General features: G+C 65.2%; 96 protein-coding genes, 1 tRNA gene, 1 pseudogene and 1 riboswitch (2 of these 99 cut by a window edge). Of the genes and pseudogenes, 68 read left to right on the top strand and 30 right to left on the bottom strand.

Annotation, left to right across the window (positions count from 1 at the left end; genetic code table 11):
* From AC2S9W_RS06485 to AC2S9W_RS06545, 13 genes are all read left to right on the top strand, one after another.
* A protein-coding gene (locus AC2S9W_RS06485) for an EAL domain-containing protein (protein ID WP_104959310.1) crosses the window boundary here: on the top strand, positions 1-869 show its 3' end. Its footprint begins 1,306 nt before the window's first position; 869 of the gene's 2,175 nt are visible here — the last part of the coding sequence; the start codon falls outside the window, past its left edge; it ends in the stop codon at positions 867-869.
* A 59-nt stretch (positions 870-928) separates the two neighbouring features.
* Positions 929-2,053 (top strand): tRNA guanosine(34) transglycosylase Tgt, encoded by a 1,125-nt coding sequence (gene tgt, locus AC2S9W_RS06490; RefSeq protein ID WP_076073917.1) that lies wholly within the window; start codon positions 929-931, stop codon positions 2,051-2,053.
* A 309-nt stretch (positions 2,054-2,362) separates the two neighbouring features.
* Entirely contained in the window at positions 2,363-5,437 is a 3,075-nt protein-coding gene (locus AC2S9W_RS06495) for a TonB-dependent receptor domain-containing protein (protein WP_158682040.1), read from the top strand.
* Positions 5,438-5,478: 41 nt separating this feature from the next.
* A complete protein-coding gene (locus tag AC2S9W_RS06500) occupies positions 5,479-6,375 on the top strand; it encodes a D-alanyl-D-alanine carboxypeptidase family protein (protein ID WP_076073920.1) in 897 nt (298 codons plus the stop codon).
* A gap of 26 nt (positions 6,376-6,401) precedes the next feature.
* Positions 6,402-8,102, top strand: coding sequence for an N-acyl-D-amino-acid deacylase family protein (locus tag AC2S9W_RS06505; protein WP_083675187.1), 1,701 nt, complete (start codon positions 6,402-6,404; stop codon positions 8,100-8,102).
* Between the two features lie 58 nt (positions 8,103-8,160).
* Positions 8,161-15,882: an autotransporter-associated beta strand repeat-containing protein gene (locus tag AC2S9W_RS06510; RefSeq protein WP_486571750.1), complete on the top strand. Its 7,722-nt coding sequence runs from the start codon at positions 8,161-8,163 to the stop codon at positions 15,880-15,882.
* Positions 15,883-15,970: 88 nt separating this feature from the next.
* A complete protein-coding gene (locus tag AC2S9W_RS06515) occupies positions 15,971-16,315 on the top strand; it encodes a RidA family protein (protein WP_083675188.1) in 345 nt (114 codons plus the stop codon).
* Between the two features lie 47 nt (positions 16,316-16,362).
* Positions 16,363-17,262, top strand: coding sequence for a LysR family transcriptional regulator (locus AC2S9W_RS06520; protein WP_076073925.1), 900 nt, complete (start codon positions 16,363-16,365; stop codon positions 17,260-17,262).
* 121 nt (positions 17,263-17,383) lie between these two features.
* Entirely contained in the window at positions 17,384-18,634 is a 1,251-nt protein-coding gene (locus tag AC2S9W_RS06525; RefSeq protein ID WP_486571751.1) for an FAD-dependent oxidoreductase, read from the top strand.
* Between the two features lie 161 nt (positions 18,635-18,795).
* Positions 18,796-20,106 carry a dicarboxylate/amino acid:cation symporter gene (locus tag AC2S9W_RS06530; RefSeq protein ID WP_424539545.1) on the top strand — a complete coding sequence of 437 codons (1,311 nt, stop codon included), beginning with the start codon at positions 18,796-18,798 and terminating at the stop codon, positions 20,104-20,106.
* Positions 20,103-21,860, top strand: a complete 1,758-nt coding sequence (locus tag AC2S9W_RS06535; RefSeq protein ID WP_486571752.1) for a gamma-glutamyltransferase family protein — start codon at positions 20,103-20,105, stop codon at positions 21,858-21,860. Before AC2S9W_RS06530 ends, AC2S9W_RS06535 begins: the two co-directional genes overlap by 4 nt.
* A 21-nt stretch (positions 21,861-21,881) precedes the next feature.
* A complete protein-coding gene (locus tag AC2S9W_RS06540) occupies positions 21,882-23,885 on the top strand; it encodes a CapA family protein (protein WP_486571753.1) in 2,004 nt (667 codons plus the stop codon).
* Positions 23,886-23,907: 22 nt separating this feature from the next.
* Positions 23,908-24,834, top strand: a complete 927-nt coding sequence (locus tag AC2S9W_RS06545) for a D-alanyl-D-alanine carboxypeptidase family protein (RefSeq protein ID WP_486571754.1) — start codon at positions 23,908-23,910, stop codon at positions 24,832-24,834.
* Positions 24,835-24,985: 151 nt separating this feature from the next.
* Here AC2S9W_RS06545 and AC2S9W_RS06550 read toward each other — a convergent pair whose 3' ends face one another.
* Complete coding sequence (locus AC2S9W_RS06550; protein ID WP_276516808.1) at positions 24,986-25,075, bottom strand: NepR family anti-sigma factor; 90 nt, start codon at positions 25,073-25,075, stop codon at positions 24,986-24,988.
* Positions 25,076-25,351: 276 nt separating this feature from the next.
* On the opposite strand from AC2S9W_RS06550, the gene AC2S9W_RS06555 reads away from it, so the two are divergent.
* The 8 genes from AC2S9W_RS06555 to AC2S9W_RS06590 all read left to right on the top strand — a co-directional run bounded on the left by AC2S9W_RS06555 (position 25,352) and on the right by AC2S9W_RS06590 (position 33,236).
* Positions 25,352-26,146 (top strand): response regulator, encoded by a 795-nt coding sequence (locus AC2S9W_RS06555; RefSeq protein ID WP_076073938.1) that lies wholly within the window; start codon positions 25,352-25,354, stop codon positions 26,144-26,146.
* Positions 26,147-26,292: 146 nt separating this feature from the next.
* Positions 26,293-28,998, top strand: coding sequence for a bifunctional [glutamine synthetase] adenylyltransferase/[glutamine synthetase]-adenylyl-L-tyrosine phosphorylase (locus tag AC2S9W_RS06560; RefSeq protein WP_076073939.1), 2,706 nt, complete (start codon positions 26,293-26,295; stop codon positions 28,996-28,998).
* Positions 28,995-29,462, top strand: coding sequence for a peroxiredoxin (locus tag AC2S9W_RS06565; protein WP_076073941.1), 468 nt, complete (start codon positions 28,995-28,997; stop codon positions 29,460-29,462). Before AC2S9W_RS06560 ends, AC2S9W_RS06565 begins: the two co-directional genes overlap by 4 nt.
* 33 nt (positions 29,463-29,495) lie before the next feature.
* The gene (locus AC2S9W_RS06570; RefSeq protein WP_076073942.1) at positions 29,496-30,287 is read left to right on the top strand and encodes a ferritin-like domain-containing protein; all 792 of its coding nucleotides are present in this window, start codon (positions 29,496-29,498) and stop codon (positions 30,285-30,287) included.
* 171 nt (positions 30,288-30,458) lie between these two features.
* Positions 30,459-31,097, top strand: coding sequence for a M23 family metallopeptidase (locus AC2S9W_RS06575; protein WP_243469475.1), 639 nt, complete (start codon positions 30,459-30,461; stop codon positions 31,095-31,097).
* An 87-nt stretch (positions 31,098-31,184) separates the two neighbouring features.
* A complete protein-coding gene (gene erpA / locus AC2S9W_RS06580; protein WP_067108208.1) occupies positions 31,185-31,526 on the top strand; it encodes an iron-sulfur cluster insertion protein ErpA in 342 nt (113 codons plus the stop codon).
* A gap of 40 nt (positions 31,527-31,566) precedes the next feature.
* Entirely contained in the window at positions 31,567-32,337 is a 771-nt protein-coding gene (xth, locus tag AC2S9W_RS06585; protein WP_076073945.1) for an exodeoxyribonuclease III, read from the top strand.
* A 35-nt stretch (positions 32,338-32,372) separates the two neighbouring features.
* Positions 32,373-33,236, top strand: a complete 864-nt coding sequence (locus AC2S9W_RS06590; RefSeq protein ID WP_104959315.1) for a class I SAM-dependent methyltransferase — start codon at positions 32,373-32,375, stop codon at positions 33,234-33,236.
* Between the two features lie 10 nt (positions 33,237-33,246).
* On the opposite strand, the gene AC2S9W_RS06595 is transcribed toward AC2S9W_RS06590, so the two are convergent.
* A complete protein-coding gene (locus AC2S9W_RS06595; RefSeq protein WP_076073949.1) occupies positions 33,247-34,416 on the bottom strand; it encodes an N-acetyltransferase in 1,170 nt (389 codons plus the stop codon).
* 118 nt (positions 34,417-34,534) lie between these two features.
* Here AC2S9W_RS06595 and AC2S9W_RS06600 point away from each other — a divergent pair, with 118 nt between their 5' ends.
* Positions 34,535-35,680, top strand: coding sequence for a fatty acid desaturase family protein (locus AC2S9W_RS06600; RefSeq protein ID WP_104959316.1), 1,146 nt, complete (start codon positions 34,535-34,537; stop codon positions 35,678-35,680).
* Between the two features lie 285 nt (positions 35,681-35,965).
* Here AC2S9W_RS06600 and lptG read toward each other — a convergent pair whose 3' ends face one another.
* Complete coding sequence (lptG, locus tag AC2S9W_RS06605) at positions 35,966-37,063, bottom strand: LPS export ABC transporter permease LptG (protein WP_076073951.1); 1,098 nt, start codon at positions 37,061-37,063, stop codon at positions 35,966-35,968.
* Entirely contained in the window at positions 37,063-38,271 is a 1,209-nt protein-coding gene (gene lptF / locus AC2S9W_RS06610; protein WP_076073953.1) for an LPS export ABC transporter permease LptF, read from the bottom strand. Before lptF ends, lptG begins: the two co-directional genes overlap by 1 nt.
* Positions 38,272-38,416: 145 nt before the next feature.
* Here lptF and AC2S9W_RS06615 point away from each other — a divergent pair, with 145 nt between their 5' ends.
* From AC2S9W_RS06615 to AC2S9W_RS06625, 3 genes are read left to right on the top strand one after another with little or no spacing between them, the layout of a single operon-like run.
* Positions 38,417-38,932: a DUF2141 domain-containing protein gene (locus AC2S9W_RS06615; RefSeq protein WP_076073954.1), complete on the top strand. Its 516-nt coding sequence runs from the start codon at positions 38,417-38,419 to the stop codon at positions 38,930-38,932.
* A gap of 18 nt (positions 38,933-38,950) precedes the next feature.
* Complete coding sequence (locus tag AC2S9W_RS06620; RefSeq protein WP_067113740.1) at positions 38,951-39,922, top strand: diacylglycerol/lipid kinase family protein; 972 nt, start codon at positions 38,951-38,953, stop codon at positions 39,920-39,922.
* Positions 39,923-39,932: 10 nt separating this feature from the next.
* Positions 39,933-40,793, top strand: coding sequence for a hypothetical protein (locus AC2S9W_RS06625; RefSeq protein ID WP_076073956.1), 861 nt, complete (start codon positions 39,933-39,935; stop codon positions 40,791-40,793).
* 134 nt (positions 40,794-40,927) lie between these two features.
* Here the strand turns inward: AC2S9W_RS06625 and AC2S9W_RS06630 are convergent, their stop codons facing one another.
* The 3 genes from AC2S9W_RS06630 to AC2S9W_RS06640 all read right to left on the bottom strand — a co-directional run bounded on the left by AC2S9W_RS06630 (position 40,928) and on the right by AC2S9W_RS06640 (position 44,569).
* On the bottom strand, positions 40,928-42,907 hold the full coding sequence (locus AC2S9W_RS06630) for an ATP-binding protein (protein ID WP_104959317.1): 1,980 nt from the start codon (positions 42,905-42,907) through the stop codon (positions 40,928-40,930).
* Between the two features lie 113 nt (positions 42,908-43,020).
* A complete protein-coding gene (spt, locus tag AC2S9W_RS06635) occupies positions 43,021-44,223 on the bottom strand; it encodes a serine palmitoyltransferase (RefSeq protein ID WP_067105238.1) in 1,203 nt (400 codons plus the stop codon).
* Positions 44,224-44,332: 109 nt separating this feature from the next.
* Complete coding sequence (locus tag AC2S9W_RS06640) at positions 44,333-44,569, bottom strand: acyl carrier protein (protein WP_067105237.1); 237 nt, start codon at positions 44,567-44,569, stop codon at positions 44,333-44,335.
* Positions 44,570-44,717: 148 nt separating this feature from the next.
* Here AC2S9W_RS06640 and AC2S9W_RS06645 point away from each other — a divergent pair, with 148 nt between their 5' ends.
* Together AC2S9W_RS06645 and AC2S9W_RS06650 are read left to right on the top strand one after the other, a co-directional pair.
* Positions 44,718-45,308, top strand: a complete 591-nt coding sequence (locus tag AC2S9W_RS06645; RefSeq protein ID WP_076073964.1) for a Pycsar system effector family protein — start codon at positions 44,718-44,720, stop codon at positions 45,306-45,308.
* A gap of 112 nt (positions 45,309-45,420) precedes the next feature.
* Complete coding sequence (locus AC2S9W_RS06650; RefSeq protein ID WP_199775050.1) at positions 45,421-46,815, top strand: MATE family efflux transporter; 1,395 nt, start codon at positions 45,421-45,423, stop codon at positions 46,813-46,815.
* Here the strand turns inward: AC2S9W_RS06650 and AC2S9W_RS06655 are convergent.
* Positions 46,772-47,278, bottom strand: coding sequence for a hypothetical protein (locus AC2S9W_RS06655; protein ID WP_104959318.1), 507 nt, complete (start codon positions 47,276-47,278; stop codon positions 46,772-46,774). The two genes, AC2S9W_RS06650 and AC2S9W_RS06655, sit on opposite strands and share 44 nt — an antisense overlap.
* A gap of 142 nt (positions 47,279-47,420) precedes the next feature.
* On the opposite strand from AC2S9W_RS06655, the gene groES reads away from it, so the two are divergent.
* Positions 47,421-47,708 (top strand): co-chaperone GroES, encoded by a 288-nt coding sequence (groES, locus tag AC2S9W_RS06660; protein WP_076073969.1) that lies wholly within the window; start codon positions 47,421-47,423, stop codon positions 47,706-47,708.
* Positions 47,709-47,771: 63 nt separating this feature from the next.
* The gene (groL, locus tag AC2S9W_RS06665; protein ID WP_067105233.1) at positions 47,772-49,415 is read left to right on the top strand and encodes a chaperonin GroEL; all 1,644 of its coding nucleotides are present in this window, start codon (positions 47,772-47,774) and stop codon (positions 49,413-49,415) included.
* 66 nt (positions 49,416-49,481) lie between these two features.
* Here the strand turns inward: groL and AC2S9W_RS06670 are convergent, their stop codons facing one another.
* From AC2S9W_RS06670 to AC2S9W_RS06685, 4 genes are all read right to left on the bottom strand, one after another.
* Positions 49,482-50,177 carry a DJ-1/PfpI family protein gene (locus AC2S9W_RS06670; protein ID WP_486571755.1) on the bottom strand — a complete coding sequence of 232 codons (696 nt, stop codon included), beginning with the start codon at positions 50,175-50,177 and terminating at the stop codon, positions 49,482-49,484.
* Between the two features lie 21 nt (positions 50,178-50,198).
* Positions 50,199-50,291, bottom strand: a riboswitch (ZMP/ZTP riboswitch).
* A gap of 51 nt (positions 50,292-50,342) precedes the next feature.
* Positions 50,343-50,528 (bottom strand): hypothetical protein, encoded by a 186-nt coding sequence (locus AC2S9W_RS06675; protein WP_076073974.1) that lies wholly within the window; start codon positions 50,526-50,528, stop codon positions 50,343-50,345.
* Between the two features lie 78 nt (positions 50,529-50,606).
* The gene (locus tag AC2S9W_RS06680; protein WP_076073977.1) at positions 50,607-50,936 is read right to left on the bottom strand and encodes an entericidin EcnAB; all 330 of its coding nucleotides are present in this window, start codon (positions 50,934-50,936) and stop codon (positions 50,607-50,609) included.
* Positions 50,937-51,118: 182 nt separating this feature from the next.
* A complete protein-coding gene (locus AC2S9W_RS06685; RefSeq protein ID WP_067105229.1) occupies positions 51,119-51,433 on the bottom strand; it encodes a hypothetical protein in 315 nt (104 codons plus the stop codon).
* 238 nt (positions 51,434-51,671) lie between these two features.
* Here AC2S9W_RS06685 and AC2S9W_RS06690 point away from each other — a divergent pair, with 238 nt between their 5' ends.
* The 6 genes from AC2S9W_RS06690 (at position 51,672) to AC2S9W_RS06715 (ending at position 58,904) form a co-directional block, all read left to right on the top strand.
* Positions 51,672-52,658 (top strand): ArsR/SmtB family transcription factor, encoded by a 987-nt coding sequence (locus AC2S9W_RS06690; protein ID WP_067105228.1) that lies wholly within the window; start codon positions 51,672-51,674, stop codon positions 52,656-52,658.
* Positions 52,655-53,596: a methylenetetrahydrofolate reductase gene (gene metF / locus AC2S9W_RS06695; protein ID WP_076073980.1), complete on the top strand. Its 942-nt coding sequence runs from the start codon at positions 52,655-52,657 to the stop codon at positions 53,594-53,596. Before AC2S9W_RS06690 ends, metF begins: the two co-directional genes overlap by 4 nt.
* Positions 53,597-53,621: 25 nt before the next feature.
* Positions 53,622-54,674 (top strand): homocysteine S-methyltransferase family protein, encoded by a 1,053-nt coding sequence (locus tag AC2S9W_RS06700; RefSeq protein ID WP_067105226.1) that lies wholly within the window; start codon positions 53,622-53,624, stop codon positions 54,672-54,674.
* A gap of 4 nt (positions 54,675-54,678) precedes the next feature.
* Positions 54,679-55,203, top strand: coding sequence for a GNAT family N-acetyltransferase (locus AC2S9W_RS06705; RefSeq protein WP_076073983.1), 525 nt, complete (start codon positions 54,679-54,681; stop codon positions 55,201-55,203).
* Between the two features lie 24 nt (positions 55,204-55,227).
* Positions 55,228-57,849 (top strand): methionine synthase, encoded by a 2,622-nt coding sequence (gene metH, locus AC2S9W_RS06710; RefSeq protein ID WP_076073985.1) that lies wholly within the window; start codon positions 55,228-55,230, stop codon positions 57,847-57,849.
* Between the two features lie 95 nt (positions 57,850-57,944).
* Complete coding sequence (locus AC2S9W_RS06715; protein ID WP_076073988.1) at positions 57,945-58,904, top strand: right-handed parallel beta-helix repeat-containing protein; 960 nt, start codon at positions 57,945-57,947, stop codon at positions 58,902-58,904.
* Between the two features lie 21 nt (positions 58,905-58,925).
* On the opposite strand, the gene AC2S9W_RS06720 is transcribed toward AC2S9W_RS06715, so the two are convergent.
* The 5 genes from AC2S9W_RS06720 to AC2S9W_RS06740 all read right to left on the bottom strand — a co-directional run bounded on the left by AC2S9W_RS06720 (position 58,926) and on the right by AC2S9W_RS06740 (position 63,329).
* On the bottom strand, positions 58,926-59,429 hold the full coding sequence (locus AC2S9W_RS06720) for a type III secretion system chaperone family protein (protein ID WP_067105222.1): 504 nt from the start codon (positions 59,427-59,429) through the stop codon (positions 58,926-58,928).
* Between the two features lie 169 nt (positions 59,430-59,598).
* Positions 59,599-59,877: an accessory factor UbiK family protein gene (locus tag AC2S9W_RS06725; RefSeq protein ID WP_067105221.1), complete on the bottom strand. Its 279-nt coding sequence runs from the start codon at positions 59,875-59,877 to the stop codon at positions 59,599-59,601.
* A 37-nt stretch (positions 59,878-59,914) separates the two neighbouring features.
* The gene (locus AC2S9W_RS06730) at positions 59,915-60,463 is read right to left on the bottom strand and encodes a TspO/MBR family protein (RefSeq protein ID WP_067105220.1); all 549 of its coding nucleotides are present in this window, start codon (positions 60,461-60,463) and stop codon (positions 59,915-59,917) included.
* A gap of 62 nt (positions 60,464-60,525) precedes the next feature.
* A complete protein-coding gene (locus AC2S9W_RS06735; RefSeq protein ID WP_076073990.1) occupies positions 60,526-61,266 on the bottom strand; it encodes a TlyA family RNA methyltransferase in 741 nt (246 codons plus the stop codon).
* Positions 61,263-63,329 carry a protein-disulfide reductase DsbD family protein gene (locus AC2S9W_RS06740; RefSeq protein WP_486571756.1) on the bottom strand — a complete coding sequence of 689 codons (2,067 nt, stop codon included), beginning with the start codon at positions 63,327-63,329 and terminating at the stop codon, positions 61,263-61,265. Before AC2S9W_RS06740 ends, AC2S9W_RS06735 begins: the two co-directional genes overlap by 4 nt.
* Positions 63,330-63,424: 95 nt before the next feature.
* Between AC2S9W_RS06740 and AC2S9W_RS06745 the strand changes: the two genes are divergently transcribed.
* Together AC2S9W_RS06745 and proC are read left to right on the top strand one after the other, a co-directional pair.
* Positions 63,425-65,101 (top strand): alkaline phosphatase family protein, encoded by a 1,677-nt coding sequence (locus tag AC2S9W_RS06745; RefSeq protein WP_486571757.1) that lies wholly within the window; start codon positions 63,425-63,427, stop codon positions 65,099-65,101.
* A gap of 19 nt (positions 65,102-65,120) precedes the next feature.
* Positions 65,121-65,951 (top strand): pyrroline-5-carboxylate reductase, encoded by an 831-nt coding sequence (proC, locus tag AC2S9W_RS06750; protein ID WP_076073996.1) that lies wholly within the window; start codon positions 65,121-65,123, stop codon positions 65,949-65,951.
* Positions 65,952-65,973: 22 nt separating this feature from the next.
* On the opposite strand, the gene AC2S9W_RS06755 is transcribed toward proC, so the two are convergent.
* The gene (locus AC2S9W_RS06755) at positions 65,974-66,483 is read right to left on the bottom strand and encodes a MarR family winged helix-turn-helix transcriptional regulator (protein WP_076073998.1); all 510 of its coding nucleotides are present in this window, start codon (positions 66,481-66,483) and stop codon (positions 65,974-65,976) included.
* A 76-nt stretch (positions 66,484-66,559) separates the two neighbouring features.
* Here AC2S9W_RS06755 and AC2S9W_RS06760 point away from each other — a divergent pair, with 76 nt between their 5' ends.
* Positions 66,560-67,645 (top strand): branched-chain amino acid aminotransferase, encoded by a 1,086-nt coding sequence (locus tag AC2S9W_RS06760; protein ID WP_486571758.1) that lies wholly within the window; start codon positions 66,560-66,562, stop codon positions 67,643-67,645.
* Between the two features lie 54 nt (positions 67,646-67,699).
* Positions 67,700-67,774 (top strand) — tRNA-Gln (locus tag AC2S9W_RS06765).
* A gap of 199 nt (positions 67,775-67,973) precedes the next feature.
* On the opposite strand, the gene AC2S9W_RS06770 is transcribed toward AC2S9W_RS06765, so the two are convergent.
* From AC2S9W_RS06770 to AC2S9W_RS06790, 5 genes are all read right to left on the bottom strand, one after another.
* Positions 67,974-69,227 (bottom strand): NYN domain-containing protein, encoded by a 1,254-nt coding sequence (locus AC2S9W_RS06770; protein WP_486571759.1) that lies wholly within the window; start codon positions 69,225-69,227, stop codon positions 67,974-67,976.
* A 204-nt stretch (positions 69,228-69,431) separates the two neighbouring features.
* Positions 69,432-70,139, bottom strand: coding sequence for a hypothetical protein (locus tag AC2S9W_RS06775; RefSeq protein WP_486571760.1), 708 nt, complete (start codon positions 70,137-70,139; stop codon positions 69,432-69,434).
* 429 nt (positions 70,140-70,568) lie between these two features.
* Positions 70,569-71,931, bottom strand: a protein-coding gene (locus AC2S9W_RS06780; protein ID WP_486571761.1) for an IS3 family transposase whose coding sequence is annotated in 2 segments (ribosomal slippage) — positions 70,569-71,582 and positions 71,584-71,931 — 1,362 coding nt in all. Because the reading frame shifts where the segments join, the coding sequence is not laid out codon by codon here.
* Between the two features lie 39 nt (positions 71,932-71,970).
* A complete protein-coding gene (locus tag AC2S9W_RS06785) occupies positions 71,971-72,186 on the bottom strand; it encodes a hypothetical protein (RefSeq protein ID WP_486571762.1) in 216 nt (71 codons plus the stop codon).
* Positions 72,183-72,560, bottom strand: coding sequence for a hypothetical protein (locus AC2S9W_RS06790; protein ID WP_486571763.1), 378 nt, complete (start codon positions 72,558-72,560; stop codon positions 72,183-72,185). The genes AC2S9W_RS06785 and AC2S9W_RS06790 overlap by 4 nt, the downstream gene beginning before the upstream one ends.
* 58 nt (positions 72,561-72,618) lie before the next feature.
* On the opposite strand from AC2S9W_RS06790, the gene AC2S9W_RS06795 reads away from it, so the two are divergent.
* On the top strand, positions 72,619-72,930 hold the full coding sequence (locus AC2S9W_RS06795) for a hypothetical protein (RefSeq protein ID WP_486571764.1): 312 nt from the start codon (positions 72,619-72,621) through the stop codon (positions 72,928-72,930).
* Here AC2S9W_RS06795 and AC2S9W_RS06800 read toward each other — a convergent pair.
* Both AC2S9W_RS06800 and AC2S9W_RS06805 read right to left on the bottom strand, forming a co-directional pair.
* Positions 72,893-73,702, bottom strand: a complete 810-nt coding sequence (locus AC2S9W_RS06800) for a hypothetical protein (RefSeq protein WP_486571765.1) — start codon at positions 73,700-73,702, stop codon at positions 72,893-72,895. The genes AC2S9W_RS06795 and AC2S9W_RS06800 overlap by 38 nt on opposite strands.
* A gap of 179 nt (positions 73,703-73,881) precedes the next feature.
* Positions 73,882-75,244, bottom strand: a protein-coding gene (locus tag AC2S9W_RS06805) for an IS3 family transposase (protein ID WP_486571761.1) whose coding sequence is annotated in 2 segments (ribosomal slippage) — positions 73,882-74,895 and positions 74,897-75,244 — 1,362 coding nt in all. Because the reading frame shifts where the segments join, the coding sequence is not laid out codon by codon here.
* A 243-nt stretch (positions 75,245-75,487) separates the two neighbouring features.
* Between AC2S9W_RS06805 and AC2S9W_RS06810 the strand changes: the two genes are divergently transcribed.
* From AC2S9W_RS06810 to AC2S9W_RS06900, 19 genes and pseudogenes are all read left to right on the top strand, one after another.
* On the top strand, positions 75,488-76,132 hold the full coding sequence (locus AC2S9W_RS06810) for an SOS response-associated peptidase (RefSeq protein WP_486571766.1): 645 nt from the start codon (positions 75,488-75,490) through the stop codon (positions 76,130-76,132).
* Positions 76,133-76,204: 72 nt separating this feature from the next.
* Positions 76,205-77,182, top strand: a complete 978-nt coding sequence (locus tag AC2S9W_RS06815; RefSeq protein WP_486572061.1) for a 3'-5' exonuclease — start codon at positions 76,205-76,207, stop codon at positions 77,180-77,182.
* A 268-nt stretch (positions 77,183-77,450) separates the two neighbouring features.
* Positions 77,451-77,951, top strand: a complete 501-nt coding sequence (locus tag AC2S9W_RS06820) for a hypothetical protein (RefSeq protein ID WP_486571767.1) — start codon at positions 77,451-77,453, stop codon at positions 77,949-77,951.
* Positions 77,952-78,037: 86 nt separating this feature from the next.
* Positions 78,038-78,886, top strand: coding sequence for a 3'-5' exonuclease family protein (locus AC2S9W_RS06825; RefSeq protein WP_486571768.1), 849 nt, complete (start codon positions 78,038-78,040; stop codon positions 78,884-78,886).
* 646 nt (positions 78,887-79,532) lie between these two features.
* Positions 79,533-79,961 (top strand): curli assembly protein CsgF, encoded by a 429-nt coding sequence (locus AC2S9W_RS06830; RefSeq protein WP_486571769.1) that lies wholly within the window; start codon positions 79,533-79,535, stop codon positions 79,959-79,961.
* Entirely contained in the window at positions 79,961-80,929 is a 969-nt protein-coding gene (locus tag AC2S9W_RS06835; RefSeq protein WP_486571770.1) for a CsgG/HfaB family protein, read from the top strand. The genes AC2S9W_RS06830 and AC2S9W_RS06835 overlap by 1 nt, the downstream gene beginning before the upstream one ends.
* Positions 80,930-81,118: 189 nt before the next feature.
* Positions 81,119-82,795 carry a hypothetical protein gene (locus AC2S9W_RS06840; protein ID WP_486571771.1) on the top strand — a complete coding sequence of 559 codons (1,677 nt, stop codon included), beginning with the start codon at positions 81,119-81,121 and terminating at the stop codon, positions 82,793-82,795.
* A 75-nt stretch (positions 82,796-82,870) separates the two neighbouring features.
* Positions 82,871-84,544, top strand: a complete 1,674-nt coding sequence (locus AC2S9W_RS06845; protein WP_486571772.1) for a beta strand repeat-containing protein — start codon at positions 82,871-82,873, stop codon at positions 84,542-84,544.
* 67 nt (positions 84,545-84,611) lie between these two features.
* On the top strand, positions 84,612-86,942 hold the full coding sequence (locus tag AC2S9W_RS06850; RefSeq protein ID WP_486571773.1) for a beta strand repeat-containing protein: 2,331 nt from the start codon (positions 84,612-84,614) through the stop codon (positions 86,940-86,942).
* Between the two features lie 99 nt (positions 86,943-87,041).
* Positions 87,042-87,683 (top strand): hypothetical protein, encoded by a 642-nt coding sequence (locus AC2S9W_RS06855; protein ID WP_486571774.1) that lies wholly within the window; start codon positions 87,042-87,044, stop codon positions 87,681-87,683.
* A 13-nt stretch (positions 87,684-87,696) separates the two neighbouring features.
* Positions 87,697-88,290 carry a hypothetical protein gene (locus AC2S9W_RS06860; RefSeq protein ID WP_486571775.1) on the top strand — a complete coding sequence of 198 codons (594 nt, stop codon included), beginning with the start codon at positions 87,697-87,699 and terminating at the stop codon, positions 88,288-88,290.
* Between the two features lie 2 nt (positions 88,291-88,292).
* Positions 88,293-88,631, top strand: coding sequence for a curli-like amyloid fiber formation chaperone CsgH (csgH, locus tag AC2S9W_RS06865; protein ID WP_486572062.1), 339 nt, complete (start codon positions 88,293-88,295; stop codon positions 88,629-88,631).
* 375 nt (positions 88,632-89,006) lie between these two features.
* A complete protein-coding gene (tnpA, locus tag AC2S9W_RS06870) occupies positions 89,007-89,453 on the top strand; it encodes an IS66-like element accessory protein TnpA (RefSeq protein ID WP_486571776.1) in 447 nt (148 codons plus the stop codon).
* Complete coding sequence (tnpB, locus tag AC2S9W_RS06875) at positions 89,450-89,806, top strand: IS66 family insertion sequence element accessory protein TnpB (RefSeq protein ID WP_067182658.1); 357 nt, start codon at positions 89,450-89,452, stop codon at positions 89,804-89,806. The genes tnpA and tnpB overlap by 4 nt, the downstream gene beginning before the upstream one ends.
* A 31-nt stretch (positions 89,807-89,837) precedes the next feature.
* Positions 89,838-91,353 (top strand): annotated as a pseudogene (tnpC, locus tag AC2S9W_RS06880) (IS66 family transposase).
* A gap of 451 nt (positions 91,354-91,804) precedes the next feature.
* Positions 91,805-92,374 (top strand): spore coat protein U domain-containing protein, encoded by a 570-nt coding sequence (locus tag AC2S9W_RS06885; protein WP_486571777.1) that lies wholly within the window; start codon positions 91,805-91,807, stop codon positions 92,372-92,374.
* Positions 92,375-92,489: 115 nt separating this feature from the next.
* Positions 92,490-93,308 (top strand): fimbrial biogenesis chaperone, encoded by an 819-nt coding sequence (locus tag AC2S9W_RS06890; RefSeq protein WP_486571778.1) that lies wholly within the window; start codon positions 92,490-92,492, stop codon positions 93,306-93,308.
* Between the two features lie 130 nt (positions 93,309-93,438).
* A complete protein-coding gene (locus tag AC2S9W_RS06895; protein ID WP_486571779.1) occupies positions 93,439-95,781 on the top strand; it encodes a fimbria/pilus outer membrane usher protein in 2,343 nt (780 codons plus the stop codon).
* 11 nt (positions 95,782-95,792) lie between these two features.
* Positions 95,793-96,671, top strand: coding sequence for a hypothetical protein (locus AC2S9W_RS06900; protein WP_486571780.1), 879 nt, complete (start codon positions 95,793-95,795; stop codon positions 96,669-96,671).
* 29 nt (positions 96,672-96,700) lie between these two features.
* Here AC2S9W_RS06900 and AC2S9W_RS06905 read toward each other — a convergent pair whose 3' ends face one another.
* From AC2S9W_RS06905 to AC2S9W_RS06915, 3 genes are all read right to left on the bottom strand, one after another.
* Positions 96,701-97,114 (bottom strand): hypothetical protein, encoded by a 414-nt coding sequence (locus AC2S9W_RS06905; protein WP_486571781.1) that lies wholly within the window; start codon positions 97,112-97,114, stop codon positions 96,701-96,703.
* 250 nt (positions 97,115-97,364) lie between these two features.
* Positions 97,365-98,018 (bottom strand): helix-turn-helix domain-containing protein, encoded by a 654-nt coding sequence (locus tag AC2S9W_RS06910; protein WP_486571782.1) that lies wholly within the window; start codon positions 98,016-98,018, stop codon positions 97,365-97,367.
* Positions 98,015-98,437, bottom strand: a complete 423-nt coding sequence (locus tag AC2S9W_RS06915) for a Ros/MucR family transcriptional regulator (RefSeq protein WP_486571783.1) — start codon at positions 98,435-98,437, stop codon at positions 98,015-98,017. The genes AC2S9W_RS06910 and AC2S9W_RS06915 overlap by 4 nt, the downstream gene beginning before the upstream one ends.
* Positions 98,438-98,767: 330 nt before the next feature.
* Between AC2S9W_RS06915 and AC2S9W_RS06920 the strand changes: the two genes are divergently transcribed.
* The 5 genes from AC2S9W_RS06920 to cueR all read left to right on the top strand — a co-directional run bounded on the left by AC2S9W_RS06920 (position 98,768) and on the right by cueR (position 105,458).
* A complete protein-coding gene (locus AC2S9W_RS06920) occupies positions 98,768-99,004 on the top strand; it encodes an enoyl-CoA hydratase-related protein (protein ID WP_486572063.1) in 237 nt (78 codons plus the stop codon).
* Between the two features lie 12 nt (positions 99,005-99,016).
* On the top strand, positions 99,017-100,600 hold the full coding sequence (locus AC2S9W_RS06925; RefSeq protein ID WP_486571784.1) for an AMP-binding protein: 1,584 nt from the start codon (positions 99,017-99,019) through the stop codon (positions 100,598-100,600).
* A gap of 117 nt (positions 100,601-100,717) precedes the next feature.
* A complete protein-coding gene (locus tag AC2S9W_RS06930; RefSeq protein WP_486571785.1) occupies positions 100,718-102,340 on the top strand; it encodes a flavin-containing monooxygenase in 1,623 nt (540 codons plus the stop codon).
* Positions 102,341-102,495: 155 nt separating this feature from the next.
* Positions 102,496-105,012: a heavy metal translocating P-type ATPase gene (locus AC2S9W_RS06935; protein ID WP_486571786.1), complete on the top strand. Its 2,517-nt coding sequence runs from the start codon at positions 102,496-102,498 to the stop codon at positions 105,010-105,012.
* A complete protein-coding gene (cueR, locus tag AC2S9W_RS06940; protein WP_067105150.1) occupies positions 105,009-105,458 on the top strand; it encodes a Cu(I)-responsive transcriptional regulator in 450 nt (149 codons plus the stop codon). Before AC2S9W_RS06935 ends, cueR begins: the two co-directional genes overlap by 4 nt.
* Positions 105,459-105,521: 63 nt before the next feature.
* Here the strand turns inward: cueR and AC2S9W_RS06945 are convergent, their stop codons facing one another.
* Both AC2S9W_RS06945 and AC2S9W_RS06950 read right to left on the bottom strand, forming a co-directional pair.
* On the bottom strand, positions 105,522-110,276 hold the full coding sequence (locus AC2S9W_RS06945) for an autotransporter family protein (RefSeq protein ID WP_486571787.1): 4,755 nt from the start codon (positions 110,274-110,276) through the stop codon (positions 105,522-105,524).
* Positions 110,277-110,379: 103 nt separating this feature from the next.
* Entirely contained in the window at positions 110,380-111,462 is a 1,083-nt protein-coding gene (locus AC2S9W_RS06950) for a helix-turn-helix transcriptional regulator (RefSeq protein WP_067105148.1), read from the bottom strand.
* 195 nt (positions 111,463-111,657) lie between these two features.
* Between AC2S9W_RS06950 and AC2S9W_RS06955 the strand changes: the two genes are divergently transcribed.
* The 4 genes from AC2S9W_RS06955 to AC2S9W_RS06970 form a co-directional block, all read left to right on the top strand.
* Positions 111,658-113,352: an alpha/beta hydrolase-fold protein gene (locus AC2S9W_RS06955; protein WP_158682055.1), complete on the top strand. Its 1,695-nt coding sequence runs from the start codon at positions 111,658-111,660 to the stop codon at positions 113,350-113,352.
* Positions 113,353-113,367: 15 nt separating this feature from the next.
* Positions 113,368-114,087 carry a hypothetical protein gene (locus AC2S9W_RS06960; RefSeq protein ID WP_067181373.1) on the top strand — a complete coding sequence of 240 codons (720 nt, stop codon included), beginning with the start codon at positions 113,368-113,370 and terminating at the stop codon, positions 114,085-114,087.
* A gap of 150 nt (positions 114,088-114,237) precedes the next feature.
* Positions 114,238-114,807 carry an RNA polymerase sigma factor gene (locus tag AC2S9W_RS06965; RefSeq protein WP_083675195.1) on the top strand — a complete coding sequence of 190 codons (570 nt, stop codon included), beginning with the start codon at positions 114,238-114,240 and terminating at the stop codon, positions 114,805-114,807.
* Positions 114,779-115,343 carry the 5' portion of a FecR family protein gene (locus AC2S9W_RS06970; protein WP_158682057.1) on the top strand. Its footprint extends 407 nt past the window's final position, so the window shows 565 of its 972 coding nt (coding positions 1-565); the start codon lies at positions 114,779-114,781; its stop codon lies beyond the right edge, outside the window. The genes AC2S9W_RS06965 and AC2S9W_RS06970 overlap by 29 nt, the downstream gene beginning before the upstream one ends.

The raw sequence follows: 115,343 nt of genomic DNA on the forward strand, positions 1-115,343 counted from the left end.
TCCAGTTCGCGAACGAGAATTTGCCCAAGATCGTCGCCAACGCCCTCGCGGCCACGGGGCTGTCGCCTGACCGGCTCGAGCTCGAGATCACCGAGAGCGTATTCCTGGGCGATTCGGCCGAGACTGCGCGGATGTTCAAGGCGCTGAAGGGGCTCGGCGTGCGGCTCGCGCTCGACGATTTCGGCACCGGCTATTCCTCGCTCGGCTATTTGCAGTCGGCGCCGTTCGACAAGATCAAGATCGACCAGAGCTTCGTGCGCGGCGCGACGGAGAAGGGGTCTCGGAATGCGGCGATCATTGCGGCGATCGTCGCACTTGCCGAGGCGCTCGACATGGAAACGACGGCGGAGGGCATCGAATCGCTCGACCAGCTCGACCTGATCCGCAAGCTGGGGGTCAGCCACGTCCAAGGCTATGTTTACAGCAAGCCGGTGGCCGACGGCGAACTGGTCGAGCATGCCGAGGCGGGGTCGTGGACGATCAAGCCGTCGGGGCCGGCGAAGCAGCGCAACGACCGTTTCCAGATGTTCCGCAAGGTCGGCGCGGTCCACGGCAATCATCGTTATGCCGTCGTCATCCGCAACCTGTCGGCGACCGGCGCCTTCATCGAAGGACTGCTCGACGTGCCGGTGGGCACGCAGTTCGTGATCGACTTCGGCGAGGGACAGCTGGTGACCGCCACCGTGCGGCGCTCGACGAAGCATCAGCAGGGCATCGAGTTCGAGCATTCGCTCGTCAGCGACGGCAACGGCGGGCTGTGTACCCGCCACCGCGTTTCGCCCTATCTGATCGCGGCGGCGAACCAGCAGATCGAATCGGCGATGACCTTGCCCGCCTTCACGACGACGAACGACTGGAAGGCTGCCTGAGGCGCCTCCGGCGCCGCCGCCCTCGACTTTCGGTGGCGCCCCCGCCATAGGCGCGCGCGATGACCGACAGATTCGCCTTCACCGTCGCCGCGACCGACGGGCCCGCGCGGACGGGCGTGATCCGCATGGCGCGCGGCGAAATCCGCACCCCCGCCTTCATGCCGGTCGGCACCGCGGCGACGGTGAAGGCGATGCGCCCGGCCGAAGTGCGCGCGAGCGGTGCCGACATCATCCTCGGCAACACCTATCACCTGATGCTGCGCCCGGGGGCCGAGCGCATGGCGCGGCTCGGCGGGCTGCACGATTTCATGGGCTGGGACCGGCCGATCCTGACCGACAGCGGCGGCTATCAGGTGATGAGCCTGTCGGCGCTGACCAAGCAGAGCGAGGAGGGCGTCGCCTTCAAGAGCCATCTCGACGGGTCGCGCCACCTGCTGACCCCCGAACGCTCGATGGAGATCCAGCGCCTGCTCGGCAGCGATATCGTCATGGCATTCGACGAATGCCCCCCCGCCGGGGTCGACGCGAAACGCGCCGAGGCGAGCATGGAGCGCTCGATGCGCTGGGCGGCGCGCAGCCGCGCGGGGTTCGACGCGGGCGAGGCGCACGCCGCGCGCGCCGCGCTGTTCGGCATCCAGCAGGGCTCGCTCGACGAAAGGCTGCGCAAGCGTTCGGCCGAGGCGCTGATCGAAATCGGCTTCGACGGCTATGCGATCGGCGGCCTTGCGGTGGGCGAGGGGCAGGCGGCGATGTTCGGCGTGCTCGACTTCGCGCCCGCCCAGCTCCCCGCCGACCGGCCGCGCTATCTGATGGGGGTCGGCAAGCCCGACGATCTGGTCGGCGCGGTCGCGCGCGGGGTCGACATGTTCGACTGCGTGCTGCCGACGCGATCGGGCCGCAACGGGCAGGCCTTCACTTGGGATGGACCGGTCAATATCCGCAACGCGAAGCATGCGGAGGACCTGGGGTCGCTCGATGCGTCGTGCGGCTGCCCGGTCTGCACGACCTGGTCGCGCGCCTATCTCCATCATCTCGTCCGTGCGGGCGAGATGCTCGGCGCGATGCTGATGACGCAGCATAATCTGCATTTCTATCAGGCGCTGATGCAGGCGATGCGCGATGCGATCGCGGCCGGACGCTTCGCCGCCTTCCGGACCGATTTTACGGCCCGCTACCGCAAATAGGACGCCACCCCCCGCCCTTCGAGAGGGCATGGAGCAATTGCGGCCGGCGCGTGCTGCCTTTCCCGTCCCTGCCGCGCTTCGAAGGCGAAGCATAACCTGAATATATACCCTGTCGAACCGATTTGGGTTGAGCACCTTCCTTCGTCTGATAGCTTGATCCGCGAATAGGCAAGACAAGATCAGATAAAAACCCGCCGATAAATCGAATCTCTCAGTTCGCCTTGAGGGAATGACGTCGTGCGAGGTAATGAAAATTCATATATAAATAAAAAGGGGTAGAGGGGGATGAAAAATTCTGTCGGATATTTGATGACGGGTACGGCAATCGCGCTGCTCTTGTCCTCTCCGGCCTTCGCTCAAGCTAGTTCTTCTTCCGATGCTTCGGCAAACGCAGAGGACGTTCAGGCTGCCCCCGCATCGCCCCGTGAGAATCCGGGCGACATCGTCGTCACCGGATCGCATATCCAGGGCGCCAACCCGACCGGGCTGCTTCCGGTCACGAACATGGACGAAGACGAGGTTGCGGCGACCGGCGCCGATACCGGCGACGACCTGTTCCGCGAGGTCGCGCAGGCGGGCGACGTCGGTTTCAATGAAAGCCGGATGTCGGGCAATCTGACCGATTCGCGCGGCGACGTCGCGTCGATCAACATCCGCAGCCTGGGCACGGGCAACACGCTGGTGCTGCTCAACGGCCGCCGCATGGTCAAGCATCCCGGCACCCAGGTCGAGAATCTGGTGCGTGTGCAGACCGCGAACATCAACGAGATTCCCGTCTCCGCCATCCGCCGTGTCGAGATTCTGCGCGACGGTGCCGCCGCCATCTATGGCGCCGACGCGGTCGCCGGGGTGGTCAACATCGTGCTCGACAAGCGGTACGAGGGGCTGAAGCTGACGGCGCGCTACGGCTTTTCGGAGGATACCGACCATTATCGCTTCAGCTCTTCCTTCAAATGGGGGCGGAGCTTCAACGACGGGCGGACGAACCTGACGCTGTTCGGCAGCTATTACAAGGCGAGCCCGATGCGCGCCGACGAGCGCGACTATTCGGCCAATTCGGACCAGCGGCCGCGCGTCGAGGGAACGCCGTTCGAAGGCGATACCAACTTCGACCTGCGATCGAACACCAACCCCTGGGCGTGGCTCGTCCTGGTCAACCCGCGCACCGTGCGCCAGGGCACGACGGCGCTGACCAACAGCAGCGGCCAGTTCCACATCGTTCCGGTGCAGAACGGCTGTTCGGGGTCGAGCGTCATCGCCGGCGGCAACTGCCTGAAGACCGGGTTGCAGTCGGCCACGACCGACCGCAACCTCTACTGGAACGAAAACGACCAGCGCTGGCTGCTCGGCGGACGCGAGCGCTACAATCTGTACAGCACGCTCGAGCATGAATTCTCGGAGAATCTAGAGGGCTTTGCCGAGTTCAACTATTATCGCGCCGACTATCAGGGGCAGCGCAACCGGGTCGGCACCACATCGACCTCGATGATCCGGATTCCGGCGAGCAATTACTGGAATCCGTTCGGCCCGCTCACCATGCCAGACGGCAGCCCCAATCCGAACCGCCTGCCCGGCCTGACGCTAGCGACGGTGCCGGCGGAAGGGCTCGACGTCTATCTGCGGACCTACACGCCCGTGGACGTCGGCCCGCGGCCCTATACGGTGAAGGATGAAAATTATCGCGTCGTCGCGGGTCTGCGCGGCCGGTTCGGCCGGTTCGACTGGGAATCGGGCTTCGTCTATTCCGAGGCGCACAAGAAGGACATCAGCCACGCCGAGATCAGCAAGACGCTGTTCCAGCAGGCGCTGGCCCGCACCACGCCCGATGCCTACAACCCGTTCAACGGATCGAGCGCCACCGATCCGTCGGGCCCCGACGCCCTGCCTTCGGAAGATTTGACCAGTTTCCTGGTCAGCAACACGCGTGCCTCGAAATCGTCGCTGGCGTCGTGGGATGCCCGGCTGTCGACCCCCGACCTGTTCCAGTTGCCGGCCGGTGACGTCGGTATCGCGCTGGGGACCGAATGGCGGCGCGAAACCTATGCCGACGACCGCGGCGACCGGATCAACGGCACGATCAAGTTCGAGGACATGTTCGGTCGCACCGACGGCAATTCGGACAGCGACATCATGGGATCGCAGCCGCTTCCCAACACCGCGGCGAACCGCAACGTCATTTCGGCCTACGCCGAACTGGCGATCCCGCTGGTATCGCCCGAGATGGGCATGCCGCTGATCCGCGCGATCGACGTGCAGCTGGCCGGCCGGGTTGAGCGCTATTCGGACTTTGGCTGGATTGCGAAGCCCAAGGTGGCGGCGTCGTGGGAAATCGCGCCCCGCCTGCTTGTGCGCGGGTCGTGGTCGCAGAGCTTCCGCGCGCCCGACCTGGCGCAGGTGTCGAACGCCGACTCGCAGGCGAGCAGCGGCTATCAGGATTATTATCGCTGCGAGGCCGACAAGCGCGCCGGCCGCATCCCCGATTTCGGCGTCTGCGCCCGCGCAACCACGCTGACCAACTATCGCTCCAACGCCGACCTGCTGGCCGAGGATGCCGAAACCTTTTCCTATGGCGTTGTCTTCCAGCCCAAGCTGCCGAGCGGCTGGGGGCGGCTGACGCTGATGCTCGATTATTGGCGCGTGCACCAGATCAATTCGATCGGCCTGTTCGGCGCCACCAATCACGCCGCGCTGGATTATCTCCTGCGCCTGCGCGGCAGCTCGAATCCCGCCGTGATCCGCGACGAGGTGACGCCGGAACAGCTGGCGACCTTCGACGGCACCGGTCTCGAACCGGTCGGCTCGATGGTCGAGATATTCGACAGCTTCATGAACCTTCAGCCCGAAACGATCGAAGGGCTCGACATCACGGCGCGATACGATGTCCGGGGAACGCCGATCGGCAATATTTCGGTCCGGCTGAACGCGGCCCACCTGCTCAAATATCAGCAGGAGCCGTCGGCCATGGCGCAGGAACTGCTCGACGCGCAGGCATCGGGAGAGATCGATTCGCAGTTCCTCGTTCCCGGGACGGGCGACCTTCTCCGCCAGAACGGCCGTCCGCGGTGGCGGGTGACCGGAAGCCTGACCTGGCGCAACGGGCCTGTCGTGGCCGGTATGTCGGCGCGCTACATCAGCTCGGTCGAACAGACGGGCGCGCGGCTCGCCGACCTCACCCTGTGGCAGGTCGACTCGTGGACCACCGTCAACGCCTATGTCGGCTATGATTTCAAGCGCGGGGCGATGAAGGGGACGAGCGTCCGGTTCGGCGTCAACAACATCGCCAACAAGGCGCCGCCGCTGGCGGCCGCCGACTTCGGCTACCTCGGCTCGCTTCACAACTCGGTCGGCCGTCACTTCTACGCCCAGCTGTCGAAGTCCTTCTGAGCGCCGCCGGCCGCTCTGCCCCATTACCAGAGGAGATTTTCATGCATAGGTTCAAAGGGCTCTATACAGCGCTGGCGGCCGGGCTGATCGCTGTTTGCGCGACCCCCGCGATGGCGCAGGCCGACGATGCGGCCGAACAGGATGCGGCGGGCATTTCGGCGCCGTCCTGGATCATGGTCGACAATCCGAGCGGCAAGGTCATCGCCCAGCACAATGCCGAGGAACGGCTCAAGGTCGGCGGCTTTCCCAAGCTGATGACGGCGCTTCTGGTGGCGCGGCTCGCGGCGGAGGACCCGAAGCTGCTCGATCAGACGATCGAGATCCAGGCCTATATGACGAAGATCCAGGTGACCAAGTCGGGCGCCTTGGGCGGCGAGCGCATGACCGTGCGCGACGCACTCTATGCAACGCTGGTCGGGGCGGCGAGCGACACCGCGCTCGCGCTGTCGCGGACGTTCAACAATCGCTTCGCAGAATCGAACTTTCGCCAGCTGGAAAAGGTTCCGGCGCATAGCCGGTCGTTCATCGCCGAGATGAACCGCGCCGCGCGCAAGCTGGGCATGAAGGACAGTGTCTTCCGTTCCGCCTATATCGACGCCGGGGAGAACGGACGCGCCAGCACCGCCCACGACCTCGCGCGTCTGGGAGTCGCAGTGATGGCGGACCCGATCCTGCGCGAGATCGTCGGCGCCAAAAGCTATAGCGCGACGATCATCGGCACCGACGGCACGACCCGCAGCAAGTCATGGAACAACGGCAACCGCCTGCTTGGTCCGGACATCGGCGGTGTCGCGACCACGGGCACCCCGTCGTCGGGGCAGAGCATCATCCTGGCGACGTCGAAGGGGGGCAGCAACCGCATCATCGTCGTGCTGGGAAGCGAAACCTCGTCGCAGCGGTTCGCCGACGCGAAGGCAATCGCGGCGTTGGCCAACTGATGTCCGGCCGGCGGGGAGGCGAGAAGATGACCAAGGAAAATGAAACGCGCGATCCGGCGGTGCCGCTCGATCGTCGCGCCTTGCTGGGGCTGCTCGGCGCGGGCGGGGCGGGGGCGCTGCTCGCCAGCCATGCGGCCCTGGCGGCGGACGGCGCCGAGGGAGCGGCGGCGACCGAACCCTATGACCTCGTCATTCGGGGCGGCCGCGTCGTCGACGGCAGCGGCGCGCCCGGCTTCGAGGCAGACGTTGCGATATCGGGCGGCCGGTTCGTCGAGGTCGGCGCGGTCGGCCGCCGCGGCAAGCAGGAGATCGACGCGCGCGGGCTGGTGGTTTCGCCGGGCTGGATCGACACGATGGACCAGTCCGGCCGCGCGGTGCGCAATCGCGGGTCGGGCGGCAGCAAGGTTCGCATGGGCCTGACCACCCTGATCGCGGGCGAGATGGGAACGCCGGTTCCCGCCGACCAGGTCTCGGCCTATCTGGCTGATCTCGACGCCAATGGCATGGCGGTCAATTTCGGCACCTATTACAGCGCGTCGCAGGCGCGGCGGGCCGTGGCGGGATCGTCCGCCGCCCGGCCGAGCAAGGCGCAGATCGCGGAGATGGCCGACCTGGTCGACGAGGCGATGCGCGCCGGCGCGCTCGGCATGTCGACGGCGCTCATCTATCCGCCCGCCAGCTTCATGACGACGGAAGAGCTGATCGAACTGGCGCGTCCCGTCGGCCGTTACAAGGGGACCTATGCGACCCACATGCGCGACGAGGGCGAATTCGTCCTCGAAGCGATCGACGAGGCGATCGGGATCGGGCAGGCCGCCGGAACCGACGTCCATATCTATCATCTGAAGGCCGCCTTCGCGCCAGGCTGGGGCAAGCTGATCGGCGAGATGGGGCGCAAGATCGACCGCGCGCGCGCTGGAGGCCTCAACGTCTTCGCCGACATGTATCCCTATGAAGCGGCGGGAACCGGACTGCGCACGACCGTTCCCAACTGGATGTTCAAGGATGGCATGGCGCACGCGAAGGAACAGCTTCGCGACCCGGCGATCCGCGCGCGGCTGAAGGCCGAGGTCGCCAAGGGCAACCAGAAGGACTGGACCAACTTCGTCTACAACGCCGGCGGATGGGACCGGGTGGTGCTCGGCGTGCCGTTCAGCGAGGAATATGATCGCTTCCGCGGCATGAAGATCACCGACATCGCGGCGGCCTTGGGCAAGGATCCGGCCGATGCGGCTTGGGACATCGTGCTGGCGGAAAAGCAGCGCGCCAGCGCCTTCTATTTCATGATGAGCGAGAAGGACATCGAAACGGCGCTGAAGTTTCCGTGGATCGGCATCGGCAGCGATGCCGGGGTCCGCTATGGACCGGGAAGCGACAAGGGTTATCCGCATCCGCGGTCTTATGGGTGTTTCCCGCGGATCATTGCAGAATATGTCCGCCGCCGGAAGGTGCTGACGCTCGAACAGGCCATCGCCAAGATGACCTCGGTGCCCGCCGCCAATCTTCGTCTCGCCGGGCGCGGCCTGATCAAGCCGGGGAACTGGGCCGACGTCACCATCTTCGACTACGCGCGCATCGACGACGTCGCCACGTTCGAGAATCCGATCCAGCTGCCCGTGGGCATCGAACATGTGATCGTGAACGGCACGCCGACGATGCTGGCCCGCAAGCGGACCCCGGCGCGGCCGGGCAAGGTCCTGCGCGGGCCCGGCGCCCGCGCCGCATAGGCGCAACCACGACCATCGCCGGAACGGCGTCACGACGGAATATCAAGGGGTAATCAGGATGAAGCGTCACGCAAACATCTCGCTACGGGCGCTGCTGTGCGCGTCGGTCTTCGGTGGGGTGCTGCCCGCCGCGGCGGCCGCGCAGGACATCACGATCGACGATGCGCGGACAACGCAGGTCGGTCTGGGCGCCGGAGAGACGGTGACGATCACCGAGACCGGCAGCATCACCACGGCCGGCAGGGTGATCAACCTGTCCACGACCGGGACCGGCACCGCGACCCTCGTCAACCGGGGGCGGATCGAGTCGACATCAACCACTACCCTGACCAGCACCATCGGGCCGGCCTCCCCGATAAGCCTGAACCTGACCAACGAAGCCGGCGCATCAATCACGGGCGCGCGTGCCGTCTATTTCACCACCGGCGAACTGATCAACCGCGGCACGATCGCATCGACGATGACGGGAACCTCGACCGGCGATGCGATCAACGCCGGGCAGGACTCGATCGTGCGACTGGAGTCGGGGAGCGTCACCTCGGCAAGTTCCGCCACGACCGGGGCCAGCTATGCGGTGAATTTCACCGGCGGCGGCAACAGCATCTACATCGATACGGGCGCCACGGTGAACGGCACGATCCGGGCCGCAACCGGCGGTGTGGGCGCCAATCGTGTCTATCTGACCGGCACCGGCACCCAGACGCTGGGGCCGATCTCGGGTTTCAACGGCTATTACATCGATTCCGGCGACTGGACGGTGACCAGCTCGATCACCGCCGCGGCCGAAGGCAGCACCATCGCGGAGGGTGCGACGCTGCGCTGGGGCAACGGCGGCGCGACCGGCAGCATCAGTGGCAACGTCGTCAACAATGGCCGGCTGATCGTCAACCGCACGAACCAGGTGGTCGGCTTCACCACCGCGTCGATCACCGGCACCGGCCAGCTGATCGTCGATTCGCCCGGCGCCGCCGGCGGCCTGACGCTGCGCGCGCCGGGGACGAGCTACAGCGGCGACACCATCGTCAAGAATGGCACGTTCAGCGGCGTTGCGACCAATGCGATGTCGGCGAGTTCCGAGGTGGTTCTCGAGAGCGCCGGCATTCTCGACATCGTCACGGGCTTCGATCAGGAGATCGGCGGTCTGTCGGGCGTCGGGGCGACGAACATCAACGGCGCGGCGCTCACCCTCGGCGGCAAGGGAACGAGCACCAGCTATACCGGCGCCTTCGCCGGTGACGGATCGCTGACCAAGATCGGCGCCGGGACGTTCACCTATGACGGCACCGGCGCGCTCGGCGGCGGCGTCACCGTGCGTGGCGGCGGTTTGCTCCTCGACGGCACCCTCACCAGCGATCTGCTCGTCGAAAATGGCGGCCAACTTGGTGGCACCGGCTCGCTCGCCGGCAATGCGATTGTCAACGGTACGCTCGCGGGCCTGTCAGGGCAGACGCTGACACTGCAGTCGCTCCAGCTCGGCGCCGGTTCGACCGTCGCGGCGACGCTGGGAAGCGAAAGCGCGCCGGTGCTGTTCGACGTGCTGGGCGACCTGACGCTCGACGGCGCGCTGACCGTGACGCCGGCGACCGATTTCGGGGCGGGCCTCTACCGGATCTTCTCCTATGGCGGGACGCTGACCGATAACGGGCTCGACGTCGGACCTCTCGGCAGCGGCACGAGCGGCGCGTTGCAGACCGTGACCGCCGGTGAGGTCAATCTGATCGTGTCCACCGGTTCGACGCTTTCGGATATCCAGTTCTGGAATGGAACGAAGGTGGCGGGCGACGGCACCATCGCGGGCGGCGACGGCGTGTGGAGCGCCGACGGACGGACCAACTGGACCGACCTCGACGGCGCATCGACCGAAGCCTGGGGCGGCCGCTTCGCGGTGTTCACCGGTCCGGCCGGAACGGTCACGATCGATGACGCCGCCGGTGCGATTTCGACCTCGGGCCTCCAGTTCGTCAGCGATGGCTATCGTGTCGAGGGCGATCCGCTAACGCTGGCCGGTGCGACCGATGTGCGTGTCGGTGACGGCACGGCGGCTGGCGCAACGACCTCCGCGACGATCGCATCCAACATCACCGGCAGCGGCAGCCTGGTCAAGCAGGACCTCGGCACGCTGATCCTCGCGGGCGCGAACGACCATGCCGGCGGCACGCGGATCGCCGACGGCACGCTGCGGATCGATGCGGGCGGATCGCTCGCCACGACCGGCATGACGCCGGCGGTCGGCATCGTCGCCTCGACACCGGCGAGCACGGTGACGCTCGTCAATGCGGGACGGATCACCGCGAGCGATCGGGCCATCGATGCCGCGGCGGGAACGACGCTGTCGCTGCTCAACGAAAGCGGCGGGGTGATCGAGGGCGCGTCGGGCGTCTATCTGGATGCGGGCGAGGTCATCAACCGCGGTTCGATCACCGCCACCAACGGCGATGCCATCCAGGCGGCGGCGGGTTCGACGGTGCGGCTGGAAGCTGGCAGCACCACCGCCTTCACCGGCAGCGGCACCAACTATGCCGTCAATTTCCTCGGCGGGTCGAACAATCTCTATCTCGACACCGGTGCGACGGTGACCGGCCAGATTCGCGGCGCGTCGGCGGCCGGGTCGGGCCCCGATCGCGTCTATCTGAACGGCACGGGTTCGGCGGTGCTGCCCAGCATGACCAATTTCGAGGGATATTATTTCCAGTCGGGCGACTGGACCGTGACCGCGTCCTTCCTCGCCACCGCCGAAGGCAGCACGATCGACGAAGGCGCCACGCTGCGCTGGGGCAATGGCGGAACGACGGGCAGCATCAGCGGCCAGATCACCAACAATGGCCGGCTGATCGTCAACCGCACGAACCAGGTGGTCGGCTTCACCACCGCGCCGATTACCGGCACCGGCCAGCTGATCGTCGATTCGCCGGGCGCGACGGGCGGCCTGACGCTGCGCGCGCCCGGCACCACCTATAGCGGCGACACCATCGTCGAGAACGGCAAATTCAGCGGCGTTGCGACCAATGCGATGTCTGCGGCTTCCGAGGTCGTTCTAAAAAGCGCCGGCATGCTCGACATCGTCGCGGGCTTCGACCAGGAGATCGGCGGCCTGTCGGGCGTCGGCGCGACCAACATCAACGGCGCCGCGCTCACCCTCGGCGGCAAGGGGACGAGCACCAGCTATACCGGTGCCTTCGCCGGCGATGGATCGCTGATCAAGGTCGGCGCCGGGACGTTCACCTATGGCGGCACCGGCGCGCTCGGCGGCGGCGTCACCGTGCGTGGCGGCGGTTTGCTCCTCGACGGCACCCTCACCAGCGATCTGCTCGTCGAAAATGGCGGCCAACTTGGTGGCACCGGCTCGCTCGCCGGCAATGCGATTGTCAACGGTACGCTCGCGGGCCTGTCAGGGCAGACGCTGACACTGCAGTCGCTCCAGCTCGGCGCCGGTTCGACCGTCGCCGCGACGCTGGGAAGCGAAAGCGCGCCGGTGCTGTTCGACGTGCTGGGCGATCTGACGCTCGACGGCACGCTGGCCGTGACGCCGGCGACCGATTTCGGTGCCGGTCTCTATCGGATCTTCTCCTACGGCGGCACGCTGACCGACAACGGGCTCGACGTCGGGCCCCTCGGCAGCGGCACGAGCGGCGCGTTGCAGACCGCGACAACTGGTCAGGTCAATCTGGTCGTGTCCACCGGTTCGACGGTTTCGGATATCCAGTTCTGGAATGGAACGAAAACCGCGGGCGACGGCATCATCGCGGGCGGCGACGGCGTGTGGAGCCCCGGGCCCGCCACCAACTGGACCGACCTCGACGGCGTATCGACCGAAGCCTGGGGCGGCCGCTTCGCGGTGTTCGCCGGTTCGGCCGGAACGGTCACGGTCGACGATGACGCGGGCGCGATCGCACCCGCCGGCATGCAGTTCGTCAGCAGCGGCTATCGCATCGAGGGCGACCCGCTGTCGCTGACCGGCGCGGTCGACGTGCGCGTCGGCGACGGCACCGCGGCCGGCGCGGCGACCAGCGCGACGATCGCATCGAACCTTACCGGCGCGGGCAGCCTGGTGAAGCGGGATCTGGGCACGCTGACCCTGACCGGCGCGAACAATCATGCCGGGGGCACGCGGATCGCCGACGGCACGCTGCGGATCGATGCGGGCGGATCGCTCGCCACGACCGGCACGACGCCGGCGGTCGGCATCGTCGCCTCGACACCGGCGAGCACGGTGACGCTCGTCAATGCGGGACGGATCACCGCGAGCGATCGGGCCATCGATGCCGCGGCGGGAACGACGCTGTCGCTGCTCAACGAAAGCGGCGGGGTGATCGAGGGCGCGTCGGGCGTCTATCTGGATGCCGGCGAGGTCACCAACCGCGGTTCGATCACCGCGACGGCCGGCGATGCCATCCAGGCGGCGGCGGGCTCGACGGTGCGGCTCGAAGCGGGCAGCACGACCGCCTTCACCGGCAGCGGCACCAATTATGCCGTCAATTTCCTCGGCGGATCGAACAACCTCTATATCGACACCGGCGCGACGGTGACGGGGCAAATTCGCGGGGCCTCGGCCACCGGATCGGGACCCGACCGCGTCTATCTGACGGGCAGCGGCTCGGCCATTCTGCCCAGCATGACCAATTTCGAGGGCTATTATTTCCAGTCCGGCGACTGGACCGTGACCGCATCCTTCGTCGCCACCGCCGAGGGCAGCACGATCGACGCGGGCGCCACGCTGCGCTGGGGCAATGGCGGCACGACGGGCAGCGTCAGCGGCCAGGTCACCAACAACGGCCGGCTGATCATCAACCGCACGAACCAGGTGGTGGCCTTCACCACCGCGCCGATCACCGGCACCGGCCAGCTGATCGTCGATTCGCCCGGTGCCGCCGGCGGCCTGACGCTGCGCGCTCCGGGCACGACCTACAGCGGCGACACCATCGTCAGGAACGGCACGTTCCGCGGCGGCGCAACGAACGCGATGTCGGCGAATTCCGAGGTCGTCCTCGAAAGCGCCGGTATCCTCGATATCATCACCGGCTTCGATCAGGAGATCGGCGGTCTGTCGGGTGTTGGCGCCACCAACATCAACGGCGCCGCGCTCACCCTCGGCGGAACGGGGCTCAGCACCAGCTATACCGGCGCGCTGTCGGGTGACGGCTCGCTCGTCAAGACCGGCACCGGGACGCTGACCTATGGCGGCACCGGCGCGCTCGGCGGCGGTATCACCGTGCGCGGCGGCGGCTTGCTGGTCGACGGCAATCTGACGAGCGACGTCCTCGTCGAAGCCGGCGCATCGCTGGGCGGTGCCGGCCTGCTGGCGGGGAATGTGGTCGTCGACGGCACGCTCGCCGGCCTGTCCGGCCAGACGCTGACGCTGCAGGCGCTTGAACTCGGCGCAGGTTCGACCGTCGCGGCGACACTGGGAAGCGAAAGTGCCCCGACCCTGTTCGAGGTGCTCGGCGACCTGACGCTCGACGGCACCCTCGCAGTCACCCCGGATACCGGCTTCGGCGCCGGCCTCTATCGGATCTTCGCCTATGGCGGCGCGCTGACCGACAACGGACTCGACGTCGATCCGCTGGGCGCCGGCATTACGGGGACGGTCCAGACCTCGGTCACCGGTCAGGTCAATCTGGTCGTCGACGACGGCAGCGGCCTTTCTTCCATTCAGTTCTGGAACGGGACGAAGACCGCGGGCGACGGCACCATCGCGGGCGGCGACGGCGTGTGGAGCGCCGGAAGCGGCAGCAACTGGACCGACTCCGACGGCGCTTCGAGCGAAGCCTGGGGCGGACGCTTCGCCGTGTTCGACGGCGCGGCCGGAACGGTCACGATCGACAATGCCGCGGGCGCGGTGTCGGCGACCGGCATCCAGTTCGCGACCGACGGCTATCGCGTCGAAGGCGACCCGCTGACGCTGGCGGGCGCGGTCGACGTGCGCGTCGGCGACGGCACCGCGGGCGGTGCTTCGACCCGCGCGACCATCGCCTCCAATCTCACCGGCACGGGCAGCCTTGCCAAGCAGGACCTCGGCACGCTGATCCTGACCGGCGCGAACGATTATACGGGCGGCACGCGCATCCTGGCGGGCACGCTGCAGATCGGCGCGGGCGGCACCAGCGGGGCGCTGCCCGGCAACGTCCTGATCGGCGGCGGCACGCTGGCCTTCGACCGGTCGGACGATATCGGCTATGGCGGCACGATCACCGGTCAGGGGCAGCTGCGCCAGCAGGGCACCGGCACCCTGACGTTGACGGCCGATTCCTCGGCCTTCACCGGAACCACGACCGTCGATGCGGGGCAATTGCGCGTCAACGGCGCGCTGGGCGGAACCGCGATCGCGGCCGCCGGCGGGCTGCTGGGCGGCACCGGGCGGCTCGGCGACATCGTCGTCCGCAGCGGCGGGACGCTGGCCCCGGGCAACAGCATCGGGCTGCTGACCGCGCGCTCGGCGACGTTCGAGGCGGGATCGGTGTTCGCGGTCGAGGTGAACCCCGACGGCACCGCCGACCTGCTGCGCACCACGGGGCAGGTCGTGATCGACGGCGGCACGGTCGAGGTGCTGGCCGGTGCCGGCAATTATGCGATCACCAGCGATTACACGCTGATCGAGGCCGCCGGCGGGGTAGTCCGCGGCGGCGCCTCCAACGGGTTCGAGGGGGTGACGACGAACCTCGCCTTCCTGACGCCGACGCTGGGCTATTCGGCCAATGCGGTGACGCTGAACCTGACGCGCAACGACGTCGATTTCACCGACGTCGCGGCGACCGCCAACCAGCGCTCGGTCGCTTCGGCCATCCAGTCGGCGGGCCTGGGCAGCGCGCTGTACGACGCGGTGCTCTATCTCGACGGCGCCGGGGCGCGCGGCGCCTTCGACCTCGCATCGGGGGAGATCCACGCTTCGGTCCGCACCGCGATGGTCGAGGATCTGCGCCGGCCGCGCGCCGCCGTGATGCAGCGGCTCGGCACCGCGCCCGACGGGCTGGGAATGTGGCTCCAGGGCTTCACCAGCCGCGGCGACAACCGCGACCGCCCGAATGCTGCGCGCATCGAGCGCCAGACCAACGGCATCATCGGCGGGATCGACGTCGGCGACGCGGATGCGCGAGGCGGCCTGGCCATCGGCTATGGCAGCAACGACATCACCGGCGCGGCCCGGGCGAGCAGCGCCCGTGCGAAATCGCTGCACGTCATGGCCTATGGCGGCGCGCGGCTGGCCGGGCTGCGGCTGAGCGTCGGCGCCGGCTATTCGGACGTCGATGTGGACAGCGAGCGCGCTCCGGCGTTCGGCGGTCTCTCGGGCAATCATACGGCCAGCTATGGCGGCAGCGTGCTGCACGGCTTCGCCGATGTCGGCCTGCCGCTGGCGCTTGGTGGCGGCAGTGTCGAACCCTTTGCGGGAATCGCCCATGTCGAGGCGCGGACCAAGGCGTTCACCGAAACGGGCGCCGGGCCGCTCGCCCTCGCCGCCGATCGCGCCAAGGACGGCTTCACGCTGTCGACCCTTGGGCTGCGCGCCGAGACCTCGGCGACCGGTCCGCTGGCGGTGCGCGCCTCGGCCGCGTGGCAGCATGGTTTCGGGACCATCGCCCCGGTGTCGAACCTGCGCTTTGCCGGCGGCACCGCGGCGCCGTTCCGCGTGGCGGGGGCCGCAATCGCGCGGGACGCCGCGGTTCTGGACGTCGATCTGATGTGGCGTCTTACGGACAAGATGCGCTTCAGCCTCGGCTATTCGGGCCAGCTCGGCGCGAATGTCCAGGATCACGCCGGCACGGTCTCGCTGGGCTTCGTCTTCTGACGCGGCGGTTCGCGGCGTCCGCCTTCCGGGGCGGCGCCGCGAACCCGTTCGCCCGCCTCATCGGGGGCGGGCATGATTGGAGAGAATGATGACGGCTCCCCCCCTTTCGGCGTCGCGCTGCGCCGATTCCCTCGTCTTCACCTCGGGCCAGCTTGCCCGCGGCGATGACGGCGCGATCGTGCCGGGCGGCATCGAGGCGCAGGCCGAGCGTGCGCTGGCCAATCTCGTCCGCGTCCTGGCGAGCGAGGGATGCACGCCGCGCGACGTGGTGAAAGTCACCGCCTGGCTGACCGACGCCCGCCATGGCGCGGCGTTCAATGCGGCCTATGTGCGCGTGTTCGGGGACCCCTATCCGGCCCGGTCGACGGTGGTTTCGGCGCTGCTCGCGCCCGATGCGCTGGTCGAGGTCGAAGCGGTCGCCAAACGACCATGACCGCGAAAGCCGTTGGTCCCGTGCTGCTGCAGGGCTACAGAGGGGGCATGCGGTTTCGTCAGATTGAAGTCTTCCATGCGGTCTATACCCATGGATCGATCAGCGCCGCGGCACGTGTGCTGGGCGTGTCGCAACCCTCTGTTTCCAAGACCTTGCGCCATGCCGAGGACAATCTGGGCTTCCAATTGTTCCAGCTCGCGCGCGGGCGCCTGATCCCGACCGACGAGGCGCATGCACTGATTCGCGAAGCCGGGGATATCTTCGACCGGCTGGCCTCGCTGCAGCAGACCGCGCGCAACCTGTCGCAGGCGGGGGGCGGCCATATCCGCCTGGGTATCGTGCCCAGCCTCGCGCTCGACGTCATCCCGCAGGCGATGGCGCAGTTCCGGCGCGACTGGCCGCGCGTCACCTTCGAAGTGCATACCCACCATCACGACGATCTCGTCCGCTCGCTGATCGAGCGCGAGACCGATCTGGCGATCGTCTATACCCCGCCGCCGCATCCGCGGCTGACGAGCGCCGTGCTGGCGCAGGGGGAGCTTGTCGCCTTCGCGCCCGCGCAGGCCTTCGGCGATGTCGGGGACCGCCTGCCGCTCGATCAGCTGGCCGACCGCGATCTGATCGGCGTCGCCGCGACGGGACCGATCGGCGATGTGCTGACCCGCGCCGCACTGGAACGCGGCATCGCCTATCGCGAGGCGGTGTCGGTGCAGACCTTCTTCATCGCGGCGCGCCTCGCCCAGCTCGAAGGCGGCGTGACCGTAGTCGACGAATTCACCGCGCGCGCGTCGCAATCGCCCGACTTCAACTGGTTCCGGACCGACCCGCCGCTCGAATTCACCATTTCCTGGGTGACGCTGGAGGATCGCCAGCCGTCGAAGGTCGTCCGCCAGTTCCTCCGTACCTTCAGCGACGTCCTGGAAGCCGTCCGCGACACCGGTTCATAGCTTCGGGCTATACCAGCCGCAAAGGTTGCCGCTTTGCGGCCGGCGCCGGTTCGACAATCATCCCCGCGAACAAGCGGCTCCGCTTCGCGGGCGCGCTGGCATGGGGGATGGAATCAAATAGATGCGCGCGGAATTTCGTCTGGGCGAGGCCTCGGCAACGGCACCGCGGGACCTGATCGTGATCGGCGCCGGGGTCGTCGGCATGGCGACCGCGCTGACGCTCGCCGACCGCGGTCACCGGGTCACCCTGATCGACCGCGCCGAAGGGCCGGGTCGCGGGACGTCCTTCGCCAATGGCGCACAGCTCAGCTATGCCTATACCGACGCGCTTGCGAGCCCCTCGACCATCGCGCAATTCCCCTGGCTGCTGCTGTCGCGCGATCCGGCTTTCCGCTTTTCCCCGCGGCTCGACCTCGATTATCTGCGCTGGAATCTCGCCTTCCTGCGCAACGGCAGCGCCAGCCGCTTTCGCCGCAACACGCTGGAGGGGCTGGCGCTGGCTTTCCTGTCGCGCCGCGCCCTGCACGCGCTGGTGCGGCGGCACGCGATCGATTTCGCGCACGATCGGCCGGGCAAGATCATCGTCTATCGCTCGGCCAAGAGCTTCACAGCGGCGCAGACGCTTCTCTCCGACAAGATGGCGGCCGGCGCCGAACAGACCGTGCTCGACCCCGACCGGGCCGTTGCGATCGAACCGGCGCTCGAATCGATCCGCGCCTCGATCGTCGGGGCGATCCACACCGCGGGCGAGGAGGTCGGCGATCCCTATCGCTTCTGCACGGGTGCGCAGGCGGCGCTGGCGGCTCGGGGAGGCTTCGCCAGCCTTTATGACACCGCCATCGACCGCATCGACGCGAGCTGGCGTCGCCCGGCGGTGATCGCCGGCGGCCGGCGGATCGAGGCCGACCATATCGTCCTGTGCGCCGGCATGGCATCGGTGGGCCTCGCGCGCAGCGTCGGCGTCCGCCTGCCGGTCATGCCGATGAAGGGGTATTCGATCACGGCGCAGCCGGGCGAGAGGGCGCCGCGCGTCAGCATCACCGATTCGGCCAATCGCGTCGTTTTCGCGCGGCTCGGCGACAGGATGCGGATCGCCGGCCTTGCCGATCTCGGCCGCCGCGACGCGGCGGTCGACCCCGCGCGCCTCGCGGCGCTGGTGCGCAGCGCGCGGGCCGCGCTGCCCGCGGCCGCGAATTATGACCGGATCGAATCGAGCTGGGCGGGCCTTCGTCCGATGACGCCCGATTCGCTTCCGATCACCCGGCTGATCGCGCCGGGCGTGATCGCCAACACGGGGCATGGGGCGCTTGGCTGGACCTATGCGGCGGGTTCGGCCGAACGCGTCGCGGCCATCGTCGAAGGCGGGGGCTGAGCGGTGGCGGCGCGAAACGAGGACAGAGCGGCCGGATAAGGACGCCGACCCACCGTTCCCGCCGATCCACTGGGGCGGGAACGGTGGGAACTTGTGACAGGGTATGACAAGAGGTCGCTCGGCACGACCAGGAAGGGAGCGGGCCGCAAAGGATGGAACAGATGACGGAAACTTCGCAGCCGGCCCCCCGACCGACGGAGGCATCGCCCGGGGTGCTGCGCCGCGCCTGCGGCTGGTGGTTCGGCGTCGCGCTGTGGAAGCGCATCCTCGCCGCACTCGTCCTCGGCGCGGTCCTCGGGCTCGTCTGGGGTGAGGACGCGACCTCGATCGCGTGGATCGGCGAACTTTTCGTGCGGTTGATCCGCATGCTGGTCATTCCGCTCGTCTTCCTGACCATTGCTTCGGGCGTCGCCGCGCTCGCCGATCCCAAGCGCCTCGGCAGCATCGGGGTGAAAACGCTCGGCATGTATGTCTTCACCACCGCGCTTGCGGTGATGACCGGCCTCATCGTCGCGACGCTGATCGCGCCGGGAGCGGGGGCGAGTTTCGCCGGCGCGGTTCCGCGCGTCGTCGCCGAGCCGCAGGACACGGCGCGCATGTTCATGGAGATCGTGCCCGACAATCCGATCGGCGCGATGGCGAACGGCTCCACGCTGTCGGTGATCTTCTTCGCCGTCCTTGTCGGTGCGGGGGTCATCGCCGCGGGCAAGGAGGCCGAACCGGTGCGCAACCTGCTCGCAGGCGGTGCGGAGGTGATGCTGCGCATCGTCGGCTTCGTCATGGAAACCGCACCCTTCGGCGTTTTCGCGCTGATCGCGGTGGTGATGGGCACGACGGGCCCGGCGAGCTTCCTCGCGGTGCTCAAGCTCGGCCTCTGCGTCGTCGTGGGATCGGCGATCGTGACGCTGGTCATCCATGGCGGCATCGTCGTTCGGCTGCTCGCCTGGCTGCCGCCTCTGCCTTTCTTTCGCGGCATCGCCGATGCGATCATGGTCGGCTTCTCGACCTCGTCGAGCAGCGCGACGCTGCCCGTCGCGATTCGCGTCGCCGAACGCAACCTGGGCGTATCGCCCCCGGTCGCCTCGACCGTGCTGCCGCTCGGCGCCACCATCGGCATGGACGGTGCCGCCATGTATGTCGCGATGCTGACGCTTTTCGCCGCACAGGCGTTCGGCGTCGATCTGAGCCTCGCCGATTATCTCGTCATCGCCGGCACGACGACGATCGTCGCGATGGGGGTCGCGCCGGTGCCCTCGGGCTCGCTCTTCGTGCTCGCCGCCGTGCTCCATGCGATCGGCATCACGCCCGAGCAGACCGCGATCGTCGTCGGCTTCGTCCTGCCCTTCGACCGCATCCTCGACATGATCCGCACCATTCCCAACGTCACCTCCGACCTGTCGATCGCGACCGCCGTCGCACGCTGGGAAAAGGAAATGGACGTGCGCGAATATCTTTCCGCCGACGACGAATGAGGTCCGACGCGCCCCATCGCCGCCCGATCGGCGCCGCTTTCGGCACCATGATCCGCGGCTCGATCCTCGCCGCCGCGGCGCTGCTCGCGGCCTGTGCGCCCGCGTCGCCGCCGCCGCAATCGGCGGCATCGCCCGCGGGCGAGCAGGCGGCGCGGCAGGCGTTCGTGGCGGCCGCCCACCCGCTCGCGGTCGAAGCCGGCCTCGACGTGCTGCGGCGCGGCGGCAATGCGGTCGACGCAGCGGTTGCCGTCCAGGCGATGCTCGGGCTCGTCGAACCGCAAAGCTCGGGGCTCGGCGGCGGCGCCTTCATGGTCCATTACGACGCGGCGACGAAGGCGGTCACCGTCTATGACGGGCGCGAGGTCGCACCTGCCGGTGCCACGCCCGACATGTTCCTGGACGATGGCGGCAAGCCGCTTCCGTTCCAGACCGCCGTGCTCAGCGGCCGCGCCACCGGCGTTCCCGGCGCGGTCGCGATGCTCGCGATGGCGCAGAAGGCGCGCGGAAAGCTGGGCTGGTCCGATCTGTTCGGCGAAACCGAGCGGGTCGCGCGCGAAGGCTTCACGGTGACGAAGCGGCTCGAACGCTTCGTCCACGGTCCCTATCCGCAGGCGGGCGCTCCCGACGTCCTGCGCTATTTCAGCAACGGGCACGGCGGCAAGGTCCGCGCCGGCAATACGCTGAAGAATCCCGCCTATGCGGCGTTCGTCCGCCGTCTGGCGGTGGAAGGTCCGAATGCCCTCTATCGCGGCGAGACCGCGCGGCGCATCGTCGCGCGGCTGCACGAAGGCGCACTTGCCGGCAGCATGACCGAGGCCGACCTCGCCGCCTACAGGCCCGTCGTGCGGCAGGCGCTGTGCGGCAACTACCGCGTCTATGTCCTCTGCGTGCCGCCGCCGCCCTCGAGCGGGGTGGGCCTGCTCCAGCTGATGGCGATGGTCGAGCGCACCGACATCGCCGCGCGCGGCCCCGACGACCCGGTGGCGTGGGTGAAATATGCCGAGGCGAGCCGGCTGATGTATGCCGATCGCGACGCCTATGTCGGCGACGTTGCGAACGTGCCCGTCCAAGGGCTGCTCGATCCCGCCTATGTCGCGGCGCGCGCGGCGCTGATCGGCGACCGTGCCGGCCCGGCGCCGGAGGCGGGGCACCCGCCGGGCGCGGCGGCGATGCGCATCGATGCGACGGCCGAGGTTCCGGGCACCTCGCATTTCGTGATCGTCGACGGCGACGGCAATGCGGTGTCGATGACGACGACGGTCGAAAGCTTCTTCGGTTCGGGCCGCATGGTCGACGGCTTCTTCCTCAACAACCAGATGACCGATTTCTCTTTCGTGCCCAGCGGCCCCAATGCCATCGCGCCGGGCAAGCGGCCGCGTTCGTCGATGACCCCGACGATCATCCTCGACCGCGACCGCCGCCTTGCGGGCGCGATCGGTTCGCCGGGCGGCAATGCGATCCTTGCTTATGTGTCGAAGGCGCTGATCGGCGCGATCGACTGGCATCTGCCGCTCGACCAGGCGTTCGCGCTGCCCAATCTCGTCGCGCGCGGGTCCGGCTTTGCCGGAGAGGAAAGCCGTTTCGCGCCCGCGCTGCGCGCGGCGATGGCGGCGCGCGGCGTCGCGGTGCGCGCCGGGTCGGGCGAGGATTCGGGGCTGCACGGCGTCCTGATCCGCGACGGCCGTTTCGAGGGCGCGGCCGATCACCGCCGCGACGGCGTCGCGCGCACGATCGACCTCCCGCTTCATCATTGATCCCCTGCGAAAGGAAGACATATGCGGTTTCTGGCATCGGCGGCCCTCGCCCTGATCGCGGCGTTCGGCGCAAGCCATTGCACGGCGTCCGTCGCCGCACCGGCGGCGGCAACCGCCGCGCCCGTTACGCAGACGGTCAAGGGACAGGTGCGGATCGTCGGCGGCGTCGGCGATCTGGCGGCGCTCGACGTCCGCGTCAACGGCGATCCTGTCGGCATCGCGCCGGACGGCAGCCTGTCGGGCCGGATCGGTGAAGCCGATCTCTACCGGCTGACCGTGAAGGGGCCCGCCATCTTCGATGCCGTCTCCACCTTCGCGGCGAGCGAGGTCGCCGCGGGCGATGGCAACATCATCCTGCCGGCGGTCGAGGCGGTGTCCCGCGCGCCGGGGCGTATCGAGATGTTCTTCGGCGGCGACGTGATGATGGGGCGCCGCTTCGAGGCGCCGCTGGATGGCGAGCCGACGGTGATCCGCGAGGCGAACCGCGCCGCCGACATGGCGCGGCTGCTCGATCCGATGAAGCCCTATTTCACCGGCGCCGATCTGGCTTCGGTCAATCTCGAAACCGTGCTGGCGACGCGCGACCTTGGCAATTCGCCGGGCAAGTCGGTCGTCTTCTACACGCACAGCGACGCCGCGCGGGCGCTGGTCGATGCGGGTATCGACTATGTCACGCTCGGCAACAATCATGTCTATGACTATGTCGAACCCGGCCTTGCCTCGACGCTTGCCGCGCTCGATGCGGTGCGGATGCCCTGGTCGGGCGCCGGCCGCGACGAGGCGGAGGCGCTGAAGGCCGCGCGCCTCTCGGTCGGCGGGCGCGCCTGGTCGATGCTCGGCTTCGTCGGCTGGAAAGGCAATGTCGAGCCCAACCAGGTCGCCGAAAGCGGCAAGGGCGGTGCCGCCCTGGGCAGCGACGCCAATATCGAGGCGGCGGTGCGCGGAGAGGTCGCCGCAGGACGCACGCCGATCGTCCAATATCACGGCAGCACCGAATATAGCGCTCGTCCGACCGCGATCAGCGAGCGGCGGATGAAGCTGGCGATCGATTCGGGCGCCGCGCTCGTCGTCTCGCATCATCCGCACGTCGCGCACGGTCTCGAACTCTACAAGGGGCGCCTGATCGCCTATTCGCTCGGCAATTTCCTCTTCGACCAGAGTTTCCCCGAAACCCATGCCAGCTTCGCGCTCCGCGTCTGGATGGACGGCGACCGGCTGTTCCGCGCCGAAATGGTCCCGATCCAGATCCTCGACTATCGCCCGGTCCCGGCGGTCGGCGGGATGCGTCAGGCGGTGCTCGGCCGGATCATCGACCTGTCGGCCGAACGCGGGACGCGGATCGGGATCGTCGGGGGGCACGGCGTCATCCAGCCGTCGGCGCCGCTCGCACCGCCGCAGCGCTGCGCCGCCGATGCCGGCAGCGGCCTCAACGTCTTTCGCTACGACCTTTACCGGCCCGAAGCAGCCTGTCGCGACCACGCGGTCGCGGCCGGCCACGACTTGCTGGCGCGCGGCGATTTCGAGGCGGTGCGCTTCGGGGACGCCCGCGATCGAAGCTGGAGCGTCGAGGGCGGGGCGATCGATTTCGATCGCGATGCCCATGCGGGCCGGGCCGCGCTTGCCGTGTCGGTCCCCGGTGCGGGTGCCGCGACGGTCGGACCCAAGATCTTCTTTCGGCCCGTCGCCGAACGCCGGCTGACCTTCACCGGCTGGGTCAAGCTCGACGCGCCGGCGACGCTCGAACTGCTGGTTCAGGAGCAGCGCAAGGGCAGCGGGCGCACCAGCGCGCTGGCCAATGCGCCGCGGCAGTCCGCCGGAGCGCAGCGGATCGCGGCCGGCGGCTGGCAGCCGTTCCGCTTCGAGTTCGATCGCGGCGCGGAAACGCCCGCGCAGCCGTTGCGGCCGCTGCTGCGCATAGAGGGGGCGTCGCGGGTGCTGCTCGACGATCTGGCGCTGATCGCCTGGGGTGGCGATGCGCCGGGGCAATCCTATGGTTCGCGCGGCAACGCGGCCGCAGTCGAATAGAGAATTGAGAGGGAGAAGAATCATGGATATTCGCACGGCAATCCGCTTCGCCTGCCGGCCGGTGATGATGGCGGCGCTCGTCGCGGCCAGCGGTTCGCTGCTCGCCCCGGCGACCGCCCATGCCGCCGAAGCGGCTGCCGTCGAGGGCGTGACCGCCGCGGCCTGGGCGGTCGCCGATGCCGAAACGGGCGAGGTGCTGGCGTCGCATGAGCTGGAGCGGCCCTCGAACATCGCGAGCGTCACCAAGCTGATGACGCTGCTCGTCGTCACCGAAATGGCCGCCGCGCAGCCCGCCATTCTCGACGAGGAACTGAGCTTCGCCGAACGCGCGGTGGCGATCGGGGGGACCAAGACCGGGCTTGCCGCCGGGGAACGGATCAGCGTACGCGAAGCGCTTTACGGCCTGATGCTGCCGTCGGGGAACGACGCCGGATATATGCTGGCGATTCATTTCGGTGCGCCGATGGTGGCGGCGGGAGTGGATGCGACTCCCGCCTTGGCCTACAAGGCCTTCGTCGCGGCGATGAATCGGAGGGCACGGGCGCTCGGCATGACCCAGACGCGCTACAGTTCGGCCTTCGGCGATGCGCTCGATCCCGATCGCCGAACGAGCAGCGCGCGCGACCAGCTGATCCTCGCCCGGGCCGCGATGGCGAATCCGCTGGTGCGCCAGGTCGTCGGCACGCGCGAGCATGAAACCATGGCGCGGACCGCGTCGGGTGCCGAACGCCGCGTCGCTTGGCACAACACCAACGAACTGCTCGGCCGTCCGGGAGTCACCGGGATCAAGACCGGCTCCAATCGCAGCGCCCACTCCTGTCTGCTGACCGAGATCAGTGTCGACGGGCGCCGCTACCATGTCGCGGTGCTGGGCAGCCGGACCAGTGCCGACCGCTATAACGACACGCTGAAAGTGTTGAAATCCGTGACCGGCCGCACGGTGAAATGAGCGCGTCGTCCGACGCCTGCCCGATCTGAGGAGACGGGCTTAGGCCTCCTGTCAGCGGAGAGCATAATCTTGAAACAGGCACGGTCCCCGGCGAAAGTCGGGGACCGAATGCTATAAGCTGGTCAAAAGGGGAAATGCGGCGCGGCCGCTGTCAGTCGAGCTTGTCGAGCAGGTCCATCATCGATTGCGGAATCGTTTCGTCGACCGCGGACTCATAAGCCCGGCGCAGGGCGATGTTCACGTCCTGCGCTTTCCTGGGGATTTTCCTTCCGGTGTCTTTCCCGGCCGTTTTCTTGGGCGCTACGCCGGGTTCAGACGACATTGTCGATGCATCCGCTGGACATGGGGCCTTTTGCTAACCGCGCGTTCATCAAACTGCAATGGCGCGTTTTCCTTCCCTTGGAAACCAAATTAGGGCTAAATCGTTCCCATGTGGTGAAATAATTCGGCGGACGGCGTCATTTTGCGCTGTTCGCCCGCTTTTCTGCGGGTTTCAGCCCGCTACAGGAGATACTCTATGTCGCTGGGCCAGGCTATCGCACCGCATCTTCCCTATCTGAGACGCTATGGCCGGGCGATTTCGGGAAGCCAGCAGGCCGGCGACGCGCTGGTCGCGGGGCTGCTCGAATCGCTCGTCGCGCATCCCGATGCGGTCGATCCCGCGGGCGAGCTGCGAATCCAGCTCTATCGCATGGTCCATGACAATTTCGGGCTCGCCGCCGAACAGGCGGCCGCACCCGATCCCGATACCGCGTCCGATCTGGCGATCGCCGACGCGCGCCTCAGCCGGATTCCCTCGCTTGCGCGGCAGGCGCTGCTGCTCACCGCGGTCGAGGGTTTCAGCACCGCTGAAACCGGCCGGATCATCGGCCGCGATACCGCCGCGGTCGAGGCGCTGATCGCCGACGCGATGGAAGAGATCGATCGCCAGACCCGCGCGCGCATCCTGATCATCGAGGACGAGCCGATCATCGCGATGGATATCGAGATGATCGTGCGCGACCTGGGACACGAAGTCGTCGCGGTCGCGACCACCCATGCCGAGGCGGTGGCCGAGGCGCAGGAGCACCGCCCCGGCCTCGTGCTCGCCGACATCCAACTCGCCGACAACAGTTCGGGGATCGAGGCGGTGCAGGAAATCCTCACCGGGATGAACGTGCCGGTCATCTTCATCACCGCCTTTCCCGAACGGCTGCTGACCGGCGACAGGCCCGAGCCCGCCTTCCTGCTCACCAAGCCCTATCAGCCCGCGACGCTGCGCGCCGCCATCTCGCAGGTGCTGTTCTTCGACGAAAGCACGGTTCCGGCCTGACGCCGCCTCGAGGGGGAAGGGAGGTCGGGTCTCTCCCAATCCTGTCATTCCCGCGTTCGCGGAAATGGCAAAGGCTGAGGAATCGCTCGCGGCCGGGATTCCGTGCGTCTTGTAAAGGGTCGCGGCACGGGTGATAGCGGCGGACGATGACCGCACCGTCCGCCTCCCGTCAGTCCGCGCTCGACCGGCTAACCGCCAACGCGCCTTTCCTTGCCCGGCTCGCCGAGATCAACCCCGACGATGTCGCCCGTTTCCTGGACGAGGGGACCGACGCCGCGCTCGCGCGGGTTGCGCCGCCCGCGCCTGGCGACGACATCATGCGCGGCCTGCGCCAGTGGCGCGGGCGGATCGCGCTGCTGCTCGCGCTCGGCGACCTGTCGGGCGAGCATGACGTCGCGGCGACGACGCGGCATCTGACCGCCTTTGCCGATGCGGCCTGCGACGCCGCGCTCGCCGCTGCCTTTGCCGAGCGCGTCCCCGACGAGGCGCCGCGCGGGCTGGCGGTGATCGCGCTCGGCAAGCTCGGCAGCCACGAACTCAACTATTCGTCCGACATCGACCCGATCCTGATCTTCGACCCCGCGACGCTGCCGCGCCGGTCGCGCGACGATCCCGACGAAGCGGCGGTGCGCATCGCGCGGCGGATGGTCGAGATCTTGTCGGCGCGCACCGCCGACGGTCATGTGCTGCGCGTCGACCTGCGGCTGCGCCCGCATCCGGAGGTGACGCCGATCGTGCTGCCCGAAAGCACCGCCATCTCCTATTATGAATCGCAGGCGCTGGCGTGGGAGCAGGCGGCGTTCATCCGCTCGCGCGCCTCGGCGGGCGACCGCGCGCTCGGCGAGCGCTTCCTCGCCGCGATCCAGCCCTTCATCTGGCGGCGCAGCCTCGATTTCCGGCAGCTGCGCGAAATCGGTGCGATGAGCGACCGCATCCGCGACCATTTCGCGCAGGGACAGGCACTCGGCCCCGGCTACGACCTCAAGCGCGGGCGCGGCGGGATTCGCGAGATCGAGTTCTTCGCGCAGGTTCACCAGCTGATCTATGGCGGTCGCGATCCGTCGCTGCGCGTGCCTGCCACGGTCGACGCGCTCGCCGCGCTTGCCCGCGCCGGCCGGGTCGCCCCCGACGTCGCGGAGCGGCTGACCGGCCATTATGCGGTGCTGCGGCGGATCGAGCACCGGCTCCAGATGGTCGAGGATCAGCAGACGCACAGCCTGCCGGTGCAGCCCGCCGCGCTCGACGGCGTGGCGCGGCTCGACGGGCTGGCCGACGGCGCTGCGCTGCTTGCCGCGCTCGAACCCGTCGTCGCCGACGTCGGTGCCGTCTACGATCGCCTCGTCGCCGAGCGCGCGGCGCCGGGCGGCCTGCCGCGCGACGACGGCGAACTGGCGGCGGCGCTGGCGGCTGCGGGGTTCGACCCGCCCGATGCCGCGCTGCGGACGATCGCCGAATGGCGCAGCGGCAAGCTGCGCGCGCTGCGCAGCCCGGCGGCGCTCGAAGCGCTCGAAACCGCACTGCCCGAACTGGTCGGGGCGCTGGGCGCCGCGCCCGACCCCGACGCGACGCTGCGCCGGTTCGACACGCTGGTGTCGGGCCTGCCGAGTGCGATCAACTTCTTTCACCTGCTCGCCGCGCAGCCGGCGCTGGCGCGGGTCGCGACGCGCATCCTGTCGCTCGCCCCGACGCTCGCCGATGCGCTCGCCGCGCGCGTCGAACTGATCGAGGGATTGATCGACAAGCGCGCGTTCGAGGCGCCGATGGACAAGGACGGGCTGCTCGCCGAATGGGCGCCGGGGCTGGCGGGACTCGATTACGAGCGGCTGCTCGACCGGGTGCGCGACCGCGTCGGCGAACGGCGCTTCGCCTATGGGGTGCAGTTGATCGCCGGATCGGCCGATCCGCTCGCCGCCGCGCGCGGCTATGCCGACCTTGCCGAAGCGGCGCTGCAGGTGCTGGCCGACGCGACGGTCGCCGAATTCGTCGCCGCGCACGGGCGCGTCCCCGACAGCGAACTGGTGGTGCTCGCGCTCGGCCGGCTTGGCGGGCGGGCGCTGACGCACGCATCCGACCTCGACCTCATCTATCTGTTCACCGGCGACCATCTCGCCGAATCGGACGGGCCACGCCCGCTCGGCGCGACGACCTATTACAATCGGCTCGCGCAGCGCGTGACCGCGGCGCTGTCGGTGCCGACCGCGGCGGGCAAGCTCTATGACGTCGATACGCGGCTGCGGCCGCAGGGCGCGCAAGGGCCGCTCGTCGTTACCGTCGACAGCTTCGAGCGCTATCAGCGCGAAGAGGCGTGGACGTGGGAGCATATGGCGCTGCTCCGCGCGCGGCCGGTCTATAGCTCGGACGCCGCGCGCGCCGCGGTCGAGCGCGTCGTCGCCGAGGTGCTGGCAAGCCCGCACGACCCGGAAGATGTCGCGCGCGATGCCGCCGGGATGCGCGACAAGATCGCCGCGCACAAGCCGCCCGCCGGATCGCTCGATATCAAGGGCGGGCCGGGCGGACTCGTCGACCTGGAATTCGCGATGCAGGTCGCACAGCTTGCCGGCGGCCGCTGTCACGATCCCCGCATCGGCGAAGCGCTCGCCTGCCTGACGGCGGCGGGACTGGCGCCGGAGGGGATCGGTGCGGCGCACGACCTGCTCGCGCGGATGCTGGTGATGCTGCGCCTCACCGCCCCCGCGGGCGAGCCGCCGGCCGCCGCCGCGCGCCAGCTCGTCGCCAGCGCCTGCGGCGAGCCGGGCTGGCCGCAACTGCTTGCCGCGCATGACGCGGCACGGCAGGAGGTGGCCGACTGGTGGGCCTCGATTCGCCCGCCGCAGCAGGAGAAGCAAGGATGAGCGGACTTTCGATCGGCGATGCGATCCCGCCCGTGACGCTGGCCGGTGCCGACGGCGCGACCATCGACCTCGCCCGTCTGAAAGGCGCGCCGCTGGTCGTCTATTTCTATCCCAAGGCCGACACGCCGGGCTGCACGACCGAGGCGCAGGACTTCACCCGCCTCGCGCCCGATTTCGCGCATCTGAACGCGCAGGTACTGGCCGTGTCGCGCGACGCGCCGGCGAAGCTGTGCAAGTTCCGCGACAAATACGGGCTGACCGTCCGGCTGGCTTCGGATGAGGACGGCGCGGTGTGCGAAGCCTTCGGCACCTGGGTCGAGAAACAGAATTACGGCCGCACCTATATGGGGATCGAGCGATCGACCTTCCTGTTCGGCGCCGACGGCAAGCTGGCGAAGGTCTGGCGTAAGGTGCGCGTCAAGGGCCATGCCGACGCGGTGCTGGAGGCGGCGAAGGCGCTGTGACCGCCTTTCGCGCGACCGGACGGAATTGAGGACGTGACCACGCTCGGCGAAGCCGCGCGCGCGGTGCTGCTGACCGCGGACCCGCACGCCAAGCGCCGCGCGGCGCGGGGGTTCGCGCGGGCCTGGCGGCGCGGAGAGCTCGTCCATCGCTGCGACGTCGCCATGCCCGACCGGCCGGCGTGGCCCGAGCGGCCCGAACTGCTGGCGCCCGGCCGGATGCCGCGTCGCCGCGGCGGCGGGTCGGAACGCGGCCGCATCGCGATGCTGCACGCGCTCGCGCATATCGAATTCATCGCGATCGACCTTGCCGTCGATCTGGTCGGGCGCTTCGGCGGCGCGTTTCCGCGCGGCTTCGTCGACGACTGGATCGGCGTCGCTGCCGACGAAGCGATGCATTTCGCGCTGCTCGACCGGCGCCTTGCCGGCCTCGGCAGCCATTATGGCGCGCTGCCCGCGCACGCCGGGCTGTGGGAGGCGGCGGAGGCGACCGCCGACGACGCGCTGGCGCGGCTCGCGATCGTGCCGATGGTGCTCGAAGCGCGCGGGCTCGACGTCACCCCGGCCACGATCGACCGGTTCCGCGGCGCCGGGGACGAGGCGTCGGCGCGCATCCTGTCGCGCATCTATACCGACGAGATCCGCCATGTGTCGGCGGGCACGCGCTGGTTCAACTGGCTGTGCGCCGAACGGGGATTCGGACCGGCGGCGACGTGGCAAAGCCTCGTAAAATCGCGATTTCGGGGGGTGTTGAAGCCGCCGTTCAACGACTCGGCGCGCCGCGATGCCGGTTTAACGCAAGAATACTACGCGGTCATTGCTTCGTAAGGATCGACCACGCAGAACCCCTCGCGGGCAGGGATTGCATCCCATCCACAAGAACAACCGGCACCAGCGGCCTGACCGCTGGCGACAGGACAGATGCGGGGTCGATACGTGCTGAACGCTTCACTGGCGCAAAAGTTTCACCATGGCCTGATTGTTGGTGCGGCAGCCCTGATGGGAACGGCCGCGGCGGCCAACGCCGCCGAAACCGGCGCCGACGCGGGGATCGTGGTTCCCGACGAACCCGATGACGACAGCTTCACCGCCGGCGTTCCGGCCCCCGCCGAGGACAGCGAGGCACGCGCGCTCTTTCAGGCGTGGAAGCGCCTCGATACCGGCCTGGCCGCGAGCATCGGCGTCGCCGTGCCGTCGCGCCGCCCGATCGAGCAGATGTCGCTTTCCTCCTCCTACGGCATGCGGGTCCATCCGATCACCGGCCGCGTCGCGCGCCACAACGGCATCGATATTCCCGCCCCCCACGGCACCCCCATTTATGCGACCGCCGACGGCATCGTCGGCCGCGCCCAGCGCCTCGGCGGTTACGGCAATTACGTCGAGATCGAGCATGGCAACGCGATCCAGACGCGCTACGGCCACATGTCCTCCTTCATCGTCCAGCCCGGGCAGCAGGTGAAGAAGGGCGAGATCGTCGGTTATGTCGGCTCGACGGGCCGCTCGACCGGCAACCACCTGCATTATGAAGTCCGCATCGACGGCGCGCCGGTCAATCCGCTGCCCTTCGTCCGTTCGGATTCGATGGCGATCGCCGCGCTGACGGGCGACCATCTTGCGATGGGTGGTCCCGAAGACTGAATTTCATGGGTCGGAGAGGAGGGGCGCCCGCTGGCCATAAGGTCGCGGCGCCCTTTTCATTTGCGCCGAACATCCTATCTTGCCGATATGGCCTCGACCCTGTCCGATATCACCCTGTCGCCCGCCGCCGCGGCGCGCATCCGCTGGATCGCCGAACGCAAGGCGGGCGCGCTCCCCGCGCTTCGCCTCGCCGTCGACGGCGGCGGCTGCTCGGGCTTCACCTATCGCTTCGGCCTCGCCGACAGCATCGAGGCCGATGATGTCGTGACCGAGACCGACGGCGTGAAGCTGGTCGTCGATCCGGTGAGCATCGACCTGATTCGCGGCTGCACCGTCGATTTCGTCGATTCGCTGGGCGGATCGTCGTTCAAGGTCGAGAATCCCAACGCCGCCTCGGGCTGCGGTTGCGGGTCGAGCTTCTCGGTCTGAGGCCCTTTCTAAGCGACCGGCTTCCTGCCATAGCGGCGCGATGAAGATCGCAACCTTCAACATCAACGGAATCAAGGCGCGGTTGCCGCGCCTCGTCGAATGGCTGGACGAAACGCAGCCCGACATCGTCTGTCTTCAGGAACTGAAATCGAGCGACGAGACGATCCCGACGGCAGAGATCGAGGGCGCGGGCTATGGCGCGCTCTATCATGGGCAGAAGGGGTTCAACGGCGTCGCGGTCCTCGCGCGCGGCACGCAGCCGGTCGAGATCCAGCGCGGTCTCGCGGGCGAGGAAGAGGATGAGCAGTCGCGCTATCTGGAGGCCGACGTCGGCGGCGTGCGCGTCGCGTCGATCTACCTGCCCAACGGCAATCCGCAGCCGGGACCGAAATTCGATTACAAGCTGCGCTGGATGGCGCGGCTGCGCGAGCGGGCGAAGGCGCTGCTGGCGGCCGAGATTCCGACCGTGCTCGCGGGCGATTATAATGTCATCCCCCACGACGACGACGTGTGGGACCCGCGCGCGATGGCGCACGACGCGCTGATGCAGCCCGATTCGCGCGACGCCTGGTTCCGCATCCTCGGCGACGGCTGGACCGACGCGTTGCGCAGCCGCCACCCCGCGGGGCACGTCTGGACCTTCTGGGACTATCAGGCGGGCGGCTGGCAGCGCGATCATGGCTTCCGCATCGACCATCTGCTGCTCAGCCCCGCGATGGCCGACCGGCTGGTCGACGCGCAGGTCGACAAGGACTATCGCGGGCGCGAGAAAGCCAGCGACCACGCGCCGACCTGGGCGCTGTTCCGATAGAAGCATCACCCCGACACGGCGGCAAGGAGATCGGAATGACCGCGAAGAACAGCTATCAGGTCGCCGACTGGAACGGTCCAAGCGGCGAGCGCTGGGTCGCCAACCAGGCGCGGCTCGATCATATGCTCGCGGCCTTCGGCGACGCGGCGATCGCGGCGGCGGCGCCCCGGGCCGGCGAGCAGGTGCTCGACATCGGCTGCGGCGCCGGAACGACGAGCTTCGCGCTCGCCGCGCGCGTCGGGGAGCAGGGCCGGGTGCTGGGCGTCGATATTTCGGAGCCGCTGATCGCCCGCGCCCGCGCCTGCCTGCCGCCGGGTGCGCCGGTTGCCTTCGAGATCGCCGATGCCGGCAGCGGCACCGTGCCCGAACGGGCGTTCGACCTGCTCTTCTCGCGCTTCGGCGTGATGTTCTTCGACGACCCGGCGGCAGCGTTCGCGCATATGCGCGGCGCATTGAAGCCCGGCGGACGGCTCGCCTTCGTCTGCTGGCGGACGGCGGCCGAGAACGACTGGGTGCGCCTGCCGATGGGCGCGATCCGCGGCATCGTGACGCCGCCTCCGCCGCCCGATCCGGAGGCGCCCGGCCCCTTCTCCTTCGGCGACCGTGGCCGCGTCGAGCGCATCCTGGCCGATGCGGGCTTCGTCGACGTCGCCCTCGCGCCGTTCGATCATCTCGTCCCCTTCGGCCGCGGCACCACGCGCGCGGCGGCGCTCGACGATGCGGTCGAGATGGCGTTCCAGGTCGGCCCCTTGTCGCGCGCGCTCGCCGATCAGCCCGACACGATACGCGCGCAGGCGGCGGACGCGGTGCGGGCGGCCTTCGCGGAACGGCCAGGCGAGGAGTCGGTGCTGATCGACGGCGCCGCGTGGATCGTCACCGCGCGCAATCCCGCCGCCTGACCGCGCGGCGTCAGGCCAGCGGCTTGTCGTAGAGTTGATAGACGCGGTTGACGGTTGCGTCGATCGCCTCGGCGACCGCGTTCATCCCCTGATTGTCGTCGAGCACCCAGCCGATGTCGCCCTGCTGCGCGCCATAATGCGCGACGCCGTCGCGGCGGATATATTCGATCATCATGAAGGCGAGGGTGCTCGCCATGCGGCTGTTCTGGAGCCGCTTGACCACCCCCATCAGCGGCACGCGCAGCCGGCGGCTCTTCGGTTTCCGCAGCCACCAGAGCAGCCGCGCCCAATTGAAGGGCAGGAGCGAGCCGTCCATGTCGATCAGCGGTTCGTTGATGTTCGGCAGCACGATCATGAAGGCAACCGCCTCGCCGTCGACCTCTGCGACGCGGATCAGGTCCTCGAACACGATATCCTTCAGCTTCTTGCCGATATAGGCTATCTCGCTGTCGGTCAGGGGCACGAAACCCCAATTGTCCGACCAGGCATCGTTCAATATGCCCATGATCAGCCGCGCCTCGGCATCGAAGCGGCGCTTGTCGACGCGGCGGATGCGGATGCGCTCGTTCCGTTCGCCCGCCGCGACGATGCGGTTCACCAGCGGCGGAAAGCCGTCGATGATCTCGACCGCATAGTTGATGAGCTTCTTGACCGGGCGATAGCCCTCGGCCTCGATCCACGCCCGATAGAGCGGGCTGTTGTGGCCGAGCATGATCGTCGGCGGCGTGTCGAAGCCCTCGACCAACAGGCCGGGCTCGTCCCAGATCGAGATCGACAGCGGCCCGAGCGCGCGGTGCATGCCCTGGCTGCGCAGCCAATCCTCGGCCGCGACGATCAGCGCATGCGCGGTTTCCGCATCCTCGGCCTCGATCAGGCCCCAGTTGCCGGTGCCGGGCCCCATGCCCTGCTCGGCGGGCTGTTCGAGCGCGAGGAAATCGATATGCGCCGAAATGCGCCCCACCGTCCGCCCGTCGCGCCGGGCGAGGAAGAATTGCGCCTTGCCGTGCTCGAACCACGGATTCTTCCCCGGCGTCAGCAGGGCGAACACCTCGCCCTTCAGCGGCGGTACCCACGCCGGATCGCCGCGGTTGAGGCGGAAGGCCAGCTCGACGAACTCGCGCTTGTCGTGCTTCCCCTCGACGGGATGGATCGTGACCGGGCCGGCCGGATGTGCGCTCATGGGTGGTTTCCCGGATGATGGTGCCTATATGTCTGGCGAGCCAATAAGGCATAGGCGTGGCGCTGGCGACCCGCATTCGGCCATCATGCTGCCACGAAAAGATGGTGAAGACCGCGTTATGACGACGATCAATCCTTCCGCCGATCGGATCGCGACCTCGCCTGCGTCCCCGCCGGCGAATGCCGGCCCGATGGAGGCGCCGGCGAATGCCGCCAGGGCGCCCAAGTCGGCGATCGCCGACGACATGGCGATGATCCGCGCCGCGTCGGAACTGACGCGCGACCTGGTGCAGCCGAACGCGCGCATCTATTGGGCCGATTTCCTCGCTTCGACCTTTGTCGGCTACGCCGGCGTCGCGGCGGCGATCCTTGCGCCCTCGACGCCGTGGATGCTCGTGGCGGCGTTCGTCGCGGTGCTCGCCCTCTATCGCGCGGGCAGCTTCATCCACGAGATCACCCATATCCGCAAGCAGACGCTGCCGGGTTTCCGCCTTGTCTGGAACCTGCTGATCGGGGTGCCGCTGCTGATCCCGTCGTTCATGTACGAGGGCATCCACAGCCTGCACCACAACCGCACCAAATATGGCACGGTCGAGGACCCCGAATATCTGCCGCTGGCGCTGATGAAGCCGTGGACGGTGCCGCTGTTCGTCGTCGCGGCGGCCTTTGCGCCGGTCGCGCTCGTCTTCCGCTATGCGGTGCTGACGCCGCTGTCCTTCCTGATCCCGCCGCTGCGCCGCGTGGTGCGCGAGCGTTATTCGGGCCTCATCATCAACCCGCTGTTCCGCCGCAAGTCGCCCGAGGGCGAGTTTCGCCGCCAGTGGGCGTGGCAGGAGGGCGGGGCCTGGGCCTGGTCGACGCTGCTGGTCGCGGCGGGCATCTTCGGCTGGGTGCCGCTGCGCGCGCTGCTGATCTTCGGTGGGATCGCCGCGGCGAGCATCGTGCTCAACCAGATCCGCACCCTCGTCGCGCATCTGTGGGAAAATGACGGCGCGGTGCTGACCGTGACCGCGCAGTTCCTCGACAGCGTCAACGTCCCGCCGCCGGGCCTGCTGCCCGAACTGTGGGCGCCGGTTGGCCTGCGCTATCACGCGCTGCACCACCTGCTGCCCGGTGTCCCCTATCACGCGCTGCCCGAGGCGCACCGCCGCCTGAAGGATGCGCTGCCAGCCGATTCGCAATATCACCGGGCCAACTATCGCAGCCTGCCGAAGCTGGTGATGAATCTGGTGGCGGGTTCGGCGAAGGGCGGAGCGGCGGCATAGCATTTCCGGGTTCGGGCCCCTGTTCGTCATCCCGGACTTGATCCGGGATCCATTCTTTCAGCGCTGCGTGAACGGACCCCGGATCAGGTTGGCAATTATCCCTTCTCGACAAGTCACTGCTCCCCGGCGAAAGCCGGGGTCCAGATGGCACAACGCTGCCCCGCATGGACCCCGGCTTTCGCCGGGGAACAACTCCCTGCTTGCCTGAAGGGTATATATCCCGATCAAGTCCGGGGTGACGATGCGGAATAGGTCGGTTTCCCGGTTGTAGCCGGTCAGCCGATCCTATTCTTCGGTCCGGATCAGGATCATCTCGCCGATCAGCGCGAACAGGATGAACGGCCCCCACGCCGCGAGGAACGGCGGATAGGCGCCCAGATCGCCCATCGCGAGCGCGAAATTGTCGGCGACGAAATAGGCGAAGCCCAGCGCCATGCCCAGGATCGCGCGCACGAACAGCTTGCCCGACCGCGCGAGGCCGAAGGCCGCAACGGCGCCGAGCAGCGGCATCAATATCGCCGACAGCGGCCCCGAAATCTTGTGCCACAGCACGCCTTTCAGCGCGTCGACCGGCCGCCCCGCGACCTCCAGGTCGTCGATCGCGCTCTTGAGCGCGAGGAAGGGAAGTTCGTCGCCATCGACCTGCGCCAGCGTGAACTGGTCGGGGCGCACCCCCTTGGCGGCTATGATGGTGCCGAGCGGCTCGACCGTTCCCGATCGGCGGATGAAGCGCCGCGCGCCGGTGAATTCCCATCCCCCCGCGATCGCGCGGCCGCTGTCGGCCGACAGCATCGACGCCAGCACGCCGCCCTTGCGTTCGATGATGGTGACGTTGCGGAGCAGCACCGCGGCGCCCTTCGTCTCGACCGTTTCGGCGTTGATCAGGTCGTCGCCAGCGCGGACCCAGACGTTGGTGCGGACCCCCGTATCGGGCGGAATCTGCGCATATTCGACCTTCTGCCACGCGCTGAGCGCCGCAGTCGCGCGGGTGACGATGCGTTCGTTGAAGGCGAAGCTGATCCCGGCGACGAGCAGCGCGGCGAGGAACAGCGGCGCGAGCACCTGATGCGCCGACATGCCGGACGCCTTCATCGCGATCACCTCGCTGTTCTGGTTGAGCGTCGCGAGCGTCAATATGGTGCCGAGCAGCACCGAAAAGGGCAGGAAGGTTTCGACGATCTGCGGAAAGCGCAGCCCGACATAGCGCCACACGTCGCTGTCGCTGTTGCCGGCGACCGCCAGTATCTTGCCGCTTTCCCCCAGCAGGTCGAGCGTCTGGAGGATCAGCACCAGCGCGAACAGGATCGCGAAGCTGCGCACCAGAAACAGGCGCCCGACATAGAGCGCCATGGTGCGCGAGGGGAAAAAATGAAGCTGATGCATCAGGCGCGCCGCTGCTTGCGCTGGAAGAGCTGGAGAAGACGGCGGATGCGCTGCCCCGCCTTCGCGGCGACGCGTTCGAGCGCGCCGATCGGCTGCCCGCCCGGCACATGCGCGAGGGTGTAGTACATCCAGATCGCGAGCGCGGCGAACAGCAGGAAGGGCACCCACAGCGCGATGATCGGGTCGATCGTCCCGCGCGCCCCCATATCCTCGGCATATTGGTTGATCTTGTGCTGCGTCACCAGCAGCACGATCGACAGGAAGACCCCGAGCGAACTGGTCGATCGCTTCGGTGGAATGGCGAGCGCGACCGCGAGCAGCGGAATCAGGAACATCGACGCCACCTCGACGATCCGGAAATGGAAATTGGCGCGCGATTCGAGGCGGGTCTTCAGCGGTTCGGCCTTGTCGTTGCCGACGACGAACAGCTCGGGGATGGTCAGCTCGCGGTCGGCGCCGCCGCGGGTGCGGAACGCCTCGATCTTGGGCAGCGGGATCGGCAGGTCGTGATTGTCGAAGCTGAGCACGCGCGGCACGGAGAATTTCGGCGATTCGTGGATCAGCACCCCGTTGGTCAGCCGCAGGATGATCGTGTCGGGATCGTCGGTGGCGAGGAACTGCCCCTGCGCCGCGGTGGCCGACACGCGCTGCCCGTCCTTGTTCTCGCCGCGCACGAAGATGCCGCGCAGGCTGCGACCGTCGTTGTAGCTTTCCTCGATGCGCAGCGTCATGCGGCTGCCCAGCTTGGTGAACTCGCCGACCTTGATCGAGGCGCCGAGCGCGCCAGAGCGCAGCTCGAACTGCAGCCCTTCATAGGCATAGCGGGCGTAGGGCTGGATGAAGCCGACGATGGCGAGGTTGATCAGCGCGAGCGCCAGGGCAAAGACATAGGGCATGCGCATCAGCCGGCCGAAGCTCATGCCGACGCCGCGCAGCACGTCGAGCTCGCTGGTGGTCGCAAGCCGCCGGAAAGCCAGGAGGATACCGAGCATCAGCCCGATCGGAATGCCGAGCGAGAGATATTCGGGGATCAGATTGGCGAGCATGCGCCAGACGACGCTGACCGGCCCCCCTTCGGTCGCGACGAAATCGAACAGGCGCAGCATCTTTTCCAGCACCAGCAGCATCGCCGACACGACGAGCGTTCCGAGCATGGGGAAGAAGATGAGCCGCGCGATGTAGCGGTCGATGGCGGGTAGTCTATTCAAGCTTTCGTCGCCCCATCACCATGATTTGGCCGCAAATGTTTCCAATATGCCGAGTCAAGGGCGACAGGGACCCATGCCAGCGTGTGCTTCAGCGCGTGCGCAAGCGAACGCCGGCATGGTTATAGCCTCTGGAGGAATTGAGGTCATGTCGAAAATGTTTTTCGCCGCGATGCTCGCCGCCGGCGCCGTTGGAGCGCTGGCAGCGCCCGTCGCCGCGCAGGGCGCGACGCTGGGCCCCTCGGCGCATCTGTGCAACAGCAATGCGACCGCGGTGCTGGTCGACGTGCGCGGTTTCAAGGCGCACACCGGCACGCTGCGCGTCCAGATCTACGATGCGGACAGCAGCTATCTGGAAAAGCGCAAATGGCTGGAACGGGTCGATGTCCCGGTATCCCGGTCGGGCAACATGCAGGTCTGCGTGCCGGTGAAGACGCCGGGCAATTACGTCGTCTCGGTGCGCCACGACATCAACGGCAACGGCAAGTCGGACAAGAGCGACGGCGGCGGCATGTCGGGCAATCCCGACATGAAGGTCACCGATTTCATCTTCAAGCGCAAGCCGAAGCTGGCGGCGGTCAGCTTTGCGGTCGGCGGCACGACCAAGCGCGTGCCGGTCACGCTCAACTATATCAGCGGCCTGTCGTTCGCACCGGTCGATTAGGAAAGGCATGGAGGGGTAGTGGCCAGCGTCGCGCTTCTTTCCAATCCGCGCTCCACGGGCAACCGTTCGCTGTTGCCGCGCGTGCGCGAATATTGCGCGGCGCACCCCGACATCTTTCACTATGAGGTCGAGCATGTCGACCAGATCGGCGAGGCGATCCGCACCATCGCGATGGTCTCGCCGCGCGTCGTCGCGATCAACGGTGGCGACGGCACGGTGCAGGCGGCGCTGACCGAGCTTTATTCGGGGGGGCATTTCGGCGGGTCGCCGCCGCCGGTCGCGGTGCTGCCCAATGGCAAGACCAACCTGATCGCGCTCGACCTCGGCGCGGAGGGCGACCCGATCAAGGCGTTGCGGCGCGTCGTCGAACTGGTCGAGGCCGGATCGCTCGAGGACCATGTCATCGAACGCCAGCTCATCGCGCTCGACAGCGGCGGTGCGCGGCCGGTGCTCGGCATGTTCCTCGGCGGCGCCTATCTCGCCGACGTCATGCTCTATTGCCGCAACCGCATCTATCCGCTCGGCCTGCCGAACGGGCTGTCGCACGTGCTCGCGGCGATTCTCGGCCTGTTCGCGATGGTGCTCGGGATCGGCGGCGGACGCCTGCCGCCCAAGCCGCAGCCGATGACGGTCTCGCTCGTCCGCCAGGGCGAGTTCAAGGGCAAATTCTCGCTGCTGATCATCACGACGCTGGAAAAGCTGCTGCTCAGCATCCGCACCAGCGATGCCCATGGGACCAACGGCCATATGAAGCTGCTCGCGACCGACAGCAGCGTCGGCGCGCTGTTCCGCATGCTCGGCGCGGCCTGGCGCGGCACGCTGGGGCAGAAGCCGCTCGAAGGCGTGCATTTCCAGCAGGGCGACGAAATCCATATCGAGGGCGAGCGTTCGAACGTCATCCTCGACGGCGAGATTTTCGAGACCTCGGGCGGCCGGCCGATCATCCTGACCTCGACCCAGCCGGTGCCCTTCCTGCGTCTCGCAGCCTGAGCGTCGGCCCGTGCGCGACATCGCCAGCCTCGTCCGCGAAGAATTGGCGCTCCCCGTCGATCCGCGCGTCGCGGCGATGGCGGCGGCGATCGCGGCCCGATATCCGGGCAGCGCACGCGCGGTGCTCTTCTATGGGAGCTGTCTGCGCGAGACGCAGCTCGACGGGCTGATGCTCGATTTCTACCTGATCGTCTCCGACTATGGCGATGCCTATCCGAAACGCTGGATGGCGTTCGCCAACCGCCTGATCCCGCCGAACGTCTTTCCCTTTCAGGCGGGCGGGCTGATGGCCAAATATGCGGTGCTCAGCGAAAGCGACTTCCACCGGCTGAACGGGCCGGAGACGCGCAACGTGTCGGTCTGGGCGCGCTTCGCGCAGCCGTCGCGGCTCGTCTGGGCGGTCGACGACACCGCGCGCGACAAGGCGGCGGCGGTGGTGGCGCGCGCGGCGCCGACGCTGCTCGCGGCGGCCGGACGCCTCGGCGGCGAATCGATCCTCGACTGGTGGCGCCGCGCCTTTTCGCTCACCTATTCGGTCGAGCTGCGTGCCGAGCGGGCGAGCCGCGCGCAGTCGGTGGTCGACGCCGATCCCGACCGCTACCGCGATTTCGGCGAGGCCGCCGCCGCGGCCATCCCGGTGGGTGCGCCGAGCGGCGGCTGGACGCGCCGCCGCATCGAGGGCAAGGCGCTCAGCATCGTGCGGCTCGCCAAGGCCAGCCTGACCTATGCCGGCGGGATCGACTATCTGGCGTGGAAGATCAATCGCCACGCGGGCACGAAGATCGAGATCAAGCCCTGGCAGCGCCGCTGGCCGCTGCTCGCCGCGCTGACGCTGGTCCCGCGCCTGATGCGGAGCGGCGCGATCCGCTAGAACATGATGACATGAGTTGGAATCGTCATTGCGAGGAGCGAAGCGACGCGGCAATCCAGAGTGTGCGCAAACCGCTCTGGATTGCTTCGCTCCGCTCGCAATGACGAAGTGGGTCAATCTAAAGTCATCAGAGTCTAGGACGAGGTCGCGCGCGCGAGCGTCGCCGCGCCCGGCTCGGGCGCGGGGACGTCGCGGCAGCGGCGGATCGCCTGGTCGAGCGCGGCGAGGGTGAAGGGCTTGCGCAGCACGTCGTGGTCGCCGAAGCTCGCGATCTCGCTTGCGTCGCCGGCGTAACCGGTGACGAACAGCACCGACAGGTCGGGCCAGCGCGCCTTGAGCCGTTCCACCATTTCCGGCCCGGTGAGTTCGGGCATCAGCACGTCGGACAGGATCAGGTCGAACCCGCCGTTGGCCGCGACCAGCGCCTCGGCCTTCAGCGGATCGTTGCAGGCGACCGCGCGGTGGCCCAGTTCCTCGACCGCATCGACCGTCGCGGCCAGAACGCGCCGGTCGTCCTCGACCACCAATATGTCGAGCGCGTGGGACGGTGCGTCGGAAAGAGCCTTGCCGCCGTCCGCCACCGCCGCGTCGGTTTCACCGGGCCGCGCGACCGGCAGCAGCATCGCGACGCTCGTCCCCTCGCCGACGGTCGAGGCGATCTGCACCTCGCCCCCCGACTGGCGGCAGAAGGCGAAGACCTGCGTCATGCCCAGCCCGGTGCCCTGCCCGGCGGGCTTGGTGGTGTAGAAGGGGTCGAACACGCGTTCGATCACCTCGGGCGCCATGCCGCAGCCGCTGTCGATCACCTGCACCGCGAGCGCCGCGGTTTCGGCCCTTTCGTCGCGCAGCGTGCGGATGACGAGCGTGCCGTGACCGCCCATGGCGTCGCGCGCGTTGACCGCGAGATTGAGCAGCGCATTCTCGAACTGCTGCCGGTCGAGCCGGCAGGCGAGCCCTTCCGCGCCGAGGTCGAGCGACAGCGCGATCCGGTCGCCGATCGTGCGTTCGATCAGTTCGGCGAAGCTCGCGATGCATTCGTCCACGGGGGTGAATTCGGGACGGGCGGGCTCCGACCGAGCAAAGGCGAGCAGCCGCCGCGTCAGGTCGGCGGCGCGGTTGGCGCCGTCGAGCGCGTTGCCGAGGTGGCGCTGCGCCTTGTCGGGCGCTTCCGACAGCCAGCGCTGGGCCAGTTCGAGCCCGCCGACGACGACCGCGAGCATATTGTTGAAATCATGCGCGATCCCGCCGGTGAGCTGACCCACGGCCTCCATCTTCTGCGCCTGCCGCAATTGCGCCTCGGCCGCTTCGCGCTCGACCATCTCGCCGCGCAGCGCCTCGTTGGCTTTCGCCAGTTCGGCGGTCCGTTCCTCGACCGCGGCTTCGAGCAGCATCGCGCGGTCGCTCTCGGCGAGTTGCTCGCGCCGCGCCATGCGCCGCTCGCTTTCCGCTCGCACGAGCGAGAAGCTCGCCGCGATGGCGATCACCGCCGCGAGCGCGCCGAGCAGCGAGAAGAGCAGGATCGCCTGGTTCAGGCTCGCGCGGTCGGAGGCGGCGATGCGGTTGCGCTCGCTGAGCAGCGTGCGCTCGTTGCGGATCAGCTCGGTGAGCAGCTTGTCGATGCGGCCGAGCGCCGGGTCGTGCCCCGCCGCATTATATTTGGAGATCGCCGCGACCGTCTGGCGATAATTGGCACTGAGCGCGGCGTCCCCGAGTTGCGTGCCGCGCTGGGCGAGTTCGGCGGTCAGCTGCTGCACCAGTTCGGCCTGCTTGGGATTGTCGCGCACGTTGCGCCGGAGCAGCGCCAGATATTGCTGCGCGAGGCCCCATTGCTGCTGATAGATGCGCCCGTCCTCTTTCTGCAGCCCGACCGCGAAGCGGCCGAGAGCGGATTCGGCGCGGGCGAGCGCGGCGTCGAGGCTGCGCGTCTGCTGGATCATCTCCAGGCTGTGCGCCTGATAGCCGAGCGACCGATCGTAATTGTCGTTGGCGCGCATCAGCAGCAGCACGAGCGCCGCGACGACCCCGACCAGGATCGTGCCGACGCCGACCGTCAGCCAGAAGCGCACGCGCTCCCGGCGGCTTTCGCTTTCACTGTCGCCATCCCGCTCGAACACCGCGCCTGTTTACCGGCATTCGGCGGCTGGGCAAAGCGGCGAAGCGCCCGGGACGCGGCGCGATGCTCGGTTCGCCCCGAAAAGGAATCCGCTGGTCGGCGCGCAGGCTCGTTTCAGCCGATAATGCCGGTGCGCTTGCCCGCGCGCTCGAAGCGGCCGAGGATCTCGCCGACCTGGTCGGCCGAATGCTCGGCGCACAGCGAACAGCGCAGCAGCGTCATGCCCGCGGGGGTCGCCGGCGGGCGCGCGAGGTTGACGTAAAGCCCTTCCTCGAGCAGCGCTTCCCACATCATCGCGCCCCTTTCGAGATCGGGCATGATGACGGCGATGATCGCCGACTGCGGCTCGTCGGTGCCGAGCGTGAAGCCCAGATCGCGCAGCCCTTTGTGCAGCGCCTTCGAATTTTCCCACAGATGCGCGCGCTTGTTCGATCCGTGCATCAGCTTGCGGATGCTCGTCGCGGCGGTCGCGACGACGCTCGGCGGCAGCGAGGCGGTGAAGACATAGGGGCGGCAGACGAGCCGCAGGATTTCGAACTTCGGATGGTTCGACACGCAGAAGCCGCCGACGGTGCCGACGCTCTTCGAAAAGGTGCCGATGATGAAATCGACGTCGTCGATCACCCCCTGCGCCTCGGCGACGCCGCGGCCGTGCTCGCCGATGAAGCCCATCGAATGCGCCTCGTCGACCAGCACCATCGCGCCATTCTCCTTGGCGATGCGGATCATCTCCTTCAGCGGCGCGACATCGCCGAGCATCGAATAGACGCCCTCCAGCACGACGAGCTTGCCCGCCTCGGGCGGCAGGCGCTTCAGCCGCTTTTCCAGCGCTTCGATGTCGTTGTGGCGAAAAGCGACGATCTCCGCATCGCCCATCTTGCAGCCGTCGTAGATCGAGGCGTGACTGTCGATGTCGAGGATGATGTAGTCGCCCTTGCCGGCGATCGTCGAGATGATGCCGAGGTTCGCCTGATAGCCGGTCGAGAACACCATGGCATGATCCATGGCGTAGAAGTCCTTCAGCGCCTCCTCGACCTCCCGGTGCCCCTGATAGGTGCCGTTGAGGACACGGCTGCCGGTCGTGCCGCTGCCGAATTTGTCGAGCGCGTCCTTGCCCGCGGCGATGACGTCCTCGTCGAAGGTCATGCCCATATAATTGTAGGTGCCGAGCAGGATCGTCTCGCGCCCGTTGCAGATCGCGACGGTGGGCGAGAGCACCTTTTCCATCACCAGACTGAACGGATCGGTGACGCCGGTCGACAGCAGCGCCGCGCGCTGCTCGATCAGCGGGTCGAATTTCGAGAAAAGATCGGTCATATGATGCTTCCAAAATCCGTTCGCATCGAGCGAAGTCGAAATGCCCCTCGGCCTCGCACTTTCCTGATGGGTGTCTCGACTTCGCTCGACACGAACGGAACGAGAGAGGTCAGCCCTGCAGTTTCTCCACCGCGGCGATCAACTGGCCGACATTCTCGATTTCCGCCTGCATGTTCATGCTGATGATGATGTCGAAACTGTCCTCGACCTCGGCGACGAAATCCATGACGGTCAGGCTGTCCCATTCGAGGTCGCCGGCAAAGGTCGTGGCGTCGGTCAGTTCGACGCCCTTCTTGTTGAACGGCTCGATCAGGCCGTGAATCGTCTCGCGCAGCGCGGTGCTCATTTCGGTGCGTCCCAAAAGTGGAAATATCGCGCGGACATGCCGCGACCATGGTTCCTTGGCAAGCGATTGCGGCGGCAATCGGGCAGCATCTTGCCGATCGACGCCCGGCATGCCATCGCTGGTGCGGTTCGATGATCGGGGATGGCCTATGAGCAAGGAACCGGAGAAGCGGCCGAAAAAGGCGCCGGAACGCGTGGAGCCGCCGCCCGCGACCGGCTTTCCGCCCAATGCGGTCCATCTCGTCCGCACCAATCAGCAGATCACGATGCAATTGTCGCAGATGGCCGATCAGAAGGCGTCGATCCTGATGGGCGCGACCTTCGTCGTCTTCACCCTCGCGATCGGACAGGCGCGCGCCGGGGCGGGGGCGCTGACGACGCCGCTCGCGATCCTCGCGACCTTTTCCTTCCTGTCGGCGCTGCTCGCCATCTCCGCCGTGCTGCCGCGCGTCGGCAAGGCGCCGCCGGCCGCGCGCGACGGCGAAGATCGCGGCAATCTCCTCTTCTTCGGCCATTTCGCGCAGATGGGGGAGGATGAGTTCATCGCCGCGATCAAGGCGCGCCTGCGCACTGAAGAGGACCTCTACGAGGTGATGCTGCGCGACACCTGGCAGAATGGCGTCGTGCTCGCGCGGCGCAAATATCGCTATCTGGCCTATGCCTATCGGTTGTTCGTGGTGGGGCTGACGCTGACCTTCCTCGCCTTCGCGGTCGAGATGACGGCAATGTGGATGGAATAAATCCGGGGTGAAGGGAACGGCTGTGGCCTTTTTATCACCCCCGCTCGTCAAACCGCACGCCTCGCCCCGTCGCTATTGAACCGCTGGAACCCCGCGCTTATCCGGGCCGGCCATGCTCGATCAGGCCCACCCCCTGACCGCGGAACCGCCGCGGACATTCCGCGTCGAATTCCGCGAAACACTGGCGCTCGCCTGGCCCCTGGCCGCCGCGAACCTGCTCCAGATGCTCGTCCATGCGATCGACGTGATCTTCGTCGCAAGGCTCGGCGACACGGCGCTCGCCGCCTCGTCGCTCGGCGTCGCGATCTTCGGCCTTCTGCTGTGGACGGGCACCGGGCTGGTCGGCGCCGCGGCACCGCTGATCGCCGCCGAACTCGGCCGGCGCAAGCACAGCGTGCGCGAGGTGCGGCGCACCGTGCGCATGGCGCTGTGGCTCAGCCTGCTCGTCTCGCTCGTCTTCATGGGCGTGTGCGCCGCCGGCGGGCCGATCATGCGCGCGACCGGGCAGGACCCCGAATTGACCCATCGCGCCGCCGCTTTCCTGCTGATCCTGATGTGGGGGATGGCGCCGATGATCGCGGCGAGCGTGCTGCGCATCTTCGTCTCGGCGCTCGGGCGGCCGACGATCGCGACCGCGATCACCTTCCTCGCGCTGTTCGTCAACGCGCTCGGCAACTGGACACTGGTGTTCGGCCACCTCGGCCTGCCCGCGCTCGGCCTCCACGGCTCGGCGCTGTCGAGCGTGCTGACCAGCACCGCGATGCTGATCGCCTATGTCGTGGTGATCCAGAGCGACCGGCGGCTGCGGCGCTATCATCTGTTCGGCAACTGGTGGCGCAGCGAATGGAGCCGCTTCGTCGAGACCGTCCGCATCGGCACCCCGATCGGGCTGACCATCCTTGCCGAGGCGGGGCTGTTCACCGGCGCCGCCTTCCTGATGGGCCGGATCGGCGAGGCGCAGCTGGCCGGGCATACGATCGCGCTCCAGATCGCGGCGCTCGCTTTCCAGATTCCGTTCGGCGTCGCGCAGGCGGCGACGATCCGCGTCGGGCTCGCCTATGGCGCGCGCGACCGCCGCGCCATCGCGCTCGCCGGCCGCGCCTCGCTGTGGCTCGGCATCGGCTTCATGGTGCTGACCGCGCTCGGCATGTGGCTCTATCCGGCGACGGTGCTGTCGCTCTATGTCGATGTGGGCGATACGAAGAACGCCGCGCTCGTCGGTTTCGCGATGCAGTTCCTCGTCATCGCCGCCGCTTTTCAGCTGTTCGACGGGGCGCAGACGGTCGCCGCGGGGGTGCTGCGCGGATTGCAGGACACGCGCATCCCGATGCTGATCGCGGTGTGCGGCTATTGGATCGCGGGCTATGGCACCGCGATCTACCTCGGCTTCTGGACCCCGATGGCGGGCGTCGGCATCTGGATCGGCCTCGCGGTCGGACTGGTCGTCGTCGCCGCGCTGCTGCTCATGCGCTGGCGGATGCGGGCGCGGCTGGGGCTGCTTCCTTAAGTTGCTGGTGGCTGAACTGGCTGGAGAGTTGCTTCGCTTCTCGAACCATGTCCTTCATTTCCTCGACCGTTAGAATTCGAAGCTTCTTGTCCGTGTGGCAAGCATTCTGGAACCCGAACCAGTTTTCGATGGCTTTGCTGCCGTCATATCGCACGATCACGGTCAATACAGCATGGACGAGGTCGGTTCGCTTGTCGTTGAGAAGCGTGATCGCCTTGATTCGCTCTTCCAGCTTTTTCGGATGGACGAAGTGGTCTTTCGCTCCTGAAAGGCGGGTCAGCTTTTGAGTGAGGGGGGTGCCGGGCGCGGCCTTCAACTCAAGCCGGACAATATAATCCATCACGGCGGCTTCAAGCTTGGCGAAGGCGTCCAGAAACTCCCCGCGCAGCAGTTGTCCCCGCTCGCGCAAGGCGCGCAGATCGACGGCCTCCGCCTCCTTGATGACTGGAACTTCGCCCCCCATCTGGATGCTCTAGCCGAGCAGACGTAAAATTTTCGTTGGACTCCGCTTGACGCCCCACGGGGTGCGACCCATATGCCCGCCTGTTAGCACTCGCCTGGTGTGAGTGCTAAGTGACATCATTTGCACCTCTGGAGGGATATCCATGCAATTTCGTCCGCTGCACGATCGTGTGCTCGTCCGCCGTATCGAAGCCGAGGAAAAGACGGCCGGCGGCATCATCATCCCCGACACCGCCAAGGAAAAGCCGCAGGAAGGCGAGATCGTCGCCGTCGGCGAGGGCGCCCGCGACGAGGACGGCGACCGCATCGCGCTCGACGTCAAGGCCGGCGACCGCATCCTGTTCGGCAAGTGGTCGGGCACCGAGATCAAGGTCGACGGCGAAGAGCTGCTGATCATGAAGGAATCGGACATCCTCGGCATTCTCGCCTGAGTCCGTCCATCGAATTGAGAGTGAAGTTGCGCAGTTTCCTGCGCCTTTGAAAGGAACGAGCCAATGGCTGCCAAGGACGTTAAATTTTCGCGCGACGCGCGCGAGCGGATCCTCAAGGGCGTCGACATCCTCGCCGACGCCGTCAAGGTCACGCTGGGCCCCAAGGGCCGGCATGTCGTGATCGACAAGAGCTTCGGCGCTCCCCGCATCACCAAGGACGGCGTCAGCGTCGCCAAGGAAATCGAGCTCAAGGACAAGTTCGAGAACATGGGCGCGCAGATGCTGCGCGAGGTCGCCAGCAAGGCGAACGACAAGGCCGGTGACGGCACCACCACCGCGACCGTGCTGGCGCAGGCGATCGTCCGCGAAGGCATGAAGTCGGTCGCCGCGGGCATGAACCCGATGGACCTCAAGCGCGGCATCGACCTCGCCGTCGGCAAGGTGGTCGAGGATCTCGCCGCCCGCTCGACTCCGGTGTCTGGCTCGTCGGAAATCGCGCAGGTCGGCATCATCTCGGCCAACGGTGACACCGAAGTCGGCGAGAAGATCGCCGAGGCGATGGAGAAGGTCGGCAAGGAAGGCGTCATCACCGTCGAGGAAGCCAAGGGCCTCGAATTCGAACTCGACGTCGTCGAGGGCATGCAGTTCGACCGCGGCTATCTGAGCCCCTATTTCATCACCAACCCTGAAAAGATGACGGTCGAACTCGCCGATCCGTACATCCTGATCTTCGAAAAGAAGCTGTCGAACCTCCAGTCGATGCTGCCGATCCTCGAAGCGGTCGTGCAGTCGGGCCGTCCGCTGCTGATCATCGCCGAGGACATCGAAGGCGAAGCGCTGGCGACCCTCGTCGTCAACCGTCTGCGCGGCGGCCTGAAGGTCGCGGCGGTCAAGGCGCCGGGCTTCGGCGATCGCCGCAAGGCGATGCTGCAGGACATCGCGATCCTGACGCAGGGTGAGATGATCAGCGAAGACCTGGGCATCAAGCTCGAATCGGTCACGCTGAACATGCTGGGCCAGGCGAAGCGCGTCACCATCGACAAGGACAACACGACCATCGTCGACGGCGCCGGCGAAGCCGATGCGATCAAGGCCCGCGTCGAGCAGATCCGCGCCCAGATCGAGACCACGACCAGCGACTACGACCGTGAAAAGCTGCAGGAACGTCTGGCGAAGCTCGCCGGCGGCGTTGCGGTTATCAAGGTCGGCGGCGCGACCGAGGTCGAGGTGAAGGAGCGCAAGGACCGCGTCGACGACGCGCTGCACGCGACCCGCGCCGCGGTCGAGGAAGGTATCGTCTCGGGCGGCGGCACCGCGCTGCTCTATGCGACCAAGGTGCTCGACGGGCTGAAGGGCGTCAACGACGACCAGACGCGCGGCATCGACATCGTCCGCAAGGCGATCGAAGCGCCGCTGCGCCAGATCGCGGCCAACGCCGGCCACGACGGCGCGGTCGTCGCGGGCAACCTGCTGCGCGAAGACAATGTCGATCAGGGCTTCAACGCCGCGACCGACACCTATGAGAATCTGAAGGCCGCCGGCGTCATCGACCCGACCAAGGTCGTGCGCACCGCGCTTCAGGATGCGGCGTCGGTTGCCGGCCTGCTGATCACCACCGAAGCGGCGGTCAGCGAACTGCCCGAAGACAAGCCGGCGATGCCGATGGGCGGCGGCGGCATGGGCGGCATGGGCGGCATGGACTTCTAAGTCCCGCATCCCAGCCGGCATATGCTGGAAAATCGGGGCCGGGGGAGCGATCCTCCGGCCCCTTTTTCATGCCCGCAGCGCCGCTTCCATGTGGGCGGCGGCCGCGTCGTAGACGCGCGCCTTCAGCCCCGCCGTCACCGCCTGCGGCGCACGGTCGGGGTGGCCGCCGGCAAAGGGTGGCGCGGGGTCGTATTCGATCGCCAGCTGGATCGCCTGCGCGACCACGGGACCGCGCAGGCGACCGATCAGCGTCAGCGCGAAATCGAGGCCGGAGGTCACGCCGCCGCTGGTGACGACGCGGCCGTCCTCGACGACGCGCGCTTTCACCGCCTCCGCGCCGACCAGCGGCAGCAGATGAGCATAGGCCCAGTGCGTCGTCGCGCGCTGCCCCTGCAACAGGCCGGCGCGGCCGAGCAGGAAAGCGCCGGTGCACACGCTCGTCACCCATTGGGCGCCCGCGGCATGCCGTTCGATGAAGGCGATCGTCGCCGCATCGCCCAGCGCCGCGGCGACGCCATGACCGCCCGGCACGCACAGGATGTCGGCCTGCGGACAGTCCGCGAAATCATGCGTCGGGATGATCGAAAAGCCGCTGTCGGTGGCGATCGGCGCGCGGATTGCCGCCGCACCGGCCAGCACCGCGCCGGGCATCCGGCTCAACGCCTGCGCGGGCGCGGTGAAGTCGAGCTGGGTGATGCCCGGAAAGAGAAGGAAGACGATGGTGGTTTGGGGGGTGTTTTCGGGGGCGGTGGTTTCGGTCACGCGGATGCTCCTCGCCATGCAATGGATCACCCAGGCGCGCGGCTCGTGCCGGCCATCGGCCGGACCCCGCTTCCCGATGGGACTCCATCTTCAGCGCCAGTCGCGGAGCAGCGGCAGCATAGGACGGGGCGGCCGCGGTGGAAAGGGCGTTGCGGGAGGCGGGTGCTACCGTCCGGCGTCCGTATCCGCGTCCGCCGCGCCGTCGCGGCTTTCGAGCATCTCGGCTGCGTCGTCGAGCGCCTTTGCTTCGCTGACGGTGACGCCGCCGGGGCCGGGCTCGTTGTCGGTGCGGCTGCATCCCGCGGCGAGGAGCAGCACGAGCGCCGCGATGATCGCAACGCGATGGATCATGTCGCCTCTCCCACGAAAAAGGGCCCCATCCTCATGGAATGGAGCCCCTTCATAGCAAGGCGAAAGCCCGCCAGCGACTTACTTCTTGTCGTTGGCTTCGGCCTTCTTGGTTTCCGCGGCGATCTTGTCGCCCGCGGCCTTGGCGGCGTCGCCGGCGGCGTTCACCGTGCCTTCGACCGCATTGCCGGCATCCTTGGCCGCGCCCTCGACCGCCGCACCGGCGTCCTTGGCGGCATCGGCGGTCGCGTCGGCGGCGTCAGAGGCGCCCTCGGCCACGGCATCGCCCGCAGCCGCGGCATCGTCAGCGACGGCGGCGCCCGCTTCGGCGGTTTCGTCCTGCGCCTTTTCCGAGCAGGCGGCGAGGCTGAACGCCGCTGCGGCCATCGAGGCGATAATGATCTTGCGCATAGAAATTCCTTTCGAATGGGCGGTGGCCGGCCCGCGACCACTGCGCGAAGAATTAGCGGTGGATGAAGCCCTTGGCAACCGGCGAGCGATGCCGGTCCGCTGGTCCGGGGCAACCATGTGAAAAGGGGCCGCCAGCGCGTGCCGACGACCCCTTTTTCAACTGGTCGAATGCCAGGAAGCGATTACTTCTTGGCTTCTTCCATCGCGCCCTTGGCAGCGTCGGTCGCTTCCTTGGCGGCGTCGGCAGCTTCGCTCGCCTTGTCGGCAGCCGTGTTCGCGGCAGCGGCGGCGTCGCCGGCAGCATTCGCGGTCGCGTCGGCCGCAGCGGCGGTCGCATCGGCGGCGCCTTCGGCCGCTTCCATCGCGCCGTCCGCCGCGCCCTCGACGGTCGCGGTGTCTTCGGCGGCCGGAGCTGCTTCGTCGGCAGCCTTTTCACCGCAGGCAGCGAGGCCCAGCGAGGTGGCAAGGACGAGCGACAGAGTGATCGACTTCTTCATTTGGGAATACCCCTCTCGATTGAACTGATTGACCGGCATTCGGATGCGAACAATTCGATCCGGCACATTGCCAATCGCCGACAGAGCTACAATTTCGGCCAAAACGGTGCAACGGACTTTTTGGTTGCGGCGGCGCTCAAATCGACGAGTCGAGCCCGATACCGCCGCTGCAAGCCCCGGAAACAGGGCGCTTTCGGCCGGTTGACTGGATATAAAGAATTCTTTATATCACCTTCTCATGGCCGAGCTGCTCGACATTTTCCGTGCCCTTGCCGACCCGACCCGGTTACGAGTCGTGGCGTTGCTGCGCGAGATGGAACTGGCGATCGGGGAGCTGGCGATCGTCCTCGATCAGAGCCAGCCGCGCGTGTCGCGGCACGTCCGCATCCTGGCCGAGGCCGGCATCGTCGAGCGGCGGCGCGAGGGAAGCTGGGTGTTCCTGCGCATCGTGCAGGACGGGCCGATCCGGACGATGATCGATCAGGTCGAGAAATGGCCCTTCTCGGCGCGCGAGGGCCGGGTGATCGCTTATGATGCCCGACGCCTTGCCGCCATCCGCAACGACCGCGCGGCCGCCGCCGCGCGCTATTTCGCCGAGCATGCCGCCGAATGGGACGCGATCCGCTCCCGCCACGTCGCAGAGAGCGAGGTGGAATCCGCGATGCTGGCGATGGTGGCGGGGCGCCGGCTCGGTCATCTGCTCGACATCGGAACGGGCACTGGCCGGATGGCAGAGATTTTCGCGCCGACCGCGCGGCGTATCACCGCGCTCGACCGCAGCCCGGAAATGCTGCGGCTCGCGCGCGCCAAGCTGGCCGATCAGCCGGTCCCGATCGACCTGGTGCAGGGCGATTTCCTGGCGCTGCCGATGGACGATGCGAGCATCGACAGCATCGTCATCCATCAGGCGCTGCATTTCGCACACGAACCCGACCGCGTGATCGCGGAGGCGGCAAGGGTGCTGCGCGGCGGCGGGCATCTCCTCGTCGTCGATTTCGCACCGCACGAGGATGAGGAACTGCGCATGCTTGCGGCGCACGCCCGTCTCGGCTTTTCGGATGCCCAGATCCGCGGCTGGTTCGCCTCCGCCGGCTTGCTGCTCGAAAGCGGCCAGACGCTCGAGGGCGGCGAGCTTGCAGTGAAACTGTGGCTCGGGCGCCGTCGCAGCGATGAAGATCAGACCCCCGCCAGCGAAGGCGGGCAGACCAGGAAACTTGCCGCATGACATCGAACCTCAATTCGCTGGCGGAGGCCAGGCGCGCCGCGGCGTCGCCGTTGTTCGCCAATCTCGACGGCGACATCGGCGTCAGCTTCGAATTCTTCCCGCCGAAGACGGAGAAGATGGAGGCGCAGCTCTGGGACACGTTCCGCACGCTCGAACCGCTCGGGCCGCGCTTCGTTTCGGTCACCTATGGCGCGGGCGGCTCGACGCGCGAACGCACCCACGCCACCGTCGCGCGCATCGCGGCGGAAAGCGCGGTGCCGCCTGCGGCGCACCTGACCTGCGTCGAGGCCTCGCGCGAGGAAATCGACGCGGTCGCGCGCGCCTATTGGGAGGCGGGCGTGCGCCACATCGTCGCGCTGCGCGGCGATGTGCCGGGCGGCGCGCCCTATCGTGCCCATGCGCAGGGCTATGCCAATGCCGCCGAGCTGGTCGCGGGGCTGAAGGCCGTCGCGCCCTTCGACATTTCGGTCGCCGCCTATCCCGAGGTGCATCCCGACGCCGATTGCGCGCAAACCGACCTCGACAATCTCAAGCGCAAGCTCGACGCCGGCGCGACGCGCGCGATCACGCAATTCTTCTTCTCGCCGGAGGCCTTCCTGCGCTTCCGCGACGCGGCGGCGGCGGCGGGGATCGATGCGCCGATCGTTCCCGGCATCCTGCCGGTGTCGAACGTGTCGCAGACCCGGCGCATGGCCGACATGTGCGGCGCGGCGATCCCGGCGTGGATGGTCTCGCTGTTCGAGGGGCTCGACGACCTGCCTTCGGCGCGCCAGCTCGTCGCCGCGACGATCGCCGCCGAACTCTGCCGCCGCCTCTATGCCGGCGGCGTGCGCGACTTCCATTTCTACACGCTCAACCGGGCGGAGCTCAGCTACGCCATCTGCCACCTGCTGGGCCTGCGCCCGCCGGCAGCGCCCGCGGCGGAGAAGGCCGCATGAATCGCATGGCAAGGAAGGATCATCGATGACCAGCGCGCGCGAAGCCCTGCAGCAGGCGGCCCGCAGCCGCATCCTGCTCACCGACGGCGGCTGGGGAACGCAGATCCAGCTCCGCAAGCTGACAGAGGCCGACTATGCCGGCACGCTCGGCCTCGGCCGCGACCAGAAGGGCAATAACGATATTCTCGCGCTGACCCGCCCCGACGTCGTCGCGGCGATCGGCGAAGCCTATCTGGCGGCGGGGTCGGACATCGTGTCGACCAACACCTTCAGCGCCAACCGCATCAGCCAGGCCGATTATGGCGCCGAGCATCTGGTCGCCGACATCAACCATGAAAGCGCCCGACTGGGACGCGAGGCGGCCGACAAATTTGCCGCGCGCGACGGCCGCCGCCGCTTCGTCGCGGGCGCCGTCGGGCCGACCAACAAGACGCTGTCGCTGTCGCCCGACGTCAACAATCCCGGCTATCGCGAGATCGATTTCGACGAGCTCAAGGCGGTCTATTGCGACCAGGTGGTCGCGCTGGCCGAGGGCGGTGCCGATTTCATCCTGATTGAGACGATCTTTGACACGCTCAACGCCAAGGCGGGGATCGCCGCGACGCTCGAGGCGGAGGCGAAGCTGGGGCGCGAACTGCCGCTGATGATCTCGATGACGCTGACCGACCTGTCGGGGCGCAACCTGTCGGGCCACACGGTCGAGGCTTTCTGGTACGCGGTGCGCCATGCAAAGCCGCTGACCGTCGGGCTCAATTGCAGCTTCGGCGCGGCGCAGCTTCGTCCGCATGTTCGGGTGCTGTCCGATCTCGCCGACACGCTGGTCATGGTCTATCCGAACGCCGGCCTGCCCAACGAACTCGGCGAATATGACGAGCAGCCGGAAACGACCGCTGGGCTGGTGCGCGAATGGGCAGAGCATGGGCAGGTCAATATCCTCGGCGGTTGCTGCGGATCGACGCCCGCGCATATCGCCGCGATGGCAAAGGCGGTCGAAGGCCTTGCGCCGCGCCATATTCCCGAAGTGCCGGTGCGCACGCGTCTCGCGGGGCTGGAACCCTTCACCATGGCGGCGGCCTGATCCGATGGAGGATGGACAAGCATGGACGATCCGCGAGGCTGGCGCCGATGACGCCGCGGCGCTGGCACTGATCGGCGCGGCGACCTTTCTCGAAACCTTCGCCGGTATCCTCGACGGCGCGGCGATCATCGGCCATTGCGCCGCACAGCATGGCGAGACGGCCTATCGATCCGCCCTGGCGTCGGGTGCCCGCGCCTGGCTGGCCGAGGCGTGTCCCGGCGGTGCGCCCGTCGGATTTGCCCTCGTCGGCGCGCCGGGCCTCGCGGCGGCGCAGGACGGCGATATCGAGCTCAAGCGCATCTATGCGCTGTCGCGCTTTCACGGCACCGGGCTGGGCGCGGCACTGATGGCGCGGGCGGTCGAGGCGGCGGCGGGCTATCGCCGGCTGCTGCTTGGCGTCTATGCGCGCAATCACCGCGCGCTCGCCTTCTATCGCAAGCAGGGCTTTGCCGACATCGGCACCCGGCAGTTCGACGTCGGGGGCAAGCTCTACGACGATCTCGTCCTTGCCCGCCCCGTCGCGGCCTGACCTCTCTTCCTTTCGGGACCTTCGATGACCCAGACCCTCTCCTCTTCGTCCTTCGTCAATATCGGCGAGCGCACCAACGTCACCGGATCGGCGGCGTTCAAGAAGCTGATCCTCGCCGACGATTTCACCGCCGCGGTAGAGGTCGCGCGCCAGCAGGTGGAAAATGGCGCGCAGGTTATCGACGTCAACATGGACGAAGGGCTGCTCGACGCCGAACGGGCGATGACGACCTTCCTCAAGCTGATCGCCGCCGAGCCCGACATCGCGCGCGTGCCGGTGATGATCGATTCGTCGAAATGGAGCGTCATAGAGGCGGGCCTCAAATGCGTGCCCGGCAAGCCGATCGTCAACTCGATCAGCATGAAGGAGGGCGAGGAGCCTTTTCTCGCGCAGGCGAGGCTGTGCCGGGCCTATGGCGCCGCGGTGGTCGTCATGGCGTTCGACGAGGTCGGGCAGGCCGACACCAGGGAACGCAAGATCGAGATCTGCGAGCGCGCCTACAAGCTGCTCACCGGCATCGGTTTCCCGCCCGAGGACATCATCTTCGATCCCAATATCTTCGCCATCGCGACGGGGCTCGAAGAGCATGACAATTATGCCGTCGATTTCATCGAGGCGGTGAAGGTCATCCGCCAGCGCTGCCCGCACGCCCATTTTTCCGGCGGGCTGTCCAACCTGTCGTTCGGCTTTCGCGGCAACGAGACGGTGCGCCGCGCGATGCACAGCGTCTTCCTCTATTATGCGATCCCGGCGGGGCTCGACATGGCGATCGTCAACGCGGGGCAGCTCGACGTCTACGACACGATCGACCCGGAGCTTCGCAACGCCTGCGAGGACGTGATCCTCAACCGCAAGGTGGAGGGCGAGGCCGAATCGCCGACCGAACGGCTGATCGCGCTCGCCGAACGCTACAAGGGCAAGGATGCGGCGCAGGAAAAGGCGGCCGAGGAATGGCGCGGCTGGCCGGTCGAAAAGCGGCTCGAACATGCGCTGGTCAAGGGAATCGACGCGCATATCGTCGCCGATACCGAAGAGATGCGGCTGGCGATGGACCGGCCGATCGAGGTGATCGAAGGGCCGCTGATGGACGGGATGAACGTCGTCGGCGACCTGTTCGGATCGGGCAAGATGTTCCTGCCGCAGGTCGTGAAATCGGCGCGCGTGATGAAGAAGGCGGTCGCGCACCTGCTGCCCTTCATCGAGGCCGAGAAGGAGGAAGGCGCCAAGGGCAAGGGCCGGATCGTGATGGCGACCGTCAAGGGCGACGTCCACGACATCGGCAAGAACATCGTCGGCGTGGTGCTCCAGTGCAACGGCTTCGAGGTCGTCGACTTGGGCGTCATGGTGCCGTGGAGCAGCATCCTGCAGGCCGCGAACGAGAATGACGCCGACATGATCGGCCTGTCCGGCCTGATCACCCCCTCGCTCGACGAGATGGTGACCGTGGCGGAAGAGATGCAGCGCGCCGGCATGACGATGCCGCTGCTGATCGGCGGCGCGACGACCTCGCGCATGCACACCGCGCTGCGCATCGACCCCGCCTATGAAGGACCGGTGCTGCACGTGCTCGACGCGAGCCGCGCGGTCGGCGTCGCGACGGCGCTGGTCAGCGATACCGGCTACGACGCCTATGTGCAGGGCTATAAGGAGGATTATGCGCATATCCGCGAGGTGCGCGCGAACAAGGGGCAGAGCGCGCTGATCCCCATCGAGGATGCGCGCGCCAACGGCTTCGCGGTCGACGAGCATATCCGGCCCTTCCCGCCCGAACAGCCCGGCGTGCATGCGTTCGACCAATGGGACATGGCCGAACTGGTCGAATGGTTCGACTGGACGCCCTTCTTCCGCGCCTGGGAACTGGCGGGCACCTTTCCCGCGATCCTCGACGACGCGGTGGTGGGGGAAAGCGCGCGCGGTCTCTTTGCCGACGCGCAGGCGATGCTTGCGAAGATCGTCGGCGAAGGCTGGCTGCACGCGCGCGGGGTCGCGGGGCTGTGGCCGTGCCGTCGCGACGGCGACGACGTCGTCATCCACCTCGAGGAAGAGGAACGGCACGTCCGCATCCCCTTCCTGCGCCAGCAGATCGCCAAGCGCGAGGGGCGCCCCAACATGTGCCTCGCCGATTTCGTCAGCCCTGACGGCGACTGGATCGGCGGCTTTTCGGTCGCGATCCACGGCATCGAGCCGCATCTTGCGCGCTTCAAGGCCGCGCATGACGATTACAACGACATCTTGCTCAAGGCACTGGCCGACCGCTTCGCCGAAGCCTTCGCCGAACGGCTCCACGCGCATGTCCGCACTGTGCTCTGGGGCTATGCACCGGGTGAGCAGCTGACGCCAGAGGCGATCATCAAGGAGGAATATCGCGGCATCCGCCCCGCGCCGGGCTATCCGGCCTGTCCGGACCACAGCCTGAAGCCGATCCTGTTCGAGTTGCTCGACGCCGGCAACACATCGGGCGCGATCCTGACCGACCATTTCGCGATGCTGCCGACCTCGGCCGTCTCGGGCTTCTATCTGGGGCATCCCGATGCGAGCTATTTCGGGGTCGCGCGGGTCGGCGAGGACCAGCTGGTCGATTATGCGGAACGGCGCGGCGTCGATCTCGAAACCGCGCGCCGCTGGCTGCGCCCCAATCTCGACTGAAACCGATCGCCCGCCGCCTGTCCGATAAAGGGACAGGTGGCGGGTTAACCAGCTTCGCGAAGGACGCGCGGCGCCGAAATCGCTATGACGGCGCCATGATCCAGACGCTTCTCCGCCGGCCGCTGTTGCCGCTGCTCGCCCTTCCACTGCTCCTCGCCCCGATGCCGCTGCCCGCGCAATCGGGCGATGCGCCCTATGTTATCGCTGAAAGCGGCCGCGCCTTCGGCCGGTTGCAGCAGGCCGTCGACGCGATCGGCGAGGGGCAGGGGACGATCCGCATCGCCCCCGGCTATCATCGCGATTGCGCGGTTCAGACGGCGGGACATATCGCCTTCGTCGCTGCCGAGCCGGGGCGCAGCATATTCGACGGCGTGACATGCGAGGGCAAGGCGGCGCTGGTGCTGCGCGGCGACGGCGCGCGCGTCGACGGCATCGTCTTTCAGAACATGCGGGTGCCCGACGGCAACGGCGCCGGAATCCGGCTCGAACAGGGTGACCTGACCATCGTCAACAGCCTGTTCCGTGGCAGCGAGGAGGGCATCCTCACCGCCGACGACCCGCAGTCGACGCTGACCATCGAGCGCTCGACCTTTTCGCGGCTCGGCCGCTGTGACCGCGGGCTGAGCTGCGCGCACAGCGTCTATACCGGCGCCTACGGCCGCGTCGTGGTGACCCACAGCCGCTTCGAAAAAGGCACCGGCGGCCATTATCTGAAGGTTCGTGCGGGGCAGGTCGACATTCGGGACAACAGCTTCGACGACACGCAGGGGACGGCGACCAATTACATGATCGACCTGCCGGCGGGCGCGACGGGGCGCATCGCGGACAATCTGTTCGTGCAGGGGCGCGACAAGGAGAATTATTCGGCGATCATCGCGGTCGCCGCCGAGGCGCGCGACAATCCGTCGCGCGGCCTGTCGATCGAGGGCAATCGGGCCAGCCTGCCCGAAGGGCTCGGTCGCAACGTGGCGTTCGTCGCCGACTGGAGCGGCGAGCCGCTGGCGATCGGCGCCAACGACCTCGGCCCGGGGCTCAAGCGCTACGAGAAACGGTGAAGCGGTCCGAACGGAGCGGCGCTATGCCTCTCCGCGTGTTTCGATGAGCGAGGCGGCGAGCGCCTCGGCCGGGGTCTTGCCGCCCCACAGCACGAACTGGAACACCGGATAGAAGCGCTCGCATTCGTCGATCGCGCTTTCGACCAGCGTTTCGGCGAGGTCGAGCGACAGCGCGGCGTCGCTTCCCAGCAGCATGCCGTGGCGAAACAGGATCGTGCCGCTGTTCGACCACAGCTCGAAATGGCCGAGCCAGAGCTGTTCGTTGATCAGCGCCAGCGCTTCGTGCGCGGCGGCGCGTTTGTCCTCGACGACGCGGATGTCGGGGAAGGCGAGAAGCTGGATGACACCGTCGTCGGGACGCCACACCGCGCGCAGCTCATAGGTCGTCCAGCTTCCCTGCGCGGTCGCGACGATCTCGTCCTCGCCGACCATCTCGTGCGCCCAGTCGTGCGCGGCGAAATAGGAGGCGAGCATGTCCATCGGCGCCGCTTCCTGGCCGTCGTCATCGTAGATATCGTCACTCATGGAGCGCCTTTAGCGGGTGATGGCTGACCTGGCGAGTCCGCACCACCTTGTCACCCCGGACTGGATCCGAGGTCCATTCGGCACTCGCGATCGGGGGCGGCGCGAGAATGGATGCTGAATCAAGTTCAGCATGACGAAGACAGGAAGCGGCAGTTTCTTTGACGGCCGCCTATTTTTTAGGTGCGGTTCTGGGTTTCGCCGCCGGCTTCGCTGCACCTTCCAGCGCATCGAGCCGCGCCTTCAGCGCCTCCGCCTCTGCGCGCGCCGTCGCGGCCATCGCCTTCACCGCCTCGAATTCCTCGCGGCTGACGAAGTCCATGCGGCCGATCCATTCCTTGGCGCGCTCGCGCATTGCGGCTTCGGCCTCGCGGCCGGCGCCGGCGACCGTGCCGGCGATGCCGTTCATCATCTTGGCCAGATCGTCGAAAATGCGGTTCTCGCTCTGCATCACTCTATCCTTCGTCGGGGTCGGCCCCTTGCCGCGCCTATATCTGGGTGCTCGCCGCGTGCGGGACAAGGGCTTCGGCGTCGGGGTTGCGCTGGTCGATCTGGAAATTGAGGACGCTCGCGAAAGCGAGCCACAGCAGATAGGGCACGAGCAGCCACGCCGCCGCCTTGCGGATCGATGCAAAGGCGAAGGCGGTGGCAAGCGTCACCATCAGGATGAAGATGATCAGATACAGCGCGCTTGTCACCTGATGCGCGGCGAAGAACAGCGGCGACCAGGCGAAATTGGCGAGGAGCTGGGCGAAGAAGAGCAGCAGCGCAAAGCCGCGTCCTTTGGCGCCGCGCGCATGAAGGACCATCGCCAGCGCCAGCCCGAGGCAGATGTAGAGCAGCGGCCAGACGACCGCGAACACCCAGCCCGGCGGCACGATGGACGGCAGGTCGAGTGCCGCGAACCAGCGATTGCCGTAGCCGCTGTTCGAAAGCAGGCCCATCAGGCTGCCGATCAGCACGATCGCGGGGACGGTGATCATCGCCCAGCGCCAATAGGAGAGGCGTAGCTGGCCCGGTGTGGCGATCTCGCTCATGCTCGGCTGGTCCCTTTTCGCGATTCTGCGTGACAACGGTGTCGCGACTCGCGAGCCCAGCGTCAAGCGTTCCGCTTTTGCGCCGCGACCAGAAATTCGACATTGCCTTCTGGCCCGGTAATCGGGCTCTGGATCAGGTCGAGCACGATCCAGCCGCTTTCCTCGATCCATGCGCGGACCTCCGCGCACACGCGCGCATGGACGGCGGGGTCGCGCACGACGCCCTTCTTGCCGACCTCGTGCCGCTGCGCCTCGAACTGCGGCTTGATCAGCGCGACCAGCCGCGCCCCTTCGGCCGTGAACGACAGCGGCACCGGCAGAACCTTCGACAAGGCGATGAAGCTCGCGTCGCAGACGACCAGACCGATGGGCTCGGGGATATGGTCGGCGGTCAGGATGCGCGCGCTCGTCTGTTCGTGGACGATGACGCGCGGGTCCTGCCGCAGCTTCCATGCGAGCTGGTTGGTGCCCGAATCCACCGCGTGGACGCGCGCCGTGCCGCGCGAAAGCAGCACATCGGTGAAGCCGCCGGTCGACGAACCCACGTCGATCGCGACCGCGCCCGCCACGTCCCAGCCGAGATGCGCAAGCGCATGGTCGAGCTTGATCCCGCCGCGCGACACCCATGGATGATCGCGCCCCTTGATGCTGATCTCGGCATCGTCGGCGATCTGCTGCCCCGCCTTGTCGATCTTGCGGTCGCCGACGAAGGCGAGCCCGGCGAGGATCAGCGCCTGCGCGCGCGTCCGGCTTTCGGCGAGGCCGCGATCGACGAGCAACTGGTCGGCGCGCTGCTTGCTCACCGGCGCTGCGCCTTTCCGATCAGCAGTCCGGGGGTCAATATCTGCGGCAGGATCTCGGGCCGCGCGGCGCCCGGCGCATACCAGAGGTAGAGCGGCACGCTGTTGCGTCCATGCTCGGCGAGGGTGCGCGTGATGATGGGGTCGCCGTTGGTCCAGTCGCCGACGAGCGTCGTGACCCCGGCTTTGTCGAACGCAGCCTGCACCGCCTCGCGCTCGATCGCGCCCGCTTCGTTCGCCTTGCACGACAGGCACCAGTCGGCAGTGAAATAGACGAACACCGGCTTGCCGGAGGTGCGGGCCCTGACGAGCGCGTCGGGAGAAAAGGCGGTGGCGTCGGTCGGCGCGGTTCCCCCTGCGCGCGCGGCGTGGTTGGTCCACAATGCGAGCGGGACGAGCAACAGCAGCAGCGCGAACAGCGGCGCGACGGCACGCCCATGCCGCTGCGCGCGGCCTGCGGCGAAAGCGAGGGCGCCGGCGAGCACCACGGCACCCAGCGCCGCGAAGAGGCCCGTCGCGCCCGCCTGACGCCACAGCAGCCATGCCAGCGCCACCGCCGTGAGGCCCATCGGCAGCGCCATCCACCTGCGAAAGCGATCCATCCACGGCCCCGGCCGGGGCAGGCGGCGCCGCAGCGCGGGGATGAAGCCGACGGCGAGGAAGGGCAAGGCGATTCCGAGCCCGAGCCCGCCGAAGATAGGCAGCGCCGCCCAGGCGGGCAGGACGAGCGTCGCGCCGAGCGCTGCTCCGAGCAGCGGGCCGCTGCACGGCGTCGCGACGAAGGCGGCGAGCGCCCCGGTCCAGAAACCGCCCGCCGCCCCGCCGCGTGCCGCGAGCGCCTGTCCGCCGCCGAACGACGGCAAGGCGTAAAGGCCAAGCAGGTTGAGGGTGATCGCGCAGGCGAGGACGAGCAGGACCAATATGCTGGCCGGATGCTGGAGCTGGAAAGCCCAGCCGACCTGCTCGCCCGCCGCGCGCAGCGCCAGCAATGCGCCGCCGAGCAGCAGCGCGGTCGCCACCGCGCCGGCGGTGTAGGCCAGCGCTTCGACCTTCGCCTCGCGCGCCGCACCGCCCGACCGTGCGAGGCTGAGCGCCTTCAGGCTGAGAATCGGGAAGACGCACGGCATCAGGTTCAGGATCAGTCCGCCGAGGATCGCCCCCGCGAGCGCGGCCCAGAACAGCGCGGCGTCGGGGCGGCTCGCCGCCGCGACCGCCTTGCCGGCGGCCGGGACCGTGCCCGGCTCGAACCGCAGCGACAGGCCGCGTCCGTCCGAGAGCTTGAGCAGCCCCTCGGCGACGCCGGTCGTCTCGCCGCGAGCGCGCGTCTCGACGATCAACTGATCGCCGTTGCGGCTGAACGCCTGCGGCGCGGCATAGTCGGCAAGGTCGCGGGTCGCGAGAAAAAGGTGCGGAGCATCGAGCGCGGTGCCCGCGGGCAGCGGGACGGCGAAGCGCAGCGTATCGCCGCGGCGTTCCCACCTTCCCGGCCGGTCGAGCGGTTGCGGCAGCCGCGCGCGCCAGCCATCGAACTGGCGTCGCGCGGCGGGCGCGACCGCGCCGTCGCCGGCCCGCATCGCGACCGAGATCACCGCCTTTTCGGGAACGCATATCTTGTCGGTGCACGCCAGCCAGTTGGCGATGCCGGTCAGCGTCAGGTCGGAACCCGGCGCGACACTGCGATCGACCCGCACGTCGGCGAGCAGCGCGTAGGGATGCTCATAGACATGATTCATCATCCCGAAGAGGATCAGCGCCTCGGGAACCGGATAGCGAAAGGGCGCGACGGTGACGCCGTCGGGGAGGTTCCATTCGACCTGCATGCCGAACCCGGCGTCGCCGCCGTTCGACCAATAGCCGTGCCAGCCCGGCTCGGGAGTCATGACGAGCGCGACGGTCGTCGATCCGCCGGGCAAAGGCGCGGGCGACTCGGCGACCAGCCTTGCCGCGATATGCGGCGCCGCGGCCTGCGCCGGGCCCGGAACGAACAGTACCAGCAGGGCGAGCGCGAGCAGCGCCAGCGCGCGGCGGCCCGCCGCCGTCATCGACCTGTCTTGCGCACGCTCCATGCCCATGCCGCTTCCGTTCGCCTTTCAAGGCTTGCCATATAGGCGGCTTTCGCCGAGAGGACAGCCCGCACCGACACCCGCAACGGAGAAGGCCCGTGACGCTGAAACATCTGACCACTGCCCTTGCCGCCGCCCTCTGCGTCGCCGGCGCCGGTGCGGGCCTCGCGCAGGATGCGGCGCCACCCCCAGTGCAGAAAGTGACCGCCGCGACGCCGCCGCCCAAGCTGGTCGTGATGATCGCGGTCGATCAGTTCTCCGCCGACCTGTTCGCCCAGTATCGCAGCCATTTTACCGGCGGCCTCGCGCGTCTCGCTTCGGGCGTGGTGTTTCCGTCGGGCTATCAGGCGCATGGCGCGACCGAAACCTGCCCCGGCCATTCGACGATCCTGACCGGCAACCATCCCGCGCATACCGGCATCGTCGCCAATAATTTCTTCGACCTGTCGGCCGCGCGCGAGGACAAGCGGCTCTATTGCGCCGAGGATGAGACGGTGCCGGGCACGAGTTCGCGCAGCGGCCAATATGCGCCGTCGGTCGATCATCTGATGGTCCCGACGCTCGGCGACCTGATGAAGGCGCACGACCCGCGGGCGCAGGTCGTCTCGGTCGCGGGCAAGGACCGTGCCGCGATCATGATGGGCGGGCGCCAGGCCGACGAGTTGATGTGGCTCGCGCCGACCGGACTCACCAGCTATCGCGGCCGGGCGCTGTCGCCGACCGCGACGCAGGCGGGCACGGCCATCGCTGCCGCGATCGCGCAATCGCGCCCCGGCCTGACGCTGCCCGCCGACTGCGCCGCGCACGACATCGCGATCCCGATCGACAAGGGCGGCACTGTCGGCACCGGCCGGCTGGCGCGCGACGGCGGCGATTTCCGTCGTTTCATGGCCTCGCCCGAGGCCGATGGCGCGGTGCTCGCGGCGGCGACCGCGCTGCGGCAGGCGCGCAGGCTCGGCGAGGGCGAGGCGACCGACCTGCTGATCCTCGGCCTGTCGGCGACCGACTATATCGGTCACGGCGTCGGCACCGAAGGCAGCGAGATGTGCCTCCAGATGCTCGCGCTCGACCGCGAACTCGGCGATTTCTTCACCCGGCTCGATGCGACCGGCATCGATTATGTGGTCGCGCTGACTGCCGATCACGGTGGGCACGACATGCCCGAGCGCAATCGCCAAAACGGCTGGCCCGCCGCCGAACGCGTCGCGCGGACGCTCGACCCCGCGGCGATCGGCAAGGCGGTGGCCGAGAAGCTGGGCCTGCCACAGCCGCTCTTCCACGCCGACGGTCCGTTCGGCGACATGTATCTGTCGAAGGCGCTGACCCCGGCTCAGCGCAAGACGGCGCTGGCCGAACTCGTCGCCCGCTATCGCGCGCATCCGCAGGTCGAGGCGGTTGTGACCGCCGAAGAATTGGCGTCGCGTCCGATCTCGAAGCGCGCCGCCGACACCTGGAGCCTGCTCGATAAGCTGCGCGCCTCCTACAATGCGCAGCGGTCGGGCGACTTCATCGTCGTGCTCAAGGATCGCGTGACGCCAATCCCCGAATCGGGGCTCGGCTATGTCGCGACGCACGGGTCGGTCTGGGATTACGACCGACGCGTTCCGATGCTCTTCTGGCGCAAGGGGCTCGCCGGGTTCGAGCAGCCCAATGCGGTGATGACGGTGGACATCCTGCCGACGCTCGCCGCGCTGATCGGCCTGCCGCTCGACATGAGCAAGGTCGACGGCCGCTGCCTCGACCTGCTGTCGGGGCCCGAGAGCAGTTGCCGCTGAGGGACGAGAGACAAGGATCATGACAAAGGTTTTGCGGGATTTTTCCGGCCGGATGCTGCTGGTCGGCTGTGGCAACATGGCGGGGGCGATGCTCGACCGCTGGCTGGCGGCGGGGCTCGATCCGGCGCGCGTCGCGGTCGTCGATCCGGCCGCGAAGCCCCGCGACGGGGTCGCGCTCCATGCGATGCTCGCCGACTGGCAGGCGGCCGACGGCGCCGCCGACTGGGTGATGCTCGGCATGAAGCCGCAGCAGCTTGGCGAGGTCGCGGACGCGCTGGCGCCGGTCGTGACCGGCGATACCCATCTCCTGTCGATCCTGGCGGGCGTCTCGCTCGCGGATCTCGCTGCGCGCTTTCCGGCCGCCCGGGCGCAGGCGCGCATCCTGCCCAACCTCGCGGCGCGGATCGGCGCGGGCGTGTCGGCGCTCGCCACCAGCGGCGATGCCGACGGCGACATGCTGACGGCGATGCTGGCGGCGCTCGGTCAGGTCGTCACGCTTGCCGACGATTCTTCGATGGACCTGATCACCGCCTTCACCGGCAGCGGCCCCGCCTTCGTCTTTCGCCTGATCGAGGCCTATGCCGCCGCCGGCGAGCGGCTCGGCCTGTCGAACGAGGATTCGCTGACACTGGCGGCCGCAACCTTCGGCGGCGCGACCGCGCTGCTCGACGCCAGCGGCGAAAAGCCCGGCGCCCTCGTCGCGCAGGTCGCGAGCAAGGGGGGCACGACGCAGGCGGGACTCGACGTGCTCGACGAGGATGGCCAGCTCGTCGCGCTGATGACCAACGTCCTGCGCGCGGCGCGCGACCGCGGCCGCGAGCTCGCCGATCTGGCGCGCGGCGAGGAATAGGCTTTTCGGTTCTGCTGCGGGGTCAGGCCTCTGTCCCCAGTTTCGCGATCCGGCCGCGATCGCGCGGCGGCAGCAGCGCTTCGTTGACCTGCCAGAACCCCGTGACCGCGGCCTGCCCCGCGTGGGTGTAGGCGCGGCTCATCGCGTCGCGGAGCTGCGAGAAGATCGCGCTTTCGAGCTGGCGTCCTTCGGGGGTCAGTCGCAATTCCTTCTGCCGCCGGTCGCGGTTGCCCGGCCGCGTCGCCAGCAGCGCGCGCGCCTCCATCTCCTTGATCACGCGTCCCAATGACTGCTTGGTGATGCCGAGCAGCGCAAGCAGGTCGGAGATCGTCAGCCCCGGCTGGCGCGCGATGAAATAGAGTGCCCGGTAATGCGCGCGGCCCAGGCCGTTTTCCGCCAGCCGCGCGTCGATCGTCCGCCACAGCGCGGCGTGGCCGAAAAACAGATATTCGATGCCCCGGCGGACTTCTTCCTCGCGTAAGAAAAGAGCGGAAGCGGCGGGGACTTGCGACAGGAAATTTTCCTCGGCCATGGCGACTCCCGTTGCGCCTGCGCCCTTGCTTTGGCAAGAGGCGCGCACCGATCCACCCCCAACGAACAGGTCATCCATGTCCGCTCCCGCCTTTGCCCGTCTGCCGCATCCCAATCCCACGGCACAGGATGCCCGTGCGGCGGCGATCGCGGACCCGGCGTTCGGGCGTGTCTTCACCGACCATATGGTGTCGATCCGCTATGCGGAAGGAAAGGGCTGGCACGATGCGCAGGTGATGCCGCGCGGCCCGCTGCTGCTCGACCCCGCGACAGCGGTACTCCATTATGCGCAGGAAATATTCGAAGGGCTCAAGGCCTATCGGCTCGACGACGGGGCGATGGCGCTGTTCCGTGTCGACGCCAACGCCGCGCGCTTCAACGCCAGCGCGCGCCGCATGGCGATGGCCGAACTGCCGGAGGAATTGTTCATCGAGGCGGTGAAGCAGATCGTGCGCGTCGACGCCGACTGGTTCCCGCAGGTGGAGGGCGGCGCGCTCTATCTGCGTCCCTTCATGTATGCGAGCGAGGTGTTCCTCGGCGTCAAGCCGGCGGCCGAATATCATTTCCTCGTCATCGCTTCGCCGGTCGGCAACTATTTCAAGTCGGGCGCCCCGGCGGTCTCGCTCTGGGTGTCGGAGGATTATACGCGCGCCGCGCCGGGCGGCACCGGCGCCGCCAAATGTGGCGGCAACTATGCCGCGAGTCTCGTCGCGCAGCAGCAGGCGATCGCCAAGGGGCACGACCAGGTCGTTTTCCTCGACGCGGCCGAGCATCGCTGGATCGAGGAACTGGGCGGGATGAACATGTTCTTCGTCTTTGCGGACGGCAGCCTCGTCACCCCGCCGCTGACCGGTAGCATCCTGCCCGGCATCACGCGCGATGCGATCATGACGCTGGCGCGCGATGCGGGTCTGACGGTGCGCGAGGAACCCTATGCGATCGACCAGTGGCAGGCCGATGCGGAAAGCGGACGCCTCACCGAAAGCTTCGCCTGCGGCACCGCGGCGGTGGTGACTCCGGTGGGCAAGGTGGCGCGCGGCGCGGGCAGTTTCACCATCGGTGCCGGGGGCCCTGGACAGGTGACGGCGATGCTGAAGGAAAAGCTGGTCGACATCCAGCGCGGCCGGGCGGCGGACCCCCACGGCTGGGTGACGCGCCTCTAGGGCCGCCTTGCCAACCATTCGCGAAACGCTATAGAGCGCGCTCGCACCGGCCGTTGGGGCGTAGCCAAGCGGTAAGGCAGCGGTTTTTGGTACCGCCATGCGCAGGTTCGAATCCTGCCGCCCCAGCCAGCCGGTGCAGTTATTTCAACTATTTGATAATCAAAACAAATTTCTGCGTATGAAATACGGAGGCCGCACCCCGTGGCACCTGGCTGTGGCCCCCTGTAGGTCTACGATGAATCTACGCGGACGAGATTGCAAGAGCAGATTTGATCGGGGCGTTTGCAATGATATTGGACTGCTCGCAGCCGCTTGGGAGCGAGCGGCTCTATCCCTCTTGGCGATGACCGTCGGATAGGCCGAACAGGGCCGCGAGAGTCTCTTCGGTGGGTTTATCAATCGATACGCCTAGAGTCTCAGCGCGCCCCATTAATGATGCAAGATACGCTTCTCCTATCGCCTTCGCGCTCGGAATAGCGCTTTCGTTTAGCGGGGCTCCGCCGATTTGCGCGCCGCGAACCACTTGACCGATCGATGCGCGCGCGATCTGCACACCCTGCTCAGCAAGTTTGTCGCGAGTCCAACGGGTGGCCTCGGAAAGACGAAATTCATGGCTGTCGGAATAAAGTTCCAACGTCGCAAAGAGCGCCTGCCAACCACCGGTTTCGAGCCGAGGAAGCTCGAGCTGCCTGCTTAATTCGGCAACGGAATTAGGAATGGAGGTTTCCGAAGTGGGCGCGGCGGACGGAGGCTGATGCCGTTCGTCATCCCAAATATGATGCTGCGATGTCCGCGCATTGGGGAGGTGCAAATCCGAAACGGCGCCTTTGAAACCCTTTCCGAACCACGCAGATTGCTTTGCCGCTGGGCAAATCCTCGCAGTCTCGAACGCTAGTGCAGCAAGATTTAGCGGTTCCGTCGCTTGGTCATATCGCGTCCTGATGAAGGCGGCAAAGTTGCTCGCCTCATCACTGATAGCATTTTCCTGGCCCATTCCGGCCGGCTCTGCGCCTGTCTGCGACGAGGGGGCGTCGTTCTCTATGTCAGCGTTCAAAATGGTTTCAAGCGCTTCGAACCCTATGATCCGATCTGCCACCGCAGAATAGGCTGCCGCGAGATAGCCCGGTGAAAGAACGGCTATACGTCGGTCTTCGGCCCGCAAGCGCTGCAGCAGCGGCGTGAAGTCCGAATCGCCGGATGCGATTACGAATTCGTCAAAGCGCGTGCGGTGGGAGAGCAAATCCAGTGCGTCGATTACGATCCGGATGTCGGCAGCATTTTTTCCGCCTCGCGACACGGCAGGGCAATCGACGACCTCAAAGCCAGCGCGAACAAATCCGGGCCGGAATCTGGAAAAATATAGACGTTCGCCCGCGTCCCCCGGCGCGCTGACAAAGCCCGCGGGATTCAGATAGCAGCGCGCGAACAACCATCGCCGTGTGTCCTCGCTCAAATTGCTGTTAGCGAGAATTTGAAGCCAATCCCCTGGCTCCGAAGCGAACTTTATCGCGATGCGCTGGTCTAACGACCAAAGAGCACTGAAGATATTGTCGAAATCGACCAGTAGGGCGCTTTTCGCCACCGTTATTCTCCGAGATCGAGGTTAGCTATTCTGGTAGACCGAATCTAATAGGTGCTGAGCCTCGCCCAGACCGGCCGTGGGACATCGCAGACGTTCCGTTTGGGGGCTGAACATGCTGATAAAAAATTCAGGATCAGGTCTAAGCCGACCCACTACCCGCTGATCGGGTTCTCGGATCGCAAGGTCAATGAGGCTAACGAATGGCTAGATAAAGCAATCGCCCCGCGTCGTAACGAGAGTGTCGAACGACTTGGATTTTAATTTCTCGAATAATTCGACCCGGATTGTCGCTCCAGCCTTCAAGAGAGGGGCGCTGGCTTCACATATGGCGCGCGTCATGCGCATTCGACCGCTTTCCGTGAGCGACGCCCCTGCCTGGTCCACGAGAGCCGTCATCAACAATTCTTTGCCACGTGCTTCGACCTTTGAAACGGTCGTCTTTTCGAATACTTCCATGGGCGTCTTGGCGTTTTGCGCTACGCGAGCGAGTGCTTGTTCCAACTCCAGCGGCGAAATTTCCGGCGCAGTAGCTTGGCGGGGCGAGGGCGCAGCCAATGGCGGCCGTCGACACTGCGATGCTAACGAAGAGCCAAGCTCGAGCCGACCTTTTTCATACGCATATCGCGATGCTGACTCGCAATCGCCAGCAGACAACATCCTTCCGATCTTTTTTCGAAAGTTTTTTTCGCCGATATTGGCAATCAGCGATCCGATACCTTCGCCAAGGATACGACCGTTATCGTTTTGATCAGCGCTTGATTGCCCGCCGATCGAAGTGCAATTCAGCATGTTGCCCATGACCATGCAATTTGTGGACGTCATCTGGGCGTTGGCGTTGGGCGCGAACAAAAAGGCCCATGCAATGATTGCACTGGCAAAAATCGCTGTGTTTAGCTTAAGCATCCGCTCCATTTTGTAGCGCTCCGCAATCTTCTGGAGATCGAATAAATATCGCGGCTTTCTGAATGTAACGTAAATAATGGAATAGTTTCAGCCTAGGTGCTGTAGCCTTTGGAAGCAGAAATTTAGACCGTATCTAATGTCATCCCCTGATTTTCGTCCAAGAGTGATTAGAGTCCGGCCTTGAAGGAAGGGCGGAAAGATGAAGCATTTTGGGTTTTCGGACGAGCAAATCATCGGGGTATTAAGGAAGCGGAGGCGAGCGGGAAGACCGGCGAGTTGGCCGGGGTGTCGGAAGCAGCTATGATATTCATCGGCAATTATATACTTGACAAAGCAGCCCATGAGACCGCATAGAATAGGGCATTGTCCGTCGTCAGAACATTTGGCGCAGATCGCGGCGTAGATTAGCGGAGCGCGGGCCTCGTCCTGGAGTTGATATTAAGCGGCGAGCTTGCGGTGCTGCAAGCGTCGGTGTTCGATGGTCTTCCGTTTGATCCTTTCGCGCTGTTTGATGATGGCGTCAGCCCTGCCGAAGTAGGTGTCGGCGGGCGTCACATTGCCGAGGCTTTCGTGATATCGGCGGTGATTATAGTGGTCGATGAAGGCCTCGATCCGGGTCTCCAGATCGCCGGGCAGGAAGTAATTTTCCAGCAGGATTCGGTTCTTGAGGGTCTGGTGCCAGCGCTCGATCTTGCCTTGGGTCTGGGGATGCATCGGGGCGCCGCGGACATGGCTCATACCGTTGGCACCGATCCATTGGGCCAGCTCCTCGGCGATGTAGCTCGGACCATTATCGCTGAGCAGCCTGGGCTTTTGCACGACCCTGGCTGACGAACAGCCCGAGGCTTCAAGCGCCAGTTCCAGCGTGTCGGTGACGTCCCCGGCGCGCATGGTGGTGCAAAGCTTCCAGGCGATGACATAGCGGGAGAAGTCGTCGAGCACGGTCGACAGATACACCCAGCCCCAACCGATGATTTTGAAGTAGGTGAAGTCGGTCTGCCACATCTCGTTCGGCCGCGTCGTCTTGGTGTGGAACGCATCGGCTGCCTTGATCACGATGAAGGCCGGGCTGGTGATCAGGTCATGGGCTTTCAGAAGCCGGTAAACCGTCGATTCCGACACGAAGTAGCGCTTCTCGTCGGTAAAGCGCACAGCCAACTCGCGGGGCGATAGCTCGGACTGGTCCAGCGCCATCTCGACGATCTGCTGCTGGATATCGTTGCCGATGCGATTCCACACCCGGCTCGGCGCCGATGGCCGATCCTCCAGCGCCTCCGGCCCGCCTTCGAGGTAGCGGTCATACCATCGATAGAAGGTCCGGCGGGGGATGCCGAGCTGGTCCAGCGTCCGCTTGGCGGGCAGATGCGACTGCTCGACGATCCTGATGATCTCGAGCTTCTCAGATGCGGGATACCTCATTCTTCGTCGCCCCCATCCGCGATCATGCTTTTTTGAGCAGACGGTTTTCCAGCGTCAGGTCGGCCACGCATTCCTTCAGGGCACGGGTTTCGCGGCGCAGGTCGTGCACCTCGCCGGTGGTCGCAGCTCGGGCGGTATCGCCGGCCAGACGACGCTTGCCCGCTTCCATGAACTCCTTCGACCAGGTGTAATACAGGCTCTGGGCGATGCCTTCCTTGCGGCACAGCTCGGCGATGCTGTCTTCGCCGCGCAGCCCCTCCAGCACGATCCTGATTTTGTCCTCTGCAGAGAAGTGCCGGCGCGTCGCACGCCGTATGTCCTTCACCACCCGCTCAGCTGGGGCCTTCGGCGCCGATTTTTTCAAGGAGGATTTGGGCTTCATCTTCGTTCCTTCGTCACTGCGACGAAGCCCAAATCCTCCTTAAATCACAACCTCAAATCTGTGCCATTGGCGCTGACGGCGGACAGCGCGGATATTGTCTGCCTCGACCTGCAGCGCGTTCGCGCGGGTGCGCGCGTCGCCGTTGCCGGTCTTGCGGGCATAAGCCAGAAAGCGGTCGGCGCGGCGATCGAGATAGTCGGCAATGCGCTCGGCCTCTGACGGCCCATTATGTCCGATGCGGGCTTCCATGATCATGCTGCGACCGACAGGTCTTTGCCGGAGGCGCGCTCTTCGGCGAGCACGGCATCGGGGACGGTGACGATAATTCCGCCGGTGCGAGGCCCGACGCCGTGCGCCGCGAAGACGGCGGCCGCCGCATCCACTGCGGCGCCATAGGCTTCAACATGGCCCGGCACGACGCCGTGGTCGGCAAAGGCCGGTTCCTCGTCGTCGAGCTGGCCCTGATCGTCCATCGCTTCGAGGCGCCCTTGCGAAACACAGGCCTGCAGCGGCGACACGCCCAGCGCGTCGAGCCGGGCGAGCGCCACGGCGGCGGCTTCCGCGACAATTTCGGGCGCCACATCGTCCACGTCGCGCAGCTCGATCCGCTCCGAAATCGTCTTCACCATCACTCAACTCCGATTCGTCTCTTGCCTCAATGTTCCACTGATGTTCTCATTTGGCAAGATGAGTCGAGAGCTAGTGAACCCCATCCGCGACCTGTTCGACGCGGCCGTGCGGCATCGCACGATCAAGGTATCGTGCCGGTGCGGCAATGTCGGCATCTTCGATCCGCATGCGCTGTGGTGGCTGTTCGAGCGCCGCGGCTGGAACGACCGGCTGGGCGACGTCCAGCGCCGCATGCGGTGCCTGCAATGCTATGCCGCCAAGCGAAAGCGGACGCCCGCGGCGATCGAACTGAGCAACGAAAATCATACGCGGCAGTTGCCGATGCCCGATGTCAGCGAGTGGAAGCGGCAGCTTCGGCGGCGGCGGTGAATGTGTCGCCAAAGAGATGATAAATTAGGATTGGATCGAGGACGCTTCGCGCGTTTTCCTCAGACGATCGCGATAAGATATTCGGGCCGTTATCGAGGCCGGCGTAATTGAGAACTTCCAGGCGCCTCTCTCTAATTGCCTGTCGGATGACCGTTTGGACAAGAATATAATATGGGGCGATGTCACCTGACCATTGACTGGGGACGGAACGCCGGACCAACGCAAACTTGTCAAAGAAGGCGACCGAGAGGCTATGAGACAGGCGCGTCAAATTCTGCAGCCGATAGGCTAATCCGGGGATTGTGCCTTGATACCACAGCTTGAAAGCATGCGGCCGCAGCGGCTCTTGGACCCGCGCTTGCGAGACGCCGAACATCGAAGCCATGAATGTGAACCGATTACCACGAGCCAGAGGGAGTATGTGTCTCCACATGTTGAGAACATCGTTCCGGTCAATGATACGCGCTTGCAGTCCGCTCGCCACACGCTTTGACCATGCGACAATTCTGTGCAGGGTGAGCGTATCCATGAAAATTCCGTCGCTCACCTCCACATGCCGCGCGCCGTTGATGTAGATATATTCACGCGGTGCGGCAGCGTCCCCGCCAATGGTTCGGGGCTCTGAAAACCAGATGATTCCCTGCGTAAGGACATACTCAAAGAGCCAGAGTTCTTCTTCTGCAACGCTGATCCGCGCTTGTCCTTTTCCTGCAGAAAACGGGCCCTTCGCAACACAGCGTCGTGCCATCAGGTCGGCATATTCCTCGTCCAAGTCGTGGAGGAATTTCGCGCGCTCCAGCCGCCGCGTCTCTTCGGCAGATTTCCGCTGGCCGCTATGGATCAGAATCCAAGCGAGTATTGCTGCAATGCCCCCGAGTGTCCGTCGTCAGAACATTTGGCGCAGATCGCGGCGTAGATTAGCGGAGCGCGGGCCTCGTCCTGGGGTTGATATTAAGCGGCGAGCTTGCGGTGCTGCAAGCGTCGGTGTTCGATGGTCTTCCGTTTGATCCTTTCGCGCTGTTTGATGATGGCGTCAGCCCTGCCGAAGTAGGTGTCGGCGGGCGTCACATTGCCGAGGCTTTCGTGATATCGGCGGTGATTATAGTGGTCGATGAAGGCCTCGATCCGGGTCTCCAGATCGCCGGGCAGGAAGTAATTTTCCAGCAGGATTCGGTTCTTGAGGGTCTGGTGCCAGCGCTCGATCTTGCCTTGGGTCTGGGGATGCATCGGGGCGCCGCGGACATGGCTCATACCGTTGGCACCGATCCATTGGGCCAGCTCCTCGGCGATGTAGCTCGGACCATTATCGCTGAGCAGCCTGGGCTTTTGCACGACCCTGGCTGACGAACAGCCCGAGGCTTCAAGCGCCAGTTCCAGCGTGTCGGTGACGTCCCCGGCGCGCATGGTGGTGCAAAGCTTCCAGGCGATGACATAGCGGGAGAAGTCGTCGAGCACGGTCGACAGATACACCCAGCCCCAACCGATGATTTTGAAGTAGGTGAAGTCGGTCTGCCACATCTCGTTCGGCCGCGTCGTCTTGGTGTGGAACGCATCGGCTGCCTTGATCACGATGAAGGCCGGGCTGGTGATCAGGTCATGGGCTTTCAGAAGCCGGTAAACCGTCGATTCCGACACGAAGTAGCGCTTCTCGTCGGTAAAGCGCACAGCCAACTCGCGGGGCGATAGCTCGGACTGGTCCAGCGCCATCTCGACGATCTGCTGCTGGATATCGTTGCCGATGCGATTCCACACCCGGCTCGGCGCCGATGGCCGATCCTCCAGCGCCTCCGGCCCGCCTTCGAGGTAGCGGTCATACCATCGATAGAAGGTCCGGCGGGGGATGCCGAGCTGGTCCAGCGTCCGCTTGGCGGGCAGATGCGACTGCTCGACGATCCTGATGATCTCGAGCTTCTCAGATGCGGGATACCTCATTCTTCGTCGCCCCCATCCGCGATCATGCTTTTTTGAGCAGACGGTTTTCCAGCGTCAGGTCGGCCACGCATTCCTTCAGGGCACGGGTTTCGCGGCGCAGGTCGTGCACCTCGCCGGTGGTCGCAGCTCGGGCGGTATCGCCGGCCAGACGACGCTTGCCCGCTTCCATGAACTCCTTCGACCAGGTGTAATACAGGCTCTGGGCGATGCCTTCCTTGCGGCACAGCTCGGCGATGCTGTCTTCGCCGCGCAGCCCCTCCAGCACGATCCTGATTTTGTCCTCTGCAGAGAAGTGCCGGCGCGTCGCACGCCGTATGTCCTTCACCACCCGCTCAGCTGGGGCCTTCGGCGCCGATTTTTTCAAGGAGGATTTGGGCTTCATCTTCGTTCCTTCGTCACTACGACGAAGCCCAAATCCTCCTTAAATCACAACCTCAAATCTGTGCCATTGGCGCTGACGGCGGACAGCCCCCGAGAATGATTTGAGAAGCGAGGGGAAAGATTTCTGGCGTCTCGCCACCCTGCGCTGAGAAACCCAATAGCTCGACAAACTTGTTCAAAAGGTCCTTTACCACAGCCGCCCCCTGAAGTTGACTTGCCTACGGATTGTGCCAGCATATTCGTTGTGTGCAACCTCTACACCAACAAGAGCACCGTTGCGGAGATGGCCAATCTCTTCCGCACCAAGACCCCTCACGGCTTCAACGCGCCCGCCGACGTCTATCCGGGTTACCCCGGCCTGGTCATTCGCGAGGACGGCGGCGAGCGCGTCATCGAACAGATGAATTGGGGCTTCCCGGTGCGCCTGAAGGGCATGAAGCCGACGAGCAAGCCGAAGCCCGTCAATAACGCGCGCGACGACAAACTGCTCACCGGCTTCTGGAAGCATTGGTTCGTTACGCCGGCGCAGCGCTGCCTCATCCCCTTCACCGCCTTTGCCGAGGCCGAGGGCGAGAAGGGCAAGATGACGCGCACATGGATCCGCGTCGCTGATCAGCCGCTCGCCGCTTGGGCGGGGATGTGGCGACCGACCCACGAGTGGGGCAACGCCTATACCGGCGTCATGGTCGACGCGACCGAAGAGCTGTGGGACATCCACGATCGCATGCCGGTGATCCTGCACCCCGACGATCACGACGCATGGCTCAACGCGCCGGCAGAGGAAGCCATGGCATTGGTGCGGAAGTATCCGGCCGATCGGCTCACGGTCGAGCGCACCTTGGATTCGTGGTTCAAGAAGCAGAATGCGCAATCTAGTCTCGGAGCCTGAACGGCGTGCCGTGCTATCTGCTCTGAACTGAAGCCTTGTATCGCCTTATGGCGGATCACGCATGTGACCGGGATGGAAAAGCTGCCGCGACCGCGTCTCCTGCAGCCGGGTGAAGAGGGGAGGAAAAGCCTCGCCTCCGCTCGGCGGGTAGCCAACAGGAAGAAATCCATGACCATCCAAAACGACGCCGCCTCGTTCGAGGCGGCGCTGCAGCTCTGCGCGTCGTGCGCGGATGTCCGCATCCTCCGCCGCGTGCGGCCGATTGCCGAACTTGTGAACGACGGACCGCCAATTGGTCGGACGCGGCGCATTGCGATCGTCGATACCGAAACAACCTCGGTGGATGTCCAGACCGCCGAGGTCATCGAAATCGCCGCCGCAGTGGTGCTGGTCGATGAGGCCGGAGAAATCCGCGCCATCGATACAGCGCTTCGCGGCCTCCGCGATCCCGGTGTTCCGATTCCGGCCGAGGTGCAGCGGCTCACCGGAATATCGGATGACGACGTTGCGGGGCGGGCGCTGAACGTGCCGCGCTGGGAAGCCCTGCTCGGCGGCTCTGACCTGATTGTCGCGCACAACGCGGCCTACGATGCCCCAATTGTCGAGCGCCTGTTGCCCGGGATCAAGGGGCAGGCCTGGGCCTGTTCGATGCGCGAGATTGATTGGGCGGCGCATGCATTCGATGGCGCAAAACTCGGTCACCTCCTGATGCAGATGGGTTACTTCACCACCGGGCATCGGGCGGACGCCGATGTGATCAGTCTCGTGCATCTGCTGACCCATCGTCCGGACGGCGTGCACCCGCTGATCGCGGAACTGCTTGCGCGGGCCGCGCAGCCGTCGCTGCGGATTGAGGCAACAGGCGCGCCGTTCGACAAACGCCATCTTCTCAAGGCGCGCGACTATCGCTGGGATGCGCGCGAAAAGGTGTGGTGGCGCGAGATCGCCGAAGCGGCGCATGAGGCCGAGGCCCTATGGCTTTCGCGCGATGCGGAACTCCGCGCAACGCCGCGCGTGACCCAACTCAGCTGGCACACTCGTTATCGGTAAGGGGAAGGCCTCGCTGCTCAGGTCGCGCGAGCAGCGAGGCCAGCGGGCGTTCAAATCCACAACGCTCGCATGAACAGGAGGTTGCAACCTCTCCGTTCCCAGAGTGGCCGTAGCCTCCAATTATAAAATTTCGGTAAATCAACAGCCTGCGGCCATTGCTGGCGCCTGCAGGCGCAAGCCTCCGCCGATGCGGCGGGATTGAGCACCGTGAGAGAGCGGAAAAAGGCTCCGGCCAAAGCGGCCGTCACCCAAGAGTAAGGAATACAGCATGAACGACACCATGATGCAGGCGCTGCAGCAGGAGAAACACGCCTGGGCTCTGCGCCACGAGATGGGCTTCCCGGCGGACCACAAGCTAACGCCGTCAATCGTATTCGGCACCGGCGGTGCGATCGACGGGGGAATCGTGCGTGAACTGGTTCTCCGCGCGATGGAGTGTGACCAGGACATTATTTATGCGGGTCCGGCACCCGCCGGCTTGTCCGGGCCGCGTAAGTATCTGGCAGTCATGCGCAACCAGCATTTGATCCACATCTTTCGCTGCCGACCCTGGTCGGGCGACCGCAATGCGCCGGTCATACTGGTGTCGGAATGCGGGAAAGTCACGATCCGGCTCGGCAGCGATAGCGCGTTCGAGTGTCTGGCGGGAGCGCCCTCCGACATCGCGGGCGGACATTGTCGAGCCTTGGCCCGCATCGAACGTGTCGCCGCCGAGACGCGCTCTCGGATCGAGACGCACACGTTCCAGCCGCGCTCCAGCGACGATTAGTCTCGGCCGGTTCCGGCACCCATCGTTCTCCAAACCACTGAACCCCGCGGCAGGCCGAGCCTGCCGCGCATTCCAAGGACATATCCATGAAATACGAACCCCGTGTGGGCGTCGAACGCCGACCGCGCTCCTATGTCGTGCTCGACGTCGAGTCCGCCGTCATCGATGAAAGCGGCCATCGCCGCTATCAGGCCACGGAGCGATATAGTCCCGGCAACGACAACAACCAGCCCACGCGCCGCGGTTATACCCGCAGCGAAGATCCGCTGACCTGCCCGCGCTGGGTGTTCCAGACCATCGTCACCGCCTCTCTCATGGTGCTGACCGAGCATGCCGACGGTAACCTGGATATCGCGCAGTTCGTGACGTTGAGCCAGCCGGACCATGACGAGCGGGCGATCGTGTCCGGCCTTTTCCAGCTGCTGCAGACCTGGCCAGACGCCGAGCTCGTGACGTGGGCAGGTATGGTGCACGATATTCCGCTGATCATGATGGCGGCCTACAAGCACGGCCTGACCCTTCCCCGCGGTTGGCGCTGGCTGTCGTTCGGCGGCAACGATCCTGCTCGCCACCTGGACTTCGCTCGCATCGTGACCGGCGGGTTCAAGATGAAGCCGATCCATTTGGCCGAGGTCTTGGCTGCGCTCGATATTCCGGCCAAGATGACGGCGCCCGCGTTCGCAGTCACGGGGCTCATTTACGCGGGCGAGTGGGACTCCGTGCAGCAAGCCTGTGAATGCGACACCATTGGCGTTGCGTTGCTACTCGCACGCTGGCGGCGGTGCCACGATGGTCGCGCCGATATCAATGTCGCGACGGATCGCCTCCTTCGCCGGATAATCGAATTGCGCGAGGGGCGTGGCTATGTCGCAGAACTGCAAGCGCGGCGACGACGGTTTCTGGCTGAAGCCACGCGTCACATGATGGCGGCCTAGTCTATATCCCGTAAGGGGATCTCGAGTGGGCGAGATATTCTCGTCCACTCAATTGCTGAATTCACGCGATCAATCTCGTTAAGCGTCAAATCACGATACGCTGCGCCATCTGCTAGCAATCGCCGCGGGCGCCTTTCCAAAGGGCAATCGCTGTTAGTGTCATGAAGTCGAAACGCGTGCTTGCTCAGGATCGCTCCAAACAATGGGATCTTTCGAACGATGCTTTGATAAGCGTCGGCAGAACGTCCAGCCAGACGCCGGACTCACGACGTGACCAAATGCGCAAGACTTAAAACCGATCGGCAGAGGCGTTAACTTTTTCGCCGATCTCGAACTGAAAGTTAACCGCCGCCGACAGCTAGACGAGCTGGATTACATCGCTCTCTCGTTGGCGCCAATACAACCAAGGTTTCGCAACATCTTATGGCGAAATTTCATTTTATAAAACAAAATCAATCCCATAATTGGGATTTTGAGAGTCTGAACGTTTTTCCGCACAGCATGTCCCGTCTCGGGACGTCAAATCTCCATCGGGCGATCATAGGCCTTGATTTGGTTGTTAATACAGTATTAATTACCGCAACGAGTCGCAGCCCCTAGCAAACGGATGGGGGGTCAAAACAGCATCCGAAACTCTGGGGGATTTGTGATTCGTAAATTTTGGATCGCCGCTGCGTTGGTAGCATGGGGAGGGGTTGCGTCGGTATCGGTGCGTGCGCAGGATCTTGTGCATGAGCCCATCAGCCCCACATTTGGAGGCAATCCATTTAACTCCAATCATATACTTGGCACTGCCAACGCGCAGAACAATTATCGCGACCCGAAATCAACCAGCTCTTCGTCGCAAGCCGATATATTTGCGCGGCAATTGCAGTCGCGTCTCTTGTCGGCATTGTCTTCGCAGATTGTCGATGCGATCTTTGGCGAAAATCCACAAGAAAGCGGCACGATCAGCTTTGGTGGCCAGACGATCACTTTTTTCAGATCGCTGGATTCTGTGACGCTCACAATAACCAATGATGAAACAGGCGAAGAGACCAAGATTGTCGTCCCCCTGTTTGTCGAGGTGCCCTGATGCGCGGGGGAGTTCAAATCGCGGCTCTGGCGCTGAGCGCTTTGTCGCTCGGCGGATGCATGACTGTTTCGAAAAGCGGCCGCGATTCATTCGCGAAGACCACTAGTCTCGCCTATTTCCCGAAGAAAACCCAGACGCAACTCCTGCTAAATGACCTCCCGCCGCCTCAGCGCAAAGTTGCTGTTGCGGTTTACGGATTTACTGACCAGACGGGGCAGTTCAAACCGACCGAGGCGGGGCAAACGCTTTCGCGCGCCGTGACCCAGGGCGCTGGCGCAATGCTTGTCAAGGCGTTGCAAGATGCAGGCGATCGCAATTGGTTCACGATCGTCGAACGGGAACGGCTTGATAACCTACTTAAAGAGCGGCAGATCATCAGCGAAATGCGCAAGCGTTATCTGGGAGAAGAGGAGCCCGATCGTCGCGCGCTTCCGGCGCTTCTCTTCGCTGGTGTCCTTCTGGAGGGCGGGATTGTCGGCTACGATACGAACACAGTGACTGGCGGTGCCGGCGCCGCCTTCCTCGGCATCGGCGCCCGCACGGAATATCGTCAGGATACCGTGACAGTCTATCTTCGTGCTGTATCGGTCCGAACCGGAGAAGTGCTCACGACTGTAACGGCCTCTAAAACGATTGCGTCCCAAGCAATCGGGGCGAATGCGTATCGCTTTGTCGCATTCAAGGAGCTGCTGGAAGCGGAATGGGGCATAACGAGTAATGAACCCGATCAAGTTGCGCTTCAGCAAGCAATTGAGAAGGCGGTGTATGGGCTTGTGATGGAAGGAGTCGACTTGGGACTGTGGCAGTTCAGCGACATGCAGTCCGCGTCGGCAATGCTCGATTACTATCACAAAGAGCGTGATGGTCAGTACGAAGCTCGTGATATTCAGGAAGCAGTGGAGAAGGCAGGCTCGCTGTCAGCACTAAAAATCGTCGAAAACAAAAAAACGAGGGATGAGGGCCTCTGAAACTTCTAAAATTGGGGCTGGTTTAATTTCTCCTGACCTGCCCTAGATAAGTAAGTCGTAGGAGAATGGCACGCAAAGAAGCGGTAACTTCGATGCGTGCGAGTATAGGCTGCGATAACCTTTGTGAGGCTCGGCGTCTTTTGCGCCGTGGCGGGACGGTTATCGCCTTTTTGAAGAGGTGATGCAACCATGAAGAAGTCGATATTGGCAAGCGTATCCGCTGCGGCACTGATGATCGGTGCGCCGGCGATCGCTCAAGACAACACCAGCACCGTTACCCAGTCGGGCGACGGTCAGTCCGCAACGGTCAATCAGACCGGTGCCAAAGACCTTTCGACGGTCACGCAGTCGAACGCGGACAACACCGCAACGGTCAACCAGAATGGCGGCCTTGGCGGCACGTCGGCGGTCACCCAGTCGGGGACGGGTAATACCGCAACCCTTAACCAGACCGACGATGGCGCTGACCTCTATGGCGCTGGCTTCGTTCCTCCGAGCTCGACCTCGACAATCGATCAGTCGGGTGACGACAATAGCGCGACCGTTTCGCAGACCACCCAAACTCAGCTTTTTTCGAACGACTCCAGCGTCGCGCAGTCGGGCAGCCGTAATGCTGCTTCGGTGACTCAGTTTGACGATGAACAAGACTCGACGATCAACCAGACGTCGAACGACAATATCGCAAGTGTCACGCAGGGCCAGAATCTTCCGGCTTCGGACACGACCTTCAACAATGCCTCGGTGATCAACCAGGGCGGCGGTGATTTCAACATCGCCAGCGTGTCGCAGACCGGCCTCAACAACAACAGCGATGTGAATCAGCAGGGCGCGGCCAATTCGGCGACCGTCAGTCAGACGGGCGGAGGCAATACATCGGATCTCGACCAGCTCGGTGATGATGCGGTCGCAACGATCAGCCAAGGAGGCGAAGGCAACCTTTCGACCGTGCTGCAGCAGGACGATGCCGGCGGCATTGCCAGTATCGATCAGTCGGGCGACGCGAACACCTCGTCGGTCGTGCAGAATTCCGATAGTTCGCGAGCGACTGTCAATCAGTCGGGCGATCGCAATGACGCCGATCTGACGCAGGGCCGCAGCGCTGGAAATCCGTATCAGACTAACGGTCAGGAGGCCTTGATTAGCCAGTCAGGCAACGACAACCGCACGACCGCAAGTCAGACGGGCTCCTCGGGCGATCTGAACGTCAGCCAGGGCGGCAACGAGAACGAAGCCGATGTTGTCCAGTCCGGTTTCGACAATTCGGCCGGCAACGATACTGCGCTGGTCGGGATCAATCAGTCTGGCAACCTGAACGATGCTATCGTCACGCAAAGCGGGCAACTGTCGGACGCTTTCGTTTCGCAGGTCGGTGACAGCAACCTTGCGACGATTAGCCAATCGATCAGCAACGCGCCAAACCCTCCGGGTGGCCCGGACCCGCGCGTTGCGACGGCAGATATTAGCCAGATCGGCGACGACAACGTCAGCAGCATCACGCAGTTCGGTGGTAACAACAGCGTTTCTGCCCGCCTGATGGAAGCAACAAACGTTCAGTCGGGTTCGCGCAACGATAGCATGATCAGCCAGACAAATAATCTCGTTGCAGGCGCTTCTGCCGAAAACTTTGCATCGGTAGTGCAGAGCGGCGACGACAATGTTTCGTCGGTCACTCAGAATGGCGTATCATTGACTGCAGAAGTGCTCCAGGCCGGGTCGGACAATCTGTCGACGATCCTGCAGAGCGGCACCGACAGCAGCGCGAGCGTGTCGCAATATTCGAGCGGCAACACCTCGACCGTTACCCAGTCGGGTGCCGGCCACAGCGCGACCGTTACGCAGGGTAGCAGCGGCGGCCCCGCGATCTGATGGGATAAGAGGGGTCGGGCGCCTGCTCGACCCCTCGATCCTCCTCGGCCAGCACAGCCTTAAAGGGTATCGATCATGAAAAAACTTATCCTGACATCTGCATCGGTTGCGGCGCTTGCGATTGCAGCGCCCGCCGTCGCGCAGAACAACACGAGCACCGTCGAACAAAGCGGCCAGTATCAGAGCGCGACCGTCGGGCAGTCGGGTTCGACGAACGTGTCGGACGTGGAGCAGAGCAACCAGTATAATGACGCCATCGTCAACCAGACCGGAAGCAATGGATCGTCGACCGTCCTGCAGACGGGCAACGGTACAAGCGATGCGCGCAAGAATGAAGTCCGCGTCGATCAGGCCGGCAACGGCGCCGAAGCCGTCGTGACGCAGCTTGGTTCGGACCGCAACGAGGCGCAGGTCAACCAGACCGGCGACAGCTTCGCGTCGATCCGGCAGGAAGGCACGTCGCAGGAAGCCGAAACCTGGCAGTTCGGCGACGGCAACTCGTCGACTATCGACCAGAAGGGCAATTCGAACCAGGTCGGCAATGCGCTCAACGGCGGGCCGAACCGCGTGTCGGGTGTCGTCCAGACCGGCGAGAACAATATCTCGACGATCGATCAGAACGAAGCCAGCTTTGCCAGCGCGCTCGTCACCCAGACGGGTAGCGGCAATGACTCGGCCGTTCAGCAGGAAGTCCGCGGCGGGGCCGGCGAAAGCCGCAGCAACGCGACCGTCAATCAGACGGGCAACGACAATGACTCGCTGGTGACGCAGCTCAGCGAAACGCAGCCGGCGCAGCTCGATGCGGCGGTCAACCAGTTCGGCGACGACAATTTCTCGTCGGTTGCGCAGAGCGGCGCACGTAACGACGCGCTGGTCACGCAGACCAACAATACCGGCCTTGCTGGCAATTCGTCGACGCTGGTCCAGCAGGGAACCGATGCGTCGGCAACGATCGCGCAGACCGGTTCGAACAACCAGTCGACGGCCACGCAGGGATCGCCGAACCGCATCACCGAACTGCAGCAGCTCGACCTGTCGCAGACCGGCACCGACAACGTATCGACGGTGACCCAGTTCGGTTCGGAAAACAGCGCTGTCGTCACCCAGTCGGGCAACCGCAACGACAGCACCGTGACGCAGCCTGGCCTCGACAACAGCGCCGGCACCTTCGACGCGCTCGGCGATGTTGTCGCCGTGGGCGTCAACCAGTCGGGCGACGACAATCGCTCGACCGTGACGCAGAGCGCCAATTTCGGCGTCGCGTTCGTCGATCAGGTTGGTGACAATCTGTTCAGCGAAGTGACGCAAGCGGGCCGCGCCAACAGCGCCAGCGCCACCGTCACGCAGACGGGTGCATTCAACAGCAGCACCATCACCCAGGATGCCCCCTCGCCCGCTAATGGCGGTCCGGGCCGCGATATGACCGCGAACGTCACGCAGGCGGGAACGGGCAATCAGAGCAGTGTATCGCAGACCAACACGCTGGGGCCGCCGGATATTTCGGCCAACTTCGCGACGGTCGACCAGTCGGGCACCGACGGCAAGTCGTCGATCATTCAGGACGGGCATGAAAATGACGCGTTCCTGACCGACACGGGGCTGTCGAACGACAGCTTCATCACCCAGACGGGCAATCTCAACACCGCCACCGTCATCCAGGGCGGCACTGACAATCTGTCGACTGTGACCCAGGGCGGTGCTGGCAACAGCGCGACCGTGACGCAGAATGGCGTCGGGGGCGTGAACTAATCCACGATGCGGCGGATCGGCCCGGCCGGGCCGATCCGCCGATCTTCGTTCGCAAAAGGATGGGATCATGAAAAAATTTGTCATCGGCGGGGCTTCGCTCCTCGCCATCGCCATGGCCGCACCGGCCTTTGCGCAAACCAATGAATCGACCGTGCTGCAAGGCGGCACCAACCAGACCACCACCGTGGTGCAGGACGGCGCGAACAGCGACTCGCTGGTCGAGCAGTCGAACGCCAACAACGTCGCGAACGTCCAGCAGAAAGCTGCGACCGACGGTGCGGACAGCAAGGTCTTCCAGACCGGAACCGACGAACGCGCCAGCGTTATCCAGGTGAGCGGCGCCGCGCAGTCGCGCGTCGAGCAGTCGGGCGGCGCGCAGAATGCGTCAGTCTTTCAGGACGGGTCAAGCAGCTCGGTGATCGAGCAGAGCATGCGCTATAACGAAGCCAGCGTCAGCCAGACGGGCGACGACAACACGAGTGTCGTGGTGCAGTCGGGCGTCAACGGCGCGGTCGGCGACCCCGACAATTCTTATGGTTCGGCCGATGCCGCGGCGCTCGTTGGCGTCACCCAGTTCGGCGACGGCAACGACAGCGGTATCACCCAGACGGGGGACAACACGGTCGCCGAGGTGTTTCAGCTTGGGAACGACAACGTGTCGAGCATCAACCAGGCCGGCAATTTCTCGAACGCCGCGGTCAACCAAGCCGGCGACCGCAACCGCGCGACGGTCGTGCGGCAGAGCGCCGACGGCACCGGCGACGGCAACCCCGCGAGCGCGCCGGTCGTGCCCGACGTGTTCGCTGATGCGCTGGTAAGCCAGAATGGCGACGACAATGTCGCGTCGATCACACAGGATGCGGTCCCGGCCTTCGCCTCGATCACGCAGAATGGCGAGGGCAATGATTCGTCGATCGTCCAGACCGGCACCGCATCAGGCGCGGTTGCGACGACGCTTCAGACGAGTGACGACAACACCTCGCGCATCCAGCAGAGCGCCGGCGCGACCGCCAGCGTCACGCAGGGCGGCGGTGTCAACACGCTTGGTGGCCGCGAATGGGACGGCAGTGACCTGCCGCCGCCTCCGCCGCTGGGCAGCGGCGGGACGCTTTACCTCAACAACGTCTCGTTGATCGACCAGTCGGCCGACGGCGCCAGCGCCACGGTGAACCAGAACGGCATCCTCAACCGTTCGAGCATCAACCAGAGCGCCGCGGCGAGCGCCGACGTCGCGCAGGCGGGCGTTTACAACACGTCTGTCATCGGACAGAGCGGCACCGGATCGGCGACGGTCGACCAGAGCGGAACGCACGCGCGCAACGCTTCGGTCATCGAACAGTCGGGCAGCGGCAGCTCTGCTAGCGTGACGCAGGTCGGCGCCAATCTGGCCCCGCCGGCGAACGCGCCGACCAACGTGTCGTTCCTCGACCAGAGCGGTTCGGACAATGATGCGACGCTCTTCCAGTCGGGCGACGAAAATCTGTCGACGATCAACCAGTCGGGCGACGTTACGGTGGCGGACGTTTCGCAGACCGGCACCAACCTGATCTCGACGGTCACCCAGAGCGGCGGCGTCGCGCTGGCCGAAGTCACCCAGTCGGGCAACGACAACAGCTCGACCGTGACCCAGACCGGGCTGTTCAACGGCGCCGAAGTGACGCAGTCGGGCAGCGGCAACGGGTCGACGGTGACCCAGTCGTCGACGTTCCTGAGCGGCGCGATCGTCACGCAGGCTGGCGAGGACAACAGCTCGACCGTGACGCAGGGCTCTATCGGCGGCCATCAGGCCAATGTGTTGCAGGATGGCACCAAGAACGTCTCGTCTATCGACCAGGCCGGCCTTAGCAACAGCGCCGGCGAATATCTCGACACCAACGCTGTGGGCGTGACCCAGTCGGGCCTTGAGGGCCAGTCGAGCATCGTCCAGCGCGGCAGCCTGCAGAGCGCCTATGTCGACCAGCTCAGCACCAGCGAGTTCGCGCGTTCGGACATCGATCAGGGCGGTAGTTTCGGCTCGGGCCATTCGGCCAGCGTCGTTCAGGCCGGGCTTGGCGTCGATTCCGAAATCAAGCAGCGCGGCTATGGCCAGAGCGCCACGGTGTTTCAAGGCGGCGAGGAGAACACCTCGGTGATCGATCAGGGCGCCAATTTCGGCTCGGGCCATGAGGCCGATGTGACGCAGACGGGAAGCAGCAACTTCTCCGATATCCTCCAGCGCGGGGACTCGAACACGGCGACCGTGCTGCAGTCGGGATCGGGCAATGAGTCGCTCATCGACCAGTTCGGAAGCGACAATATCGCGACGGTTACCCAGACCGACATGAACTCGTTCTCGACGGTAACGCAGAACGGCAGCAACAACTCCGCTGTCGTCACCCAGGGACCGACGGGTATGTGATGGTGGCGCGGGGGCAATCCTTGAAGGATTGCCCCGCCCATCGCAGTTTTTTGCTGAATGTGATATGATCGAGCGGCGGAGCTCCTTATGACAATGCGAATGCTGAACTTGTGGGCATGGGGCTTAATGCTCTTCGCGGCGATCATCATCCCGACGCCCACGGTTGCCCAGCCAGGCGCAGCCTCCATGCTCGACGAAATTGCGGCGGCTGACGATCGAGGTGCTTTTATCGCCCAGATCGGTGCGACGAACCGAGCGTCAATCGACCAAGTGGGCGCTGAATCCTATGCGCGCATCGCACAGGAAGGCGACGATAATCGAGCGGAGATTAAGCAGCGCGACAGAGGTAATCATTACACCGAGGTCGCTCAGACGGGCGACGGCAATCTTGCCTTGATCCTGCAGCGCGGCGCCGGTGCTAACGTTCTCAGTCTACTCCAGTCCGGAAATGCCAACCAAGGGAATATTTTCCAGTCAAACGACGGGGCTGCCAATAATTTGGCTGCCGTAATCCAAATCGGTCAAACGAACTCGCTTGCGCTGGCGCAAAACGGCGCGGACAATCAGGCAAGCCTGACACAAAACGGTGACGGCAACATGATGTCAGTAACACAGACAGGCGACGCAAATCGATTGGCATGGACTCAGGACGGTAGTGGCTTGTCGGATCTCCAAGTTCAACAAACCGGCGGATCGACCTTGCAGATTCAGCAAGTTGGTGCGCAGGGCGGAGGCGGTTAGAAGGACAGGCGGCATGATCGGCTATTTCGGTGCACTAATGATACTGGCCGAGCCAGCGCCAGTTGCAGTCGAGCAACTCGACGAGAACGCGACGGTCGCAAATTTAGCACCGATCGAGCAGGTGTCCCGCGCTGACAATTCAGCCTATGTCGACCAGAGGGCGGCTCCGGACAACCCAGACAATCTCCCGCAGCTTTCTGACGCCGATACCGAAGTTACCCTCGGGCGCGTCGATGGGATCGACCGCTGCAGCGCAGAACTCCTCACGGCGAAAGATGCTGATTATTGCCGGAGACGAATTGAGACCCGATCGGAAGAGTTTACTACTCGTCCGGCAAGCACATTGTCTGCTGAACAGCGCCTTCTAGGCGAACGGCTGACCAGATTGCAGGGAACGGGCATTGACCAAGCGGCGCGCGCACCGGGAAGCACAGCGTCGGCCAATGACCGAGAGTTTCAAGCGCTAGCGTCAATCACCCTGACAGCCCCCGCCGCCTCGGACACGACCGCGGATGGTAAGCCAAGCGACGCAAACGACCTTTCAGCCGAAACGCAGGCTTTGCTCGACGCGATCGTCGCGCGGCTCTCGAGCCCGGGAGGCAATTGATTGTGCAACTGTTGCCAGCCGCCGCGGTGCCGGTCTTCCTGTTTGCGGCCATGACGTCGCAAACCCAACCTCGTGATGCCGTCATGCTTGAACTGGAGCCCGATGGCGGCTTCGTTCGGCTTCAATTAATCGGCGACTCGCCGATGACGCAGCAAGTGCGCTACGAAATTGCGTTTACAGGGAAATCTACCAGCCATCTTCGTGGTAGCGCCACGCTCGAAGCCGGCCAACGACATTTGTTATCCACGATGCGCATGTCGACGGGGCCGCAGTGGTGCGTGAAGGTTTCTGTCGAAGAGGGGGATGGGCGACGATATGAGCTCCGCGGTGGCAAGTGTTGAAAAAGGCATGCCATAGCGGGTTTGAAGCACGATAGTTATAGTGCTTTTCAGTGCGTAATTTCACGGCCTCTATTAAATTTTGTCGTATATTCGCTGATTAGACTAAGTTCTTTTGCATATTTCATCCCTTCTCGCTTTTTATAATATTTTGAACTCCGTTACTCAGATGCTTGCGGTCTGATGATTCTGATTGGCTACAGCTGCGATTGGCACCGCAAGCAATGATAGCAGGCACACGACGGAGGTCGCATTGAAATGTTCTGCTGCGCAGACGCCTCTTGGCCACTTGGTAAGCGGAGGCGTGACCCCACCTTGCGGGAGTGACGCGCAGCGCCGAGTGTCCGCGCCCTGATCGTGGGGTAGGAAGCTGGTGCTATGACGATGCCATATGATGATGCTGGCACCAGCGGGGTTCAGCGCTTCGAGGTTTTCACCGGTAGGGGCAAGCGGCGGGATTGGCCGCCAGAGTTGAAGGCCTCGATCGTTGCGGAGAGCTTTTCGGGTCACGAGACGGTCTGTGCGGTGGCGCGTCGGCATGGCTTGAGCCCCACGCAGTTGTTCAACTGGCGCCGCGATCTGCGCAAGCGCCTGGAAGGCCAGGGCCTGACGTTGCCGACGGCGGCTCCCGCCTTCGTCCCTGCTGTGATCGATCCGCTGCCCGCGAGCGATCCACATCCAGCTGTCAAGCATTCCGCGAAGCGGCGGCGTCCCCAGGCAAGTGCGGTCGAGCTGGAGATCGACGGCGTGGCGGTGAGGATCGGCCGAGGCGCCGATGTCGGCGTGATTGCCGCGGTAATCGAAGCACTCAAGGCCACGCGATGATCGGCCCCGGTGCCGGCGCGCGCGTGATGGTCGCAACGCGTCCCGTGGATTTCCGCAAGGGGCCCGACGCGCTCGCCGCGCTGGTCGCCGCCGAGTATGGCGGCGATCCCTGGTCGGGCGTGATCTATGTGTTCCGGGCGAAGCGCAGCGACCGGATCAAGCTGGTCTGGTGGGACGGCACGGGACTCTGCCTGATGGCCAAGAAGCTGGAGTCCGGCGGCTTCAAGTGGCCGGGCATCCAGGACGGTGTCATGCGCCTCACGGCCGCGCAGCTCGGGGCTCTTCTGGAGGGACTGGACTGGCGCCGCGTCCATGGCGGGCGCCGGCCACAGGCACCGCAGATTGCTGGTTGACGGGGCGTTCTTCCGCTGATTCACTGCTCCCATGCTCGTGGAAGCGGACCTGCCGGATGATGTTGACGCGCTCCGCGCGCTCGTCCTCGAACAGGCCCGCAAGCTCGAGAGTGCCGGTGCGGAAGTCGAACGTCTGAGGGCGATCCTCGAGGCGTTTCGGCGCCACCGGTTCGGCCGCCGTTCCGAACAGCTCGATCCCGATCAGCTGCAACTGGGTCTCGAGGATGTCGAGGCGGCGCTCGCCGAGGCCGAGGTCGCCGCCGAAGCGAAGGCCGGAAGGCCTCACAGCGATCGGGTGCGCAAGACCAACCGCGGTTCGCTGCCGTCGCATCTCGAACGGATCGAGCAGGTCGTGGATATCGAGGATAAGGCCTGCCCCTGCTGCGGCGGTGCGCTCCACCAGATCGGCGAGGATGTCGCCGAGCGTCTCGATGTCGTGCCGACCACCTTCCGCGTCCTGGTCACGCGCCGACCGCGCTACGGCTGCCGCGCGTGCGAGGGCACGGTCGTGCAGGCTCCCGCACCGCCGCGTATCGTCGAAGGCGGCATTCCGACTGAGGCGCTGATCGCCCAAGTGCTGGTATCCAAGTATGCGGATCATCTGCCGCTTTACCGGCAAGCCCAGATCTACGCCCGACAGGGCATCCGGCTCGATCGATCCACCCGGCCGATTGGGTCGGCCGAGCAGCATGGTATCTACGCCCCTTGCGTGACCATATCCTCGAACAGCTTCGCCGGTCCGAGCGGCTGTTCGCCGACGAGACGACGGCGCCGGTGCTCGATCCCGGGCGCGGGCGGACCAAGACCGGGCAACTCTGGGCCTATGCCCGCGATGACCGGCCATGGGGCGGCAGCGATCCACCGATCGTCGCCTATGTCTATGCTCCGGATCGCAAGGCCGAGCGTCCTCACGCGCATCTTGGCGATTTCGCGGGCATCCTGCAGGTCGACGGCTATGGCGGCTACACCGCGCTCGCCCGGCGGCGACAGCAGATCCGGCTCGCTTTCTGCTGGGCGCACGTGCGCCGCAAGTTCTACGATCTCGCCGACACGTCGCCGGTCTCCACCGAGGCGCTGCGCCGCATCGCCTTGCTCTATGCCATCGAGGACGACGTACGCGGTTCATCCGCCGAGCGGCGCCGCGCCGTCCGGGCCGAGCGCAGCCGCGCCATCGTCGACGATCTTCACCAGTATCTTGTCGCCCGCGGCCGCCGGTCAGCGCCAAAAGCAAGCTTGGCGAGGCGATCCGCTATGCACTCACCCGCTGGGACGGCCTCGTGCGATTCCTCGACGATGGACGCATCGACCTCGACTCCAATACCGTCGAACGGTCGATCAGGCCGCTGGCTCTCAATCGCAAAAACGCCCTGTTTGCCGGCTCCGACGAGGGCGGAGATAACTGGGCCGTCATCGCGACCCTCATCGAATGCTGCAAGCTGGGCGCCATCAACCCCCACGCGTGGCTGACCGACACGCTCACCAGCCTTGCCAACGGTCATCCCATCCAAAGCGTCGGCGATCTCATGCCCTGGTTCGACGTGGCCTGAAAACACCGGTTACGCCACTTGTGGGCATCTACCACATAATCGATGCATGACGACAAAGTGACGTGGACGCACGGCGAATAGGAGCGTCCACCTCGACGGGGTTAAATTTTTGCTTAACGGTCGCTTTCTGAAGTTAACCGAAGCGCTTAAGGCCTTTGTCAGAATTTGGGACGGTTTTTCTGCGGTTGGGGGCAAGTTTTCCCGCGCATTGATTTTTAAAAAAGCATTTGAAAACAAATTTTTATGGAGATTAATCTGGCCAATCTCCGTCTTGCTTAGCCGAAAAAACTGCCGGCACGGTTAGAATCCGCTTTGTCCAATGCTTCCGCCGGGTTAAGACATAATTAACCACCGAGGGGTCGCAGGCCAATTTGGCCACTGGTGGTAGAGCCTATCGGCCGACGCGGTCACATGGCTCGAATTCCTGACAGTCCTTCCGAGGGGAGCTCACATGAAGAAGTTTGCTTTTATCGCCGTGGCCGCAGCCATGGTTTCTACTCCTGCGTTTGCCGCGCCGACCGACTCGCAGTCGTTGACGGTCACCGCGACCGTCGCGCCCGAATGCAGCATCGGCGATCCGAATGATGTCAACTTCGCAAATGTCATCATCAATCAAGATCCGGGTGCCGGTGCGCTGCTCATCAACTCAACCTCTGGTGGTGGCACCCAGAACGACACGCAGCCCCTTTGGGTCAGCTGCAACTATGGCGCCCAGACCAAAATCACGTCGACCAACGGCGGCCTCGTCAATCCGGAGCCGAATGATGGAAACGACAAAGATGACTTCACGAATGTCATTGAATATCGTGTTTCTCTGACGGCATCGGATAGCAGTGCGTTCAATACGCACCATTTGTTCACGAAGGACGGCGGCGCAGGCATTTCGAGCACTCGCTCGAACACCGACGCATTTCATGACGAAGCGAACTTGCGAGTTTATATCTTCAACGGTGACAACTCGCTTCGCCCGCTGGCCGGCACCTACACCGACACTGTCACGCTGTCGCTCGGCGCCGTGTAAGTTAAGCGTAGATCGATTCAAGAAAGGGAGAGGTTTAACCTCTCCCTTTTTTGCCAGTGCAGGGCGCGACTGGCGCCCTTGCAATTACGATAAAAAATGCGTGTGGGAGAGGGCTATGCGCCGTGTAATTGTGGGTGCGCTCATATCGATTATTTTGGCGCTCGTGTCCGCTCCTTCTTATGCCGCGCGGGTGTCACCGATGATCGTCGAGCTTCAGCCCAGTGGCGGGGGGGCTATCGCTCGAGTCGAGCTAACGAACGATTCAGAACGAGATATTCCTTTCGAAGCACGCGTAATGAAGGGTGAAATCAGCGAAACGGGTGATCTGAAGCTGACGCCGGCAGACGAAGATTTTTTGGTTTTCCCCCTGCAAACTGTAGTGCAGCGTAAATCTCAGCAAGTATTCCGTATCCAATACGTAGGAGATCCGGGGCTTGATAAATCAGAGATTTACTACTTGTCGCTTCAGCAAATCCCGGTTCAGTTTGAGCCAGGGAAATCGCAAGTCCAAGTAGTCGTAAATTACAATATATTGGCCAACGTTGTCCCGAAGAATAGCAAGCCGCTTGCCCAAGTGATTTCAGCGGTCCCTACCGTCAAAGAGGCTCCTTCGGATGCGGAATCGGACTCTCCGTCGACTGCAGCGTCTCAGCCCACTGGAGATGCGCCTGTCGCCGCTCCGGCTGCTGCGCAACCCGGTGTCACGGTTCGCCTTGCCAACGTCGGGAACCGTTACTTTCTTGCTGGCTTGGCGCGATGGGATATCGAGGGCCTCGCGGAAGATGGCACAGCATTCAGCCGCAGCTATCGGGCAGAAGAAATGACAAAGATCATTGGCGTTGGCGTAGTTGGGCCAGATCGAGTCCGGGAATTCTTTGTTCCGACCGATGTCCCGCTCACCGCGGAATCGATCCGGATCATGGTTAACCCGTGATATGATTGGGGGGGGGCATAAGTGGGGGCGTGGTGTAAGCATCATCGCGCTGACAACCTGCATAATTGGTTTGGTCCCTGTGCCAGCCGCCGCGAACACTGCTCTTGCGACTGCAACGCAGGGGAGAGATATGGATCTCTCGGTGCCACTCCTTAACGAAGGTGCCGCGCTTGGCGACGTAGTCGTGCGAATTTCCGGAGACGGCCAATTAACCTATGAAGCACGGCCGCTAAGTGAGCAGCTCCAACGCCTCCTGAACGAGGAAGGACGCTTAAGGCTGTCCGAGTTAATCGGAAATCAGGCGTTCATAGATCCAGCAATTCTGGCAGCGTCAGGATTCGCCATCGAGTTCAACGAAAATCGCCTTGAACTCAATGTCGTCCGTATCGACGCGCGATATCGACCAATCCGAACTCTTGGGGACCTGCCGCGAGGTCAGGATGGCGCACAGTTGGCATATATCCAGCCAGCTAAGTTCAGCGCATTTCTAAATCTAACTGGCAATGTTGATTATGAAGAAGGGGACACGACGAAGCCGGAGCTCTACGTTTTCGGCGCTGCGCGCTACCAAAATGTAGTCGTCGAACTTGATGGGGCTTTGAGCGACCAACTCGGTGAAAAGTATCGCTTTTACCGCCGTTCTCTGCGCGCGATTTACGACCTGCCTGATAAATATGTGCGAGTAAGTGCGGGCGATCTTCGTGCGGACTCTATAAGCCTGCTTCGTTCTCCCTATATTGGCGGCGTTGGCGTTGAGAGGCGCAAGCGGACTTTTGGCGCCTTCCTCCCGAGCCCTTTTCTCTCAGGTAGAGAAATTTATCTCGACACAAACTCAACAGTACAAGTTTTGGTAAACGGCGCGGAGTATCAAACATTCCAGCTAGATGCCGGGCGATATGACCTAAATAGCCTTCCACTGCAATTTGGCTCAAATGATATTCAGCTTCGAATTCGCGATGCAGCCGGGCGTCAGCAATTAATAAACTATAGTTATTTTTTTGAGCAGATGGATCTTGAGCCGGGCGATTATGAATATGCATTTAATGTAGGTGCACTTGGTCGATCGCTTTCTTATCAGCCTGCCTACTCCAACAGAGTTGCAGCGACTGCCTTTTATCGTAAGGCGCTAAGCGCAGATTTATTGGTCGGTGCCAGTGCTCAGGTGTCTGGCTCTCGCCAACTGGCTGCGATTGAGGCTTCGATCGTGCCTCAAATTATACCAGGGATAATCGATTTCCAAGCTGCCTACAGTCACGGTAACAAGTCGGGAGTAGCATTGCGCGGAAACTACCGCCTTCGGAGCGGTAGCAATAATTCGTCTCGCCAACAGTTTAGTTTCAGTTTCGACTATCAAGGGAAGGGCTACCAAACCCTAGACGATCTCACCGGGTTCGATCTTGCCACCCTGACCCTCAATGCCAATTACACGCAATCTTTCTCAACAGTGACCTACGGATCAATAGGCGTGACTTATGTTCGTCAGAGTGGGGGACGACCGAGCCAAACGCTCGCTTACGCTGAAGTTGCCCACCGTCTCACCAATCGCTTCCGCGTTACCGGTGGCATTGAGTATGGCAGAGACAACATACGTCGCAACAATTTTGGCGTGCGCGTGGGAATAATAGCCCTTTTTGGAGGCGATAAACGTGCAAATATAGACTATCGTAGCCGGATCGACACGACGCGAGCTTCGTTCTCGAAAAGTGCTGGTAACGATGTTGGATCGTTCGGTTATGATTTTGGCGTGACTAATTCGCCAGGCGATACGTCGGTTGATGCTAATTTCAATTACGTCGGTAATCGTTTTGACGCCCGCGCATCGTTCTTTAGTCGCGGCCAAGGCTTAGGGAGCATTACTGATCGTAAGGGAGCGCGTTTGCAAGTCGGGACTTCGCTTGCCTACGCCGACGGCGCGTTCGGCATTGGCCGACCTATCTACGACAGTTTTGCAGTTCTGAAGCCGCATTCCACGCTTTCCAAAGAGGACGTAGTTAGCGGACGCAGTCTGAAAGGCGAGCGCTATGAAGCTCGAAGCGGTGTTCTCGGTGGCGCGATCCAGTCGACGCTTGGTTCTTATGCTAAGCAGAATTTCCAATATGACTTCGCTAACACCGACAAAGGATACGATGTTGGCGACGGATTGGCACGGGTCGACCCGCCGTTTCACAGCGGTTATAGGATCGTGGTGGGGAGCAACCGCAACGTAAGTGCAGTCGGCATTCTCCTGATCGACGGCAGCCCAGTAACTCTTGCTACCGGCCAGATCGTTGGAGTTAACGATGAAGGCTTCGAAAGCCAGAGCTTCTTTACGAACTCGGCGGGTCGCTATGGTATGATCGGGTTGGCCGCGGGGAAGACTTATCGAGTGATCCTAAACGATGAAAATAAGACCACCTGGATCGTTACGGTCCCCGCAGAAGCTGGAGGAGTATATCGTATGGGGCAGGTAGATTTGCATCCAAGCGACGACTAGAGGGAGGCATCATGCGATTTTCAGCTTCTATTGCATTGGCAGCCAGCTTACTCGTTGCTGCGCCTGCTTATGCCGATGAGTGCAAGGCCGAATTTGTCGAGAATTCGGAATCCATCAGTATTCGCAATTTGGAGATTGGCGTCGGACAGTTCGCCCGTCGAAACTTTGGCATCGGCGTTCGTGCTATCGGCGGGGGCGAATGCGGCGCCACTATCCAAATTGAGCGACTAGACAGCATCGCCGCAATTGGCATGCCGGCATACAGGTTGAGATCTGGTCCCACGACATTGAACATCACGCCTCAAGATGCCACATTGCCAGCAGGTAACCTATTTCCGGTTCCTTTTCTGCCCAGCACTCAGGAAGGCTACTTAGTGCCTTTCGAAATTGTCGTGCCCAGCGAATGGGGGCTCAAAGCTGGGAGCTTCAGCGAACAGCTCGAACTGCGGTTGTTAGACAGGAACGGCGTTAAGATCGATTCGCTGCTGTTAAATGTAGAGATTGACGTGCCGCAAGCGGTGGAATTGCGTTTTGTGGGCGCAACAGGCAATAATGAAATCGCTAGTATCCATATCGGGACGGTGTCGGCAACTAAGGGCGCTCGCTCAGATCCATTCGGCATTCGGGTGTGGAGCACATCCGGATATCGTGTCGATTTGTCGTCAGATAATCGAGGCCAGTTAGTCCATGTCGAAAACTTAGATAAATTTCCCTATGAACTATTTTTCGATAGTCAGAGAGTAAGTCTTGGAGGTGGAGACGAATTCTTGTTTCCTGGTCCAACTTCATCGGCGGGCACTGTGCATTTGATGCGTGCAGAAGCATCGCCCGCAACTGTGCGTGCGGGAGATTATGCAGACCGTATTACAGTTTCAGTAACGGCAGTTTAGCCGGCTGAGAACAACTAATTTTAACGCAGTCAAATCGCAGTGAGCGAAAATGCTAAAGAAAGCTCGGTTTCGAGCCCTGAAGCTTTGATCTTTACGGGGACGGCCGACAATCTGGGGCCTGAGCGGAATGCTATCATAGACAGACCGCCCTCACCAAGTAGGGAATTTTGTTCGCCGTAGTCGATTTCGACGATCTCGCTGTGCTGGAGTGGGCGATGGCTTGCGATCACTTGGAAGCCACGCGAGCTGTTGCAATACTCGAAAACGTGACCAGTAAATTCGCTCTGAGAACCGTTAACCTGAAATTCGCCAGCGTCGAGGTCGCACACAGTCGGCACGCGCAGCGAAATGTTAAAGCCGCTTTCCGATGGTGTCGCTGCGGCTGACTTTGTTGGCATCGCGGCAAACGTAAGTCCCGCTAGAATGAGGTGGCTCATACGCATATTCGGTCTCCAATCTAGTGACCGGGTAGCGAAGAAGTCTTTAAATTTCGTCTCTAGGCGACGGCCTGTATCGCATGATTGACGACTGGAGATGCCTTGAGACGCACGCGTGAGGGGCGTTGACAGAGTTAGCGAGGCCTTCCGTGATAACTGGCTTCGCTACGATCTTTAGGACGGTTCTGGCAAGGCGCCGACGCGCTCACCCAATAGGCGGGGCTTGTGTTCTGCATTCGCAGACATAGTAAGCAGTTCAAATTTCAATAAAAATTCGAACTTTGTCAGACGTCACCCCAAGAAATTTAGAAATCTGTTCACGCGTTTGTGCAAGAAGCTCATTTAGTTCGTTTGTCCCAACGCCGGCTAAAAATTCTTCGGCAGAAGCGTTTAGTATTTCTCCGATCTTAGCCAAGCGCTCAATCGACGGGCGCCTATGATCGCTTTCCCACATGCTTATTGTCGGGATGCTGACCCCTATTTTGGCAGCGAGCGTCTTTTGACTCACACCACGAGATTCGCGAACACGTCGCAAACTAGCGCCCAAGCTTTGCGAAGGCATTGGTTTTGTTGTAGGCAACGAAGAATTTTGGCTAGAAAGACTCTTTAATCCGGTGACGCTTTCTTTCGAGATCGGCTTAGAAAATTCAAAAAAGTATCTGTTATTCGATATCCAACTAACTTTCGCGGGTTGGGGCTTTGATCCAAAAAGCTTAACAAAGACATTTTCGTCGCTGGATAGAGGCAACGACCCTTCCGCAATAAAATTGTGCTCATTAATTTCAACTACATGAAACGAAATGGATTTTATTTCATCAATAACTTTATCACCAATTGATATCGTTTTAAATTGGCTAATATCATTGATGGGAAGCAATATTGCTGACAGAGGATACATAATTTTGCTCAAGAATTATTGTTGCGTTTTTTGGGTCGGCCTCGGCCATAGCCAAATGTTCCCAGCCCAACGGCTTTTGCCATTTCGCTCCTGCGTTGCGAATAAGAGGGCGCTACCATAGGGTAATCATGCGGCAAATTCCATTTTTCTCGATATTCGTCCGGCGACATCTGATGACACTTAGAAAGATGGGGCTTTAGCATTTTCACCTCCATGCCATCTTCAAGGCAAATCAAAAAATCGTTATGCACCGAATTATGTCTGTAATTCTCTCCTAAAGAGGCGATAGTCTTGGAATTGGAAAACGAATTAATGAAATTAAAAACTTCTTCGAAATCTTTTTTCCATTCCGTATTCGGTTCATTATTTCTTTTGGTTATTATTGCTGAAAAAATTATTGCTGATGCAATTAAGGTATGATCATCGTTCATGTGTATTCTCACTGTGGACGGTGCGTTGAGGTCGAGCCAACGAGCGTATTGGATTGGTCACCAGTGGCTAATAAAATTTCGTTATAACGGAAAGGCTGGACTCATTCATTGACCGGAGAGAGCATTCTATTGCAAACTTTAAATCGTTGGAGCTTTTCCTTTTGCCCCCAAACCGTGATCGTCGAGGCTCTCTCTTCGTCGACGCAGAAGATGAAACCCGCTCAGCCATCTGACGCTCGTTGGTCACGATCTCCTTTCCACCGCCTCGCGTAAAGGTGTTTGGCGTGAGGCCTGAGATTAGCGAGCGCCTCTCTCTAAATCGAAGCCTGCCTGCCGGCCGGCGACCTCCTCCCCTATTGCCTCGAAATGGCGGCCGTGATCGCATCGAAAAGCCCGCTGGCGACGCGCCTTGCAAAGGACAGCATGCGCACGATCGAGAATATGACGCTGCGCGACGGCTATATCTACGAGCAGGGCAACACGGCGAGACTGTCGACATCGCACGACGCGCAGGAAGCCGTGGCGGCGTTCGTCGAAAAGCGCCCGCCCGTCTTCCTCGGTCGCTGAGTAGGAATTCCCATGGATTGGAATTTCGGTGATATCCTGGATGTGACGGCGGCGCAGGTTCCCGGCGAACGACCCGCGATCATCCGCGGCGACCATGTGACCTGCTGGTCGGATTTCGACGCTCGCACCAACCGCCTGGCGCGCGCGATGATGGCGGCCGGGCTGGCGCCGGGCGATCGGGTCGCCATCCTTGCGCGCAACATTCCCGAGTTCATCGAGGTCGCCGCCGCCGCCTTCAAGGCGCGGCTGACGCACGTCAATCTCAACTACCGCTACACCACCGCAGAGATCGAATATGTGCTGCGCGACTGCCAGGCTGCCGGTCTGTTCTATCAGGACGAGTTCGCGCCCATCGTCGCCCCGCTGATCGGCGGTGCGATCGATCATCTGATCCATGCGGTGCAGATCGGCGGAGCGGGCGACTATGACGCCGTCGTCACGCAGGGCGATCCGACGCCGCTGGGGATCGAGCGTTCTCCCGACGATGGCTACCTGCTGTACACCGGCGGGACCACCGGCCGGCCGAAGGGCGTGATGTGGCGCTCTGCCGATGCCCGGCGCTCGCAGCTCGAATCGCCCGTTGCGGTCGCGACGCCGGAAAGCATGGACGATCATATCGCCCAGGTTCGCAGGGGCACGGCCGGACGCGTGATGCCGGCATGTCCGCTGATGCATGGGGCGGGGCTCAACAGTTCGCTTGCCGAATTGCTGATCGGCGGCACGGCGGTGCTCCTGCCTTCGGACCGCTTCGATGCCGCCGGCCTGTGGGACGAGGCGGAGCGTCATCGCGTCACGCGCATCCTGATCGTCGGCGATGCCTTTGCGCGGCCGATGGCCGACGCGCTGCTCGCCCATCCCGGACGATGGGACCTTTCGGCCCTGCGCCTCATTTCCTCGGCGGGCCTCATGTGGTCCGAACAGGTCAAGGCGGCGCTGCTCGCCGCGCTGCCGGATCTGACGCTGCTCGACATATTGGGCGCGTCGGAAGCATCGGGCTTCGGCTACGCCATTACAAACCGGGACAGGACGACGCCGACCGGCCTGTTCGAGCCCGGGCCGCAGACCGTCATCATCGACCAGCACGGCGACCGGGTGCTCGCCGACGACGAGCCGGGGCAGGGGTGGCTTGCGCGCCGGCCGCCGTTCGGGGTTGGCTATCACGGCGATCCGGAGAAGACGGCGAGCGTCTATCGGACGATCGGCGGACAGCGCTACGCGATCCCCGGCGACATGGCCGAGCGCTTGCCCGGCGGGCGGCTCCGTCTGCTCGGTCGCGGCAGCCTGTGCATCAACACGGGCGGCGAGAAAGTCTATGTCGAAGAGGTCGAGGAAGCGCTCAAGCGCGTGCCGGGCATCGCCGACGCGATGGTCTTCGGCCTTCCCGACCCCAGATGGGGCAGCGCCGTGACCGCGTTGATCGAGGCGGGCGACGCGCCGGATGACAAGGCGATCCGGGCGCATCTGTCGCAGGACCTCGCCGTCTACAAACAGCCGCGAACGATCGTTCGCGTCGCGGCGATGCCGCGCCACGCGAGCGGAAAGAGCGACTATCGCCAAGGGATGGAACTCGCAAGGGCGCGCATCGGCGCCGCCTGACCAGCGGCGTTCGCCTTCACGCATGTGATGTTCGGGCTTCACCGGCGGCCGCGCTTGGTGGCCTGCAAAAGCCGATTAACGACGGAGCAAGTTCCAAATTTCTTCGGGGAATCATCAATGAAGCAATCTTCCGATCGGGCCGCCACGACGCCGCGCAGGCTCGACGCGCTGATCATCGGTGCCGGCTTCGGCGGCATGTATGCGCTTCACCGGGCGCGCGGCATGGGGCTCGACGCCCACGCGATCGAGACCGGTGACGACGTCGGAGGGACCTGGTACTGGAACCGCTATCCCGGCGCGCGCTGCGACGTGATGAGCATCGACTACAGCTATTCCTTCTCCGACGAGATCCAGCAGGAATGGACGTGGAGCGAACAATTCGCCGCGCAGCCCGAAATCCTGGCCTATGCGCAATTCGTCGCCGACAAGCTGGATCTGCGCCGCGACATCAGCTTTGGAACGCGCGCGACGGCGGTCGAATATGACGCGGATGCCGCGTTGTGGCGGATCACGACCGACGACGGCACGACGTTCGAAGCCTCCTATTGCCTGATGGCGACCGGCCCGCTGTCGGTGCCGAAGCAGGTCGACATCCCGGGGGCCGACCGCTTCGGCGGAGACCTCTATCTATCGGGCAAGTGGCCGCACCATCCGGTCGACTTCGCCGGCAAACGGGTGGCGGTGATCGGCACCGGATCGTCGGGTATCCAGATCGTTCCGGTCGTCGCCGAACAGGCGGCGCAGCTTTATGTCTATCAACGCACCCCCAGCTTCACGCTGCCGATGCGGAATCGTGAACTCGCCCCCGACTTCATCGCGCACATCAAGAAATATTATTCCGACCTGCGCGCCTCGGCGCGCCACTCGCTGACCGGCGGGGTCCGGCCGATCACCTACCGCCCGCTGTTCAGCGTTTCGCCTGCCGAGCGGGACGAATTGATGGAAGGGGCGTGGCAGTATGGCGGCCTCGCCTTCCTGGGCCTCTTCTCGGACATTCTGACCAACCGCGAAGCGAATGAGGTGGTTGCCGAATTCGTTCGCGGCAAGATTGCGGAGGTCGTCGAGGATCCCGATACCGCGCGCCGCCTGACGCCGCGGGGCTATCCGATCTTTGCGCGGCGCCCCTGTCTCGATACCGGCTATTACGAGGCATTCAACCGCGACAATGTGACGCTGATGGATTGCCTGGAGCATCCGATCGTCGAGATTACCGAAAAGGGCATTCGGACCGACCAAGGTGAGGTTGAGGTCGACATCATCATTGCCGCGATCGGCTATGACGCGCTGACCGGCGCCATGCTGTCGATCGACGTCAAGGGCAAGGACGGACGCAGCCTGAAGGACAAATGGGCGGAAGGCGGCCGGTCGCACCTTGGCCTGATGATCGAGGGCTTCCCGAACCTGTTCGTCATTGCGGGTCCCAACGGTCCGTCCGCACTCGCCAACTTCATCCTGCTCAACGAACAGAATGTCGATTGGGTTTGCGATTGCATCGCCCACCTGCGCGCCAACGGCTTTCGCTCGATCGAGCCGCGGCTTGAGGCTGAGGAAGACTGGATGACGAAGGTACGCGAACTGGGTTCGCGCTCGCTCTATCCCACCGCCAATACCTGGTATACCGGCGCCAATGTGCCGGGCAAGCCGCGAACCTTCCCCGTCTATATCGGCGGGCTCGGCCGTTATCGGGAGATTTGCAGCGAAGCCGCCGCCGGGGGATATCGCGATTTCGACTTCCGGTAACTCTGCAGTGAATGGGACGAGCGCATAGCAAGTCGACATCGGCGCAAGGCCGCCGGCCGACTCCGTAGAGCCCCGCATTATCACCCTTGACCTTCCAACGATGGGAAGCTGCATCCTGATGCCAGTTCCCATGGTGACACGTGAGGTGACGGGCGATGCCGGCCGCGAAAATCAAGGATCATGCCGTCGATTCGGCGATCCGCCTGCCTGTCGAGGGCATGAACTGCGCGTCGTGCGTCGGGCGCGTCGAGCGAGCCTTGGGCGAGGTCGAGGGTGTCGACGCCGTCAGCGTCAATCTGGCGACCGGATACGCCGACGTCCGGGCGAGCGGAGCCGTGGACCGCGTCGCACTGGTGCGGGCGGTCGAGGCGGCCGGTTACGGTGTGCCGGCCGCTGCGACCGAACTCGCGATCGAGGGGATGACCTGCGCATCGTGCGTCGGACGCGTGGAGCAGGCGCTGAAGGCGGTTCCCGGCGTGACCGGTGCATCGGTCAATCTGGCGACCGAACGCGCCAGCGTGCGCGGTGTCGCAGAGGTTGCGGCGCTGGTCGCGGCGATCGCGCGCGCGGGCTATCGGGCGCATCCGGTCGGGACCGACGCCGAGCGCGAAGGGGAGGCCGACGAGCGCCGGGATGCCGAACGCCGCGCGCTGAAGCGCGACGTCATCCTCGCCGCCGCGCTGGCGCTGCCTGTGTTCCTGCTGGAGATGGGATCGCACCTGATCCCCGGCGTACATCACCGGGTCGCCCGCACCATCGGCGTGCAGACGAGCTGGCATATCCAGTTCGTGCTGACGACGCTGGTGCTCGCCGGCCCCGGCCTCCGTTTCTTCCGCAGCGGGATTCCGGCGCTGGTCCGTCTGGCGCCGGACATGAACGCGCTGGTTTCGGTCGGGACGCTCGCGGCCTACGCCTATTCGCTGGTGGCGACCTTTGCGCCGCACCTGCTGCCGGCGGGAACGGTGAACGTCTATTATGAGGCCGCCGCCGTCATCGTCGCCCTGATCCTGTTCGGCCGCTATCTGGAGGCGCGCGCCAAGGGACGCACGTCGGCGGCAATCGAGCGGCTGATCGGGTTGCAGCCGCGGACCGCGCGCGTCCGCCGTGCCGGCGCGCTGGTCGAGGTGCCGGTCGGCGCGGTCGTCATGGGGGATATCGTCGACGTGCGGCCCGGCGAGCGCATTCCCGTGGACGGCGAGCTGGTCGAAGGCGGAAGCTTCGTCGACGAATCGATGATTACCGGCGAACCCATCCCCCTTGCCAAGGCGGTGGGGAACGCGCTGATCGGCGGCACGGTGAACCAGCAGGGCGCGTTCGCCTTTCGCGCCACCGCGGTGGGCGAGGCAACCATGCTCGCGCAGATCATCCGCATGGTGGAGCAGGCGCAGGGGGCCAAGCTGCCGATCCAGGCGCTGGTCGACCGGGTGACGATGCGGTTCGTTCCCGCCGTCTTCGCGGTGGCCGCGCTGACCTTTGCCGTCTGGCTGTGGCTCGGGCCGTCGCCTTCGCTGACCTTCGCGCTGGTCAACGCCGTCGCCGTGCTCATCATCGCCTGTCCCTGCGCGATGGGACTGGCGACGCCGACCGCGATCGTCGTGGGCACCGGGCGCGGCGCCGAGTTGGGCATTCTGTTCCGCAAGGGGGAGGCGCTCCAGCTGCTGCGCGATGCGGCGGTCGTCGCGGTGGACAAGACCGGGACGCTGACTGAGGGGCGTCCCGCGCTGACCGATTTCCGGGTGACCGACGGGTTCGACCGCGCCCGCGTCCTGGCGCGGATCGCGGCGGTGGAAGCGAAATCCGAGCATCCGATCGCGCGCGCGATCGTCGATGCGGCGCGGGCGGAGGGACTCGATCTGCCGGCTGTCGTCGATTTCGAATCGATCACCGGCTTTGGGGTGAAGGCCGATGTCGAGGGTGAGGCGATCCACATCGGCGCCGACCGCTACATGCGCGAACTCGGCCTCGACGTCGCCGCGTTCGCCGCCGTCGCCGAGCAGATGGGACAGGAGGGCAAATCGCCGCTCTATGCCGCGATCGGCGGGCGCCTCGCCGCCGTCGTCGCCGTGGCCGACCCGATCAAGCCGACGACGCCGGCCGCGATCGCGACGCTTCATCGGCTCGGCCTGCGCGTGGCGGTGCTGACCGGCGACAATCGCCGAACCGCCGACGCGATCGCGCGCCGGATCGGCATCGACACGGTGGTCGCCGAGTTGCTGCCCGCCGACAAGGTGGAGGCGATCCGCCGCCTGAAGGCCGCGCACGGCCGCGTCGCCTTCGTCGGCGACGGCATCAACGATGCGCCGGCACTGGCCGAAGCGGACGTCGGCATTGCCGTGGGCACGGGCACCGACGTCGCCATCGAGGCGGCGGATGTCGTGCTGATGTCGGGGCATCTGGGCGGCGTCGCCACAGCCATCGCGCTGTCGCGCGCGACGATCCGCAATATCCGCCAGAATCTGTTCTGGGCCTTCGCCTATAATATCGCGCTGATCCCGGTTGCCGCGGGCATACTCTATCCGCTGTGGGGCATCCTGCTGTCGCCGGTCTTCGCCGCCGGTGCTATGGCGATGTCGAGCGCTTTCGTTCTGGGCAATGCGCTGCGCCTGCGCGGCTTCCGGCCCCTTGAAGCACCGGTGCCGGCCGGGCAGGACGCGGCGGGAGAGGCGGCATGAACATCGGGCAGGCATCGAAGGCGTCGGGCGTTTCCGCCAAGATGATCCGCTATTACGAACGGACCGGCCTGATCCCGAAGGCGCTGCGCAGGGAATCGGGCTATCGCGACTATTCGCCGTCCGACGTGCACATGCTCCGCTTCATCCGCCGCGCGCGCGACCTTGGCTTCGCGGTTTCGGAGATCGACGACCTGCTGAACCTCTGGCGCGACACATCGCGGCACAGCGGCGACGTGAAGCGGATCGCGCAGGCGCACATCGCCCGGCTCCGCGATCGCATCGAACAGCTCGAACAGATGGCGGCGACGCTGACCACCCTCGTCCAATGCTGCGCGGGCGACGACCGGCCCGATTGCCCCATTCTGGCGGATCTGGAAGAGGCGGGGGAGGGAAACTCGACTGGCCAAGCCGCGGGCGGCACCGGCAGGCTGCGGCATCAGCCTTGACGCGTTAGGCCGGGAGCATGGCGCGCGGGCCGGGTCGGACCCGCGCGCCGGCCCACACGGCCGTCAGAATGCCAGGCGCAGCCCCAGTGCGACGTGGTGGCCGTTGCCGCCGCCATATTCGCCCTCGTAGGAGGCGGTCAGGCGCATGCCCGGCGCCAGCCGAACGCCGATTCCCGCGCCGAGCGTCGGCAGGAAGCTCTTGCGTTCGGCGCCCGCCACCACGAAGCGGCTGCCCGCTCCGATGAAACCGGCGCGCGCGGTCGTCGCTTCGCCGTCCAGTTGATAGCGGAAGCCTGCCTTGATCCACGGCTCGACCGCGGCATCGTCGGCCTGTCCGCCGACCAGCGCCAGCGACGCGTCGACGAAGGTCGCCTTCACCCGTTCGCTGTCGACCGCAAGACCGAAGGCCGCGCTGCCGGTTTCGGCGACCGCGCCGCGCCGGGTCGATACGTGCGTCAGCCCCGCTTCGGGCCGGACCGCCCAATTCGTTCCCGCCGCCAGCTCGTAACCGATCGCGGCGTCGACGACGAAGCTGCGCAGGCGGTGGTCGCCCGTCACCCGCGCCGCGCCGGGAACCGCGCGGTCGGTGGTCGCATCGCTCCAGTCGTGCGCGATCAGCGCGTGAAGCGTCAGTCCGCCGGTTTCGACATGGCCGGCGATGCCGGCGATCACGCCGTCGGAGTCGGTGCGCGCGTCGAGCCCGGCGATCGTCTGCCGGCCGTCCATATAGCCGACGAAGGCCCCGATCGATGCCGCTTCGCTGCCGAAGCCGATCCCGCCCAGCAGCCCGTGGCTGCGGCTTTTCGCCCGCGTGGTGCCGATCGCGGCGTCGCCCTTCAGCGTCCGCCAGTCGCCGAACAACTGAGCGAAGCCATAGAGGCCGGGCTCCGCGGCGGTGCTCGTCGCGGCGCCCGAGCGCAGCGATTTGGCCAGGCTGAGGCCCTGTTCGACGCCCAGCTGCGCGGCGCTGGCATAGGCTTCGGCATGGAGCTGGCCGAACGCCGCGATGCTGGCGAAGCCGCTGCTGTCGAGCAGCGTCGGGATGGCGCCCAGCAGTGTGGCCCCCGCGTCGCCCGACACCAGCAGGCCGTTGACATAGTCGATCGCCGCGCCGGTCTGCGTCGCCACGTCCGATGCGGCGACGAACGTGCCGAGCAGTTGCAGCTTGGTCGGCGTATAGCGCAGGAAGCCCTGGACCGCTGTGCGGTCCCAGCTCGCGATCGTATATTCGCCGCTGATCCCGCCGTCCGCGACGATCATGTCATAGGCGATCCCCGGCGTCAGCGGACGGCTGCCGGTGATGGTCAGCGTGGCGCCGTTCGCGATCGTCAGCGCGCCGCTGACCAGCAGCTGGTCGCTCTGCCCCACGGGGACGAATTCGAACAGCAGGTTCGATCCCGACGCCATGGTCAGGTCGCCGTTGTGGATCATCACCTCCGGCGAGGCGCCGGGCGACAGCGTGCCGCCCGCCAGAACGGTGATGTCGCCGCTGACCGTGCCCGCGCTGCCGAAGGTGCCGCCCTGCTGGACGGTGACGTCGGCATTGATGTCGGACCCCTGGGCGCCGATCAGCCGGCCCTGGTTGATCTGGATATCGTCGAAGGTCGCGGTTCCGCCGATCTTGCCGGTGCCGCCGTTGACGTTGAACTGCTCGATCTGCTCGAAGCCCGACAGGTCGAGGACCGGCAGGTCCGCCTCCGCCACCGGTGCGGAGGAGAAGCTGGCGTTGACGATGTCGGTTCCGCCGCCGCCGACGACCGCGCCGCCGATCGCCCAGTCCCCGGTCAGGTCGAGCACGTCGTCGCCGCCGCCGAAGCGGACGTCGCCGCCGATCTGGCCGCTGTTGGCGAAATGGTTGCCACCGTCGCCGAAACGCACGTCGCCGGTCACGACACCCTGATTGACGACATTATTCTCGCCGTCGCCCAGCGCGATGTTGCCGGTCAGAGTCAGGCCTTCGGGGTTGGCGATCCGGTTGTTGCCGTCGCCCGCCAGGATGTCGCCGGTTATCGACGCCTGGTTGGTGACGACATTATCGCCCCCCTTCATGTTGACGTTGCCGACGATGGTGCCCTGAAGGACGACCGTCTCGCCGCTTCCCTCGCTGCCCGACACGGCGTCGTTTCCGGCGCCGACATCGATCGTGGAATCCTCGGTCAGGATCAACTCGCCGCCTTCGGCCACGGTGATGCCTTCCTCGGCGACGACGCGTCCGGTGCCGATCAGCTTCTCGATCTCGAAATTGACGAACTTCGCGCGCAGGACGGGATCGATCGATCCGGTATAGAGCGCCCCCGTGATGTCGAAGACCAGCGTATCGGTCCCCGTGCCGCCGTCCGCGATGCCGTCGAAGCTTGCCAGCAAGCCATGAATGAACGTGTCGTCGCCGTCGCGCAGGAAGACATTGCCGCTGACCGACCCGTAATTCTCGATGATGTCGTCGTTGGCGCCGAGGTCGATCGACCCGATGATGACGCCGCCTTCGCGGTTGATGACATGGTCGATCGACCCGACATAGCCGGCGGGGTCCGCGGGGTCATATTCGTCGCCGAGGGTCTGGATCGCGCCGGCCAGATAGCGATCGGGCAGGTCGGGACCGTTGAACACGACATTGGGGGCGTTGGCATAGTCGCTTCCTGCCCCGCCCTCGATGCGGCCCGAGTTGACGATGGTGATGAACTGGCCCGACGCGGCGATCGCGACCGACGAGGCGCCCGCCGTTCCGGCCTGCTCCTGATAGCCGTTGGGCAACAGGACGCTGAAGTTGGCGAGGGCCGAAATCACCCCGTCCGTGCCGTTCTCGATGCGGATGGTCGAGGTGCCCGTCACGTCGGACGCATCGACGTTCAGCGCCGCGACCGGGTTCACCAGCACCATCTCCTGGGGCATGCCGATCAGTTGTCCGGGGACGACGGTCGCGCCGCCCGCCGCGACGATGCTGCCGGTGTTGACGACCCGCACCTCGGCCGACCCGATGTGCCCGTCATCCTCTTCGCCGGCCTCGATCTCCATGTCGACGGCGCTGCCGCCGCGCTCGTCGTTTCGTATCGTGCCGCTGTTGGTGAAGGCGAACCGCTGGTCGGGGTCGGTGCCGTTGTAGATTTCGAGCGCCGCCTCGCCGCCATAAGCGAAGGTCATGAAATTCGTCTGGTCGACGGCCCGGGCGGCCCGGACGATCGAACCGCTGTTGTCGATCGTGGCGTCGACCGTTTCGGCGTCGATCACCATGCTGCCCTCGACCGTGCCGCTGTTGACGACGGTCAGGTTCGATGCCGCGATCTCGGGCAGCCCGGACTCCTCGTCGGCGTCGCTCGACAGAAGTTCGTGCTCGATCTGCAGCGCGACGCCCCATTCGCGGGACGATGCGGCGATCAGCCCCGCATTTTCGAAGCGCAGCGTGTCGGTGGCGACCTCGGCAAGGAAACCGTCGCGGATCACCCCGTCCGCCGTGTTGCGGATCGTCGCGCTGGTTCCGTTGAATTCGTCGTCCCCGTCCGGCCCGATCGTCAGGTCGAGTTCGCCTACCTCCAGCGTCAGGCCGCGGGCGAAATATGTCGGGCTGTCCAGCCCTTCGATCGTGCCGCTGTTGTCGAAGGCGAAGGTGCTGGCGATCACGCGCGCGTCGAGCCCGCCGGTGATGGTGCCGCTGTTGCCGATCGTCACCGGGTTCGGCGTGGTGCTGTCGACGGCCGATCGGATGCGGACGGCCGCTTCCACCCCGTCGTCATATTCCATTTCGAGCGCCGCTTGCGGACCGCGCGCGCCATTTTCGGCCATGGCGATCGAACCGCTGTTGTCGAACGCGAAGGCGCGATCGGCGGCGGCGCGGATCAGCGTGCCCGGGCCGTTGGTGCGGATGCTGACGTCGCCTTCGTTCACGAAGCTGGCGGTGGACAGGCGGATGTCGCCGTCGATCGAACCCTTGTTGACGAAGCTGTTCAGCGCGCTGCCGTAGGAGAAGCTGCGAAAGGGGGTCGGGTTGGCCGGCGTGGCGCCGCGCGGCTGTACGCCGACCTTCGCCTGGAAATAGCCGATCGCCGTCGGAACGACGATCACGCCCGGCGGATAGGCGCCCACGGGATTGAGCGTGGTGATGGTGGCGGTATTGACGACGTTGCCGTCGCCGGCGAGGTTGATCGTGGTGCCGCTGCCGGTGAGGGTCAGCGTCGTGCCGGTCCCCAGCACTTCATAGCCTTCCACCTCGAAATCGGCGGGCTTGGCATATTGCCCCAGCGCCACCGAGCCGGTCTCGCGATAGCTTTTGGCGAAGACGTCGATCCCGGCGCCGGCCGACAGCGATCCGAAGATGCCATCGTCCTCGCCGCGCTGAAGGAAATAGGCGCTGCCGAAACCGGTGGTGCCGAGCCTCAGATTCCCGTGCAGTTCCCCGCCTTCTTCCTGAATGTAGAAGACCAGCGGGGCGGTGAAGATACTGGGGGCGGGCGCGTCGTTGAGCACGACATCGCCGTTGATCGCCCCCGCGTTGGCGATGCCGAAGATCAGCCGCGGCATGCCCTGGATCGCCACGCCGCCTTCGCTATCGATCACGCCGCCCTGCTGGTTGGAGACCAGCAGCCCGACCGATTCGGCCTGGCTGATGGCCGGGGTGCCGGCGATCGTGCCGCTGTTGGTCACGATGGTCACGGTGCCCGTCTGCCCGCTGACCGGCCCACGCTCGCCGTCGTTCTCGACCGTGCAGACCGACCCGACGCACTCGCTCTGCGCCAGCGCGGGCTGGGCGGTGCTCAGTGCCAGCAGACTTGCCCCTACGACAAGGCTCGCCTTGCGATTGGTCGCTCCAGAAACAGTCGTCCGCATATATGCCCCCCGATATGTTCGAAAACAGTGTTCGAGGTCGGCTATTGCGCGGCACGATGATGCGCATCACCCATATGGGTGAAAATCCGTCTTTTATCGGTCGTTAACCAAAGCGGGTCAGCAACGACACCAGTTCGCTCTGGCGCGTGGTGGACGTCTTGGCGAAGGCGCGCTTCAGTTGCGACCGGATGGTCTCGACCGAGATTCCCCATTCCGCCGCCAGTTCGGCCGGTGCCCGGTTCCCCGCGATCGCGCGCGCGACCCGTGCCTCGGCGGGCGTCAGGTCGAACAGCGCGGCGATGATGTCGGCACCCGGCAGAGCGCGATTCTCGGGATCGGCGAGGACGGCGAACAGACGGACCCGGTCGAACATGCCCATCGCGTCACGGCTGGCCGGGACCAGATGCAGCACGGCGCGTCCGGTCTGGTCGCGGTCGCGGATGGCGATCGAACAGCCGCGATCGATCCAGCGCATCGTCGCCAGCCCGTCGGCCAGCCTCCGGTCCGCGATGCTGTCCGCGATCTGGAGGCGCACGCTGCCGTCGAGCAGCAGATCGTCGAAAGCGGCCTCGAAGTGTCGGCTCGCGCGCAGCACCCGCCCCTGAGCGTCGAGCAGCGCGACCGCCATGTTCATGACGTTGAACACTTCGACCAGGCTTGCCGCCCGCTGCCGTCTGATCTCTCCGGCCAGGGTCGCCGCGCGGGCGAGGTGCGGGCGCAGACCGTCGAGGAAGGGCGCCGCCTGTTGCGCGGCCCGGTGCGATGGGAACCCCTCGATCGCGACGACGACCGCCTCGTCCTCCAGGCCCTGGATGATGGTTCCCGAACCCGCCGCAAGCCCGGCGGGGGTCAGGAACTCCGTATACATCGGCAGCGAGTTGATCTCCTCGATGCTGTGCAGGTCGATATCCGACAGGAAACCCGGATAGGACGCTCGTTCCAAACGGCGCGCGACCCGGCTGTTGTTCCGGTTCCAGCCCTGCCGGTCGAATTCCTGCGTGATTTCCACGGCCGATGGAGAGGAGACGATCTGGACTCCGGCGGCGCTGCGGCGAATCAGATTCCCGCCCAAAGCGTCCAGCGACTTCGCGATATGCTCCAGCAGGTCCGGCCAGAGGTCCGGAATCACCGCCGTTTCATAGATGCGGCCGATGATCGCGTCGGTCGCTTCGTGACGATGACCCAAGCGTTTTCCTTCTCCCAGCGGTCCGTCGTTGCTCATTAAAAGCGATGCAGGCGCATTTGCCAATCGCGAATCGCACCGACGTCTTGCGGCCATACCCATCGTATCGAAGCTTACCAGCCTATTGATGATCGAATGGCGGAAATCGCCTTCCGGTTCATCGTCATCCGGAGAGCTGTTATTCGAGGGGGAGCGGACGTGGGGCTTTTCAATCATTGCAGGCGGGGGATTCAGGCCGTTCTGGCGCTGGTTTCGCTGATCGTCGCTACGCCGGCTTCGGCGCAGATCAGCTTTTCGGTGACCCTGCCGCCGACGGCCGCCGACGCGCCGGTCACCGGGCGGTTGATCGTCGTCGCCGCTCCGCGCTCCAACGCGGCGTTGGCCAGGGCCGAGCCGCGCCAGATACTCGGGATGGGCGGCCCGCCCGCCTTCGGCATCGATGTCGAGAATCTCGCGCCCGGCACGACGGTGACGGTCGATGCGAAGGCGGACGGCTTTCCGTTCGACCTCGATCGGTTGCCCGCGGGCGACTACAGGGTGCAGGCCGTCCTCATTCCCTATGTCAAGGCGAAGCGGGCCGATGGTCATACCATCTGGGTGCCGGTCAGCGACCAGCGCGTCGGCGCGGCGATGTTCCCCGGCAACCCGTACAGCAAGCCGCTCGACGCCAGGCTCGATCCCGCGTCCGGCGCGCCCGTCGCGCTGACGCTGACCGAGAAGATCGGCCCGGTCGCGCGCGATCCCGATACGCCGTGGATCAAGCGCGTCCGCATCAAGAGCAAGATATTGTCGGATTTCTGGGGCATTCCCATCTCGATCGGTGCCGAGGTGCTGCTGCCGAAGGATTTCGCCAAGCATCCGAACGTGCGCTATCCGGCGATCTATACGTTCGGCCATTTCGGCGCGCCGTTCAATTTCAATCCCGATCCGGCGAGCGATACCGATGGCGCTCGGCGCGGCGCGGCCGACGCCAACGTCAAGACGGGCTATCAATTCTCGCGCGAATGGACGGGCGACGGCTTCCCGCGCATGGCGGCGATCACGCTCGAGACGCCCGGGCCCTATTTCTTCGAATCCTATGCGCTGAATTCGGCGAACAACGGACCGTGGGGCGACGCCATCACCAGGGAACTGATGCCCTATCTCGAAAAGACCTTCCGGCTGATCGACCAGCCCTATGGCCGGATCGTCGAGGGGGCGTCGACCGGGGGCTGGGAGGCGCTGGCTCTGCAACTCCATTACCCCGACCTGTTCGGCGGCGCGTGGGTGTTCAATCCCGATCCGATCGACTTCACCCGCTACCAGCTCACCGACATCTACAAGGAGGACAATATGTTCACCTTGCAGATCAACGACTGGATCACGAAGGAAAAGCCCTTCCGCCGCAGCCGCGAGGGGATGCCGCTGATGGACCTGCGCACCCTCGCCGCGTTCGAGGCGATGATGGGGTCGAAGGGACGGTCCTATTATCAGCTCGACATCTGGCAGACGACGCACGGTCCGGTCGGCGCCGACGGCTATCCGGTGCTCCTCTATGACAAGAAGACCGGCGCCATCAACAAGGAGGTCGTCCGCTACATGCGCGAGCACGGCTTCGACCTGTCGGGCTATGCGCGCGACAATTGGGCGACGCTGGGACCGAAGCTGCGCGGAAAGCTGAACTTCTTTGCCGGCGAGATGGACGATTTCTATCTCAACCTCGCGGTCTACCGCTTTCAGGACATGGTCGCCGAGGTGGCGGGCCCGGATTATCCGATCCGCTTCGAATATGGCCGGCCCAAGAAAGGGCACAACTGGCACCACACCGATTGGGCGGGCGTCGTCCGCGAGGTCGCCGACCATGTCCGCAGCGCGGCCCCCGCGGGCGCGCCGGTCGATACGTGGAATTATTGAAGAGGGGAATGGACGATGACCGGGAAGCGCATGGGGCAGATGATGCTGATCGCGGCGGGCTTCGCAGCGGGCGCCGCGACGCCCGCCGCGATGGTGATGGCCGACGCCGGGCCGGCGAAGAGCAGCTTTGACGAGATCAGCGTCAAGCGGATCAACATCGTCGAACCTGACGGCAAATATCGGCTGGTGCTCGCCAATTCGGAACGCTTTCCCGGCCTGTTCATGGAGGGCAAGGAATATAAGCACCACAGCCGCGATACGGGCGGCATGCTCTTCTTCAACGACGAAGGCGACGAGGTCGGCGGGCTGACCTTCGACAGCAAGACCGTGGGCGAGAACCGCCGCGCCAGCGCATCGTTGATGTTCGACCAGTACAAGCAGGACCAGACCGTCGGCATCCAGTATAGCGAGGCGAACGGCCAGCGCGCCGCCGGCCTGCGCGTATGGGACCGGCCCGACTGGCCGATCAAGCCGCTGATGGAGATGAGCGAACGCGCCGCGACGGCGCCCGACCAGGCCGCCCGCGACCGCATCCGCGAAGAGATGCGCGCCTATGCGACGGCGAAGGGCACGGCCGCCGAACGGCTGTTCGTCGGCAAGACATCCGATGATGCGATCGTGAAACTCGCCGACAAGAGCGGCAAGCCGCGCCTGCTGCTGCGGGTCGGTGCATCGGGGGAACCCAGCATCGAATTCCTCGACGCGACGGGGAAGGTGGTGAAGCGGATCAGCTGATCGCCGGCGACGCGGCGCTGCAGCACGGCCGGGCACCCGCCGCCCGGCCCTTCGCCGTGCGCGATACAAGCATTTGTAATTCCAACAAATAAGTCATGATATTGTCATTTCCCCTTGACCCGGGCGGTGAATGCTGATGCCATCGCGGCGATGGATCATCAGGCTCGACTTCGCTGGTTCGCGCGGGAGGTGCTGCCGCACGAACCCGATCTGCGCAAATGGCTTGTCGGCCGCCTGCGCGGTCTGGGCTCGTGCGACGTCGACGAGGTGGTGCAGGAGGCTTATGCCCGGCTGTGGACCGCCGATTCCGATTCGATCCGCAACGCGCGCGCCTATCTGTTCGTCACCGCGCGGCATATCGTCGGCGAGCATATCCGCCGGTCGCGCATCGTGGCGATCGATCTGGTGGCGGATTTGGATGCCCTGAACATCGTCGATGAGGAAATGAGCGTCGACAGGCGCCTGAGTGGACAGGAAGAACTGGCGCGCCTGCACGGAATATTGCAGACGCTGCCGCCCAAATGCCGCGAAGCTTTCGAGCTGAAGAAGTTTCAGGACTTCTCGCAGCGTCAGATCGCCGAGCATATGGGGATCGCCGAGAGCACGGTCGAGAAGCATCTCGCCAAGGCGCTGCGGCTGGTCTCCGAAGCGATGAAACAGGCGCCCGCGGGCGCGGAGGATGGAAGAAGGCGTGAGCGCAGGTTCTGGAAATGGGGCTGACATCGACGCCCGGGCGGCCGCCTGGGCGGTGCGGTCGGCCGAGCGTGCGCTCGACGGCCGGGAACAGCGGGAACTCGATGCCTGGCTGACGGCGGACAGCCGCCATCTTGGCGCCTATGTGCGTGCGCAGGCGCTGTGGCTCGACATCGACCGGGCGGTGGCGCTGGAGGGCGGCGCGCGCCGCGCCGTGCCACCCGCGCGGGCGCGGAACTGGCGGCCCTTCGCCATGGCGGCTTCGCTCGCGCTCGTGGCGCTCGGCGGCGCCACCGCCTACGACCATCTCGCCGGCCGCGTCGAGACGGGGCGCAGCGAGGTTCGCCACATGGTGCTCGAAGACGGCTCCACCGTCACCCTCAATGGCGATTCCGCGGTGCAGATCCGCTACGACGACAAGGTCCGGCAGGTGATCCTGCGGCGCGGCGAGGCGTCGTTCGAGGTCGCCCACAACAGCAAGCGGCCGTTCGTGGTCCGTGCCGAGGGGCTGGACGTCCGTGCGGTCGGCACCGAATTCGTCGTCGGGATCGGCGCGGGCGGGG

This window comes from Sphingopyxis sp. 550B (assembly GCF_057401805.1).

Coding starts and splice junctions, on each gene's coding strand:
- tgt (WP_076073917.1), top strand. CDS start 929: ATGACCGACAGATTCGCCTTCACCGTCGCCGCGACCGACGGGCCCGCG.
- AC2S9W_RS06495 (WP_158682040.1), top strand. CDS start 2,363: ATGACGGGTACGGCAATCGCGCTGCTCTTGTCCTCTCCGGCCTTCGCT.
- AC2S9W_RS06500 (WP_076073920.1), top strand. CDS start 5,479: ATGCATAGGTTCAAAGGGCTCTATACAGCGCTGGCGGCCGGGCTGATC.
- AC2S9W_RS06505 (WP_083675187.1), top strand. CDS start 6,402: ATGACCAAGGAAAATGAAACGCGCGATCCGGCGGTGCCGCTCGATCGT.
- AC2S9W_RS06510 (WP_486571750.1), top strand. CDS start 8,161: ATGAAGCGTCACGCAAACATCTCGCTACGGGCGCTGCTGTGCGCGTCG.
- AC2S9W_RS06515 (WP_083675188.1), top strand. CDS start 15,971: ATGACGGCTCCCCCCCTTTCGGCGTCGCGCTGCGCCGATTCCCTCGTC.
- AC2S9W_RS06520 (WP_076073925.1), top strand. CDS start 16,363: ATGCGGTTTCGTCAGATTGAAGTCTTCCATGCGGTCTATACCCATGGA.
- AC2S9W_RS06525 (WP_486571751.1), top strand. CDS start 17,384: ATGCGCGCGGAATTTCGTCTGGGCGAGGCCTCGGCAACGGCACCGCGG.
- AC2S9W_RS06530 (WP_424539545.1), top strand. CDS start 18,796: ATGACGGAAACTTCGCAGCCGGCCCCCCGACCGACGGAGGCATCGCCC.
- AC2S9W_RS06535 (WP_486571752.1), top strand. CDS start 20,103: ATGAGGTCCGACGCGCCCCATCGCCGCCCGATCGGCGCCGCTTTCGGC.
- AC2S9W_RS06540 (WP_486571753.1), top strand. CDS start 21,882: ATGCGGTTTCTGGCATCGGCGGCCCTCGCCCTGATCGCGGCGTTCGGC.
- AC2S9W_RS06545 (WP_486571754.1), top strand. CDS start 23,908: ATGGATATTCGCACGGCAATCCGCTTCGCCTGCCGGCCGGTGATGATG.
- AC2S9W_RS06555 (WP_076073938.1), top strand. CDS start 25,352: ATGTCGCTGGGCCAGGCTATCGCACCGCATCTTCCCTATCTGAGACGC.
- AC2S9W_RS06560 (WP_076073939.1), top strand. CDS start 26,293: ATGACCGCACCGTCCGCCTCCCGTCAGTCCGCGCTCGACCGGCTAACC.
- AC2S9W_RS06565 (WP_076073941.1), top strand. CDS start 28,995: ATGAGCGGACTTTCGATCGGCGATGCGATCCCGCCCGTGACGCTGGCC.
- AC2S9W_RS06575 (WP_243469475.1), top strand. CDS start 30,459: ATGGGAACGGCCGCGGCGGCCAACGCCGCCGAAACCGGCGCCGACGCG.
- erpA (WP_067108208.1), top strand. CDS start 31,185: ATGGCCTCGACCCTGTCCGATATCACCCTGTCGCCCGCCGCCGCGGCG.
- xth (WP_076073945.1), top strand. CDS start 31,567: ATGAAGATCGCAACCTTCAACATCAACGGAATCAAGGCGCGGTTGCCG.
- AC2S9W_RS06590 (WP_104959315.1), top strand. CDS start 32,373: ATGACCGCGAAGAACAGCTATCAGGTCGCCGACTGGAACGGTCCAAGC.
- AC2S9W_RS06595 (WP_076073949.1), bottom strand. CDS start 34,416: ATGAGCGCACATCCGGCCGGCCCGGTCACGATCCATCCCGTCGAGGGG.
- AC2S9W_RS06600 (WP_104959316.1), top strand. CDS start 34,535: ATGACGACGATCAATCCTTCCGCCGATCGGATCGCGACCTCGCCTGCG.
- lptG (WP_076073951.1), bottom strand. CDS start 37,063: ATGCATCAGCTTCATTTTTTCCCCTCGCGCACCATGGCGCTCTATGTC.
- AC2S9W_RS06615 (WP_076073954.1), top strand. CDS start 38,417: ATGTCGAAAATGTTTTTCGCCGCGATGCTCGCCGCCGGCGCCGTTGGA.
- spt (WP_067105238.1), bottom strand. CDS start 44,223: ATGACCGATCTTTTCTCGAAATTCGACCCGCTGATCGAGCAGCGCGCG.
- AC2S9W_RS06640 (WP_067105237.1), bottom strand. CDS start 44,569: ATGAGCACCGCGCTGCGCGAGACGATTCACGGCCTGATCGAGCCGTTC.
- AC2S9W_RS06645 (WP_076073964.1), top strand. CDS start 44,718: ATGAGCAAGGAACCGGAGAAGCGGCCGAAAAAGGCGCCGGAACGCGTG.
- AC2S9W_RS06650 (WP_199775050.1), top strand. CDS start 45,421: ATGCTCGATCAGGCCCACCCCCTGACCGCGGAACCGCCGCGGACATTC.
- AC2S9W_RS06655 (WP_104959318.1), bottom strand. CDS start 47,278: ATGGGGGGCGAAGTTCCAGTCATCAAGGAGGCGGAGGCCGTCGATCTG.
- groES (WP_076073969.1), top strand. CDS start 47,421: ATGCAATTTCGTCCGCTGCACGATCGTGTGCTCGTCCGCCGTATCGAA.
- groL (WP_067105233.1), top strand. CDS start 47,772: ATGGCTGCCAAGGACGTTAAATTTTCGCGCGACGCGCGCGAGCGGATC.
- AC2S9W_RS06675 (WP_076073974.1), bottom strand. CDS start 50,528: ATGATCCATCGCGTTGCGATCATCGCGGCGCTCGTGCTGCTCCTCGCC.
- AC2S9W_RS06680 (WP_076073977.1), bottom strand. CDS start 50,936: ATGCGCAAGATCATTATCGCCTCGATGGCCGCAGCGGCGTTCAGCCTC.
- AC2S9W_RS06685 (WP_067105229.1), bottom strand. CDS start 51,433: ATGAAGAAGTCGATCACTCTGTCGCTCGTCCTTGCCACCTCGCTGGGC.
- AC2S9W_RS06690 (WP_067105228.1), top strand. CDS start 51,672: ATGGCCGAGCTGCTCGACATTTTCCGTGCCCTTGCCGACCCGACCCGG.
- metF (WP_076073980.1), top strand. CDS start 52,655: ATGACATCGAACCTCAATTCGCTGGCGGAGGCCAGGCGCGCCGCGGCG.
- AC2S9W_RS06700 (WP_067105226.1), top strand. CDS start 53,622: ATGACCAGCGCGCGCGAAGCCCTGCAGCAGGCGGCCCGCAGCCGCATC.
- AC2S9W_RS06705 (WP_076073983.1), top strand. CDS start 54,679: ATGGAGGATGGACAAGCATGGACGATCCGCGAGGCTGGCGCCGATGAC.
- metH (WP_076073985.1), top strand. CDS start 55,228: ATGACCCAGACCCTCTCCTCTTCGTCCTTCGTCAATATCGGCGAGCGC.
- AC2S9W_RS06715 (WP_076073988.1), top strand. CDS start 57,945: ATGATCCAGACGCTTCTCCGCCGGCCGCTGTTGCCGCTGCTCGCCCTT.
- AC2S9W_RS06720 (WP_067105222.1), bottom strand. CDS start 59,429: ATGAGTGACGATATCTACGATGACGACGGCCAGGAAGCGGCGCCGATG.
- AC2S9W_RS06725 (WP_067105221.1), bottom strand. CDS start 59,877: ATGCAGAGCGAGAACCGCATTTTCGACGATCTGGCCAAGATGATGAAC.
- AC2S9W_RS06730 (WP_067105220.1), bottom strand. CDS start 60,463: ATGAGCGAGATCGCCACACCGGGCCAGCTACGCCTCTCCTATTGGCGC.
- AC2S9W_RS06740 (WP_486571756.1), bottom strand. CDS start 63,329: ATGGAGCGTGCGCAAGACAGGTCGATGACGGCGGCGGGCCGCCGCGCG.
- proC (WP_076073996.1), top strand. CDS start 65,121: ATGACAAAGGTTTTGCGGGATTTTTCCGGCCGGATGCTGCTGGTCGGC.
- AC2S9W_RS06755 (WP_076073998.1), bottom strand. CDS start 66,483: ATGGCCGAGGAAAATTTCCTGTCGCAAGTCCCCGCCGCTTCCGCTCTT.
- AC2S9W_RS06760 (WP_486571758.1), top strand. CDS start 66,560: ATGTCCGCTCCCGCCTTTGCCCGTCTGCCGCATCCCAATCCCACGGCA.
- AC2S9W_RS06775 (WP_486571760.1), bottom strand. CDS start 70,139: ATGGAGCGGATGCTTAAGCTAAACACAGCGATTTTTGCCAGTGCAATC.
- AC2S9W_RS06785 (WP_486571762.1), bottom strand. CDS start 72,186: ATGATCATGGAAGCCCGCATCGGACATAATGGGCCGTCAGAGGCCGAG.
- AC2S9W_RS06790 (WP_486571763.1), bottom strand. CDS start 72,560: ATGGTGAAGACGATTTCGGAGCGGATCGAGCTGCGCGACGTGGACGAT.
- AC2S9W_RS06795 (WP_486571764.1), top strand. CDS start 72,619: ATGAGTCGAGAGCTAGTGAACCCCATCCGCGACCTGTTCGACGCGGCC.
- AC2S9W_RS06815 (WP_486572061.1), top strand. CDS start 76,205: ATGGAAAAGCTGCCGCGACCGCGTCTCCTGCAGCCGGGTGAAGAGGGG.
- AC2S9W_RS06820 (WP_486571767.1), top strand. CDS start 77,451: ATGAACGACACCATGATGCAGGCGCTGCAGCAGGAGAAACACGCCTGG.
- AC2S9W_RS06825 (WP_486571768.1), top strand. CDS start 78,038: ATGAAATACGAACCCCGTGTGGGCGTCGAACGCCGACCGCGCTCCTAT.
- AC2S9W_RS06835 (WP_486571770.1), top strand. CDS start 79,961: ATGCGCGGGGGAGTTCAAATCGCGGCTCTGGCGCTGAGCGCTTTGTCG.
- AC2S9W_RS06840 (WP_486571771.1), top strand. CDS start 81,119: ATGAAGAAGTCGATATTGGCAAGCGTATCCGCTGCGGCACTGATGATC.
- AC2S9W_RS06845 (WP_486571772.1), top strand. CDS start 82,871: ATGAAAAAACTTATCCTGACATCTGCATCGGTTGCGGCGCTTGCGATT.
- AC2S9W_RS06850 (WP_486571773.1), top strand. CDS start 84,612: ATGAAAAAATTTGTCATCGGCGGGGCTTCGCTCCTCGCCATCGCCATG.
- AC2S9W_RS06855 (WP_486571774.1), top strand. CDS start 87,042: ATGCTGAACTTGTGGGCATGGGGCTTAATGCTCTTCGCGGCGATCATC.
- AC2S9W_RS06860 (WP_486571775.1), top strand. CDS start 87,697: ATGATCGGCTATTTCGGTGCACTAATGATACTGGCCGAGCCAGCGCCA.
- tnpA (WP_486571776.1), top strand. CDS start 89,007: ATGACGATGCCATATGATGATGCTGGCACCAGCGGGGTTCAGCGCTTC.
- tnpB (WP_067182658.1), top strand. CDS start 89,450: ATGATCGGCCCCGGTGCCGGCGCGCGCGTGATGGTCGCAACGCGTCCC.
- AC2S9W_RS06885 (WP_486571777.1), top strand. CDS start 91,805: ATGAAGAAGTTTGCTTTTATCGCCGTGGCCGCAGCCATGGTTTCTACT.
- AC2S9W_RS06890 (WP_486571778.1), top strand. CDS start 92,490: ATGCGCCGTGTAATTGTGGGTGCGCTCATATCGATTATTTTGGCGCTC.
- AC2S9W_RS06895 (WP_486571779.1), top strand. CDS start 93,439: ATGGATCTCTCGGTGCCACTCCTTAACGAAGGTGCCGCGCTTGGCGAC.
- AC2S9W_RS06900 (WP_486571780.1), top strand. CDS start 95,793: ATGCGATTTTCAGCTTCTATTGCATTGGCAGCCAGCTTACTCGTTGCT.
- AC2S9W_RS06905 (WP_486571781.1), bottom strand. CDS start 97,114: ATGCGTATGAGCCACCTCATTCTAGCGGGACTTACGTTTGCCGCGATG.
- AC2S9W_RS06915 (WP_486571783.1), bottom strand. CDS start 98,437: ATGAACGATGATCATACCTTAATTGCATCAGCAATAATTTTTTCAGCA.
- AC2S9W_RS06925 (WP_486571784.1), top strand. CDS start 99,017: ATGGATTGGAATTTCGGTGATATCCTGGATGTGACGGCGGCGCAGGTT.
- AC2S9W_RS06930 (WP_486571785.1), top strand. CDS start 100,718: ATGAAGCAATCTTCCGATCGGGCCGCCACGACGCCGCGCAGGCTCGAC.
- AC2S9W_RS06935 (WP_486571786.1), top strand. CDS start 102,496: ATGCCGGCCGCGAAAATCAAGGATCATGCCGTCGATTCGGCGATCCGC.
- cueR (WP_067105150.1), top strand. CDS start 105,009: ATGAACATCGGGCAGGCATCGAAGGCGTCGGGCGTTTCCGCCAAGATG.
- AC2S9W_RS06945 (WP_486571787.1), bottom strand. CDS start 110,276: ATGCGGACGACTGTTTCTGGAGCGACCAATCGCAAGGCGAGCCTTGTC.
- AC2S9W_RS06960 (WP_067181373.1), top strand. CDS start 113,368: ATGACCGGGAAGCGCATGGGGCAGATGATGCTGATCGCGGCGGGCTTC.
- AC2S9W_RS06965 (WP_083675195.1), top strand. CDS start 114,238: ATGGATCATCAGGCTCGACTTCGCTGGTTCGCGCGGGAGGTGCTGCCG.